The sequence below is a fragment of the Actinocorallia sp. API 0066 genome (assembly GCF_020991275.1).
GTDB lineage: Bacteria > Actinomycetota > Actinomycetes > Streptosporangiales > Streptosporangiaceae > Actinocorallia.
In genome coordinates this window covers 397,100-507,858 of the sequence record NZ_JAJLQY010000002.1, presented here as the reverse complement: position 1 = coordinate 507,858, position 110,759 = coordinate 397,100, and the positions used below count along the sequence as shown (strand labels likewise).

The 110,759-nt window shown below is 71.6% G+C and carries 108 protein-coding genes, 4 tRNA genes and 3 CRISPR repeat arrays (2 of these 115 running past the window's edge); of the genes, 61 read left to right on the top strand and 51 right to left on the bottom strand.

Going from position 1 to position 110,759, the window contains the following annotated elements; genetic code table 11:
* The 5 genes in view from LO762_RS07070 to LO762_RS07050 are tightly spaced (at most 5 nt apart) and all read right to left on the bottom strand, a layout consistent with a single transcriptional unit that may run on beyond the window.
* Positions 1 to 181 carry the beginning of an aliphatic sulfonate ABC transporter substrate-binding protein gene (locus LO762_RS07070; protein WP_230613383.1) on the bottom strand. It extends 806 nt beyond the left edge of the window, so the window shows 181 of its 987 coding nt (coding positions 1-181); the start codon lies at positions 179 to 181; its stop codon lies beyond the left edge, outside the window.
* Positions 182 to 186: 5 nt separating this feature from the next.
* Positions 187 to 960 (bottom strand): ABC transporter ATP-binding protein, encoded by a 774-nt coding sequence (locus LO762_RS07065; protein WP_230613382.1) that lies wholly within the window; start codon positions 958 to 960, stop codon positions 187 to 189.
* Positions 957 to 1,778, bottom strand: coding sequence for an ABC transporter permease (locus LO762_RS07060; RefSeq protein WP_230613381.1), 822 nt, complete (start codon positions 1,776 to 1,778; stop codon positions 957 to 959). The genes LO762_RS07065 and LO762_RS07060 overlap by 4 nt, the downstream gene beginning before the upstream one ends.
* Positions 1,775 to 2,758 (bottom strand): hypothetical protein, encoded by a 984-nt coding sequence (locus tag LO762_RS07055; protein ID WP_230613380.1) that lies wholly within the window; start codon positions 2,756 to 2,758, stop codon positions 1,775 to 1,777. Before LO762_RS07055 ends, LO762_RS07060 begins: the two co-directional genes overlap by 4 nt.
* Positions 2,755 to 3,912, bottom strand: coding sequence for an ROK family transcriptional regulator (locus LO762_RS07050; protein WP_230613379.1), 1,158 nt, complete (start codon positions 3,910 to 3,912; stop codon positions 2,755 to 2,757). The genes LO762_RS07055 and LO762_RS07050 overlap by 4 nt, the downstream gene beginning before the upstream one ends.
* Before the next feature lie 262 nt (positions 3,913 to 4,174).
* Here LO762_RS07050 and LO762_RS07045 point away from each other — a divergent pair, with 262 nt between their 5' ends.
* A complete protein-coding gene (locus LO762_RS07045) occupies positions 4,175 to 4,801 on the top strand; it encodes a hypothetical protein (RefSeq protein WP_230613378.1) in 627 nt (208 codons plus the stop codon).
* A gap of 109 nt (positions 4,802 to 4,910) precedes the next feature.
* Here LO762_RS07045 and LO762_RS07040 read toward each other — a convergent pair whose 3' ends face one another.
* Together LO762_RS07040 and LO762_RS07035 are read right to left on the bottom strand one after the other, a co-directional pair.
* A complete protein-coding gene (locus LO762_RS07040; RefSeq protein WP_230613377.1) occupies positions 4,911 to 7,004 on the bottom strand; it encodes a hypothetical protein in 2,094 nt (697 codons plus the stop codon).
* 440 nt (positions 7,005 to 7,444) lie between these two features.
* Complete coding sequence (locus LO762_RS07035; protein WP_308103474.1) at positions 7,445 to 8,341, bottom strand: LLM class flavin-dependent oxidoreductase; 897 nt, start codon at positions 8,339 to 8,341, stop codon at positions 7,445 to 7,447.
* 91 nt (positions 8,342 to 8,432) lie between these two features.
* Here LO762_RS07035 and LO762_RS07030 point away from each other — a divergent pair, with 91 nt between their 5' ends.
* From LO762_RS07030 to LO762_RS07005, 6 genes are all read left to right on the top strand, one after another.
* On the top strand, positions 8,433 to 9,284 hold the full coding sequence (locus tag LO762_RS07030) for a hypothetical protein (RefSeq protein WP_230613625.1): 852 nt from the start codon (positions 8,433 to 8,435) through the stop codon (positions 9,282 to 9,284).
* Between the two features lie 171 nt (positions 9,285 to 9,455).
* Entirely contained in the window at positions 9,456 to 10,076 is a 621-nt protein-coding gene (locus LO762_RS07025) for a bifunctional 2-polyprenyl-6-hydroxyphenol methylase/3-demethylubiquinol 3-O-methyltransferase UbiG (RefSeq protein WP_230613376.1), read from the top strand.
* A gap of 92 nt (positions 10,077 to 10,168) precedes the next feature.
* Positions 10,169 to 11,203 (top strand): AI-2E family transporter, encoded by a 1,035-nt coding sequence (locus LO762_RS07020; RefSeq protein WP_230613375.1) that lies wholly within the window; start codon positions 10,169 to 10,171, stop codon positions 11,201 to 11,203.
* 156 nt (positions 11,204 to 11,359) lie between these two features.
* A complete protein-coding gene (locus LO762_RS07015) occupies positions 11,360 to 12,595 on the top strand; it encodes a YibE/F family protein (protein WP_230613374.1) in 1,236 nt (411 codons plus the stop codon).
* Between the two features lie 60 nt (positions 12,596 to 12,655).
* A complete protein-coding gene (locus LO762_RS07010) occupies positions 12,656 to 13,558 on the top strand; it encodes an ABC transporter ATP-binding protein (RefSeq protein WP_230613373.1) in 903 nt (300 codons plus the stop codon).
* Positions 13,555 to 14,715, top strand: coding sequence for an ABC transporter permease (locus LO762_RS07005; RefSeq protein WP_230613372.1), 1,161 nt, complete (start codon positions 13,555 to 13,557; stop codon positions 14,713 to 14,715). Before LO762_RS07010 ends, LO762_RS07005 begins: the two co-directional genes overlap by 4 nt.
* Before the next feature lie 7 nt (positions 14,716 to 14,722).
* Here LO762_RS07005 and LO762_RS07000 read toward each other — a convergent pair whose 3' ends face one another.
* Entirely contained in the window at positions 14,723 to 15,592 is an 870-nt protein-coding gene (locus tag LO762_RS07000) for a universal stress protein (RefSeq protein ID WP_230613371.1), read from the bottom strand.
* A gap of 197 nt (positions 15,593 to 15,789) precedes the next feature.
* On the opposite strand from LO762_RS07000, the gene LO762_RS06995 reads away from it, so the two are divergent.
* On the top strand, positions 15,790 to 16,038 hold the full coding sequence (locus LO762_RS06995; protein ID WP_230613370.1) for a type B 50S ribosomal protein L31: 249 nt from the start codon (positions 15,790 to 15,792) through the stop codon (positions 16,036 to 16,038).
* 237 nt (positions 16,039 to 16,275) lie between these two features.
* Complete coding sequence (locus LO762_RS06990) at positions 16,276 to 16,506, top strand: hypothetical protein (protein ID WP_230613369.1); 231 nt, start codon at positions 16,276 to 16,278, stop codon at positions 16,504 to 16,506.
* A 240-nt stretch (positions 16,507 to 16,746) separates the two neighbouring features.
* Here LO762_RS06990 and LO762_RS06985 read toward each other — a convergent pair whose 3' ends face one another.
* Positions 16,747 to 17,472 carry an ABC transporter permease gene (locus LO762_RS06985; RefSeq protein ID WP_230613368.1) on the bottom strand — a complete coding sequence of 242 codons (726 nt, stop codon included), beginning with the start codon at positions 17,470 to 17,472 and terminating at the stop codon, positions 16,747 to 16,749.
* Positions 17,473 to 17,537: 65 nt separating this feature from the next.
* Here LO762_RS06985 and LO762_RS06980 point away from each other — a divergent pair, with 65 nt between their 5' ends.
* The 4 genes from LO762_RS06980 to LO762_RS06965 all read left to right on the top strand — a co-directional run bounded on the left by LO762_RS06980 (position 17,538) and on the right by LO762_RS06965 (position 21,829).
* Complete coding sequence (locus tag LO762_RS06980; protein WP_230613367.1) at positions 17,538 to 17,831, top strand: ubiquitin carboxyl-terminal hydrolase 14; 294 nt, start codon at positions 17,538 to 17,540, stop codon at positions 17,829 to 17,831.
* Positions 17,832 to 17,904: 73 nt separating this feature from the next.
* Positions 17,905 to 18,561 (top strand): TetR/AcrR family transcriptional regulator, encoded by a 657-nt coding sequence (locus LO762_RS06975; protein WP_230613366.1) that lies wholly within the window; start codon positions 17,905 to 17,907, stop codon positions 18,559 to 18,561.
* A 155-nt stretch (positions 18,562 to 18,716) separates the two neighbouring features.
* Complete coding sequence (locus LO762_RS06970; protein WP_230613365.1) at positions 18,717 to 20,384, top strand: FAD-dependent oxidoreductase; 1,668 nt, start codon at positions 18,717 to 18,719, stop codon at positions 20,382 to 20,384.
* A complete protein-coding gene (locus LO762_RS06965) occupies positions 20,381 to 21,829 on the top strand; it encodes an ATP-binding protein (protein WP_230613364.1) in 1,449 nt (482 codons plus the stop codon). Before LO762_RS06970 ends, LO762_RS06965 begins: the two co-directional genes overlap by 4 nt.
* 237 nt (positions 21,830 to 22,066) lie before the next feature.
* Here LO762_RS06965 and LO762_RS06960 read toward each other — a convergent pair whose 3' ends face one another.
* Positions 22,067 to 23,482, bottom strand: a complete 1,416-nt coding sequence (locus LO762_RS06960; protein WP_230613363.1) for a FadR/GntR family transcriptional regulator — start codon at positions 23,480 to 23,482, stop codon at positions 22,067 to 22,069.
* Between the two features lie 204 nt (positions 23,483 to 23,686).
* Between LO762_RS06960 and LO762_RS06955 the strand changes: the two genes are divergently transcribed.
* Complete coding sequence (locus LO762_RS06955; protein ID WP_230613362.1) at positions 23,687 to 25,831, top strand: acyl-CoA dehydrogenase; 2,145 nt, start codon at positions 23,687 to 23,689, stop codon at positions 25,829 to 25,831.
* Positions 25,832 to 25,924: 93 nt separating this feature from the next.
* Complete coding sequence (locus LO762_RS06950) at positions 25,925 to 26,941, top strand: zinc-binding dehydrogenase (RefSeq protein WP_230613361.1); 1,017 nt, start codon at positions 25,925 to 25,927, stop codon at positions 26,939 to 26,941.
* 37 nt (positions 26,942 to 26,978) lie between these two features.
* Here LO762_RS06950 and LO762_RS06945 read toward each other — a convergent pair whose 3' ends face one another.
* Together LO762_RS06945 and LO762_RS33395 are read right to left on the bottom strand one after the other, a co-directional pair.
* Positions 26,979 to 27,773: an SAM-dependent methyltransferase gene (locus LO762_RS06945; RefSeq protein ID WP_230613360.1), complete on the bottom strand. Its 795-nt coding sequence runs from the start codon at positions 27,771 to 27,773 to the stop codon at positions 26,979 to 26,981.
* Between the two features lie 107 nt (positions 27,774 to 27,880).
* Complete coding sequence (locus tag LO762_RS33395; protein ID WP_308103467.1) at positions 27,881 to 29,497, bottom strand: IclR family transcriptional regulator C-terminal domain-containing protein; 1,617 nt, start codon at positions 29,495 to 29,497, stop codon at positions 27,881 to 27,883.
* Positions 29,498 to 29,644: 147 nt separating this feature from the next.
* Between LO762_RS33395 and LO762_RS06930 the strand changes: the two genes are divergently transcribed.
* The 8 genes from LO762_RS06930 (at position 29,645) to LO762_RS06895 (ending at position 37,454) form a co-directional block, all read left to right on the top strand.
* A complete protein-coding gene (locus tag LO762_RS06930) occupies positions 29,645 to 30,400 on the top strand; it encodes a CoA transferase subunit A (protein WP_230613359.1) in 756 nt (251 codons plus the stop codon).
* Positions 30,400 to 31,044: a CoA transferase subunit B gene (locus LO762_RS06925; protein WP_230613358.1), complete on the top strand. Its 645-nt coding sequence runs from the start codon at positions 30,400 to 30,402 to the stop codon at positions 31,042 to 31,044. The genes LO762_RS06930 and LO762_RS06925 overlap by 1 nt, the downstream gene beginning before the upstream one ends.
* Complete coding sequence (locus LO762_RS06920) at positions 31,044 to 32,222, top strand: acetyl-CoA C-acyltransferase (RefSeq protein WP_230613357.1); 1,179 nt, start codon at positions 31,044 to 31,046, stop codon at positions 32,220 to 32,222. The genes LO762_RS06925 and LO762_RS06920 overlap by 1 nt, the downstream gene beginning before the upstream one ends.
* 37 nt (positions 32,223 to 32,259) lie before the next feature.
* Positions 32,260 to 33,003 (top strand): protocatechuate 3,4-dioxygenase subunit beta, encoded by a 744-nt coding sequence (pcaH, locus tag LO762_RS06915; protein ID WP_374201536.1) that lies wholly within the window; start codon positions 32,260 to 32,262, stop codon positions 33,001 to 33,003.
* Positions 33,003 to 33,593, top strand: coding sequence for a protocatechuate 3,4-dioxygenase subunit alpha (pcaG, locus tag LO762_RS06910; RefSeq protein WP_230613356.1), 591 nt, complete (start codon positions 33,003 to 33,005; stop codon positions 33,591 to 33,593). The genes pcaH and pcaG overlap by 1 nt, the downstream gene beginning before the upstream one ends.
* An 82-nt stretch (positions 33,594 to 33,675) precedes the next feature.
* Entirely contained in the window at positions 33,676 to 35,079 is a 1,404-nt protein-coding gene (pcaB, locus tag LO762_RS06905; RefSeq protein ID WP_230613355.1) for a 3-carboxy-cis,cis-muconate cycloisomerase, read from the top strand.
* Positions 35,080 to 35,121: 42 nt separating this feature from the next.
* On the top strand, positions 35,122 to 36,252 hold the full coding sequence (gene pcaC / locus LO762_RS06900) for a 4-carboxymuconolactone decarboxylase (RefSeq protein ID WP_230613354.1): 1,131 nt from the start codon (positions 35,122 to 35,124) through the stop codon (positions 36,250 to 36,252).
* Complete coding sequence (locus tag LO762_RS06895; RefSeq protein ID WP_230613353.1) at positions 36,249 to 37,454, top strand: 4-hydroxybenzoate 3-monooxygenase; 1,206 nt, start codon at positions 36,249 to 36,251, stop codon at positions 37,452 to 37,454. Before pcaC ends, LO762_RS06895 begins: the two co-directional genes overlap by 4 nt.
* 59 nt (positions 37,455 to 37,513) lie before the next feature.
* Here LO762_RS06895 and LO762_RS06890 read toward each other — a convergent pair whose 3' ends face one another.
* From LO762_RS06890 to LO762_RS06845, 10 genes are all read right to left on the bottom strand, one after another.
* On the bottom strand, positions 37,514 to 39,325 hold the full coding sequence (locus tag LO762_RS06890; RefSeq protein WP_230613352.1) for an alkyl/aryl-sulfatase: 1,812 nt from the start codon (positions 39,323 to 39,325) through the stop codon (positions 37,514 to 37,516).
* 63 nt (positions 39,326 to 39,388) lie between these two features.
* Positions 39,389 to 42,079: an ABC transporter permease gene (locus tag LO762_RS06885; protein ID WP_230613351.1), complete on the bottom strand. Its 2,691-nt coding sequence runs from the start codon at positions 42,077 to 42,079 to the stop codon at positions 39,389 to 39,391.
* Positions 42,076 to 42,951: an ABC transporter ATP-binding protein gene (locus tag LO762_RS06880; protein WP_304523617.1), complete on the bottom strand. Its 876-nt coding sequence runs from the start codon at positions 42,949 to 42,951 to the stop codon at positions 42,076 to 42,078. Before LO762_RS06880 ends, LO762_RS06885 begins: the two co-directional genes overlap by 4 nt.
* A gap of 119 nt (positions 42,952 to 43,070) precedes the next feature.
* A complete protein-coding gene (locus LO762_RS06875) occupies positions 43,071 to 44,168 on the bottom strand; it encodes a glycerophosphodiester phosphodiesterase (RefSeq protein WP_230613349.1) in 1,098 nt (365 codons plus the stop codon).
* 121 nt (positions 44,169 to 44,289) lie between these two features.
* Entirely contained in the window at positions 44,290 to 45,090 is an 801-nt protein-coding gene (locus tag LO762_RS06870) for a hypothetical protein (protein ID WP_230613348.1), read from the bottom strand.
* Between the two features lie 4 nt (positions 45,091 to 45,094).
* Complete coding sequence (locus LO762_RS06865) at positions 45,095 to 45,460, bottom strand: roadblock/LC7 domain-containing protein (protein WP_230613347.1); 366 nt, start codon at positions 45,458 to 45,460, stop codon at positions 45,095 to 45,097.
* 28 nt (positions 45,461 to 45,488) lie between these two features.
* Positions 45,489 to 45,860, bottom strand: coding sequence for a hypothetical protein (locus LO762_RS06860; protein ID WP_230613346.1), 372 nt, complete (start codon positions 45,858 to 45,860; stop codon positions 45,489 to 45,491).
* Between the two features lie 209 nt (positions 45,861 to 46,069).
* On the bottom strand, positions 46,070 to 47,746 hold the full coding sequence (locus tag LO762_RS06855; RefSeq protein ID WP_230613345.1) for an NAD(P)/FAD-dependent oxidoreductase: 1,677 nt from the start codon (positions 47,744 to 47,746) through the stop codon (positions 46,070 to 46,072).
* 80 nt (positions 47,747 to 47,826) lie between these two features.
* Entirely contained in the window at positions 47,827 to 48,438 is a 612-nt protein-coding gene (locus tag LO762_RS06850; protein WP_230613344.1) for a hypothetical protein, read from the bottom strand.
* A gap of 155 nt (positions 48,439 to 48,593) precedes the next feature.
* Entirely contained in the window at positions 48,594 to 49,859 is a 1,266-nt protein-coding gene (locus LO762_RS06845) for a hypothetical protein (RefSeq protein ID WP_230613343.1), read from the bottom strand.
* A gap of 170 nt (positions 49,860 to 50,029) precedes the next feature.
* On the opposite strand from LO762_RS06845, the gene LO762_RS06840 reads away from it, so the two are divergent.
* Entirely contained in the window at positions 50,030 to 50,416 is a 387-nt protein-coding gene (locus tag LO762_RS06840; protein WP_230613342.1) for an SHOCT domain-containing protein, read from the top strand.
* Positions 50,417 to 50,426: 10 nt separating this feature from the next.
* On the opposite strand, the gene LO762_RS06835 is transcribed toward LO762_RS06840, so the two are convergent.
* Positions 50,427 to 51,389 carry a serine hydrolase gene (locus LO762_RS06835; protein ID WP_230613341.1) on the bottom strand — a complete coding sequence of 321 codons (963 nt, stop codon included), beginning with the start codon at positions 51,387 to 51,389 and terminating at the stop codon, positions 50,427 to 50,429.
* 70 nt (positions 51,390 to 51,459) lie between these two features.
* Positions 51,460 to 52,089, bottom strand: a complete 630-nt coding sequence (locus tag LO762_RS06830) for a TetR/AcrR family transcriptional regulator (RefSeq protein WP_230613340.1) — start codon at positions 52,087 to 52,089, stop codon at positions 51,460 to 51,462.
* A gap of 105 nt (positions 52,090 to 52,194) precedes the next feature.
* Here LO762_RS06830 and LO762_RS06825 point away from each other — a divergent pair, with 105 nt between their 5' ends.
* Together LO762_RS06825 and LO762_RS06820 are read left to right on the top strand one after the other, a co-directional pair.
* Positions 52,195 to 54,273: an MMPL family transporter gene (locus LO762_RS06825; protein ID WP_230613339.1), complete on the top strand. Its 2,079-nt coding sequence runs from the start codon at positions 52,195 to 52,197 to the stop codon at positions 54,271 to 54,273.
* Positions 54,274 to 54,304: 31 nt separating this feature from the next.
* A complete protein-coding gene (locus LO762_RS06820; protein WP_230613338.1) occupies positions 54,305 to 54,607 on the top strand; it encodes a cupin domain-containing protein in 303 nt (100 codons plus the stop codon).
* On the opposite strand, the gene LO762_RS06815 is transcribed toward LO762_RS06820, so the two are convergent.
* Positions 54,597 to 55,508, bottom strand: a complete 912-nt coding sequence (locus LO762_RS06815) for a zinc-binding dehydrogenase (RefSeq protein WP_230613337.1) — start codon at positions 55,506 to 55,508, stop codon at positions 54,597 to 54,599. The two genes, LO762_RS06820 and LO762_RS06815, sit on opposite strands and share 11 nt — an antisense overlap.
* A gap of 211 nt (positions 55,509 to 55,719) precedes the next feature.
* Between LO762_RS06815 and LO762_RS06810 the strand changes: the two genes are divergently transcribed.
* From LO762_RS06810 to LO762_RS06780, 7 genes are all read left to right on the top strand, one after another.
* Positions 55,720 to 56,277, top strand: coding sequence for a TetR/AcrR family transcriptional regulator (locus LO762_RS06810; RefSeq protein WP_230613336.1), 558 nt, complete (start codon positions 55,720 to 55,722; stop codon positions 56,275 to 56,277).
* A gap of 176 nt (positions 56,278 to 56,453) precedes the next feature.
* On the top strand, positions 56,454 to 56,846 hold the full coding sequence (locus LO762_RS06805) for an SCO5389 family protein (protein ID WP_230613335.1): 393 nt from the start codon (positions 56,454 to 56,456) through the stop codon (positions 56,844 to 56,846).
* A gap of 215 nt (positions 56,847 to 57,061) precedes the next feature.
* A complete protein-coding gene (locus tag LO762_RS06800; RefSeq protein WP_230613334.1) occupies positions 57,062 to 57,283 on the top strand; it encodes a ferredoxin in 222 nt (73 codons plus the stop codon).
* The gene (locus LO762_RS06795) at positions 57,273 to 58,646 is read left to right on the top strand and encodes an NAD(P)/FAD-dependent oxidoreductase (RefSeq protein WP_230613333.1); all 1,374 of its coding nucleotides are present in this window, start codon (positions 57,273 to 57,275) and stop codon (positions 58,644 to 58,646) included. Before LO762_RS06800 ends, LO762_RS06795 begins: the two co-directional genes overlap by 11 nt.
* Before the next feature lie 19 nt (positions 58,647 to 58,665).
* The gene (locus LO762_RS06790) at positions 58,666 to 59,874 is read left to right on the top strand and encodes a cytochrome P450 (protein ID WP_230613332.1); all 1,209 of its coding nucleotides are present in this window, start codon (positions 58,666 to 58,668) and stop codon (positions 59,872 to 59,874) included.
* Between the two features lie 72 nt (positions 59,875 to 59,946).
* Positions 59,947 to 60,630 carry a phosphotransferase gene (locus tag LO762_RS06785; RefSeq protein ID WP_230613331.1) on the top strand — a complete coding sequence of 228 codons (684 nt, stop codon included), beginning with the start codon at positions 59,947 to 59,949 and terminating at the stop codon, positions 60,628 to 60,630.
* A gap of 84 nt (positions 60,631 to 60,714) precedes the next feature.
* A complete protein-coding gene (locus LO762_RS06780) occupies positions 60,715 to 61,458 on the top strand; it encodes an SDR family NAD(P)-dependent oxidoreductase (protein ID WP_230613330.1) in 744 nt (247 codons plus the stop codon).
* Between the two features lie 13 nt (positions 61,459 to 61,471).
* Here LO762_RS06780 and LO762_RS06775 read toward each other — a convergent pair whose 3' ends face one another.
* The gene (locus LO762_RS06775; protein WP_230613329.1) at positions 61,472 to 62,362 is read right to left on the bottom strand and encodes a metal-dependent hydrolase; all 891 of its coding nucleotides are present in this window, start codon (positions 62,360 to 62,362) and stop codon (positions 61,472 to 61,474) included.
* A gap of 136 nt (positions 62,363 to 62,498) precedes the next feature.
* Positions 62,499 to 63,098, bottom strand: coding sequence for a TetR/AcrR family transcriptional regulator (locus LO762_RS06770; protein ID WP_230613328.1), 600 nt, complete (start codon positions 63,096 to 63,098; stop codon positions 62,499 to 62,501).
* 104 nt (positions 63,099 to 63,202) lie between these two features.
* Between LO762_RS06770 and LO762_RS06765 the strand changes: the two genes are divergently transcribed.
* Together LO762_RS06765 and gndA are read left to right on the top strand one after the other, a co-directional pair.
* The gene (locus tag LO762_RS06765; RefSeq protein WP_230613327.1) at positions 63,203 to 64,192 is read left to right on the top strand and encodes an ABC transporter permease; all 990 of its coding nucleotides are present in this window, start codon (positions 63,203 to 63,205) and stop codon (positions 64,190 to 64,192) included.
* A 113-nt stretch (positions 64,193 to 64,305) separates the two neighbouring features.
* Positions 64,306 to 65,745, top strand: a complete 1,440-nt coding sequence (gndA, locus tag LO762_RS06760) for an NADP-dependent phosphogluconate dehydrogenase (protein WP_230613326.1) — start codon at positions 64,306 to 64,308, stop codon at positions 65,743 to 65,745.
* A gap of 52 nt (positions 65,746 to 65,797) precedes the next feature.
* On the opposite strand, the gene LO762_RS06755 is transcribed toward gndA, so the two are convergent.
* Both LO762_RS06755 and LO762_RS06750 read right to left on the bottom strand, forming a co-directional pair.
* On the bottom strand, positions 65,798 to 67,165 hold the full coding sequence (locus tag LO762_RS06755) for a 4Fe-4S binding protein (RefSeq protein WP_230613325.1): 1,368 nt from the start codon (positions 67,163 to 67,165) through the stop codon (positions 65,798 to 65,800).
* A 49-nt stretch (positions 67,166 to 67,214) separates the two neighbouring features.
* Positions 67,215 to 68,183 carry a diiron oxygenase gene (locus tag LO762_RS06750; RefSeq protein ID WP_230613324.1) on the bottom strand — a complete coding sequence of 323 codons (969 nt, stop codon included), beginning with the start codon at positions 68,181 to 68,183 and terminating at the stop codon, positions 67,215 to 67,217.
* Between the two features lie 97 nt (positions 68,184 to 68,280).
* On the opposite strand from LO762_RS06750, the gene LO762_RS06745 reads away from it, so the two are divergent.
* The 4 genes from LO762_RS06745 to LO762_RS06730 all read left to right on the top strand — a co-directional run bounded on the left by LO762_RS06745 (position 68,281) and on the right by LO762_RS06730 (position 71,942).
* On the top strand, positions 68,281 to 68,889 hold the full coding sequence (locus LO762_RS06745) for a TetR/AcrR family transcriptional regulator (protein ID WP_230613323.1): 609 nt from the start codon (positions 68,281 to 68,283) through the stop codon (positions 68,887 to 68,889).
* Between the two features lie 118 nt (positions 68,890 to 69,007).
* Positions 69,008 to 70,264, top strand: coding sequence for a phosphoribosyltransferase family protein (locus LO762_RS06740; RefSeq protein ID WP_230613322.1), 1,257 nt, complete (start codon positions 69,008 to 69,010; stop codon positions 70,262 to 70,264).
* 83 nt (positions 70,265 to 70,347) lie between these two features.
* Entirely contained in the window at positions 70,348 to 71,319 is a 972-nt protein-coding gene (locus tag LO762_RS06735) for a TIGR03557 family F420-dependent LLM class oxidoreductase (RefSeq protein ID WP_230613321.1), read from the top strand.
* Positions 71,316 to 71,942 (top strand): TetR/AcrR family transcriptional regulator, encoded by a 627-nt coding sequence (locus tag LO762_RS06730; RefSeq protein WP_230613320.1) that lies wholly within the window; start codon positions 71,316 to 71,318, stop codon positions 71,940 to 71,942. The genes LO762_RS06735 and LO762_RS06730 overlap by 4 nt, the downstream gene beginning before the upstream one ends.
* A 5-nt stretch (positions 71,943 to 71,947) precedes the next feature.
* On the opposite strand, the gene LO762_RS06725 is transcribed toward LO762_RS06730, so the two are convergent.
* On the bottom strand, positions 71,948 to 73,204 hold the full coding sequence (locus tag LO762_RS06725) for an MFS transporter (RefSeq protein ID WP_230613319.1): 1,257 nt from the start codon (positions 73,202 to 73,204) through the stop codon (positions 71,948 to 71,950).
* Positions 73,205 to 73,276: 72 nt separating this feature from the next.
* On the opposite strand from LO762_RS06725, the gene LO762_RS06720 reads away from it, so the two are divergent.
* Positions 73,277 to 74,239 carry a GlxA family transcriptional regulator gene (locus tag LO762_RS06720; RefSeq protein WP_230613318.1) on the top strand — a complete coding sequence of 321 codons (963 nt, stop codon included), beginning with the start codon at positions 73,277 to 73,279 and terminating at the stop codon, positions 74,237 to 74,239.
* On the opposite strand, the gene LO762_RS06715 is transcribed toward LO762_RS06720, so the two are convergent.
* From LO762_RS06715 to LO762_RS06705, 3 genes are all read right to left on the bottom strand, one after another.
* On the bottom strand, positions 74,215 to 74,610 hold the full coding sequence (locus LO762_RS06715; protein WP_230613317.1) for a VOC family protein: 396 nt from the start codon (positions 74,608 to 74,610) through the stop codon (positions 74,215 to 74,217). The genes LO762_RS06720 and LO762_RS06715 overlap by 25 nt on opposite strands.
* Before the next feature lie 43 nt (positions 74,611 to 74,653).
* Positions 74,654 to 75,232 carry a TetR family transcriptional regulator gene (locus LO762_RS06710; RefSeq protein WP_230613316.1) on the bottom strand — a complete coding sequence of 193 codons (579 nt, stop codon included), beginning with the start codon at positions 75,230 to 75,232 and terminating at the stop codon, positions 74,654 to 74,656.
* Positions 75,233 to 75,309: 77 nt separating this feature from the next.
* Positions 75,310 to 76,098 (bottom strand): universal stress protein, encoded by a 789-nt coding sequence (locus LO762_RS06705; protein WP_230613315.1) that lies wholly within the window; start codon positions 76,096 to 76,098, stop codon positions 75,310 to 75,312.
* A 275-nt stretch (positions 76,099 to 76,373) separates the two neighbouring features.
* Between LO762_RS06705 and LO762_RS06700 the strand changes: the two genes are divergently transcribed.
* On the top strand, positions 76,374 to 76,790 hold the full coding sequence (locus tag LO762_RS06700) for an OsmC family protein (protein ID WP_230613314.1): 417 nt from the start codon (positions 76,374 to 76,376) through the stop codon (positions 76,788 to 76,790).
* Between the two features lie 135 nt (positions 76,791 to 76,925).
* The gene (locus tag LO762_RS06695) at positions 76,926 to 77,786 is read left to right on the top strand and encodes a universal stress protein (protein WP_230613313.1); all 861 of its coding nucleotides are present in this window, start codon (positions 76,926 to 76,928) and stop codon (positions 77,784 to 77,786) included.
* A gap of 52 nt (positions 77,787 to 77,838) precedes the next feature.
* Here the strand turns inward: LO762_RS06695 and LO762_RS06690 are convergent, their stop codons facing one another.
* Positions 77,839 to 79,023 (bottom strand): helix-turn-helix domain-containing protein, encoded by a 1,185-nt coding sequence (locus tag LO762_RS06690; RefSeq protein ID WP_230613312.1) that lies wholly within the window; start codon positions 79,021 to 79,023, stop codon positions 77,839 to 77,841.
* Positions 79,024 to 79,151: 128 nt separating this feature from the next.
* Here LO762_RS06690 and LO762_RS06685 point away from each other — a divergent pair, with 128 nt between their 5' ends.
* Together LO762_RS06685 and LO762_RS06680 are read left to right on the top strand one after the other, a co-directional pair.
* Positions 79,152 to 80,822, top strand: a complete 1,671-nt coding sequence (locus LO762_RS06685; protein ID WP_230613311.1) for an FAD-binding dehydrogenase — start codon at positions 79,152 to 79,154, stop codon at positions 80,820 to 80,822.
* Positions 80,746 to 81,753 carry a bile acid:sodium symporter family protein gene (locus LO762_RS06680; RefSeq protein ID WP_374201535.1) on the top strand — a complete coding sequence of 336 codons (1,008 nt, stop codon included), beginning with the start codon at positions 80,746 to 80,748 and terminating at the stop codon, positions 81,751 to 81,753. The genes LO762_RS06685 and LO762_RS06680 overlap by 77 nt, the downstream gene beginning before the upstream one ends.
* Positions 81,754 to 81,771: 18 nt before the next feature.
* On the opposite strand, the gene LO762_RS06675 is transcribed toward LO762_RS06680, so the two are convergent.
* On the bottom strand, positions 81,772 to 82,731 hold the full coding sequence (locus tag LO762_RS06675) for an NAD(P)H-quinone oxidoreductase (RefSeq protein ID WP_230613309.1): 960 nt from the start codon (positions 82,729 to 82,731) through the stop codon (positions 81,772 to 81,774).
* Between the two features lie 466 nt (positions 82,732 to 83,197).
* Positions 83,198 to 83,809 (bottom strand): TetR/AcrR family transcriptional regulator, encoded by a 612-nt coding sequence (locus tag LO762_RS06670; RefSeq protein ID WP_230613308.1) that lies wholly within the window; start codon positions 83,807 to 83,809, stop codon positions 83,198 to 83,200.
* A gap of 95 nt (positions 83,810 to 83,904) precedes the next feature.
* On the opposite strand from LO762_RS06670, the gene LO762_RS06665 reads away from it, so the two are divergent.
* Together LO762_RS06665 and LO762_RS06660 are read left to right on the top strand one after the other, a co-directional pair.
* Entirely contained in the window at positions 83,905 to 85,137 is a 1,233-nt protein-coding gene (locus LO762_RS06665) for an NADH:flavin oxidoreductase/NADH oxidase family protein (protein ID WP_230613307.1), read from the top strand.
* Between the two features lie 195 nt (positions 85,138 to 85,332).
* Positions 85,333 to 85,572 (top strand): hypothetical protein, encoded by a 240-nt coding sequence (locus LO762_RS06660; RefSeq protein WP_230613306.1) that lies wholly within the window; start codon positions 85,333 to 85,335, stop codon positions 85,570 to 85,572.
* A 21-nt stretch (positions 85,573 to 85,593) separates the two neighbouring features.
* Here LO762_RS06660 and LO762_RS06655 read toward each other — a convergent pair whose 3' ends face one another.
* The 4 genes from LO762_RS06655 to LO762_RS06640 all read right to left on the bottom strand — a co-directional run bounded on the left by LO762_RS06655 (position 85,594) and on the right by LO762_RS06640 (position 91,016).
* Positions 85,594 to 87,192 carry a succinic semialdehyde dehydrogenase gene (locus tag LO762_RS06655; RefSeq protein ID WP_230613305.1) on the bottom strand — a complete coding sequence of 533 codons (1,599 nt, stop codon included), beginning with the start codon at positions 87,190 to 87,192 and terminating at the stop codon, positions 85,594 to 85,596.
* Between the two features lie 17 nt (positions 87,193 to 87,209).
* Positions 87,210 to 88,127: an acetoacetate decarboxylase family protein gene (locus LO762_RS06650; protein ID WP_230613304.1), complete on the bottom strand. Its 918-nt coding sequence runs from the start codon at positions 88,125 to 88,127 to the stop codon at positions 87,210 to 87,212.
* A 699-nt stretch (positions 88,128 to 88,826) separates the two neighbouring features.
* Entirely contained in the window at positions 88,827 to 90,176 is a 1,350-nt protein-coding gene (gene murC / locus LO762_RS06645; RefSeq protein ID WP_230613303.1) for a UDP-N-acetylmuramate--L-alanine ligase, read from the bottom strand.
* Between the two features lie 405 nt (positions 90,177 to 90,581).
* Positions 90,582 to 91,016, bottom strand: coding sequence for an ATP-binding protein (locus tag LO762_RS06640; protein ID WP_230613302.1), 435 nt, complete (start codon positions 91,014 to 91,016; stop codon positions 90,582 to 90,584).
* 127 nt (positions 91,017 to 91,143) lie between these two features.
* Between LO762_RS06640 and LO762_RS06635 the strand changes: the two genes are divergently transcribed.
* The 4 genes from LO762_RS06635 to LO762_RS06620 all read left to right on the top strand — a co-directional run bounded on the left by LO762_RS06635 (position 91,144) and on the right by LO762_RS06620 (position 93,581).
* Positions 91,144 to 91,950 (top strand): helix-turn-helix transcriptional regulator, encoded by an 807-nt coding sequence (locus tag LO762_RS06635; protein ID WP_230613301.1) that lies wholly within the window; start codon positions 91,144 to 91,146, stop codon positions 91,948 to 91,950.
* Positions 91,947 to 92,129, top strand: a complete 183-nt coding sequence (locus LO762_RS06630; RefSeq protein WP_230613300.1) for a DUF397 domain-containing protein — start codon at positions 91,947 to 91,949, stop codon at positions 92,127 to 92,129. Before LO762_RS06635 ends, LO762_RS06630 begins: the two co-directional genes overlap by 4 nt.
* 42 nt (positions 92,130 to 92,171) lie before the next feature.
* The gene (locus LO762_RS06625) at positions 92,172 to 92,354 is read left to right on the top strand and encodes a DUF397 domain-containing protein (protein WP_230613299.1); all 183 of its coding nucleotides are present in this window, start codon (positions 92,172 to 92,174) and stop codon (positions 92,352 to 92,354) included.
* 96 nt (positions 92,355 to 92,450) lie between these two features.
* Positions 92,451 to 92,743: direct repeats of the CRISPR family, unit length 30 nt; unit sequence GTTGCGATCCCTGATAGGGGCGATGAGGAC.
* A gap of 271 nt (positions 92,744 to 93,014) precedes the next feature.
* Positions 93,015 to 93,581, top strand: coding sequence for a hypothetical protein (locus LO762_RS06620; protein ID WP_230613623.1), 567 nt, complete (start codon positions 93,015 to 93,017; stop codon positions 93,579 to 93,581).
* Positions 93,582 to 93,693: 112 nt separating this feature from the next.
* Positions 93,694 to 94,057: direct repeats of the CRISPR family, unit length 32 nt; unit sequence TTGTTGCGATCCCTGATAGGGGCGATGAGGAC.
* A gap of 221 nt (positions 94,058 to 94,278) precedes the next feature.
* Here the strand turns inward: LO762_RS06620 and LO762_RS06615 are convergent.
* Positions 94,279 to 94,539: a hypothetical protein gene (locus LO762_RS06615; protein ID WP_230613298.1), complete on the bottom strand. Its 261-nt coding sequence runs from the start codon at positions 94,537 to 94,539 to the stop codon at positions 94,279 to 94,281.
* A 129-nt stretch (positions 94,540 to 94,668) separates the two neighbouring features.
* Here LO762_RS06615 and LO762_RS06610 point away from each other — a divergent pair, with 129 nt between their 5' ends.
* The 5 genes from LO762_RS06610 (at position 94,669) to LO762_RS06590 (ending at position 98,265) form a co-directional block, all read left to right on the top strand.
* Positions 94,669 to 94,815 (top strand): hypothetical protein, encoded by a 147-nt coding sequence (locus tag LO762_RS06610; protein ID WP_230613297.1) that lies wholly within the window; start codon positions 94,669 to 94,671, stop codon positions 94,813 to 94,815.
* Positions 94,816 to 95,253: 438 nt separating this feature from the next.
* Positions 95,254 to 95,691, top strand: a complete 438-nt coding sequence (locus tag LO762_RS06605) for a hypothetical protein (protein ID WP_230613296.1) — start codon at positions 95,254 to 95,256, stop codon at positions 95,689 to 95,691.
* Positions 95,688 to 96,344 carry a hypothetical protein gene (locus tag LO762_RS06600; protein WP_230613295.1) on the top strand — a complete coding sequence of 219 codons (657 nt, stop codon included), beginning with the start codon at positions 95,688 to 95,690 and terminating at the stop codon, positions 96,342 to 96,344. The genes LO762_RS06605 and LO762_RS06600 overlap by 4 nt, the downstream gene beginning before the upstream one ends.
* Before the next feature lie 34 nt (positions 96,345 to 96,378).
* On the top strand, positions 96,379 to 96,933 hold the full coding sequence (locus LO762_RS06595) for a hypothetical protein (protein WP_230613294.1): 555 nt from the start codon (positions 96,379 to 96,381) through the stop codon (positions 96,931 to 96,933).
* A 13-nt stretch (positions 96,934 to 96,946) separates the two neighbouring features.
* Positions 96,947 to 97,240: a CRISPR direct-repeat array (repeat unit 30 nt; unit sequence GTTGCGATCCCTGGTAGGGGCGATGAGGAC).
* Between the two features lie 461 nt (positions 97,241 to 97,701).
* On the top strand, positions 97,702 to 98,265 hold the full coding sequence (locus LO762_RS06590; RefSeq protein ID WP_230613293.1) for a CRISPR-associated endoribonuclease Cas6: 564 nt from the start codon (positions 97,702 to 97,704) through the stop codon (positions 98,263 to 98,265).
* Positions 98,266 to 98,280: 15 nt separating this feature from the next.
* Here the strand turns inward: LO762_RS06590 and LO762_RS06585 are convergent, their stop codons facing one another.
* The 6 genes from LO762_RS06585 to LO762_RS06560 form a co-directional block, all read right to left on the bottom strand.
* On the bottom strand, positions 98,281 to 98,793 hold the full coding sequence (locus LO762_RS06585; RefSeq protein WP_230613292.1) for a TetR/AcrR family transcriptional regulator: 513 nt from the start codon (positions 98,791 to 98,793) through the stop codon (positions 98,281 to 98,283).
* Positions 98,786 to 99,118: a hypothetical protein gene (locus LO762_RS06580; RefSeq protein WP_230613291.1), complete on the bottom strand. Its 333-nt coding sequence runs from the start codon at positions 99,116 to 99,118 to the stop codon at positions 98,786 to 98,788. The genes LO762_RS06585 and LO762_RS06580 overlap by 8 nt, the downstream gene beginning before the upstream one ends.
* Positions 99,119 to 99,313: 195 nt before the next feature.
* Entirely contained in the window at positions 99,314 to 100,123 is an 810-nt protein-coding gene (locus LO762_RS06575; RefSeq protein WP_230613290.1) for a protein kinase, read from the bottom strand.
* Positions 100,124 to 100,229: 106 nt separating this feature from the next.
* The gene (gene murF, locus LO762_RS06570) at positions 100,230 to 101,654 is read right to left on the bottom strand and encodes a UDP-N-acetylmuramoyl-tripeptide--D-alanyl-D-alanine ligase (protein WP_230613289.1); all 1,425 of its coding nucleotides are present in this window, start codon (positions 101,652 to 101,654) and stop codon (positions 100,230 to 100,232) included.
* Between the two features lie 178 nt (positions 101,655 to 101,832).
* Positions 101,833 to 101,904, bottom strand: a tRNA-Val gene (locus LO762_RS06565).
* A 91-nt stretch (positions 101,905 to 101,995) separates the two neighbouring features.
* Positions 101,996 to 102,421 carry a PGPGW domain-containing protein gene (locus LO762_RS06560; protein ID WP_230613288.1) on the bottom strand — a complete coding sequence of 142 codons (426 nt, stop codon included), beginning with the start codon at positions 102,419 to 102,421 and terminating at the stop codon, positions 101,996 to 101,998.
* 284 nt (positions 102,422 to 102,705) lie between these two features.
* Between LO762_RS06560 and LO762_RS06555 the strand changes: the two genes are divergently transcribed.
* The gene (locus LO762_RS06555) at positions 102,706 to 103,125 is read left to right on the top strand and encodes an SsgA family sporulation/cell division regulator (RefSeq protein ID WP_230613287.1); all 420 of its coding nucleotides are present in this window, start codon (positions 102,706 to 102,708) and stop codon (positions 103,123 to 103,125) included.
* Positions 103,126 to 103,222: 97 nt separating this feature from the next.
* Here the strand turns inward: LO762_RS06555 and sthA are convergent, their stop codons facing one another.
* The 3 genes from sthA to LO762_RS06540 all read right to left on the bottom strand — a co-directional run bounded on the left by sthA (position 103,223) and on the right by LO762_RS06540 (position 106,549).
* Complete coding sequence (gene sthA, locus LO762_RS06550) at positions 103,223 to 104,626, bottom strand: Si-specific NAD(P)(+) transhydrogenase (protein WP_230613286.1); 1,404 nt, start codon at positions 104,624 to 104,626, stop codon at positions 103,223 to 103,225.
* Between the two features lie 86 nt (positions 104,627 to 104,712).
* Complete coding sequence (locus LO762_RS06545; protein ID WP_230613285.1) at positions 104,713 to 105,591, bottom strand: aminotransferase class IV; 879 nt, start codon at positions 105,589 to 105,591, stop codon at positions 104,713 to 104,715.
* The gene (locus LO762_RS06540) at positions 105,575 to 106,549 is read right to left on the bottom strand and encodes a chorismate-binding protein (RefSeq protein ID WP_255684995.1); all 975 of its coding nucleotides are present in this window, start codon (positions 106,547 to 106,549) and stop codon (positions 105,575 to 105,577) included. Before LO762_RS06540 ends, LO762_RS06545 begins: the two co-directional genes overlap by 17 nt.
* Before the next feature lie 124 nt (positions 106,550 to 106,673).
* Here LO762_RS06540 and LO762_RS06535 point away from each other — a divergent pair.
* From LO762_RS06535 to LO762_RS06515, 5 genes are all read left to right on the top strand, one after another.
* Positions 106,674 to 106,745: transfer RNA gene (locus tag LO762_RS06535), tRNA-Gly, on the top strand.
* Between the two features lie 25 nt (positions 106,746 to 106,770).
* Positions 106,771 to 106,841 (top strand) — tRNA-Cys (locus LO762_RS06530).
* 10 nt (positions 106,842 to 106,851) lie between these two features.
* Positions 106,852 to 106,923 (top strand) — tRNA-Val (locus LO762_RS06525).
* 363 nt (positions 106,924 to 107,286) lie between these two features.
* A complete protein-coding gene (locus tag LO762_RS06520; RefSeq protein ID WP_230613283.1) occupies positions 107,287 to 107,883 on the top strand; it encodes a TetR/AcrR family transcriptional regulator in 597 nt (198 codons plus the stop codon).
* Positions 107,884 to 107,964: 81 nt separating this feature from the next.
* Positions 107,965 to 110,454, top strand: coding sequence for an AMP-binding protein (locus LO762_RS06515; RefSeq protein ID WP_230613282.1), 2,490 nt, complete (start codon positions 107,965 to 107,967; stop codon positions 110,452 to 110,454).
* Between the two features lie 205 nt (positions 110,455 to 110,659).
* Here LO762_RS06515 and LO762_RS06510 read toward each other — a convergent pair whose 3' ends face one another.
* Positions 110,660 to 110,759, bottom strand: partial view of a roadblock/LC7 domain-containing protein gene (locus LO762_RS06510; protein ID WP_230613281.1) — the end only. The gene runs 287 nt beyond the window's last position; 100 of the gene's 387 nt are visible here — the last part of the coding sequence; its start codon lies off the right edge, out of view; its stop codon occupies positions 110,660 to 110,662.

Here is a 110,759-nt window from a genome sequence, read left to right as displayed (position 1 = left end):
TCCGCTCCCAGAGCTTCTCCTGGTCGGCGATGGCGAGGAGGGCGGAGCCGTTGTAGTCGGCGATGTAACCGAAGTCGAGCTTCTGTGCTCCGGCGTCGCCCTTGTCGTCGCCGCCGCAGGCGGTGGCGGAGACGCCGAGGACGGCGGCTGTGAGCGCGGCCAGCAGGATGCGAGCCTTCATGATGGTCATCCTTCTTTCGCGGGGGGCTGGTGGTAGACGGCGCGCCATACGCGGTTACGCAGGGCGGCGAACTCAGGGGAAAGGCGTGTCTGTTCGGTGCGCGGGTAGGGGAGGTCCACGTCGATGACCTCCTGGACGCGTCCGGGGCCCGCCGCCATCACGACGACCCGGTTGCCCAGATAGACGGCCTCGTCCACGTCGTGCGTGATGAACAGGACGGTGCGGCGCTCCCTGCTCCACGTGTCGAGCAACTGGTCCTGCATACGGACGCGGGTGAGCGCGTCCAGGGCGCCGAAGGGCTCGTCCATCAGGAGGACGCGGGGGTCGGCGGCGTACGCGCGGGCTATCGCGCAGCGTTGGCGCATCCCGCCCGAGAGGGTCTTGGGGAGGGCGTCAGCGAAGTCGGTGAGGCCGACGAGACCGATGTACCTCTCTGCGCGCGCGCGACGCTCGGCCCTGCCCATCCCGGCGACCTTCAGCCCGAACTCGACGTTCCCGCGCACGGTCAGCCACGGGAACAGCGCGTACTGCTGGAAGATGACGCCGCGGTCCGGGCCGGGCCCGGTGACGGGGCCGCCGTCCACCGTGACGCTGCCGCTGCTCGGCTCCACCAGGCCCGCCGCGATCCCGAGCAGCGTACTCTTGCCGCAGCCGGACGGGCCGACGACCGTCACGAACTCGCCGTCCGCCAGGCCCAGGTCGACGGCGCTGAGCGCGGTCACGGTGTCGGCGCCGAGCGGGTAGACCTTGCCGACACCGCGGAACTCGATCTTGTTCATCTGCGGTCCTGCCATCCGGTGAGGCGGCGCTCGGCGGCCAGTAGCAGCCGGTCCATGAGCAGGCCGAGGACGCCGATCGTGATGAGGCCAACGAAGATCGTCGGCAGGTCGTAGTAGATCTGCGCGTGCTGCATCCGGAAGCCGAGGCCCTCCTGTGCCGCGATCAGCTCGGCCGCCACGAGCGTCGCCCACGCCGAGCCGAGGCCGACGCGCATCCCGACGATGATGAACGGGGACGAGGCGGGCACCACGACCCGCGCGAAGATCACCCTGTCGTTGGCGCCGAGCACGCGTGCCGCGTTGATGAGGGTGCTGTCCACCCCTATAACGCCCTGAAAAGTCGAGATCACACACGAGAGGAACGCGCCGAGGCCGATGACGACGAGCTTGGGCGTCTCCCCGATGCCGAGCAGCACGATCGCCAGGGGGATGATCGCCAGCGGCGGGATCGTCCTGAAGAACTGGACCCACGGTTCGAGCAGGCCGCGCGCGGTGCCGTACCAGCCCATGAGGAAGCCCACGGGGACGGCGAGCGCGGTGCCGAGCGCGAACCCCACGAAGACCCGCCGGAGGCTCGCCAGGGCGTCCTGGACGAGCGTGCCGTCCGCGCCGAGCTCCCAGCCGCGCTGCGCGACCTCGACCGGCCCGGGGAGCCCCTGCACCCCCGCGCCCGCGAGCGCGGCCCACACGCCGACCCCGGCGGCCAGGGAGACGGCGTTGAGCGCCGCCGCCGGGACGCGGCTCCGCGGCCCCTCGGGCGCTCTCCGCCGCCTGGCGGTGCCAGTCCCGGCGGCTCCGGGTTCGGCGGGGGCGCTCATCGGGTCGGCCTCGGCAGGGTGAGGGTGCGCAGCTCGTGGGCGCCGTCGGCGCGGCTCACCTCGTAGTAGAGGCGGAGCGTCGCGGGGCCGTCGGGGACGGCGTCGACATAGCGGACCGAGCCGCTCCCGTGCGGCGTGGTGACGGCGGGGGCGTCGGCCGACAGGCGGCTCCAGTGGACGAGGTCGGACGAGAACGCCAGGCCGGTCTTCTCCTCGTAGTTGCGGGAGTGGTGGGATTCGCCGTCGTAGTAGGCGAAGAACCCTGAGTCCGTCTCCACGAGGGTGTTGAGGCGGGCCGCCCAGCGGTCCCAGCCTTCACCGGGCTCGAACACGACGCCCTTCCACTGCCACGTGGTGCCGTCGTCCTCGCTCTCCGCCAGCGCGCTGACGGAGAGTGAGAGGCCGGTGTTGTAGATGTCGGCGGTGGCGTGGGCCTCACCTGCGCCGCCTTCGGCGAAGGTGCCCTGCGCGGCGCTGACGAGCATCACCAGGCGGCCGTCGGAGGTGCGCACCACACGCGGGTCCTTGACGCCCTCGGTGCCGGTGCCCTCCGCGGTGAAGACCGGGCGGCGCTCCGTCACGTCGAACGCCTCGGGCGCGTCGGCCTCCACGACGTCGATCCGCCAGCGGTTGTCGGAGGGGTCCACATAGCTGAGATAGAGCTGGTAGCGGCCGTCCGTGCGCCGGTGAAGGCTGAAACGTTCCATTGACGGCGTGCCCAACGCTGTCTTGTCGAGCGTCCAGACGTCGTCGAAGGAGACGCCGTCGTGGCTGGCCGCGATAGCGCAGCGCCAGCCCCTTTCGGTGCCCGCCTCACCGCGCGGACGGCGGCGTCGGTACGTCATGAGGTAGCGGCCTTCGTCTTGCAGCACGCTGGCGCAGCCGACCCAGTAGCCCGGTTCGTCGCGCTCGGGGGCCAGCACGGTGACCCCGGCCTCGGGGTCGAACACGGGAATGTCGGAGACGGGGGTGACCGTCATGCTTCGTCCTCTCTGCGGTGGGCGCCGCGCGGGTAGCCGATGAGGAGCGGCGAGTCGTGGGTGACGAGCGCGATGGCGCCGAGCGCGCCCACCTCGTCGCCGAGCGCGGCCGGATGGATCGGGAGTCGCTGCGCGGGCGGCAGGTGCGTGGCCAGGGCCGCCTCGGCGGCGGCGAGCACACGCGGCACGGCGACCTCGCCGCCGATGACGATCCGGGCCGGGCTCACCGTGTTGCAGACGGCGGCGAGCGCGAAGCCGAGCGCCCGTCCCGCCCTGTCGAAGGCGGCCGCCGCGTCGGCGTCGCCCGCTTCCAGCGCGGCGAGGGCAGACGGTAGGTCGGGCTTGCCGGACGCGGCCACCACGGCGGGGACGGAGGCGAACGTCTCCAGGCACCCCCTGCCGCCACAAGGGCAGGACCGCCCGGACGGGTTGACGGGCACGTGCCCTATCTCGCCCGCGCTGCCGCCCGCCCCGCGCAGCAGCCTTCCGCCGACGACGATGCCGCCGCCTACGCCGTCGGAAAGGCGCGCGTAGACGACGTCGGTGTGGCCGCGTCCCGCGCCCCTGACCATCTCGGCGAGCGCCGCCAGCCGTGTGTTGTTGTCGGTGACGACGGGCACGCCGAACCGGGCGCTCAGGCCGTCGATGAGGACCTCGGTGCGCCTGGGGGTCTCCCCGGGCCGTCCGACGGGCCCCGCGACGCCCACACCGACGCCCTGGAGCGGGCCGAGGCCGGTGCGGAGGGTGTCCACGAGGCCGCAGGCGATCTCCAGCCTGCGCTGCCACGACGTGGACCTGGCGTAGCCCAGCGCCGCCGTCCCGATGACCTCCTGGGCGGCGTTGGCGATCGCCACGTGGACGCGCCGGTGGCCGAAGTCGAGACCGAGGGTCTGGCCGGTGTCGGGGTTGAGCGCGAGCAGCTCGGCGGGCCTTCCGGGCGGGCGCTTGCGGCCCGCGCTCTCGGGCGTCGTGACGACGACGGCGGCCCGCGCGATGAGGGCGGCGACGATGTCGGACAGGGTGGACCGTGACAGCCCGGACAGCGTGCCGAGTTCGGCCCTACTGAGCGCGCCGTGCTCACGGAGTAGGCCGAGCACGCGCTCCTCGTGTCCGCGACGCACCCGCGCGAGGACGCCCGGCTCGGTCTCGGCCATGGTTCCCGTCTCCCAAATCACTCATATCCGGCCTTGGTTGGATTAGACCGGACTTCGGATGAAATCATCGCTGGTGAGGAGGGAGGCTAGCACCGGCACAACCGACAATCCATACTGATTTGGCCTTGAATCCGGGTGGCGTGCGTCACAGAACGGGCGGCGCGGCCGGGGCCGGTCGCACGACGGGTTTCCCCGGAGATGACGGGGTTTACGGGTTCTCGATACGGTGGGGGTGACAGGTCATGCGCACGACGGAGGCGTGGTGTTCATACAGCTCATCGAGGCCCCCGCGGCCGACGCGGACACCCTGCGCGAGGCGTCCTACCGGTGGGCCGACAAGCTGGGCTCCACCTCGGTCGGATGGCTCGGCTGCACCTCGGGCGTCACCGAGGACGGCGTCTGGATCAGCGCCGAGCGGTTCGAATCCGAACAGAAGGCGTGGGTCGAAAGCGGCCGTCCCGGACGCCGCCGTTGGTGGGCCGAGACCCTACGCGGGCTCGCGGGCGAGGCGCGGTTCATCAACTGCCGCGAGGTCGAGGTCTTCGCACCTGACCCGTCGGCCATCGACACGGCGCGTTACATCGAGATCGTCCAGGGACGCGTCAAGGACGCCGCGCTCATGCGCACGCTGCTCCGCAGCATGGAGAAGCAGATGTACGCCCACCGGACGGACCTCCTGGGCTCCACCCTCGCGTTCCACCCGGACGACGGCTACACGCACATCCTCTACCACACCGACGAGGACGCGGTCTTCGACGCCCAACTCCGCGAGACCCCACCACAGGTCAAAGCGATGATGGACGCCATCTACGAACTCAACACGGTCGCCCCCCGCCACCTCCTGCTGACCGACCCCTGGGTCCACTCCCGCCGCCAGACAACCCGCTGACACAGCCCGGGGGTCGGGCGCTCCCGGGGTCGCCCCGTAGGCCCCCAGGGCCGAAGGGGCGGCGCCGGGCTTGTAAAGCGCCCGGGCCCCCGGGCCAATAAACACGTGCTTACTGGGTGTTGAGTGCTGTCCAGGCGGCTGTGAGGAAGGGGTCGCAGCGTAGGACGGCCTTCGGGTCGTCGTCCTCGGCGCGTAGGGCGGCCAGGAGGCGGAGTGCCTCCACCAGGTCGGCGTGGGAGGCGTATCCGGCGTCGGCGAGGGCGGTGCGCCCGAGGGCCGGGTGGTCGGACTCGCCCGCGACCTCCAGCCAGACGACGAGGTCGGGGGCCGGGCCGCGCTCGTCCTGCTGGGCGAGGACCGTCCACGCGGCGGTGATCACCGGGTCGTCGAGCAGGCCAGCGGCGCCGACGAACTCCAGCGGCTCCTCACGGACGTACCGCGCGCACACGGTCTCCAGTTCGTCCGTGCCCTCGGTGACGGCCCTGGCGAGCGCGTCGAGCAGCGGCGGCCACCCGCCGGTGAGCCAGACGGCGGCGTCGGCGCCGGGCCGTTCGACCAGCACCGGGTACTCGGCGCGCACGTCGGCGGCGTCCCTGGGGCGCAGCGCGAGCCGCCGCACGCCCTCCGGCAGGCCGTGCCACAGCGCCGCGTGGCGGGGCGGCACGAGCACGACGACGCCGCTCCCGTCCTGTCCTGCCGCGACGGCCCGCGCCAGGCCCGCACGTGCCTTCTCGACCGTCCTGACGTCCCCGAGGTCCACCACGACGATCCCGCCGTCGCCGACGAGCCCGACCGCCTCCCCGACGCCGCGATGCCCGACCCTGCGCACCACGATCCCCGACCGCGCCCCTTCCTCCTCCAACTCCCCGGCCACGGCCTCCACCCCGAGCGCCCGCGACCCCCGCACCACAACCACCCCCGCCATCTCCCCAACCCCACCCAACGCCCCAGCCCCAACGCCACCCTCAACCCCATCCACCTCAACAACCTCACCAGCCGCGCGAGCAACCCCCTCCGCTTCCCCGCCCTCCGGCTCGCCTGGCTCCGACGAAAGCACGTCCTCACCCGCGTCGGCGACGGCATCGGCGACGCCCTGCGCCACGTCCCCCTCGACCGGCGCCACGGACGCGGCCTCCTCATCCGCGCCTTCCGGCTGCCCATCTTCACCACTCGGCTGACCAAGGTCCTCAGCCGCAGCCTGCGGCTCAGCCTCAGCAGCCGCGTCGCCTTCCGCGAGCACAGCGGCGCTTTCGGGCTCACCCGGAGCCGCTTCCCCACCCGCCGCGTCACGCGACTCGGACTCGGCCGTCTCGTCAGCTTCGGGCTCCGCCGGGGCGGACTCCGCCACAGCGAGCACCTCGGGCTCAGCAGGAGCCTGCTCGTCGGCCGTGGGCTCTGCCGTGGCGGGCTCCGCCGGGGCAAGTTCCTCGGGCTCAGCGGGAGCCGTCTCCTCAGCTGCGGGCTCGGCCGGGGCGGGCTCCGCTGGGGCGAGCGGCTCGGGCTCGGCGGGAGCCGTCTCATCGGCTGCGGGCTCGGCCGGGGAGGGCTCCGCAGTGGCGGGTTCCTCGGGCTCGGCGGGAGCCGTCTCGGCGGCTGTGGGCTCTGCGGTGGTGGGCTCTGTGGGGGTCGGCTCGGCCGGAGTTGGCGTGACTGAGGGCTGTGGGGGGTTTTGGGGGGTGATGGTCTGGCGGGAGATGGGCCAGAGGAGGCGGTGCCAGGAGGTGGGCCAGGTGGTTTCGGTCTGGGCGACGAGGGTGTCCTCGTCGGGGTGCGGGGTGGCGGCGGCGTCCAGGAGGTCGCACAGGAGGAGGAGGGCTTCGGTGGGGCCTTCGGCGGCGGAGGTGGCGATCTCCGCGAGCAGGTCGGCGTAGCGGGACGGCCCGGTGAGGGTCGTCAGGACCGCCACCCGGCGGCGCTCGGCCGCGGCCTTGGCGGCCGCTTCGAGGTCGGCGAGCGTGGGCGACGTCCCGGGCAGCGCGCGCACGGCGGCGTCGAAGGCCGCGACCACGTCGGAGAGCGACGCGAGGTCCGGATCGTCAGGCCGGGCTCCGCCTTGCAGCGCGGCGAGGACACGCCGCGCCCCTTCGACCGACCCGGGCAGCACCCCGCGCAGGATGTCCAGCACCCCGTCGGCGGTGCTCTCCGCGCCCTCGACCCGCACGTCTTCGGCCGGGCCGAGCCCGACCCTCTCGTCACCTAGCAAAAGACCGCACCCTTCGCCGAATCCCTGAAGCTGCACAATCCCCCGAAACCCACTCGCGCCCGAGCGTAAACCCCCTTCCCGCCCCCCACCCACCGGTTCACCAAACCGCTACATAACCCCGCATCGCACCCCCTCACCCCACCAGAAAGCCACCGAACATTCCCCTGAAATCCCACCAAAGCCCCTTGCGCCACGGAGCCGCGACGCACGCCGAGTTCGGCTCCACACGACGACAAGGGGAGATTAGTGGAGAGTGTAGCTATTTGGGGGTTTTATTGCCGACTTGGGGAATTGGGGTTAATGAGGCCGCCGCAGGGAGCGATATTATGGACATACCACCGCGAAGAGGGGGCCACCGAAGACCCTCAAGCGCGCATCGTGGAGGCCACGCCCGGTAGGTGTGGACGCTGAGACGTCACAACCGCCGGGCGCGAAACTGTCTAAGGGCGCTCCTGGGCGACGAGGGCGCGGGTCGCCGGGGCCACCTCCTCGGCGAAGGTCGTCAGGGTGGCGGGGCTGTCGGACATGAGGATGTAAGCCGAGACGCCGTAGTCGAGCGTGATGGCGGCGAGCTGCTCGGCCCAGTGGGCGGGCGGCCCGGACAGCAGGCCGGACGGGGTCGCCGCGAACTCCCCGGTGACGTTCAGCAGCCGCCGAACGGCTCGGGGATCACGCCCCGCGACAGTGGCCGCCTCGTCGATGACGCCGTTGCCCGCCTCCAGGTCGTCAAGGCCGTTCGTCAGGTAGGGCAGCGACGGAAGCCAACCGTCGGCCTTCTCCCCGATGAGGCGAAGCATCCGAGGCTTGTAGGCGCCCAGCCAGATCCCGATGTCGTGCGCTGGCGCCGGACCACGACGGACGCCGTCCACCCTGTAGTGCTCGCCTTCGACGCGCAGCCGCTCCTTCGTGGAGGCGTCCCACACGCCACGGATGATGTCGATCGCCTCCGACAGCGCGGTGACGGCCTCCCTGGGCGCGCGGACGGGTCCGCCCATCGCCTCGATCGCCGCCCAGAACCCTCCGGCGCCCAGGCCGAGTTCAAAGCGGCCGTCCGACAGCAGGTCGAGCGAGGCGGCGGCACGGGCCAGCACCGCAGGCGGACGTAGCGGAAGGTTCACCACGTTCCCCGACAGATGGACGCGTTCCGTCCGGGCCGCGACATACGACAGCAGCGTCCACGTGTCGAGAAAGCCCGGCTGGTACGGATGATCCTGGAACGTCACAAGGTCAAGCCCCACCCGCTCCGCATGCACCGCGAGCTCGACAACACCGCGCGGATCCTCGTTCCCCGGCGTCAGAAACGCCCCGAACAGCAGGTCGTGCCCATAGTCGCCCATGAATCCCCCCGAGAGAGATCACTCCACCTTTCGGCATACTTCTTCCCTCAACATCACTTCCCACCCCGTTCATCCCACTCCAAGGACCCCCTTGCGCCAGGCCGCCCCCCGCTCCCACCCGACCGCCGCCGTCCTCCTCTCCGCCGCCGCCGTCCTCACCCTCACCCTCCTCTGGTGGCCGAGCCTGCCCGCCGAACCCGTCGTCGTCTGGGACGCCTCGGGCTCCCCCCTCCACACCGTCCCCCGCCCCCTCTTCCTGGCCCTCCCCCTGGCCGCCTGCCTCACCCCGGCCCTCTACGCCCACTCCCCCCTCGCCACCTGGTCCCTGGCCCTCCTCGTCCCGACCGCCCAACTGCTCACCCTCCACGCCAACCACCACGGCCCCGAAGCCGCCAACCCCCACGGCCTGGCCTCCCTGGCCTGCGCCCTCCTCCTGGCCACCGCCGTCACCGCCTCCGGAACCCGGCGCGGCGCGGGTGCTGTCGGCGACCGGTGGGCCGGTGGGGTGGGGAGGCATCAGCGGGCGGAGACGGAGTGGGCTTCCGGGCGGGAGGAGCGCGGGGTTCTTGTGGTGGGGCTGGCGCTGGTGGTGTTGGAGGTGGGGGCGCGGCTCGGGGTGGAGTCCGGCTGGGAGGAAAGGTGGGGGTTTCTGGTGCTCGGTGTGGTGGGGCTCGCGGTGGGGTCGGCGCGGGTGCGGGCCTCGCGGGACGGTGTGGTGTTCGCGTACGGGGTGTGGGGGGTGCCGTGGCGGCGGTACCGGCTGGAGGCGATCGCGGCGGCGCACGTTGAAGGGCCGTCGCGGCGGGGGCGTCAGCGCCTTGTGCTCACGTTGCGGGACGGGCGCCGGAGGGCGATCCGGGTCGCCGACGCGGCGGCGGGCGCCGAGGCCGTGACCGCGCTCCGCACCGCGACTCGGCGACGCCGTGCGGTCGAGCGCGGTTGAGGGAACCGCAGAACCCACAAGGGCTACCTGGGCGAACGCTCCCGCACCTGGCTGCCCCGGCCGATCCGGGGTTTGCCGGGATGGCAAAGGGGTTTGGCGGATTGGCGGTGGGTGGGGATCCTTGGGGGGTCCGAGAGACGGAGAAGAGAGGGAGGGGTTGTTGTGGTGGTTATGGGATCTAGTGAGTGGCATTGGGATGAGAGGTATCGGGAGCGGGAGAAGGTCTGGAGTGGCGAGCCGAATCGGGTTCTGGTCGAGGAGGTCGCGGGGGTCGAGGCCGGGACGGCGTTGGAGCTCGGGTGTGGCGAGGGGGCTGACGCCGTCTGGTTGGCCCGGCAGGGCTGGCGGGTGACGGCGACGGACATCTCGTCGGTGGCCCTGGAAAGGGCCGGTCAGCACGCGCGGGAGGCCGGGGTCGAGGTGGACTTCCAGCGGCACGACCTCGCCGAGTCGTTCCCCGAGGGACGGTACGACCTGGTGACGGCGATGTTCTTCCACTCGTTCGTGGACATCCCACGGGAGGAGATCCTGCGGAAGGCGGCCGGGGCCGTCGCGCCGGGCGGAAGGCTGCTCATCGTGGGCCACGCGGGGTACCCGAGCTGGCACGAGGGCGAGCGGCACGAGCACGAAGTGGACTTCCCCACCCCCGCCCAGGTGGTGGAGGAGCTCCACCTGTCCGACGGGTGGGAGGTCCTCGTCGCGGAGGAACACATGAAGGAGGTGTTCCGCCCGGACGGCGGGAAAGGCACCCGCCACGACTCGACGGTTCTCGTCCGCCGATCCCCGAGCTGACCCCGCGCCCCCGCCCCCACGTCCGCGCGGGTCCGGTTTGGGTGGGGGTGGGGGGTGGGGAGGTTCGGGGGGTGGGGGATCTTGATCCGCGGTTGCGGGATCGTACGGTGCGGGTGGCGTACCGGGTGCTTGTGGTGGTGCTGGCCGGGGCGGCGGTCTGGGCGGTGTGGCAGGTCAAGACGGTGGCGATCCCCGTCGTCATCGCCGTGCTCATCGCCTCCGTGACGATCCCGCCGACGAACCGGCTGATCCAGCGGGGGATGAGTCCGGCGCTGGCCACGGCCGTCGTCTGGCTGGCGCTCATCCTCGCCGCGACGACCCTGGTGCTGCTGCTCGTGCCGCCGACGGTCAGCGGGTTCGCGCAGCTCGCCGACAGCTTCGAGGCGTTCGTCACCACCCTGCAGGATCTCGCCGGCCGCCTCGGCCTGGACGCGCAGCGCATCGCCGATCTCAACCGGCAGGCCCGCGAGTGGGTGGCCGGGCATTCGGGCAACATCGCGGGCGGCGCCCTCACCGGGGTGATCGCGACGGGCGAGGTGATCGTCGGCGCGGTCCTGGCGTTTGTGCTGGCGATCTACTTCACGCACGGCGGGACACGCCTCGTCGGCTGGTTCGCCGAGCTCGCGCCGCCTTCGGTGCGGGCCCGCATCCATGACGGCGCGGAGGTCGTCTTCGACGTCATGGGGAGGTATGTCCGTGGCGTCGCGATCGTCGGCTTCGTCGACGGCTTCTTCATCGGCCTCTCCCTGTGGATCCTCGGTGTCCCGATCGCGGTGCCCCTGGCGGTTCTGACCTGGATAGGCGCGTTCCTCCCCCTCATCGGCGCGTTCCTGGCGGGGTTCCTCGCCGCGATCGTCGCCTTTGTCGCAAAGGGCTGGGTGGTCGCGCTGATCGTCGTCGCGGTGACGATCGCCGTCCAGCAGCTGGAGGGCCATGTCCTCGCCCCGCAGATCTACGGCAGGGCGCTGGAGCTGCCCGGCGCCGTCATCCTCCTGGTGATCGCGCTCGGCGGCACCCTCGCGGGCATCGCCGGGGCGTTCCTGGCCGCGCCGATCGCCTCGGTGGCCGTCGCGCTGATCCGCCGCCACCGCCGCGAGGCCGACGCCCCGCCGCCGAAGCCGACATGACGCGCCCCGAGGCGCGGTAGCCTGCCGTGACGCGATCGGGCAGGCGTGGTGAGGAGCACGGATGGGCGCAGGGCACCGGCACGGGGCCGACATGACGCGCCCCGAGGCGCGGTAGCCTGCCGTGACGCGATCGGGCAGGCGTGGTGAGGAGCACGGATGGGCGCAGGGCACCGGCACGGGACGGCCGTTCCGGAGGCGCCGGGCACGGTCCGGTGGGCGCTGGCGCTGATCGTCCCGCTCGCCCTGATGACGCTCGCGGCGCTGGTGTGGCTGTGGCCGTCCGGCGCGGCGGACGACGGCCCCGAGACGGGTTCGCTGACCCGCGTCCAGGCGAGCGTGATCGCGGTCAAGCTGGGCCCGTGCCAGAACGCCGCGCCCGAGGCCCCACTGGACCTCGGCGACTCCCCCGCCGCCCAGCCCCCGGATCCGCGCCGCTGCGGCACCGCGACGCTCAAGTTCACCTCCGGCCCGCGCGAGGGCCAGTACGCCACGGTGGCGCTGCCGAGCGGCCCCGGTTCGCACGTCTACGAGCGCGGCGACGACGTCATGGTGATCGAGACGCCGGGCGCGGAGGGCATCGAGCGGTTCCAACTGTCCGACCACGACCGCACCGACCCGCTCTGGATCATCGCCGCCGCGTTCGTGCTGGCGGTCGTCGCGTTCGGCCGCTGGCGTGGCCTGGCGGCGCTGGCCGGGCTGGCGATCACGTTCACGCTGCTGGTGCTGTTCCTGATCCCGGCGATCCTCGACGGCCGTCCGCCGATGCTCGCGGCGATCGTGTGCGCGGCGGCGATCATCCTCACCGTCCTGTACCTGACGCACGGGTTCACCCCGACGGTGACGATCGCCGTCATCGGCACCCTGGCGAGCCTCGCTCTCACCGGCCTGCTTGCGATGGCCGCGATCACGCTGGCGCACCTCAATGGGATCACCGACGAGAGCTCGTTCTACCTGGACCACGATTACGCGATCAACACGCAGGGCCTGCTGCTGGCGAGCATCGTCATCGGTTCGCTGGGCGTGCTGGACGACGTCACGGTCACCCAGTCGGCGACGGTCAAGGAACTGGCGGTGGCGAACCCGGCGTACGGGTTCGGCGAGCTGTACCGGGCGGGCGCGCGGGTCGGCAGGGCGCACATCGCGTCGGTGATCAACACGATCGTGCTGGCGTACGCGGGCGCGTCGCTGCCGCTGCTGCTGCTGTTCCGGATCGGCGACCAGTCGGTGGGCGACGTGCTCACGAACCCGGTCGTCGCGCAGGAGATCGTCCGCAGCGTCGCCGGGACGCTCGGCCTCATCGCGGCGGTGCCCCTCACGACGGCGCTGGCCGCCTGGTCCGCCGCCCGCCAGGACCGGACGCCGACCGTGCCCGCCCCGCGACAGCCTGTCTGAAAATCAGATTTTGGACCATCCGCTTTACAGATGTCGCTTTTACCGGCAAGTTATCCGGATATGGGCGATCTTGAACTCGACAGCGTCACCAAGAGCTACGGTGACCGCCGCGCGCTCGACGGCCTGAGCTTCCGGGTGCGGTCCGGCGAGCTGTTCGGCTTTGTCGGGAGCAACGGCGCAGGCAAGACCACCGCGATGCGGATCATCCTGGGCGTGCTCGCGGCGGACTCCGGGGAGGTCCGCTACGACGGCGCGCCTTTGGACGACTCCGTGCGCAGGACCATCGGGTACATGCCTGAGGAGCGCGGCCTCTACCCGAAGATGAAGGTCCGTGAGCAGTTGGTCTACCTCGCACGGCTCCGGGGGCTGTCGGCCAACGACGCGCGTAAGTCCACCGACGTGTGGCTGGAGCGGCTGGGTGTCGCGGCGCGGGCGGGCGAGGAGGTCCAGAAGCTCAGCCTGGGCAACCAGCAGCGCGTCCAGCTAGCGGCCGCGCTGGTGCACGGCCCGCGCCTGCTGGTGCTGGACGAGCCGTTCTCCGGCCTGGACCCGGTCGCCGTCGACGTGATGAGCGACGTGCTCAGGGAGCGCGCCGCCGAGGGTGCGCCCGTGGTGTTCTCCAGCCACCAGCTCGACCTGGTGGAACGGCTGTGCGACAGGGTCGGGATCGTCCGCGACGGCAGGCTCGTCGCCGACGGCTCCGTCGACGAGCTGCGCTCCGGCGGCGAGGCGAAGCTCGTGTGCCGGGTCGAGGGCGCGGCGCCCGGCTGGGCCGACGCCGTCCCCGGCGTCGTCGCGGAGGGCGACGTGTTCGCGTTGGAGCCCGGCGCGGACGAGCAGGCGCTGCTGCGGGCGGCGCTGGAGGCGGGCCGCGTCACCGAGTTCGCGTGGCGCCGCCCGAGCCTGACCGACCTGTTCCGCGACGTCGTCGCGGGCGAGACCCCGAAGGAGGCGGCGGCGTGAACCCGCTGGCCGAGGTGTGGCTTGTCGCGCGGCGCGAGCTGGCGCGGATCAGGTCCCGGATGTTCGTCGTCGTCACCGCGCTGATGATGGTCCTGGTCGCGGGCCTGCTGGTGCTGGCGAAGCTGCTGGGCGGCTCGTCCGCGCAGGACGTCGGGTTCGTCAGCGCGGAGACGGCGCGGCTGGTGACGTCGGTGTCGCCCGAGGGGTCGATCGAGGCTGTCACCGTGCCTTCGCGGGCCGAAGGCGAGCGGCGGGTGCGGGACGGCGACCTTGACGCGCTTGTCCTGGACGCCCCTCTGCGTCTTGTGGTGAAGTCCTCCGCTGACGACACGCTGCGCGTCACGCTCGTGGCGCTGGCCCGTCAGGCGGCGCTGGACGCGGAGCTGGCCCGCGCCGACGTCGATCCGGGCCCGCTGCACGCGGCGGTGGCAGCGGCCGACGTGCCTGTGGTGTCGCTGGAGGGCGCGGAGGACGGGCTGGAGAAGCGGCTCGCCCTGTCCATCGGTATGGCGGTGATCCTGTTCATCGTGCTCCAGACGTCCGGCCTCCTCGTCGCCCAGGGGGTGGTGGAGGAGAAGGCGAGCCGTGTGGTGGAGCTGCTGCTGAGCGCGGTGCGGCCGTGGCGGCTGATGGCGGGCAAGGTGGTCGGGCTCGGGATCGTCGGGCTCCTCCAGATGGGCCTGGTGATCGCGGCGGGCGTGGTCGCGCAGGTCGCGACCGGCGCGTTCGACCTGTCCACCGGCGACGTGCTGGGCACCGCCGCCTGGTCGATCGTCTGGTTCCTGGTCGGTTACGCGATCTACTCGCTGCTGTACGCGGCGGCGGCGACGACGGTGTCGCGGCAGGAGGAGATCGGCGGGGTGACCGCGCCGATCCAGATCCTCCTGATCCTTGCCTACATGATGGCCTTTGTCCTGCTGCCCGCCGATCCGCACGGCACCGCCGCCCGCGCCGCCTCCTACCTGCCGTTCTTCTCGCCGATCCTCATGCCGGTCCGCGACGTGCTGGGCGCCGCCTGGTGGGAGCAGCTCGCCGCGCTCGTGCCCGCGCTGCTGACGATCGCGCTGCTGGTGTGGGTGTCGGGCCGGGTCTACCGACACTCGGTCCTGCACACCGGCGGCCGGATCGCGTTCAAGGACGCGTTCCGGGGCCGCTAGGCGCCGCTCAGGGGTTCGGCACGACGGCCACGGGGCAGCGCGCCCGGTGCAGCAGCGCGTGGCTGACCGAGCCGAGCAGCAGCCCGGCGAACCCGCCCCGGCCACGGGTGCCGACGACGAGCAGGCCCGCGCCCTCCGACATGCCCGCGAGGGCGTGGGCAGCCTTGCCGTGCACGACGCTGCGCGTGACCTCGACGTCCGGGTACTTCTCCTGCCATCCGGCGAGCGCCTCGGCGAGCACCCGCTCCTCGTCCTCTCCTACGATCTCGCTGTCGTAGACGACGGGCAGTATGTCGCCCGGGTATGTCGCCACCGGGTGCAGCCAGGCATGGACGGCGTGGACGCGGACTCCCCTACGCGCGGCCTCCTCGAACGCGAACGCGAGCGCCGCCTGTGCGGTCTCCCCGGTGTCGACGCCTACGACGATCTCCTCGCCGTTCGCCTTGTGCACCGCCGAGATCACCGGGCAACGCGCGTGTGAGGCGACCTGGAGCGACACCGAGCCGAGCGCGACGGCGGCGGCCCGGCCCAGGCCACGGCCGCCGAGCACAAGGAGGTCGGCGTGCTCGCTCTCCCCGGTCAGGACCTTGGCCGCCGCCCCGCCCAGCAGGGCCCGTTCGATGACGACGTCGGGGGCGATCTCCCGCGCCCGCGCCGCCGCCTTGTCGAGGGTCTGGTCACAGCCCTCGAACATCCAGGCCCGTACCTCGGCCAACGCCGCGTCGTCTTCGAGCACCCAGGGGGCGACGACCGAGACGATCCGTAGGTCACGTCCGTACCGTGCCGCCTGCCGAGCGGCGAGTTCCACCGCGTCGAAGGCGGGCTCGAGCCCGTCGACGCCGACCACGACCCTGTTCCGACCCTTGATCTCCGTCATGTCTCGAAGGTAGATCGTCGAGGGGCCGTCCGTCTGCGGCCCTAGGTCCCGGACGGCGTGGCGTTGGCCCCGGAGCCGGGAATGGCGGGCCGTCCCGTCGTGTTGTCGGGGGCGTGGGCGGGGTCCGGGACGATAATCGTCCCCGTCGGGGCCCCGACCGCGCGGGCACACCCGGCTACGGAGAGGAGCGGTGACCCATGAGGAAGGACATCCATCCGGCTTACGGTCCGGTGGTCTTCCGCGACAAGAGCGTCGATTTCGCTTTCCTGACGCGTTCGACGGCGACCAGCGACAAGACGATCGAGTGGACGGACGGGAAGACCTACCCCGTCATCGACGTGGACGTCTCGTCGGCGAGCCACCCGTTCTACACGGGACGTGGCCGCACGATCGACACGGCGGGCCGGATCGAGCAGTTCCAGCGCCGGTACGGCAAGCGGAAGTAAACGCGGGGAAACGCGCGCGGAAGGGGCGGGCCCGGAACGGGGTTCCGCCCCTTCGCCGTGTCCTGACCTTTTTCCAGGGTTTTCCGGGGTTTTCGGGGGTATTCGGGACCACGGATGGTGACGGGCGCCACGGGCAGTCCCAAGCGTCGGCAATGAATCGCCAATCCCCCCTCTTTCACCCCAAATAGCGACATAAGTTGGGGGTGTCGGAAAAAAGAAGTGAGAGGAAACCCCACCATGAAGGTCATGCCGCTGGTCGCCGCCGCGACCCTCGCCCTCAGCGGACTCGCCGCCCCCGCCGCCGTCGCCTCCACCGCCGCCCAGGCCGACTGCCGCACCTACTCCAGCGTCTCGGTCTGCGGCACCCTCAACCTCACCCAGCAGCAGGAACAGTGCGTCACCACCTCCGTCGCGCAGGGCATGACCGAGCGCCGCGCCGAGGTCGAGTGCACCGCCTTCGGCTCCTGATGCGGCGCCGGGAGCACGCCGCAAGCCCCCGCCGAAGACCCACCGCACGACCGCCGACGAGCGCGCCCAGCACACCGCTGGGCGCGCTCTTCGTTTTCCCCGAGCTTTAACGCGGCGCGCCTCCCCATTGACTGCGGGACGTCCGGCCCTAGTGTGCCGTGACCCAGGTCCCGGAATTCACGGTTACTTTCGGCAGTGACTTTTCCCGGCCATCAAGCACACGATGACGGCGCTTTCCGATCACTTTCCGGCGGCGCGGACGACGAACTCGGTCGTCAGGGCCACAGCCACCGTCTGGACGGCCAGCAGCGCCACGAGCACGACCATCTGCACGATCGCCGCCTGGGTCGGGCTGGCCCCGCCCAGCAGCATCCCGACGAACGCGCCCGGCAGCGTCACCAGGCCGACCGTGCGGGTCTGGTCGAGCGCGGGGATCAGGGAGGTCGAGGCGGCCGGACGGCACACCTCAAGGGCCGCCTGGCGGTCGGAGAAGCCCAGCGCGAGCGCGGCCTCCACCTCGCCGCGCCGCGTCTCCAGCTCGTCCGTGCAGCGCCGTCCGGCGAGCGCGGTGACGGTCATCGCGCCGCCCACCAGGATCCCGGCGACCGGGATCAGCGCGAGCCCGTGCGGCGGCACGAGGCCCGTCCCGACCAGCAGCAGGAGGACCGGCACCGTCCCGCCGACGACCGGCAGGACCGCCCACCGGGCCCGGCGCAGCCGCGACGCGGCCGTCCAGCCCGCCACCGCGTACATCGCGGCGATGAACAGGAGCGTCGCCCACAGGCGCGTCGCCACCTGGGTGATCACCAGGGCGACCGCGCCGAGCTGGAGGCCCGCCCGCACCCCGGCGGTGACGACCGCCCAGCCGTGCCCGAGCCTGGCGAGCCCGGCGACGGCGGCGCCCGCGAGGACCAGGCCGACGACGACCGCGTAGAGCGTCGGCCCGGGGGTGAAGAGCGTGGTCACTGATCGTCACCTACCCTCAAGGACCGCCGGTGACCGCCCGCACACACCGTGCGTATGATCGTTTTATGGGAGAGACCTGCACACACCTGGCGGAGATCAAGGGTGACGCCCGGCCTTCGGCCGACGGCTGTGAGGACTGCCTGCGGATCGGGGGAACCTGGGTGCATCTGCGGATGTGCCGGACCTGCGGGCACGTCGGCTGCTGTGACTCCTCGCCTGCCAAGCACGCCACCGCGCACTTCCACGGCACCGGGCACCCCATCGTCAGCTCGTTCGAGCCGGGCGAGAACTGGCTGTGGTGCTATCAGGACGAAGCGGGCTTCCGCCTGGACGGGCTCGAGGACTTCTCGCACACCTGAGAGCCTCTCAGGCCGGGGCCGGCCGCGCGCCGAGGCCCGGCGCGCGGGGCACCGGGGTGGGTACCCTCGGTTTGTGGCTTCTCGTGACGAAATCGCGGATGCGGCCCCGGCGCGTCCGGGAGGCCGTGGCGGGCCCGGACGTCCCCGCAGGTACGGTGAGGCCGAGGAGCTCGAACTCATCTTCAAGGCGGCGTTCCGCGCCGTCGAGCGCAAGGGCTACCCCGAGGTCACCGTCGCGGACGTGCTGAGTGAGGCGGGGGTCGCGCGGCGGTCGTTCTACCGGCACTTCGACTCCAAGGACGAGCTGATCACCGCGATGATCCGGCGCGAGGCCGAGCTGTTCTCGGCGGCGGTGACGGCGGCGGTGCGGGCCGCGCCGGAGCCGGGGGCGGCGCTTCTGGTGTGGGTGGACGAGATCCTCGCGCTGGCGTTCAGCCCGCCCAGGGCCCGGCGCGCGCGGGTGTTCGCCGCTTCGTCGGTCCCGCACCCGCCGGAGGAGGCGCAGCGGACGTACGGGCCGCTCGTGGCGCTGCTCGCCGAGACGCTGCGGGCGGGCGTCGCGGGCGGTGTGTTCGTCTCGCCCCGGCCGGATGCCGACGCCCGGCTCATCAGCGCCGCCACCTGGGAGACGCTGGGGCTCGTCCGCCGCGAGTTCGACGAGGAGGTCCGGCAACGGATGCGCACCGACCTGCTTTCGTTCGTCCGCCGCGCGCTCGCCTTCGCGCCCTGACGCCCGCCGTTTACCCGCCCTTGGAAAACGCGGAAGACCGGGCGGACGGACGGCACGTATGATCGTTTTAGGGGACAGATCACGCACGCCTGGCCCCGGACTTCGAGGCCGAGGCGGGCCCTCCGCCTCGACGGACTGGAGGGCGTCTCCCACTCATGAGCGACGAAGCGCGTCCCGTTTTGCTGTCGGTCGACGATGATCCGTCCGTCTCCCGGGCGGTGGCCCGCGACCTGCGCCGCAAGTACGGCAGGGAGTACCGGGTGATGCGGGCGGAGACCCCGGCGGCGGGGCTTGAGGCGCTCAAGGAGCTGAAGCTGCGGGGCGCGCGGGTCGCGGTGATCCTCGCCGACTACCGGATGCCGGACATGTCGGGCATCGAGTTCCTGGAGGCGGCGATGGACATCTATCCGCGCGCCCGCCGCGCCCTGCTCACCGCCTACGCCGACACCGACGCCGCCATCGCCGCGATCAACGTGGTGGACGTCGACCACTACCTGCTCAAGCCGTGGGACCCGCCGGAGGAGAAGCTCTACCCGGTGGTGGACGCCATGGTCGACTCCTACCTGGGCGAACCGGACGTCGCCATCGGCGAGACCAAGGTGATCGGGCACCGCTGGTCGCCGCCGTCGTTCGAGGTGCGGGACTTCCTCGCGCGCAACGCCGTCCCCTACCACTGGTTCCAGATCGACGAGCCCGAGGCGGCACGGCTCCTCCAGGCCGCTGATCTGGACGCCGCGGCCGACCTGCCGGTGGTCGTCACCCCGGACGGGTCGGCGCTCGTCGCGCCGTCCACGAGCGCGCTGGCGGCCGCGGTGGGCCTCGCCACGGCGCCCGAGACGGACCTCTACGACCTCGTCGTCGTGGGCGGCGGTCCGGCCGGGCTCGGCGCCGCCGTGTACGGGGCGTCGGAGGGGCTGCGGACGCTGCTGGTCGAGCGGCACGCCACCGGCGGACAGGCCGGGCAGTCCTCGCGGATCGAGAACTACCTGGGCTTTCCGGACGGGGTGTCCGGCGGGCAGCTCACCGACCGGGCGCGCCGCCAGGCCGTCAAGTTCGGCACCGAGATCCTCACCACCTGCGACGTCACCGGGCTGCGCGCCAACGGGCCCGCGCGCGTGCTCACCTTCGGCGACGGCCGCGAGGTCACCGCGCACACCGTGATCATCGCGACCGGTGTGCAGTACCGGGAGCTGGACGCGCCCGGCGTCGCGCGGCTCACCGGGCGCGGCGTCTACTACGGCTCCGCCATGACCGAGGCGGCGGCCTGCGAGGGCGACGACGTGTACATCGTCGGCGGGGCGAACTCCGCGGGGCAGGCCGCCGTGTTCTTCGCGCGGGTCGCCAAGTCCGTCACCCTCGTGGTGCGGGGGCGGGCGCTGGAGGACAGCATGTCCCACTACCTCATCGAGCAGCTCGCCGCGCTCGGCAACGTGCGCGTCCGGCTGGAGACGCGGGTCGCCGAGGCGCACGGCGAGGAGGGCCTGGAAGGGCTCACCCTCTGCTCGGCCGACGGGAACACCGAGCGGGTACCGGCGAGCCACCTGTTCGTCTTCATCGGCGCGCTCCCGCACACCGAATGGCTCGCCGACGTCCTGGAGCGGGACGAGCACGGCTTCGTTAGGACCGGCCCCGGACTCGTCGTGGACGGCAGGACGCCGCGCGGCTGGCCCCTGGACCGCGACCCCTGGCTGCTGGAATCGAGCCTGCCCGGTGTCTTCGTGGCGGGCGACGTGCGGTCGGATTCCATCAAGCGGGTCGCCTCCGCCGTCGGGGACGGCGCGATGGCCGTCTCGCTGGCGCACCGGTACCTGGGGTCGGCATGAGCATCGACGAGCGCGACGGCACCCTCGGCCCCGACGAGCTGCGCGGGCTGTTCCTCTTCGAGGCGCTCACCGACGAGCAGCTCACCTGGCTCGCCGAACGCGGCTGGACGGCCTCCGTGCCCGCCGAGACCGTCGCGTTGGCCGAGGGCGAGCCCGGCGAGTACCTCGTCATCCTCCTGGAGGGCACGCTCGCGCTCAGCCGCCGCATCGGCGTGGACGAGGTCGAGACGGGCCGGACGAACCAGGTAGGCGTCTACGCGGGCGCCGTCCGCTCCTACGTGGACACAGGCACGGACACCGACACGATGGCGCCCTATCCGGCCACCGTGAAGGCGTGCTCCGCGTGCCGCTTCTTCGTGCTGCCCAGCGGCGACTTCGCCTGGCTGATGCGCACCTGGTTCCCGATGGCGACGCACCTGCTGGAGGGCCTGTTCCTCGGGCTCACCAGCTCCCAGCAGATCGTCAACCAGCGGCAGCAGCTCCTGGCGCTCGGCCAGCTCAGCGCGGGCCTCACCCACGAGCTCAACAACCCAGCGGCGGCCGCCGTACGGGCGACGGCGCGGCTGCGGGAGCGGGTGGAGGGCATCCGGCACAAGCTGGCGATGCTGGCCCACCACCAGATCGACCCGCGTGCCCTGACGCTGCTCGTGGACGTGCAGGAGGAGGCCGTCCAGAGCATCGCCAAGGCGCCGAAGCTGAGCGCGGTCGAGGAGTCCGAGCGGGAGGACGAGGTCACCGACTGGCTCGAAGAACGCGAGTGCGGCGACGGGTGGGAGATCGCGCCCGTGTTCGTCGCGTCAGGGCTGGACACCGAGTTCCTCGACAAGGTCGCCGCCGACGCCCCGCCGGAACTCCTGAACGGGGTGCTTCGGTGGCTCGCCTACACGCTGGAGTCCGAGCTGCTCATCGGGGAGATCACCGACTCCGTCACCCGGATGTCCACGCTCGTGCAGGCGGCCAAGCAGTACTCGCACATGGACAGGTCGCCGTTCGAGCGGACCGACCTCCACGCGGGCCTGGAGAGCACGCTGGTGATGCTGGCGCCCAAGCTGCGCGGGCTCGATGTCGTCAAGGACTTCGACACCTCGATGCCCCGGGTGCCCGCCTACGCGGCCGAGCTGAACCAGGTGTACACGAACCTCATCGACAACGCGGTGCACGCCATGGACGGCTCGGGCACGCTCACCCTGCACACGTCGCACGACGCCCGTGACGCGCACATCGAGATCCGCGACACCGGGCCGGGCATCCCTGAGGCCATCCGCTCCCGGATCTTCGAGCCGTTCTTCACCACCAAGCCCGTAGGCCAGGGCACCGGCCTCGGCCTGGACATCTCCTACCGCATCGTCGTCGGCCGCCACGGCGGCGACCTCACCGTCACCTCCACCCCCGGCGACACCCGCTTCCACCTGCGCCTCCCGCTCACCGAACGCCCACCCGCCTGACGGCCCCGGCCGTCACCGCCGTACCGGACCACCCCCGCGAAGCCCGGCCAACGCCCGACCGGCGGGAAACAAGCCCAGGGAAGCGCGGCCGCGCGCGACACCACCACCCGCGAAGCCCGGCCGACACCTGACCCGGCGGGAAACAAGGTCGGGGAAGCGCGGCGGCGTGTGAGACCGCCGCCTGCGGAGCCGCGGCCCGTGCCTCCTGGGCCGTTCGTGTGCCGGGGGAGCGCGGGGTCAGGGGAGGCGGGCGAAGCCCTTGGTGAGGGAGCGGCGGAGGCGGAGGCGGGCCAGGGAGGGGTCGTCGGCGAGGACGGCGGCGGCGACGCGGGCGTTGGCCAGGCGGGTCCAGTGGGCGAGGGCGGCGGGGTCGAGGGGCACCCCGGCCTCGCGGAGGTGCCGGGCGGACAGTTCGGTGACGATGTGGAGGAACAGGGTCAGAACCGGGTTGCCCGCCAGGACGGCGAACTCGGCGAACGCGTCACGGCCGGGCGGCGGCGCGCCGGTTCTGTCAGAGGCGGCGGCTAGGGTCCTGAGCCGTGCGGAGACCTCGGGCTCGTGGCGGCGGGCGAGGATGAGGTCGAGGCAGCCGAGTTCGATGGCTTCGCGGACGGTGTGGAGGTCGGTACGCGTGGATTCACGGTAGTCGAGGTAGAGGGCGGTCATCTCGATGGCGGCCGAGGGTTCGGGCTCGGTGACGACGAGCCCGCCGGAGGGTCCCCGGCGCATCACGGCGACGGCGTGGTGCTCCAGGATGCGCACGGCCTCCCGGAACACGGCGCGGCTCACCCCGTGCCGGGCGAGCAGTTCGGTCTCGGTGCCGAGCAGCTCCCCGACGGGCCAGCCCCGACGCACCACCTCGTTGTGGACGCGGACGGCCAGCGCCTCGCCGAGCTTGGCGCCCTCCGGCTCCGGCATCGGCGTGCCGTGCCGCAGCACGCCCGTCGGGTGCGCGGCGGTGTAACGGGCGAGCCCGTCCAGGTACCGGGTGGCGGCCGCGCGCGCCGCGTGCGCGTCGCCCGCCGCGACGGTCTCCGCGATCGCGCGGCGGCCGTGCTCGACGGACTCGCCGAGCGGCGTCTCATGGCCGGGCAGCCCGCTCAGATACCGGGCGTACCGGTCGGTCAGCTCGATCAGGACGGAGAGGAGGAGGCGCAGCACGGGATTGCCTGAGAGTTCACCGAGCGTCGCGTGGAAGACGTCCATCGCGGGGATGTCGGCGGGCCGTCCCGGCACGTGGCCGGGCGGCAGCACCAGCGCGCGCAGCCGGGGCACGTCCGCCTCGGTGACGCGCAGCGCGGCGTCGGCGGCGGCCAGCGGCTCCAGCAGCAGCCGGGCCGTGACGAGGTCGGCGACACGGGTGCCGCCGTGCTCCAGGTACAGGATGATCGCGCGGGTCGCGGGTCCGTGGTCGGGCGCGGTGACGAACAGGCCGCCGCCGTTCCCGCGCCGCATCCGCGCCGCTCTGTGGTGTTCGACCAGCACCAGCGCCTCGCGCAGCACCGAGCGGCTCACCTCGAACCGGCGGCGCAGGTCCTCCTCTGAGCCGAGCGACGCGCCGACCGGCCATCCGTCCCTGGCGATCTCCCGCTCGATCCGGCGCGCGGTGCGCAGCGCGAGCTTCGCCTCCTCGGCGCGCTGCGGATACGGCACGGCTGGCGGCTCCCCCGGTGGACGACGCCGCATGCTACCGCGCCGCCCCGCGCCCGGCGGGCCGCGCGGCCACGTCGTGCGCCTTCATCCGGCCTCCTCGCTCCGACGCTAAGAGTATAAGGAAACCCGTGGGCCATGCCCGAGAAAGGCAGTTCCGTGGCCGATCTCTAGGAGATCTGGGTCATAGGGGTTAAGGTTCGGGCTATGGCGATCGGGATTTCGGAAGAGCACAGGGCGCTGGCGGAGACGGCCGCCGACTTTCTGCGGCGGCGGGACGCGCTGGGCGCCGCGCGCGGGCTGCTGGACGCGCCGGACGAGCGGCCGCCCGCGTTCTGGCCGGAGCTGAGCGGGCTGGGCTGGCCGGGGCTGCACCTGCCGGAGGCGTACGGCGGCGCCGGGTTCGGGCTGGGCGAACTCGTCGTCGTCATCGAGGAGCTGGGCCGGGCGGTGGCGCCGGGGCCATTCGTGCCTACGGCCGTCGTGAGCGCGTTCCTGGCTGAGGCGGCCCCGGAGGAGCTGAAGGCCGAACTGCTGCCTGGGTTCGCCGAAGGCACGCTGTTCGGGGCGGCCGCGCTCGACGGCGCCGTCACGATCGTCGAAGGCAGGGCGGAGGGCGACGCGGGCGCGGCGATCGGCGGCGGGCTCGCGCACGTGCTGCTGGTCGCGGCGGGTGAGGACGTCGCCGTCGTCAGGGCGGACGCGCCGGGCGTCACCGTCGAGGCGCCGCCGAACCTCGACCCGACGCGCCGCACCGCGCGGATCACCCTGCGCGGCGCGCGGGTGGTCGTCCTCCCCGGCGGCCGTGCCGCGCTGCTCGACCTCGCCCGCGTCCTGTTCGCGGCCGAGGCGACCGGCCTGGCGCGGGCCTGCACGGAGGCCGCCGCCGCTTACGCGAAGATCAGGGTCCAGTTCGGCAGGCCGATCGCGACGTTCCAGGCGGTCAAGCACCACTGCGCGAACATGCTCGTCGCCGCCGAGATGGCGACGGCGGCGGTGTGGGACGCGGCGCGCGCCACGGAGCCCGCCGAGCGCTCCTACACCGCGGCGATGGCCGCCGCGCTCGCGCTGCCCGCAGCTCAGCGCAACGGACAGCTGAACATGCAGGTCCACGGCGGCATCGGCTTCACCTGGGAGCACGACGCCCACCTGTACATCCGCCGTGCCGAGACGTTGGCGGCCGTCCTGTCTCCCGACGCCGCCGCGGCCGACGTCACCGCGCACTCCCGCGCGGGCGTCACACGGACGAGGACGGTCGAGCTGCCCGCCGCGGCCGAGGTGTTCCGGGCGGAGATACGCGCCTTCGCCGACAAGGTGAAGGACCTCGACGAGGAGGCCCGTAGGGCGGCGATGGTGGACGAGGGCTACGCGGTGCCGCACTGGCGGCTGCCGTGGGGCCGGAACGCCAAGGCGGTCGAACAGCTCGTCATCGAGGAGGAGTTCAAGGCGGCGGGCCTGCGCAAGCCCGCTTACGGCATTACCGGCTGGGTCCTGCTGACGCTCGCGCAGCACGCCACAGAAGAGCAGATCGCGCGCTGGATCAGGCCGGGCCTGCTCCAGGAGGTCCTCTGGTGCCAGCTGTTCAGCGAGCCGGACGCGGGCTCGGACGCGGCGGGCGTCAGGACCCGCGCGGTCCGTACCGACGGCGGCTGGATCCTCAACGGCCAGAAGGTGTGGACGAGCGGCGCCCACCAGGCCGCCTACGGCCTCGCGACGGTCCGCACCGACCCGGCCGCGCCCAAGCACCAGGGCATCACCACCGTCGTCATCGACATGAACGCGCCGGGCGTGCGGGTCCGGCCGCTACGGCAGGCGACGGGCGGCGCGGACTTCAACGAGGTCTTCTTCACCGACGTCTTTGTGCCGGACGCCGACGTGGTCGGCCCGGTGCACGCGGGCTGGACCGTCGCGCGGGCCACGCTCGGCAACGAGAGCGTCAGCATCGGCGGCCAGAGCGGCATGTCGGTGCCGCACCGGGTGCTGCTCGCCGCGTTCGACGCGCACCCCGGGCGGCTCGACGGCGGGGCCGCGAGGCTCGGCCGCCACCTCGCGGCCGACGAGGCGATCCGCGCGATGAACCTGCGGACGGCCCACCGCGCCGTCACGGGGGGCGGTCCGGGGCCCGAGGGGAACGTCGCCAAGCTCGTCATGACCGAGAACGGGCACGAGGCGTCGGCGATCCTCGCGGCGCTCGGCGGCCCCGACACGGCCTTCGCGGGCGGCGACGCGCTGACCTCCGGGCTCGTCCTGTGGCACCGCGCCATGGCCATCGCCGGGGGCACCTCGGAGATCAAGCGCAACCAGATCGCCGAGCGCATCCTCGGCCTGCCCCGCGACCCGCTCATCAGGTAGCGCGCGGGTGGCGAGGGCCGCTCCGGATTCTGTCAGAGGGTGATCTTACGATGACGGGGTGGGGCGAGCGGCGCCCCGGAGACGGGGGCGGCCATGGCCGGAAAGATGCTCGCGGGGCGGCTGAACGTGGCGACGCGGGAGTTCGAGGTGGTCGAGGTGCCGGTGCCCGAGCCGGGCCCCGGCGAGGTGCTGGTGAAGGTGGCGGCGGCCGGGGTGTGCCTGTCGGACGTACACCTGATCGACGGCATCTTGAAGCCGCTCTACCTGAAGGGCGACACGGTGACGCTCGGGCACGAGGTCGCCGGCACGGTGCACGCGCTCGGTCCGGGCGTGACGGGGGCGGCGCCCGGCGATCGCGTCATCCTCCAGGCGGGCGAGCGGACGCCGGAGGGGGTCGTGCTCACACGCGGCGCCGATTACGACGGCGGCTGGGCCGAGTACTGCCTTGCCACCGTCGGGAGCCTCGTCCCGCTCCCCGACGAGCTGTCCTTCGAGCAGGCGTGCTTCATTCCGGACGCCGTCTCCACACCCTGGGCCGCGATCACCGCGACCGCGCGGACGCTGCCCGCCGAGGCGGTCGGCGTGTGGGGCGTCGGCGGGCTCGGCGCGCACGGCGTCCAGCTACTCCGCACGATCGGCGCCTACCCGATCGTCGCCGCCGATCCGCTGCCCGCCGCCCGCGACCGCGCCCTCGCGTTCGGCGCCGACCTCGCGCTCGACCCGGGCGATCCGGAGTTCCGGGACAAGGTGCGGGCGGCCACCGGCGGGCGCGGCCTCGACGTCGCGTTCGACTTCGCCGGGGCCGCCGCGGTCCGGGAGCAGGCGGCCAAGGTGCTCGCGCCGGAGGGCAGGCTCGTGCTCGTCGGCCTCACCGACAAGCCGCTCACCCTCACCCACGGCACCCTGTTCAGCTACCTGCGCCAGCAGATCCGCGGCCACTACGGCGCCGAGCCCGAGCACGTCACGCAGCTCGTCGCCCTGGTGGAGGGCGGACGGCTGGATTTCAGCCGCTCGGTCAGCGGCACCTTCCCGCTGCGCGACGCCGTCAAGGCGGTGGACGCCCTGGAACGCAAGGAGGGCAACCCGATCCGGCTCATCCTGCTGCCGTGAAGAGCCGCGCGGCGGAGCGGAATCCCGGGGGCGGGGGTCAGGGCTTGCGGGCGACGCCGCAGAACTCGTCGATCTCCTCGGGGGCGCCGAGGTCGGAGTCCTCGGGCTTCCACAGCGGGCAGGAGACGACGCCGGGGGGCAGCAGCTCCAGGCCCTCGAAGAACGACTCAAGCTGGGCCGGGCTGCGCAGCACGTAAGGCGGCTCGGCGGAGCGGTTCCAGATCTCGATCGCCTCCGCCGACGCGGGGTCGATGACATTGGTCGCGTCGTAGAGCGCCAGGTAGCTGCCGCTCGGCAGGTCGGCGAGGAGGCGGGTGACGATCGACCTGGCCTCCGCGTCCTCGGTGATGTGGCCGAGGATGCCCATGAGGAGCAGCGCGATGGGCTTGTCGAAGTCGAGGGTCTCGCGGGCCTGCTCGATGATCTTCTCGGGTTCGCGCAGGTCGGCGTTCAGGTAGGCCGTCCTGCCCTCGGGGGTGCCGGTGAGCAGGGCGCGCGCGTGGGTGAGCACGAGCGGGTCGTTGTCCACGTAGACGACGCGCGCGGTGGGCACCGCCCGCTGCGCCACCTGGTGCGTGTTGTCGGCGGTCGGCAGCCCGGTGCCGACGTCGAGGAACTGGGTGACCCCGAGGTCGGCGGCCAGGTGGTGGACGGCCCGCTGCAGGAACTGGCGGGTGGCGCGGGCGAACAGCGCCATGTTCGGGAGCACCTTGAGGATGTCCTCGCCGACCTGCCGGTCCACGGCGAAGTTGTCCTTGCCGCCGAGCCAGTAGTTCCAGATGCGCGCGGTCTGCGGGATGTCGGGGTTCAGCTCTGGTGTCTCGTTCGTCACGGGTGACAGCCTCGCTCGTCGATCGTCGGGATTCTCGGAATCATCCAACTACCGATGATCGCCTACGGAGCGCGCTTTGTGGAATCCGTCAGGATTTCTGCCGAACTTCAGGGTGATACGGGCATGACACCGGACACGGCGAGGTCGGCTTCCAGCGCGGAGGCCGTCTCCCGCAGGGCCGGAAGCAGCCGTGCGGCCGTCTCCGCGGCGTCGCCGGGCCCCGCGTGGGCGGCGACGTTGAGGGCGGCCACCACGCGCCCCGAGCGGCCCCTGACGGGCACCGCGACCGACCGCAGCCCCTCCTCCAGCTCCTGGTCGACGAGGGCGTGTCCGTCGCGTCCCGCGGCCTCCACGAGGGCGCGCAGTTCGGCCGGGTCCACCCGGGTGTGCGGGGTGAGCGGCGCGGGCGCGGCGGCGGCGAGCGCGGCGGCGCGCTCGGCGGGCGGCAGCGCGGCGAGCAGGACCCTGCCCATGGACGTGGCGTAGGCGGGGAACCGGGTCCCGACGCTGATGGCCACCCGCATGATCTTGCTCGCCGGGACACGGGCGACATACCGGATGTCGGGGCCGTCCAGGACGGCGAGGGACGCCGAGTCGTGCACCCGGTCGACCAGCGCGCGCAGGTGGGGCCGCACGACGTCGTCAAAAGAGAGCGTGCTGAGGGTGGCGTACCCCAGGTCGAGCACCTTGGGTCGCAGGACGTAGCGCCGCCCTTCGGCCGCCGCGTAGCCGAGCGCCTCCAGCGCCAGCAGCGCGCGCCGGGTCGTCGCGCGCGGCTGCCCGGTGGCCTCGGCCGCCTCCGTGATCGTCGCGCCGCCGGGCCTTCCGAGCGCGACGAGGACGGCGAGGCCCCGGTCCAGCGACTGGAGGAAGCCGGGGCCGAGTTCGCGCTTGGCCGCGCGGCTGCGGTCCTCGCCCGCCGTCCGCCCGCCGGGCGGCAGGGGCTGCCGGAGCGCCTCCTCCATCCGGGTGACGGCCCCGCCGATGGCGTCGCGGGCGTGCGCCCACAGCGAGGCGACGTTGTGCCTGCTGGTGTGGCTGACGACGCTGAGCGCGCAGACCACCTCCCCCGACGGGCCGCGCACCGGCACCGCGACGGCGACGAGGCCGGGTTCGATGAGCTGGTCGTCGGCCGCCCACCCCCGCGCGGCGGCCTCCGCGACGCGTTCACGGAACGCGGAGGGGTCGGCCGGACGGGCGGGCACGGAGTAGCGGGCGCTTTGCTTCTCGCCCTGTTCCGTGCCCACTAGCCGACGGCTGAAGGCGGCCCACCTGGGCGCGTCCCAGGAGTCGGCGAACAGGGGGCCGGGCGCGCACAGTTCGGCGGGCAGCAGGTCGCCGACCCGGAACGCCACCGACATGGCGCGCCGCCGGGGCGACTGGACGACGAACCGCGCCCCGTCCCCGTCCGGGACGGCGAGCGAGACGGACTCGTCGAGCTCGTCGGCGAGCGCGGTGGCCAGCGGCGCGAGGGGCGCGGCCAGGCCGGAGCAGGCGAGGTAGGCGTCGCCGAGTTCCATGAGGCGCGGCGCGGCCACCACCTCGCGTCCGGCCCAGCGCAGGTAGCCGCGCTCCACGAGGGTGCCGACGACCCTGTCGACCGTCGAGCGGACCAGCCCGGTGGCCTTCACGAGGTCGGCGGGCCGCTGCGGCTCGCCGTCCGCGCCGAGCGCGCCGAGCACCTCAAGTCCGCGCTCCAGCGGCCCCGTCACCGCCGCGTCCATCGTTCCTCCTCGTATCGCCGCACACAGTACCGACCGGTCCTGGCCTTGACAGGGCGGGACGGGTCGGCGCACACTGACCGCCGCCAATTATGAACTAAAGTTCACCAGGCGAACAACCGGGCAGGCAACCGGAAGTCGGAGGCGCGGATGGACAAGGTGGTGGCGAGCGCGGCGGAGGCCGTGCGCGACGTCGGGGACGGCGCGTCCCTCGCCGTCGGCGGCTTCGGCCTGAGCGGCGTGCCCAACACGCTCATCGAGGCGCTGCGCAAGGCGGGCCCCGGAGGGCTCAGGGTGGTCTCGAACAACTGCGGCGTGGACGGAGGCGGCCTGGGCGTCCTGCTGGAGGCCGGGCGGATCGTCAGGGTCACCGGCTCCTACATCGGCGACAACAGGACGTTCGCGCGCAAGTACCTGGGCGGCGAGGTGGAGGTCGAGCTGATCCCCCAGGGCACCCTCGCCGAGCGGCTGCGCGCCGGGGGCTGCGGCATCCCCGCCTTCTACACCCCGGCCGGGGTCGGCACCGCCGTCGCCGAAGGCGGCCTCCCGTGGCGGTACGCGCCCGACGGCACGGTCGCCGTGATGTCCCCGGTGAAGGAGACCCGCACGTTCGACGGCAAGACCTACGTGCTGGAGCACGGCATAACCACCGACTTCGCTCTCGTCCGCGCGGCGCGCGGCGACAGGCACGGCAACCTCGTCTTCGCCAAGGCGAGCCGCAATTTCAACCCGCTCGCCGCGATGGCGGGGCGGATCACCGTCGCCGAGGTCGAGGAGCTGGTCGAGCCCGGCGAGATCGACCCGGGCCACGTGCACCTGCCCGGCGTGTTCGTCCAGCGGGTCGTCGCGCTCACCCCCGGGCAGGCGGCGGCCAAGGGCATCGAGAAGAGGACGGTGCGGGGCTGATGGCCTGGACCAAGCAGGAGATGGCGGCCCGCGCCGCCCGCGAGCTCACCGACGGCTCGTACGTGAACCTCGGGATCGGCCTGCCGACCCTGGTGCCCGGCTTTGTCCCCGAGGGCGTCAGCGTCGTGCTGCACGCCGAGAACGGCGTCCTGGGCGTCGGGCCCTACCCGACCGAGGACGAGGTGGACCCCGACCTCGTCAACGCGGGCAAGGAGACGGTGACGGTGCTACCGGGCGCGTCCTACTTCGACTCCTCGCTGTCGTTCGGGATGATCCGCGGCGGCCACATCGACACGGCGATCCTCGGCGCGATGCAGGTGTCCGCGCGCGGCGACCTCGCGAACTGGGCGATCCCCGGACAGATGGTCAAGGGGATGGGCGGCGCGATGGACCTCGTGCACGGGGCGGGCCGTGTCCTCGTCATGACCACGCACAACGCCAAGAACGGGGCGCCCAAGCTGGTCGAAGAGTGCGACCTGCCTCTGACCGGCGCCGGATGCGTGCACAAGGTGATCACCGACCTAGGCGTCCTCGACGTCACGCCGGACGGGTTCGCCCTGGTGGAGACGGCTCCGGGCGTCACCGTCGCGGACATCGTCGAGCGGACCGGCGCGAAGGTCCACGTCCCGGAAGGAGTGCGGTGATGGGCGACGTCTACATCGTCGACGCGGTACGGACACCCATCGGCAAGTACGGCGGCGCGCTCTCCGGCGTCCGCCCCGACGACCTGGCCGCCGGGGTCCTGCGCGCGCTTGTCGAGCGCACCCCCGACCTCGATCCCGCGCGCATCGACGACGTCATCTACGGCAACGCGAACGGCGCCGGTGAGGAGAACCGTGACGTCGCGAGGATGGCCGTCCTGCTAGCGGGGCTCCCGGTGAGCGTGCCAGGAGCGACGGTGAACCGACTGTGCGGGTCCGGCATGGAGGCCGTCATCCAGGCGTACCGGGCGATCGCCGTGGGGGACGCCTCGATCGTCGTCGCCGGGGGCGTCGAGTCGATGAGCCGGGCGCCCTGGGTGCTGCCCAAGCCCGAGCGCGCGTTCCCGGCCGGGAACGAGCAGCTCGTCTCCACGACGCTCGGGTGGCGGCTGGTCAACCCGAGGATGCCGTCGGAGTGGACGGTCGCGTTGGGTGAGGGCGCGGAACTCGTCGCCGACAAGTACGGGATCACCCGGGCCGCCCAGGACGCGTTCGCGCTGGACAGCCACGCCAAGGCCGACGCCGCATGGCGGGCGGGCCTGTACGACGGCGAAGTCGTGCCCGTCGAAGGCGTCGACCTGGCCCGCGACGAGACCATCAGGCCCGGCGGCACCCTGGAAGCCCTCGCCCGGCTCAAGCCCGTGTTCCGCCAGGACGGCACCGTCACCGCGGCCAACGCCTCACCGCTCAACGACGGCGCGGCCGCGCTGCTGCTCGCCGACGAGGCGGGCGTCGCCGCGCTTGGGCGCGCGCCGCTGGCCAGGATCGCCGCCAGCGCCGTCACCGCGCTGGAGCCGCAGTACTTCGGGCTCGGGCCCGTCGAGGCCGTCACGAAGGCGCTCAGCCGCGCGGGGATCGGGTTCGCCGACCTCGCCGTCGCCGAGCTGAACGAGGCGTTCGCCGCGCAGGCGCTCGGCTGCCTCGCCGCGCTGCCCGACCTCGACCCCTCGATCGTCAACCCGCGCGGCGGCGCGATCGCGCTCGGGCACCCGCTCGGCGCGTCCGGCGCCCGCGTCACCGGGGCGGTGGCGCACCAGCTCGCCGCCCTGGGCGGCGGCCGCGGCGTCGCCTCCCTGTGCGTCGGCGTCGGCCAGGGGCTGGCGCTGGTGCTCGAACGCTGACCCCCGCTTCCCCGCGCCTCCCCGAAAGGAGACGGACGTGACCCCGTCCACCCAGGCCGACGTCAGCGCCGAGATCGCCGCGCTGCGCGGCACACGTCCCGGCCTCGCCCACCCCGACCGCGCCTACGCGCCCTACCGGAGCAGCGCCCTCCGCCACCCGCGTAAGCCGCTCGTCGTGGTGCGGGACCCGGAAGCCGTCGAGCTGTCCGGGCCCGTGTTCGGCACCACCGACGTCACCGAACTCGACACCGACCTGACCCGCCAGCACACCGGCGAGCCGCTCGGCGAGCGGATGACGGTGACCGGCCGCGTCCTGGACCGGGACGGACGGCCGGTGCGCGGCCAGCTCGTGGAGATCTGGCAGGCCAACGCCGCGGGCCGGTACGCCCACCAGCGCGACGGCCACCCCGCGCCCCTCGACCCGAACTTCACCGGCGTGGGCCGCTGCCGGACGGACGACGACGGGCGCTACGCCTTCACGACGATCAAGCCGGGCCCGTACCCGTGGCGCAACCACACCAACGCGTGGCGTCCCGCGCACATCCACTTCTCGCTGTTCGGGCGCGCCTTCACCCAGCGGCTGGTCACCCAGATGTACTTCCCCGGAGATCCGCTGTTCCCGTACGACCCGATCCTCCAGGCCGTCACCGACGACGCGGCGCGCGACCGGCTCGTCGCCGCTTACGACCACGACCTCTCGGTCCCCGAATGGTCGCTCGGCTACCGCTGGGACATCGTGCTGGACGGACCGGCCGCCACCTGGATCGAGGAGGGACGCTGATGGGCACGCTGCCGCCTACGCCGTCGCAGACCGTCGGCCCGTTCTACGGGTACGCGCTGCCCTTCCCCGGCGGGGAGGAACTCGCCCCCGCCGGGCATCCCGGAACCATCACGGTGCGCGGCACCGTCTACGACGGCGCCGGGGCGCCCGTCCCTGACGCGCTCGTCGAGGTGTGGCAGGCGGGCCCCGACGGATCGCTCGCAGGGGCGCCGGGCTCACTACGCCGCGACCCGGTGACGGGCGCCGTCGCCGGACGCCACGGGATCGACTTCACCGGCTTCGCCCGGAGCGCCACCGACGCGGCGGGCCACTGGTTCGTCCGGACCCTGCCGCCCGCGCCCCACCGCTCCGGCGCGGTGCCCCACCTCGCCGTCTGCGTCTTCGCCCGCGGCCTCCTCCACCACCTCTACACCCGGATCCACCTCCCCGAACACGCCACCGCCCTGTCCACCGACCCCCTCTTCGCCGCCCTCCCCCCGAACCGCCGCGCCACCCTGGTCGCCGCCGAGGAACGCCCCGGCACCTACCGCTTCGACATCCACCTCCAGGCGGGTGCCTCCGAAGAGACGGTCTTCCTTGCCTTCCCCTGAGCCCCATCCGAACCCTCCGGCACCCCACGACCCGACTCCGTCGGAAGCACCCGTCCCCGGGCCGTGTTCGATTGGGCCGGGGGTGTTCGGGTTGTTGACGCCCGGCGTGGTGGGGACGGCGGTGGAGGCGGCCACGGAGGACGCTGCCGTGCTGCGGGCGATGCTGGCGGTGGAGGCGGCGTTGACGCGGGCGCAGGCGGGGCTCGGGCTGGTGCCGCGTGCGGCGGCCGACGCGCTCGACGCCCTTGACGTGTCCGGGTTCGATCTACGGGAACTCGCTCTGCGCGCGCGGGCGGGCGGCAACCCTGTGATCCCGTTCGTCGCGGATCTCAAGGCGGCCGTCGGGCCTGAGGTCGCGCCCTACGTGCATCGGGGCGCGACCAGCCAGGACATCCTGGACACGGCGCTGATGCTGGTCGCGCGGGACGCCGTCGCGCTGATCCTCGCCGATCTCGACCAGGCCGCCGCCCGGCTGAAGGCGCTGGCAGCGGCACACCGGGCCACACCGATGGCGGGTCGTACGCTGACGCAGCACGCCGTCCCCACGACGTTCGGCCTGAAGGCGGCGGGCTGGCGGCACCTCGTGCTGGACGCCCGCGACCGCCTCGCCGCCGTGCGCCGGACCCTGCCCGCCCAGCTCGGCGGCGCCGCGGGCACCCTCGCCGCGTTCACCGCCTTCACCCCCGAGCCTGCCGACTCCGACCGCCTTTCCGGCATGCCGGAGAAAACCGCCGATGGCGCGGCGCCCGCTGCCGGGGCCGACGGTTCCCGGGCGGGCCTGGACGGGCTCGTAGCGGCGTTTGCGCGGGAGACGGGGCTCGCCCGGCCCCTGGTGCCGTGGCACGTGTTGCGGACGCCCGTGGCGGATCTGGGGGGCGCGCTGGGGTTCGTCGGCGGGGCGCTGGGCAAGGTCGCGGCGGACGTGCTGGTGCTGGGCCGGACCGAGGTCGGGGAGGTCGCCGAGGGGGACGGCGGCGGGTCGTCGGCGATGCCGCACAAGAGCAACCCGGTGCGGGCGACGCTCGTCGCCGCGGCGGCGCGCCGCCTGCCGGGCCTGGCGGCCGTGCTGCTCGGCGCGCTGGTCGCGGAGGACGAGCGCCCGGCCGGGGCCTGGCACGCCGAGTGGGAGGCGCTGCGCGAGGCGCTGCGGCTCGCGGGCGGCGCGGCGCACGCCGCCGAGCGGCTCGTCGCCGGTCTCGCCGTCCACCCGGACCGGATGCGGGCCAACCTGGCGCTCACCCACGGGCTCGTCGTGGCCGAGCGGGCCGCCGCCGCGCTCGCCGCCTCCCTGGGCCGTGAGCGGGCGCGCACCCTGCTGCAGGAAGCCTCCGCGCACGCCGTGCAGGGGGGCGCCCCCCTCGCGGAGGCCGTCGCCGCGCTCCTGCCACCCGGCACTCCCCTGCCCTTCGACCCCGACCCCACCACCTACCTCGGCGCGGCACCGGCCCTCACCGACGCCGCCCTCACCCGCGAGGCCGCCCCATGACCCGCCGTCCACACCACACGACAAGACCCTAGGAGGGGGATCATGACGCTGCACTACCGGCTCGACGGGCCCGCGCACGGGGTTCCGCTGGTTCTCGGGCCTTCGCTCGGCACCTCGACGCACGTCTGGGACGCCGTCCTAGACCAGCTCACCCGCGAGCACCGGGTACTGCGCTTCGACCTTCCGGGCCACGGGGAGACCCCTGCCTTCCCCGTCGCGTCCGTGGGCGCGCTGGCCGAACACGTCCTGGCCGCCGCGACCGACGCGGGCTTCACCCGCTTCCACTACGCGGGCATCTCCCTGGGCGGCGCCATCGGCGTCCACCTGGCACTCCTCGCCCCCGAGCGGCTGTCCTCCCTGGCGCTGATCTGCTCGTCCGCCCGCTTCGGTGAGCCCGCCGCGTGGCGGGAGCGGGCTGCCGACGTCCGCGCCCACGGCACCGGCGTGATGCCGCCCGTCGCGGCGACCCGCTGGTTCGCCGGGGAGCCGGGCCCGCTGGGCGAGCGCCTGCTCACCGACCTCGCGGAGGTCGACGCCGAAGGCTACGCCGCCTGCTGCGACGCCCTCGCCGCCTACGACGTCCGCGCTCACCTCGACCGCGTCGCGGCGCCCACCCTGGTGCTCGCCGGGCGCGCCGACCCGGCCACCCCGCCCGCGCACGCCCGCGAACTCGCCGACGGCGTCCCCGCCGCCCTGGTCGAGCTGCCGGGCGCCGCCCACCTCGCCCCGGTGGACCGGCCCGACGCCGTCGCCGCGGCCCTCCTCGCCCATCTCAGCGCCGCCCAGCCGACCGACGGGCACGCGGCCGGGACGCGGGTGCGGCGGGCCGTGCTCGGCGACGCCCACGTGGACCGCGCGAAGGCCCGCACCACCGACTTCACCGCCGACTTCCAGGACTTCATCACCCGCTACGCGTGGGGCGGGATCTGGACGAGGCCGGGCCTGGACCGCCGCGCCCGCAGTTGCGTCACCCTCACCGCGCTGGTCGCGCACGGCCACCACGAGGAGCTGGCTCTGCACGTGCGGGCCGCCCTCACCAACGGGCTGACCCGCGAGGAGATCAAGGAGGTCCTCCTCCAGTCGGCCGTCTACTGCGGCGTACCGGCCGCGAACTCCGCCTTCGCCGTCGCCCAGCGTGTCCTTGACGAGATCTCCGCAGAGGAAGCCCCATGAGCCACCCCGCCCCCGCCCGCACCCGCGTCGCCATCATCGGCGCGGGACCCGCCGGACTCCTGCTCGGCCACCTCCTGCACCGCAAGGGCGTCGACACGGTCATCCTGGAGAACCGCGACCGGCCCTACGTGGAGCGGCGGCAGCGCGCGGGCATCCTGGAGCAGGGGACCGTCGACGTGCTGCGCGCCACCGGCGCGGCCGCCGGGATGGATGCCCGTGGCCTGCCCCACGACGGCATAGAGCTGCGCTTCGCGGGCGAGTCCCACAGGATCGACTTCCCGGCACTGTGCGGGAGGTCGGTCATGGTCTACGCGCAGACCGAGGTCGTCAAGGACCTCATCGCGCTGCGCCTGGAGGCGGGCGCGCCGCTGCTGTTCGAGGCGGAGGCGCTCAACGTCACGGGGATCGAAGGCGACGCGCCCCAGGTCCGGTACAGGTACGAGGGCGAAGAGCACACCCTGACAGCCGAGTACGTCGTCGCCTGCGACGGGTTCCACGGCGTGGGCCGCCGCGCGGTGCCGGACGCCGCCAGGCGCACGTTCGAGCGGGTCTACCCGTTCTCGTGGCTGGGCGTGCTCGCCGACGTGCCTCCGTCCTGCGACGAGCTGATCTACGCGCACAGCCCTGCGGGGTTCGCCCTGCACAGCATGCGCTCGCCCGAGGTGAGCCGCCTGTACGTGCAGGTGCCTCCGGACGCCGACCTAGCCGACTGGCCCGACGAGAGGATCTGGGAGGCCCTGTCCGACCGGTTCGCCCTCGACGGCTGGAAGCTCGGCACCGGGCCGATCACGGAGAAGAGCGTCACCCCGATGCGCAGCTTCGTCACCGAGCCGATGCGGCACGGGCGGCTGTTCCTGGCCGGGGACGCCGCCCACATCGTCCCCCCGACCGGCGCGAAGGGCCTCAACCTCGCGGCGGCCGACGTCACCCTCCTCGCGTCCGCGCTCCTGCACCGCTTCGCCACGGGCGACGAAAGCCGTCTCGACTCCTATTCCGAGGACGCCCTCGCCCGTGTCTGGCGGGCCGAGCACTTCTCGTACACGATGACGTCCCTCCTGCACACGTCCCCCGAGGACGACCCCTTCGGGCACCGCCTCCAACTCGCGCACCTGCGCTACCTCGTCTCCTCGGAGGCGGCGGCGACGTCCCTCGCCGAGAACTACACGGGCCTCCCTCTCCCCGGCCTGGACGCCCTCGTCTAACGAGGCCCGTGCCACGGCTCCCCCGCGTCTCCGGGCGAGGAGACGCGGGGGCGACCCCCTCAGGGCGTGACGATCGCGAAGTTCGGGTCGGGCTCGTCCAGGTAGGTCGCAAGCCGGTGCAGCGCCCCTACGTCCCCCTCGGGTTCAACGCCCTCCATGCCCGCACCCGCCAGCAGCTTGAACAGGTCGGCTCTGGTCAGCGCGAGCGTCAGGTCGGCGGGCGTGACGGCACGGCCGCGCCGCCGGTGCGTGAGGACGCCGTGCGACAGCGTCATCCGGTACGTCTCGTCGGTGTCGGTGAAGTCCCAGTCGATCGTCACCGACTCGTCCCACGCCTTGGGCCCGTTGACGCGGATCGCCAGCGCGTCGAAGACCTGCTCGACGGTCAGGCCCTCGGTCATGCCGCCCGCGATGTTGATCGGCTGCGGCCGGACGCCCTCGCGCAGCTCCTTCGCGCCCGTCAGGTAGAAGTTCCGCCACGTGCCGCACTCGGCGCCGTACCCGAGCCGCCGGTAGACGTCCGCGAGCGCGTTCCTCGCGTCGCCGTTGGCGGGGTCGGCGAACACCGCGTGGTTCAGCAGCGTGGCGGCGAAGCGTAGGTCGCCCTTCGCCGAGTAGTCGCGAGCCAGCGCGAGCACCCTTGACGTGCCGCCCATGCACTCGACGTAACGCCGTGCCTCCTCGACGGGCGGAAGCTCCCACAGGTGCGCCGGGTTGCCATCGAACCATCCGAGGTAACGGTGGTAGATCGCCTTCACGTTGTGCGAGACCGAGCCGTAGTAGCCGCGCGCGTGCCATGCGTTCTCCAGCGCCGGGGGCAGCTCGATCATCTCCGCGATCTCGACGCCGGTGTAGCCCTGGTTGGTGAGCCTGAGGGTCTGGTCGTGCAGGTAGGCGTACAGGTCGCGCTGCTGCGCCAGGAACGTCATGATCTCGTCGCTGCCCCACGTCGGCCAGTGGTGCGAGCCGAACGCGACGTCGGAGTCGGCGGCGAACAGCTCCATCGCCTCGTCGAGGTAGCGCGACCACAGCCGGGCGTCGCGGACGGGCGCGCCGCGCAGCGTCTGCACGTTGTGCAGGTTGTGGCTGGCGTTCTCGGCCAGGCAGAGCGCGCGGCGGTCCGGGAAGTGGAAGTTCATCTCGGCGGGCGCCTCGGTGCCCGGCGTCAGCTGGAAGACGATCCGGACGCCGTCGATCGTCTCGGTCTGGCCGGTCCGCGTCACGTCCCGGTTGGGCGGGATGAGGCTGACGCGGCCGGAGGAGGCCGTCGGGCCGAGCCCGGTGCCGACCATGCCCTCGGCGCCGATGGGCAGCTGCATGCCCGCGTGGTAGGCGCCGCGCCGGGCCATCGCGACGCCCGCGTAGACGTTCTCGGAGACGGCGTGCGCCAGGAAGCCCTCGGGCGCCAGGATCGGCACCCGGTCGGGGTTGTCGGCCGGGATGACGCCCTCGGCGCCGCCGAAGTGGTCGACGTGCGAGTGGGTGTAGATCATCCCGGTGACGGGCCGGTCGCCCCGGTGCTCGCGGTACAGGGCGAGCGCGGCCGCCGCCGTCTCCACCGACACGAGCGGGTCGATGACGACAACACCGCGCTCGCCCTCGACCAGCGTCATGTTGGACAGATCAAGGCCGCGCACCTGGTAGATGCCCTCGGTGACCTCGTAGAGGCCCTGCTTGGCACACAGCTGGGACTGCCGCCACAGCGACGGGTTGACGGTGTCGGGCGGCGGCCCGTCCAGGAACCCGAACGCGTCGCCGTCCCACACCGTCCTGCCTGCGGCGTCGCGGACGGTTCCCGGGGTACGCCGGGCGACGAACCCCCGGTCGGCGTTGGTGAAGTCGGTGCGGTCGGCGAAGGGCAGTGCGGTCATGTCCCGGAGATCTCCCGGGACACGACCGGGTAAAGCCCTGTTCGGGAAGATCTCCCGTAAGGATCAGTGGGCGCAGAACAGGGTGCGGGCGTCCGCCCTGGAGCAGAAGAGCTCAAGGGACAGGTCGCCGCACGGCACCGTCCGGTTGTCCTCGGTGCGCAGCGCGACGGACAGGTTGTGCAGGGACGAGCGCGGCGCGCCGACCGTGAAGGTGAAGCGCGCGGAGCCGCCGGGCGGCACGACGCGCGGCGCCGCGACCGTCTCGGTGTAGCCCGCCCCGTCCGCGCGCAGCAGCACCTGGCAGGGCGCGGCGGGCGGCAGGGGGGCGCCGACCGGCGGCGCGCCGAACACGATGACGCCACGGTAGGGGTGGGTGTGCCGGGTGCGGGAGCCGTCCGGCTCGGTCTGCGTGTACTCCAGCGTGCCCGCGACGTGGATCGTTCCCTCTCGCGCCTCGGGGCCGAGCTGGCAGACGGCCGCGTGCAGCGGCTTCAGGTCGGCGGGATGGCCGTCGGCGTCCAGCGCGCAGGTGCGCTCGCCGCCGAGCACGGCGCCCTCGGGCGTCTCCAGGTGGAAGCGCAGCACGCCCTCTTCCATCGGGCCCCACCCGAGGTTGTCGAGCGTGAGGTCGGCGCCGTAGGACGCGCCGTGGATCAGCGGCACGGGCCTCGGGTCGGTGCGCGACGACGCGACGGCGAACAGCGCCTCCCGCACCCGCACCTCGGCGGCCGAGCCGTTGACGACCTCGACCTCGATGACGGGCCAGCGGAAGGCGCCCTCCCACGGTGTGTACCAGTACTCGCGGGCCTCCAGCGCGCCGTCCGCGCGCAGCTCCGCGAGGTAGGGGTCGCAGGGGGTGACGCGCAGGAGCCCGCCGTCGTCTCTGCTGCCCCGGTAACAGAGCCCTGGACCGGTTTCGCCACCACCCTCCGACAAGATCGCCACCAGTCCGGAGACCGTTCCGGTGGTGTCTACCCGCTTGCCTGATTTGTCCCGCACCCAGCCGAGCCAGTGCGCCCCGCGTACCGCCATGCCCCCATCATCCTCTCCGAGCGAGGATCGGCAAGTACTTTCTGACAATCCCCGCAATACCGAGAATTTCCCCGTGAAATCCTGCGGAAATACGGGACTGCCGGGACAGGGTAACGCGCCAGTGACGTCACGGCGCCGGAACAGGGCGAGGGCCGCCCCCGCCAGGGCGACCGCCACGAGCGTCAGCACCGCCGCCGCGACGGGCGCGTAGGGCTCGGCGGGCGCCGCGGGCAGGTGGTGGAACGGGGACAGGCCGAGCACGAAGGACGGGAGGTTCAGGGCGGGCCCCGTCATCGCCAGGACATAGGCGACGATCGCCAGGACGGCCGGGACGACCGTCGTCAGCCGTGGCGCGACGGCGAAGACGAGCGCGGCCAGGGCGCCGAACAGGAGGACGGCCGGGAACGGCGCGTACAGGGAGGCGAGCACGTCCGGGAAGGCGACCGAGCCGCCGCTGAGCCGCGCGCCGCCCCACACCGCGAGCACCCCGGCGAAGGTGACGGCGACCGCCTCCAGGACGGCGAGAAGCAGGTGGTCGCCGAGCCAGCGCGCGCGGGTGACCGGCTGGACCAGCACCAGGTCGAGCAGCCCGGCCGACTCCTCGGCGCGCGCCGCCGCCACCCGCCAGCAGGCGTACAGGGCGGCGATGAGGCCGATGATCGAGCCCATCTCGCTGACGAACACGCGGGTGGCGTCCGTGAGGTCCCAGCCGAGCGTCGCCAGCAGCTCGCGGTAGGTCGGATCCTCGCTGAGGAGATCCGCCACCGTCTCCACCAGCAGGCCCAGGATGAGGCCGTAGAACGCGACGCCCGCGCTCCATCCCGCGAGCATGCCCCTACTGCCCCGCCACGCGAACGCAAGGGTGCCGCCCAGGAGCCGGGTGCGGGCCGTACTCTTCTCCGGCACCTCAAGGAGGGCGCCCCCGGTGTCGCGCAGGCCGCGCAGCCACACCGCGACGGCGCCGAGCACGAGCGGCGTGACGAGCAGCGCCGCGAGGGCGAGCCAGTCGGGGTCGCGGTAGGGGTGCAGCCGCTCCATCCAGCCGAACGGCGTGAGCCAGTGCAGCCAGGCGCGGGAGTCGGCGCTGTTGCCCGCCATCCGCAGCACGTAGGCGAGGCCGAAGAGGGCGAGGGTGACCGTCGTCGTCCGGCGCCTGCCGCGCAGCGCCTGGGCGGCCACCGCCGCGAGCCCGCCGAAGCAGCCGCCGAAGGCCGCGACGCCGAGGCCGAACAGGAGCGAGCCGCCCACGCCCGCGCCCGCCGTGGCCAGTACCACGGCGATCGCGGCGCCCGCGAGGCCCAGCCCCGCCGCCACCGCGAGCAGCCCGACGGCCGTGGTGCGCCGCGCGCCGACCGGCCCCGCCAGCACGTACTCGACGCGGCCCTCGTCCTCCTCGGCGCGCAGCAGCCGGCCCGTCACCAGCAGCGCCCAGACCGCGACGATCGACTGGAGCACCCAGCCCGCGTCCCACACCGCGTAGCCGCCGACGGTGTCCACCGCGTGCGGGGCGCCCTGGAGCATCCGGACGGCCGGGCTGTCGCCGAACTGGGCGATGGCCCGCCGGGACGCCTCGTCGGGGTAGGCGGCGAGATAGGCGAACGCCTCGACCGCCATGAAGACGCCGACGCCCAGCGCGAGGAACAGCGCGCCGCGCCGGATCAGCCGGACGGCCATGCGCGCGACCGTGCCGACCGGATTGGGCAGCGCGTGGGAGGCCGTCACCGTGCCGCCTCCTCCCCAGCCGCGTCCTCCCGGTAGTAGGTGAGGAACACCTCCTCCAGGCTGGGCTCGTGGGTGCGCAGCCGCGTCGGACCTGCGGAGGCGAGCCGTTCCAGGGTCGGGCCCGGCGGCCCCGTGACCGTCACCCGCAGCACCCCGTCGTTCACCTCGATGGACGTGACGCCCGGCAGGTTCGTCAGCTCCGGTGGCGGGCCCTCGTAGGTCGCCTCGAAGACGCTCGTGCTCATCGCGCGCAGCGACGCCAGCTCGGCGACCTCCACCAGGCGGCCCGCGCGCAGGATCGCGACGCGCTCGCACAGGTCCTCCACCTCGTCCAGCAGGTGCGAGGACAGGAACACCGTCTGCCCGCGCGCGACGGCCTCCCGGACGAGCGTCTGGAACTCGGCCTCCATCAGCGGGTCGAGGCCGGAGGTCGGCTCGTCCAGGAGCAGCACGTCCGGCCGGGTCATGAGGGCGGCGACCAGCGCCACCTTCTGCCGGTTGCCCTTGGAGTAGGCGCGGGCCCTGACGCTCGGATCGAGCCTGAGCCGTTCGATGAGCTCGTCCCGGTAGGCGGTGTCCACCTGGCCGTGCAGCCGCCCCAGGTAGGTGAGCACCTCCATCCCGGTGAGCTGCGGCCACACCGACACCTCACCCGGCACGTACCCGATGTGCCGGTGCACCTTCGCGACGTCGGAGACGGGCGTCCCAAGGATCCACGCCCGCCCCGCGGTAGGCCGCATCAGCCCGAGCAGCAATCTGATCGCGGTAGTTTTCCCAGCCCCGTTCGGCCCCAGGAACCCGAAGATCTCGCCGCGGCGGACCTCAAGGTCGAGCCCGTCCAGCGCGGTGACCGCGCCGAAGCGCTTGGTCAACCCCTCGGTTCTTATCGCTTCCCGCGCCACGGGCATCCCTCCAGCGTCCGGCGGCCTCACCCCAACCTAGATCGAGATGACCCCGCCGTCGACGGCCCTTGGTCCCACCTGTGGATAACTCAGTCGACGATCGCCGTGGCCAACGCCGGGTCGTCCGCGAAGATGCCGTCGATGCCCTGGGCGAGCAGCAGCCGCAGCCAGCCCGCGGCGTCGCCCTGGGCGCGCGCGAACACCGGCGAGTCCGGGTTCCCGGCGCGGAAGTCGGCGGGCAGGAAGCTGTTCTCGGGGCGGAACGTCCACGGCACGACGGTGAGCCCGGCGCGGTGCGCGTCCTTGACGAGCGTGGTCGCCGGACGGGTCCGGCCCTGCGCGTCGAGCGGGATGATCCAGCTCGTCGCGGGGCCGATGCCGTCGGCGAACCGCGCCGTCCAGCGCAGGCCGTCGCGGGTCGCGAGGTCGGCGTAGGTGCGCTTGTCGCCGGAGACGGTGAAGTCGTACGGCTGCCCTGAACCGTTGAGCAGCAGCACGAGGCGGACGTCGGTCTGCCGGTCGAGCCGCTGGAGGATGCCCGGCTCGAACGACTGGATGAACACCTTGGAGTTGCGCTTCGTAAGCCCGTGGTCCTTCAGCGTCTTCAGTAGCGGCTTCTCGAAGGGCAGCCCGATCGACGCGAAGTAGGTGGGGTGCTTGGTCTCGGGGTACACGCCCACGCCGTGCTTCTTGGCCAGCCGGACGACCTCGTCGAACGTCGGGATGCGCTCCTGGCCGTCGAACGCCTGGTTCGCGGGACGGGTCGCCGGGATGCGCTCCTTGGCCCGCAGCGTCCGGAGCTGGGCGAACGTGAAGTCCTCGGTGAACCAGTCGGTCGTGGTGAAGCCGTCGATCGTCTTGGTCTTCCTCAGCGCGGCGAACTCGGGCCGGTCGGCGACGTCGGTGGTGCCGCCCAGCGCGTTCTCGTGCCGCGCGACGAGCACGCCGTCCTTGGTCGGCACGAGGTCCGGCTCGATGTAGTCAGCGCCCTGTCTGATGGCGAGCTCGTAGGCGGCGAGCGTGTGCTCGGGGCGGTAGGCGCTGGCGCCCCGGTGCGCGACGACGATCGGCTCCGCCCTGACCTTCCCCGGCGCGGCGGCGGCCGTCTGCCCCGCCGCCACCAGCGCCACCGACGCGGCGACGACGCCCGCGCCCACTCCGGCGACGAGAGTCCGCGTTCCCAACATGGACAACCTCCCAGATCGGTTGTCCCGGAAACTAGGCGCCCGCCGCCACCACCGCCCCAACACGGCGTGCACCACCCACGAACACCCGGTGTCCCCCAAGATCGCGGCGACCGGGCGGCGGCTAGCGGTCGGGGCGGAAGGGGAGGACTCGGACGATGTCGCTTGCGCCGCGTAGGCGTTTGGGCAGGCCGTCCGGGGTTTCCAGGACGACGTGTGCGGAGGGTTCGGAGGCGGACTCGGCGGTGGTGACGGCGCCCGCCTCCATGAGGTCGGTGAGCGACCACATCGTGGCGAACAGGCCGCGGCCCAGGGCGAAGGCGAGGTCACGCGCGGTGCGGCGGCCGTTGACGGCGGCGAGCAGCGGGTCGGAGGGCAGCCCGTTCGAGGTGCGCACGAGGAAGACGGACGCGGTAAGCCCGAGTTCCTGCCAACGCGCCGCGGCGCCGAGCCTCCGTGTCGTCTCCTTGATGAGCCGTTCGCCGTCGAGCCCCGGGTCGGCCGGGAGCGGCGGCCCTGGGGCGTCCGGCTTCGCGGGCATCACGGTGCAGGTGTGCACGCCGCGTAGGGCGAGCGCGAAGACGGCGTCGGCGAGGGCGGTCAGCGCGAGGACCTCGACGTCCACCGCCCCCAGGACGCCCCTGCGCACGAGCGCCTCGGCGAGCCTGCCGTGCGGCGCGCCCTCCGCGAACGCGGCGGACCACGCCTCGTCGCTGACGCGGCCCGAGCGCAGCAGCAGCGGCTCGACCCCCGGCGCGCCGGGCGTCGCGGCGGCCACCACCCTGCCGCCCGCGAGCACGACCTCCCCGGACAGGGGGCCTTCGGCGCGCAGTGTGCCTGTGAAGCCGTCCTTGGCGCGCCGTTCGATGCTGGCGAGCAGCACCCCGGACGGGCGGCCCTGGCCGGGTTCTGGGGTGTCGGTCATGGCGTCACTGGTCCAGGAGGTCCACCAGGTGCGCCACCGTGGTGCGGGAGCGCACGTGCAGGCGGCCCACGTCCAGGCCCTCGTCTCCGAGCACCACAAGCAGGGCCTTCTTCCCCACCGCGTAGACGACGATGTGTCCTCCGGCGCACCTGGTGACGACTTCGCGCAGCTCGCCCATGCCGACCTCGTGTCCGGTGCTCTTGCCGAGCCCGAGGGTGGTCGCGGCGAGGGCGGCCAGCACGTCGGGCCGCGCCTGGTCGGTGTCGGAGGCGATGAGCATGCCGTCCACCGAGGCGGTGGCGCTCTCGGTGACGCCCGGAACCTCCTTGCGCAGGTCGGTGAGCTCGGCGAGCACTGCTTCCTTGTTCATCTGCGGCCCCGGTCCGTTCGCGGCCCGGTCAGACGGCCAGCTCGCGCTCGATCTTGCGCAGGGTGATGCGGGCGAGGCCGAGGTTGGCGCGTTCGCGGTCCAGCGCTACGTAGAGGAAGAGCCGGTCGGCCTCCCTGTCCACCACCCGGATGATGTGGTACTGGTTCGTCAGGGAGATGAGGATGTCCTCGATGGCGTCCTCGACCTCCAGCGCCCGGAACGCCTTGACCTGGGCGCGGACGATGTCGGTGGTGACGGCGGCGGCGACGTCCAGGTCGAACTCGGGGTCGGAGGAGACGATGCCCAGCGGCATGCCGCTCTCGTAGTCGACGAGCGAGGCGCCGAGGAAGCCCTCGATGGCCTGGACCTCCTTGAGCGCGGTGTCGATGGTCAGGCTCATTGGGTTCCCCCTCGTGGACGAAGACGCGCGAAAAGAGGCCGACCGGGTGCTTCGACCGACGGAAAGATTCGCTGGATGCCCGGATCGTAACGCAAGCGACTCTTTGGTCAAAACTGAACACTTATCTAGGAATAAATTCGCCCACGGCAACATAAATGCACATAGTGAAAGTTCCGCGCGCGGCGCGGCGCGGTGTGACCGGCGGGCCGTCAGAGCGCCGCGTGGCTGCGCTCTCGGGCCTCCCGGGACGGCGCCGGGGGCACCGGCGCCCGCGGCGGCCGGGACGGCGTGAGCATCCGGCTCAGGCGCGGCAGCACGTGCCGCAGCACGGGGTGGCTCGCGCGCAGCGCGGCGCGGGCGGCGTTCGCCCCGCACGCGCCGTGCACGCCGCCGCCCGGGTGCGCGGAGGCGGAGGCCAGGTAGAGCGACGCGATGGGCGTCTCGGGACGGCCGAGGCCGGGCGTGGGACGGAAGACGAGCTGCTGGTGCAGTGCCGCGGTGCCGCCGTTGAGCGCGCCCTGGGACAGGTTCGCGTCATGCCGCTCCAGGGCACGCGGCGAAAGGATCCGGCGCGCGACGACGCGGGAGCGGAAACCCGGCGCGTACCGCTCGATCCGCTCCTCAAGGCGGGCCGCCATGGCGAGGTCGTCGCGCTCGTCCCACGCGCCGGTGATGCCCGCAGGGCCCGCGTCCCCTACGACGTACCGAGGCACGTGCGTGTAAGCCCACAGGGATTCCGTGCCCGCCGGGCTCCGCGAGGGGTCGGTCGTCGTCATCTGGCCGACCAGCGTGAACGGGTTGTCCGGGACGTGGCCGGTCGCGAGCTGGGCGGCGAAGCGGGTCAGGTCGGCCATGTCGTCGCCGAGGTGGACGGTGCCCGCGCGGGCCGTCTCGGGCGCGGCCCAGGGCACCGGGCCGGAGAGCGCCCAGTCGACCTTGAAGGTCGCGTAGTCCCACTGGAAGCGGCGCAGGTCGTCGCGCAGCCCTGCGGACAGGTGCTCCCACCCGACGAGCCCGTTGTACAGGGCGGGCGCCGAGACATCCGCGAGGACGGCCCTGGCGGCGCGCACGGCGTCTCCGTCGGAGGTGAGCACCCCGACGGCCCTGCCCTCGCGGATGACGATCCTGGTGGCCGCGGTGCCGCAGCGCAGGGTGCCGCCCTGGGCGGTGAACCGCCGCACCAGCGCGTCGGTGAGCGCCCCGGCCCCGCCGAGCGGCGCGGGCCAGCCGTACCGCTGCCCGAGCATCGCCATCACCCAGCCGAACGCGCCGGACCCGGCGGCCTCGGGCGCGAGGTCGGCGTGCAGCGCCGTCCCGGCGAGCAGCATCGGGCCGCCGGGCCCGGTGAAGTCCTCCTCGCCGACCCTGCGCACCGGGAGGGTGAGGAACCGGGCGGCGCGCAGGCCGCCCGCCGCGCGCAGCCTCCTGGCCATGCCGAGCCCCGCCCGGACGGGTGGGAAGGGCGTGGCGAGCGCCTTCATGACGTCGTCTCCGAGGTCGCTCCACAGGCCGTACAGGCGCATCCAGGAGTCGCCGTCCCCTGCGCCGAACCTCTCCAGGCCCGCGGCGGTGCGCTCGGGGTCGTGTTCGAGGACGGCGCAGCGGCCATCGGCCAGCGGATGCGCCATGACGGCCCGCGCGTGCCGCCACTCCAGGCCGTGCTTCTCCAGCTCCAGGGCGCGCATCGCGGGTGACGCCACGGCGAGCGGATAGAAGGAGCTGCACAGGTCGCTGACGTAGTCGGGGTGGACGCCCCGGTCGCTGGCGACCGCTCCCCCCGGCGTCGCGGCCGCCTCCAGCACCAGGACGTCCCATCCCGCCGAGGCGAGCACGTTCGCCGCGACAAGCCCGTTCGGCCCGCTTCCGATCACCACGGCGTCCGCCATCGTGCGCTCCCTCCCCCGAAGGCTCCTCTTCGGCGCCTACCCCGAGTGGGGGCCGCCACGCGGAGGGCGGACGACGGACGTCACTCGCCGCGCGCCGCTCCCGGCCGGACGAGCAGCAGCACCCCGGCGGTGACGTAGGTGGCCAGCATCCAGGCGGTGAAGATGAAGGTGCCGGTCTGGCCGTCGGTGACGCCCTCCCCCACGCCGGTGACGATGACCCACAGCGAGCCGCCCAGAGGCAGGAAGCGCAGGGGTCCCCTCCACTTGCCGACCCGGATGATCGCGATCGCGGAGATGATCATGAAGAGCTGGGAGAGCGGCCAGGACGGGTCGGTGGCCACCACCCAGCTAGGCGCGTCCGCGTAGCTGTCGTGCGGCGCCTGGCCGAGGCTGGAGGCGATCGCTATCGGGGCGAGCGCCATGACGACGATAGGCAGCGCCTTGCCTTTCCGGTCGCCGGCGGCGTGCGAGGAGAGGATGAGCGAGGCGAAGACGAACAGGCCGAGCATGAAGAAGCAGCCGCCGATGAGCTCGGAGGCGTAGACGACGTCCTCCTCGCGCTCGAAGTTCGCGATCTGGCTTACCGCCCAGATGAGGCAGCCGCCCGCCAGGAGCAGCCCGGCGAGGCGGGCGTGCTCGTCGGACGGCCCCGTGGCGGTCGCGCGGGCCGTGCCCGCTCCGTTGATGGACATCGTGCGTTCCCTCCGTCCGGGGACGCCGTGCCCCCGTACGTCCAAGGTCGCGAGGGGGCGTCCCAAGCCGCCAGGGAGCGCGGCACCCGGCGCTGTCCCGTTCCGGGGCGGGGACATCCGGGGACGGGCGTCCCCGTCCATGCGGGGACGCCGGTTCAGGAGTCGTCGCCGGGGTCGTCCGGAGGCCGTCCGAACGCCTCCACGAGAGCGAGGGCGAGCAGCACCACGAGGGTGATGAGCAGGACGACAAGGCCGGTCGGGTAGTTCCAGAAGAAGAACACGAGGATCGCGAGGAGCACCGCGCCGGTGCGCAGCAACCTGCGGTGCTCCCACACCCACGGGCTGCCGTGGCCGGTGCCGCGCAGCCGCGCGAAGCCGCGGCCGAAGGCGGCGCGCGTCCTGACGGCGGCCGAGGACGGCCCGGTGAGGAACGCGCCGAGCGCCACCACGAGCGCGAGGACGGCGACCGTCCGCAGGGTCGAGCGCAGGAACAGGATCAGCGTGTCGTAGAGGGCACCGGCCGCCGCCGTGTTGAGGCCGCGCGCCGCCACGGTGTTCAGGAAGTACGCCCGGCCCGCCAGGAGGCCGAGCGCCAGAAGCAGCATGGCCACGACGACGCCCAAGGCGGCGACGGCAAGCGCGCGCCGGTGGAAGCGCGCGGTGTACACCCCGGCTGTGATGAGGATGAGGGACAGGGCGGGCAGGATCCATCGGAGCGCGTTGAGCACCTGGTACCAGCGCTGCGCCTTGGCCAGCGCCGGGCCGGAGTAGATCTCGAGCGTGGGGCGCACCTCCGGAAGGGAGTCCACCACGTCGAACCCGGACTGGTCGAGCCGCTGTTTCACCTTGTCGAACACGGGCCCGAGGTCGAGGGTGATGGTCCCGTCCCGCGCTTTGACGACCTCGCTCCCGCGTCCGGAGAGCACCGCCGTCGCCTGGGTGTGCGCGGCGCGGTGCGCCTCCTCCCACAGGGACGCGAACGTGTCGCTCTCGACCACCTCCATCGACCGGTCGCGCACGTACGACGTCACGGCGCTCTCCACGGCGCCCGAGAGGCCGCTGAGGCGGTCGCCGAGCGCCTTGGGCAGGCCCCGGCCCTCCAGGGCGTCCATGGCGCCCGTGACGAGCGCGGGGACGTCCAGCGCGTCGACGATCTCGGCGGTGACGCGGTTGGCGACGGCGTTCTGGATCTCGGGCCGCTCCGCGAGGGGCGCCACGGTGGCGACGTACCGGTCGGTGTCGGACAGTTGGCTTCCCGTCCACGCCGCCACGACGGCGAAGGGCGCGAGCAGGCAGCCGAGCGTCAGAAGCACGGCGGCGACAACGGCGCGGACCCGGCCGCCGGGCGCGCGCAGCGCCGCGAGTTCGGCCCGCAGCCGCGCCAGTTCGGCGCGTTCCCCCGCGTCGAGCGGCTCGCCCATGCCCCACCCCCGTCCGTCGGCCCCCACCAGGGGTGTTCCTGCGGACGGCACGGACAGAACTGGACGACCACTGATAAGTCCGGAAGCTTGTGTTCTCCCCGATTTTCCTTGGGGCGATATTTACCGATAGCCCATTTCTTCCGAGAATCGCGCCACGATAGAGCAGGAATATGGACGATTACCCGCTGCTCAATCTGTTCTGGACGATGCTCGTCTTCTTCTGCTGGGTCATCTGGCTGTTCCTGCTGTTCCGGGTCTTCGCCGACCTGTTCAGCGACCACGAGCTGAGCGGCTGGGCGAAGGCGGCGTGGACCGTCGGCCTGATCCTGCTCCCGTTCGTGGGCGTGCTCGCCTATCTCATCGTGCGGGGCCGCGGCATGACGCGGCGCGACGCGGTGCGGGCGGAACGGCAGCAGGAGGAGTTCCGCTCCTACGTCCGCAAGGAGGCGCAGGCGCCCAGCGCCGCGGAGGAACTCGGCAAGCTCGCCGCGCTCAGGGAGAGCAACGCCATCTCCGACGAGGAGTACGCGCGCGCGAAAGCGAAGATCCTGTCCTGAGGCGCCGTGCTCACCGCTTCTCCAAGGCCGCGAGCAGCCTTCCGGCGTCGCCGTCCACCGCGCGCTGGGTGTCGGCGAGGACGACGACGCCGGCGCCCCTGCCGGGGGTGAATCCGGCGAACGCGGTGAACCCGGCGGTCGCGCCGTTGTGCCACAGTCGGCCGCCCTGCCGCTCGAACCAGCCCAGGTGGATCCAGGCGTCGAGCCCCGCCCTGCGCCGGGTGCGCAGCGCGAGTTCGACGGCGGGGCCGAGCGGCGTGGATCCGGGGTCGAGGTGGGCGCGCACGAACGTCAGGAAGTCGGCGGCGGTGCCGCGCACGCCGCCCGCCCCGGCGAGTTCGGCGAGGTTCCAGGGCGGCACGGGCCTGCCGCCCCGGTTGTAGCCCTGGCGCAGCCCTGCGACGTCGACGCCGGTGGCCGCCATGCCGAGCGGCGCGCAGATCTCGGCGCGCAGCAGCGTCCGGTAGTCGGTGCCCGCGCGGGTGGCGAGCGCGAGGCCGAGCAGGCCCGCGCCGAGGTTGGAGTACGCCAGGCGGCTTCCGGGGCGCGCCTTCAGCCGGGTCTCGGCGAGCCCGGCGAGCAGCGTCTCCCGGTCGAGGTGCGCGTAGGGGTCGGGCTCCTTCGGGTGCAGCAGGAGGTGCCGCAGCATGCCCTTGGGCAGCCGGGGCAGCCCCGAGGTGTGCGTCGCCAGGTGACGCAGCAGAATCGCCTCTCCGGCCTTCCCCGGCACGGAGACGCCCAGGAGGTCGGCGACGGGCTCGTCGAGGCCGCAGCGGCCGTCCACGGCCATCCGGGCCAGGATCAGCGCGGTCAGGACCTTGCTGAGCGAGCCGAGTTCGAAGACCGCGCCGGGCCCGTCGGCCTCGACCGTCGCGGTCTCCGTCCCCGCGACGACGGCGACGGCGACCCCCTTCCGGCGGCGGGCCAGGCGGGCGGCGGCCTGCCGGGTCAGTGCGTCGAGCGTGTCCGTCATGTCACCAGGATTCCGTGTGTGTCGGCCGTCCGCCTCCTCCGTCGCGACGAGGACGGGTCCTCCTTGACGGTCACGGCGTGTCGTCCCCAGGGAGGCGGGTCAGCGGGTCGAGGTAGCGGCCGAGGACGTGCTTGAGCTCGACCGTCAGTGGGCCGCGCTCGGGCTCGGGGGCGGCGGTGATGAGCGGGATCATCGCCTGGAACACCTGGATGAGCACCCGCGCGGTGCGGACGCGCTCCTCGGGCGGCAGGGCGGGCGCGCGGTCGGCGACGATCCCCATCACCCTGCCGAACAGCGACTCCTGGATGGGCCGGGCCGCCGCGGCGAGCCCCTCGGGCATGTCGGGCCGGGCGAACAGCGCCTTGAAGCCGGGGTTGGCGAGGTTGAACGCGACGATCGGGTCGATGACGCGGTCGAGCAGCTCGGGCAGCGGCAGCGCGGCGGCGTCCACGCCCGCGAACGCCTCCTCGTGGGCGGTGCGCATGGCGGTGACGAACCTGTCGGCGAGGGCGTGCGCGATCGCCTCCTTGTTCGCGAAGAACTGGTAGAGCGATCCAGGCGAGACGCCCGCTTCCGCCGCGATGGCGTTGGTCGTGGCCGTCTCGTAGCCCGACCTCGCGAACACGCGCGCGGCGGCGTCCAGGATCTCGACCATGCGCTGCTGCCCGCGCGCCTGCCTGCGCCTCGGCCGCTCGGTCACCCCGGGTTCCTCCTCTTCGCAGGGAAATACGAGCGATCGCTCGTGTTTTCGCGTAGGCTCCCGAAAAACACGAGCAATCTCTCGTAAACCTATCAGGGAGCCCCCATGCTCAGCCGTCTCATCGTGCGGCGCGCGCGGTGGATCGTCGCCGCGGGCCTCGCCGCGCTGGTGCTCGCCGGAGTGGTCGGCGCCGGGACCATCAACGCGCTCTCGCTCAACCGGTTCGAAGCCCCGGGCTCGGAGTCGCTGGCCGCCCGCGCGGCCATGGCCGAGCGCTTCGGCACCGGAAGCCCGAACCTCGCCCTCCTCGTCACCGCCAAGGGCGGGAACGTGGACGACCCCGCCGTCGCCGCCACGGGCGCCGAACTCACCGGCCTGCTCGCCGCCGAACCCGGCGTAGGCGACGCCTGGTCCTACTGGAGCCGCGACCGGCCGTCCACCCTGCGCTCCGAGGACGGGACGAAGGCGCTCGTCCTCGCCTGGGCGCCGGGAGACGCCGACCAGGTGCGGCGCGACCTGCTGCCCGGCCTCCTGCCCCGGCTGGAGCGCGACGACGCCGTCGTCAAGGTCGAGGTCGGCGGCGGGGACGAGGTGTTCCGGCAGGTCATGGAGCAGGCGCGGCAGGACTTCGTCCGCGCCGAACTGATCGTGGTGCCCTTGGTCCTGCTGCTTCTGTTCGCCGTCTACCGCCGCTGGTCCGCCGCGCTGGTGACGCTCGGAGCCGGGCTGTTCGCCGTCCTCGGCTCCCTGGCGTTGATGCGGGCGCTGCTGCCCTTCGTCGAACTGTCCACGTTCGCCTCCAACATCGCGCTCGTCATGGGCATCGGGCTCGGCGTGGACTACGGGCTCTTCGTCGTCTTCCGCTTCCGTGAGGAACTGCGCGCAGGGCACGACGTGCAGGAGGCCGTCGCCCGGACAGTGCGCGGGGCGGGCCGTACCGTCCTGTTCAGCGGGGCGACCGTGGCGGCGTCGCTCTCGGTGCTGCTGGTGTTCCCGTTCCCCTTCCTGGCCTCCTTCGCCTACGCGAGCGTCGCCGTGGTGCTCGCCGCCCTGCTGGCCGCCGGGGTGATCCTGCCTGCCGCGCTCGTCCTGCTCGGCCGCCGGGTGGACCGCCTTACCCCGCCCCCGGAGCAGGGCTTCTGGTACCGGACCGCGCAGCGCGTGGTACGTCGGCCGCTCCTGCTCGGCGGCGCCGCGCTCGCCCTCGTGCTGGCGCTCGGCGCGCCGTTCCTCGGCGTCAACTTCGGGCTGCCCGATGACAGGGTGCTGCCCTCCTCCGCCCCGGCGCGGCAGATGTACGACCAGATCCGGGCCGACTTCACAGCGGAGGAAGCCGACGCGGTCGCTGTCGTGGCCGCCCCCGGAACGCCCTCCTCCGAGATCCAGCCTTACGCCGCGCGTCTGGCCGCGTTGGACGGAGTACTCCGGGTGGACACCCAGGAGGACGGCACCCTTCTACGCGTCGTCTTCGCCAGTGAACGGCTCGCGGCGGACGCCACCGGGGCCGTCGCGGAGGTCCGCGCCGTGCCCGCGCCGTTCCCCCGCGACGTCGGCGGCTACCCGGCCGAGCTCACCGACTACCGCGACGGGGTGACCGAACGGCTGCCCCTGGTCGGCGGGCTCATCGTGCTCATCAGCTTTGTCATCCTGTTCGCCATGACGCGCGGGGTGATCGCCGCGCTCAAGGCGTCCGTGCTCAACCTGCTCAGCCTGAGCGTCATGTTCGGCGCGCTCGTGTTCGTCTTCCAGGACGGCAACCTCTCCGGCCTCCTGGGGTTCACGCCCACGGGGTCGATCGAGCCGAGCGTCCCGATCCTCATGTTCTGCATCGCCTACGGGCTGTCCATGGACTACGAGGTGCTCATGCTGTCCCGGGTGAAGGAGGAGTACGACCGCACAGGCGACGCCGTCGGGGCGATCCCGTTGGGCATCGCCCGAAGCGCACCGCTCGTCACGGCGGCCGCGCTCATCCTCGCCGCCTCCTTCGCCGTGTACACGACCGGAGGCGTCGTGTTCCTGAAGCAGCTCGGGCTGGGCATGGCCCTCGCCGTCGCCGTGGACGCGACGCTTATCCGGGGCGTCCTGGCACCCGCCCTACTGCGGCTCGCGGGGCCCGCCAACTGGTGGTCTCCCCGCATTGTCGGCGGGCGACCCCGGCTCGTCCGGCCCCGCGCCCCGCAATAGGGTCGACCCGGAACCGACATAAGGGGAGACCATGTCTTTTGTCGTGCACGTCAGCGACGCCGTGCTCACGCCCGCCGAGGACGGCACCGCCAGCACCACCCTGCACAGCGCGGGGAACGTCGACCGCGGCATCTGGGAGATCGGCCCCGGCACCGTCACCGACGTCGAGGCCGACGAGCTGTTCGTCGTGATCGAGGGCCGCGCCACCATCAAGATCGAGGACGGCCCCACCCTGGAGGTCGGCCCCGGCGACGTCTGCGTCTTCGACAAGGGCGCGCGCACCACGTGGCACGTCCACGAGAGGCTACGCAAGGTCTACCAGATCACCGGCTGACGGCCCCGGCCGCCGGAAGGTCGAGCACCGCCTTGCCGGTGATCCGGCGGGCCAGCAGCGCCGCCGCGACGTCCGCGGCCTCGGTCCAGTCGGCACGGTACGTGACGCCTGGATCGAGGTCGCCGCGCGCGGCCAACTCCGCCAGGTAGGCGAGGTCCGCTCCCGGCGCGCTGGTGTCGCCGAAGGACGCGAGGGTGCGGGCGTCGCCGTGGGCGAAGAACCCGTTCACGGGGAAGGTGGCGGGCTCGCCTGAGGCCCATCCGACGCTGCGCAGGGATCCGCCCGGTAGGAGCAGCCCCCAAGCCTGGACAAGGAGGGGCCCTCCGACGGACTCGATGACGGCGTGCACCGGCGCGACCCCGTCCAGGCCCACCACGACCTCGTGCGCGCCCAGCTCCGCCAAGCCCCGCCCGGCCGCCTCCGTCCTGACCGCCGCGACGACGTGCGCCCCGGCCCGGCGCGCGAGCTGCACCGCGACCCTGCCGAGCCCGCCCGACGCCCCGGTGACGAGCACCCGCCTGCCGAGCAGCGCCCCGAACCCGCGCAGCACCCGCAGGGCCGTCAGCCCGACCATCGGCAGCGCCGCCGCGTCCGCCAACGTCAACCCCTCCGGCACCACGGCCACCGCGTCCGCCGCGAACACCGCCCGCTCCGCCCAGGCCCCCGCCCCGAACGCGACGACCCGCGCCCCCTCCGGCGGCCCACCCGGCCCACTCTTCAGAACCACCCCCGCCGCGTCGAAGCCCACCACCACCCCCTCCCCAAAGGCCGCAGCGAACCGCGCCTCCCCGTAGTTCACGGACACATGCCGCACCTCCACCAACACCTCCCCCTCCCGAGGCGCCGCCTCGCCCACATCCCCCACCGCGATCCGCCCGTCCACCACAACCAACCCCTTCATGGCCTTCCCCTTCTCCGTTGAAACGGACCACCAGTCCGATTACCGGGGCTACAATAACCGGACCCACAGTCCGTTTTCCACCCCGACCCCGAACCCGTCGCGGGGCGGCGGCGAGGAGACCGCCCGGCTCCGCTCTGCGCCTCGGAGACGTCATGGGCGAAGTGCGTCGGGTGGAGGATGGAGGGAGTCGGTGTGGAAGGGGTGTGGGGTGATGGCGCGGGCTGACGCCGTGCGGAACCGGCGGGCGATCCTGGACGCGACGGAGCGGCTGCTGCTCGGCGCCGATCCGGCGAGCGTGTCGCTCGACCGGGTGGCGGCCGAGGCGGGCGTAGGCAAGGGCACCGTCTTCCGCAGGTTCGGCAGCCGAACGGGCCTGTTCACCGAACTGCTCGCCGAACGCGCCGCCGCGCTCGCCGAGGCGATCGACCACGGCCCGCCCCCACTGGGCCCCGGCGCCCCACCCGCCGACCGCGTCCTGGCCTTCCTCGACGCCCTGGTCGACCTGGCCGTAGGCAACCTCTCTCTCCTGTCCGCCCACGAACGAGCCTGCGCCGCCGACAAGTACACCGACCCCACCTACCTCCGCTGGCACACCCACCTCACCACCCTCATCCACAAGGCCGCCCCCACCCTTGACGCCCCCTTCCACGCCCACGCCCTCCTCGCCTGCTTCGACGCCCCCCTGGTCCACCTCCTCCTCACCCAGGGCGGCCCACCCCGCCTCCGCGCCAACCTCCAAGCCCTCACCACACCCCTCCTCACCGCCTGACCCCCGTACGCCGCGCTGGCGCATCGCGCCGTTGCTGTACGCGCGCTTTGTCCGGGAAGCCGACCGTCGGCGCGTGGGGTGGGTGCTTGTGTGGCGGCGGGGGTCGGGCGATAATGAAAATGGTTTTCAATTCCGGAGGGGTTCCGGGCAATGGGTTTTGAGAGAAGGTGGTGCGCATGTCGCTCACGGTTTCGCCCGAGTTGGTCGAGCGGGCTCGGGACGGGGAGGTGGACGACGCGGCGTTCCTGGCGTGTGTCAGGGAGTCGCTGCCGTACGCGTGGGGGCTGGTGAGCGAGGTCGTCGAGCGGCTGCGCGGGGCGGACGCCTCGGTGCAGTTCGCCGACAACCAGGTGCCGCCGCCGGACGAGGCGGCGCGCGGGCAACTGCTGCGGGCCCTGGCCAGCGACGCGATGCGGGGCGCGATGGAACGGCACTTCGGGGTGCGGCTGGCGTTCCAGAACTGCCACCGGGTCGCGGCGTTCCGGCTGGACGCGCACGAGGCGCTCGCCCGCTTCACCTCGCCCCGCGCGCAGCTCCTCAACCAGAGCCCCGAACTCGTCGACTGCTAGCGCGCGACACCACGTCGTCCGCCCCGTAGCCGGGGCCTGACGGCCCGAGGCCCGGCCGCCCACCAGGACGGCCGGGCCTCGCCGTCCGCGCGGCGCGGGTCAGGGGTGGGGATGGGGGCGGGCAAGGTTTGGTGGGGGGTTGGGCGGCGGGGCGGGCGACGGGTATCGAGACCGGGCGGCCATCGGGTCGCGGACTCGTCGTGAGGGGGCGGTCGATGAGGCTGGTGGTGGATCTGAACCGGTGTCAGGGGTACGCGCAGTGCGCCTTCCTGGGGCCGGACGTGTTCAGGCTGCACGGGGAGGAGTCCCTGCTCTACGACCCCGTGGTGGGTGCGGAGAAGAGGGACCAGGTGTTGGCGGCGGCGGCCGCGTGCCCCGTAGGGGCGATCCTCGTGGACGGGCCCGGAGTACGGGAGGTCGACGCCGTTGTCGGCTGAACGGATCGACCGCGTCGTCATCGTGGGCGCGTCGCTCGCGGGCCTGCGCGCCGCCGAGGCGCTGCGCGACGAGGGCTTCACCGGGCGGCTCACGCTGATCGGCGACGAGCCGGAGCCCGCCTACGACCGTCCGCCGCTGTCCAAGCAGGTGCTGCTGGGCCAGGTCGCCGCCGACGCGACGGCGCTGCCGCTGGCCCGCGACGTCGACGCCCAGTGGCGGCTCGGCACCGCCGCGACCGGCCTCGACCTGGACGGCAGGACGGTCCTCCTGGCCGACGGCTCGAAGGTGCCGTTCGACAGGCTCCTCATCGCCACCGGCACCCGCGCCCGCCCGTGGGCCAACGAGGCGGAGGCGGCGCTCGAAGGGGTCCTCACCCTGCGCACCTCCGCTGACGCCGGACGCCTCGCCGCGCTCCTGGACGCGAAGCCGCGCCGGGTCCTCGTGGTCGGCGCGGGTTTCACCGGGTCGGAGATCGCCTCGGCCTGCCGGGAGCGCGGTATCGACGTCACCGTCGCGGAGCGCGGCCCGGCCCCGCTCGTCGGCGCGCTCGGCGGCGTCATCGGGGAGGCGGCGGCCCGGCTCCAGCGCGCGCACGGCGTGGACCTCCGCTGCGGCGTCACCGTGACGTCCCTGGAGGGCGACGAGGCGGGACGGCTGTGCCGCGCCCACCTGTCCGACGGCACGGTCCTGGAAGCCGATGTCGCCGTCGTGGCTCTGGGGGCGATCCGCAATACCGGGTGGCTCGAAGGCTCGGGCCTGGCTGCCGGGCCGCGCGGGATCGCCGCGGACGCCGCGTGCCGCGCGTTCGACCACAACGGCATCGCGACGGACGACATCTTCGTGGCGGGCGACGTCGCCCGGATGCCGCACGCGTTGTTCGGCTACCAGTTCCTCTCGCTCGAACACTGGGGCAACGCCGTGGAGCAGGCCCGCCTGGCCGCGCACAACATGCTGTGCGCGAGCCGCGACCGCCGTCCGCACCTGTGGATCCCCGCGTTCTGGTCGTCGCAGTTCGGCGTGAACATCAAGTCGATCGGGGTGCCGACGATGGGCGACGAGGTCGTCGTCACCCAGGGGGCTCTGGAGGACGACAGGTTCGTCGCCGTCTACGGGCACCGGGGCCGGGTGATCGCGGCGGTGAGCTTCGACCACGGCCGCTGGCTCGACTTCTACCGGTGCCTCATCGAGTCGGCGGCGCCGTTCCCGCCGGAGTTCGCCGGGGTGGACCGGCCGCCGCCCGGCACCGTCCCGGTGCCCGCGTGCTTCCCCGACCCGTCGGTGCCGAGCCACGGCCCGACCGTCACGGTCAGCGGCTACGCGCCGAGCGAGCGCCGCATCACCTTCACGCCCGCCCCCGCCTGACGCACGCCCGGAGGACCCCATGACCGCGCCAGAGACGATGATGCGGCGGATCGCCGACCCGGCCGCCCGGCCCGACCCGTACCCGCTGTACGAGGAGCTGAGGCGCACGCCGGTGGCCCGCCAGGACGACGGCGTGTACACCGTGAGCACATATTGGGAGATCCGGTCACTGCTGAACGATCCGCGCGTCAGCTCGCAGACCAGGCCGCCGCTCGTCCCGACGCCGAGCGGGGCGCGGAGCATGCTGCGGCTCGACCCGGCCGAGCACGACAGGGTGCGCCGGATCGTCACCCGCCCGTTCGGCCCGCCGCACACGCCGCGCCGCGTGTTCGAGATGCGGCGGGGCATGGCCGACACCGTGCGCGGGCTGCTGGACGCCTTCGCCGACAAGGATCAGGCCGACATCGTCGACGACTTCGCCTACCCGTTCCCGATCTCGGTGATCTGCCGCCTGTTCGGCGTCCCCGTCGAGGACGAGCCGCGCTTCCACCTGTGGACGGAGTCCCTGCTGGGCGCCGCCGACTTCGGCGCCGAGCACAAGCCGGACCCGCATCTGCTCGACCCGGACGCCGCCAAGATCGAGATGGGCGGCTACCTGGCGGAGCTGTTCGACAAACACCGCAAGGACCCGGGCGACGACATGTTCTCCGCCCTGGCCGTCGACGACGGCCCGGACGGCCGCCTCACCCCGCCGGAGCAGGTCGCCACGGGCTTCCTGCTTCTCATCGCGGGCCACGAGACGACGGTCAACCTCATCACCAACGGGGTGCTCACCCTGCTACGGCACCCGCAGGAGCTGAAGCGCCTCAAGGACGACCCGGATCTGGCCGTCCCGATGATCGAGGAGCTGCTCCGCTACGAGCCTCCGGTGCAGTACCTGCCCAACCGCCGCACCATGGACGCGGTGGAGGTCGCCGGTACGGTCATCCCGAAGGACACCGACGTGAACCTCATGCTGGCGGCGGGCAACCGGGACCCGCGCAGGTTCCCGGACGCGGACCGGTTCGTCCCCGACCGCGGCGACGTCGAGCACCTGGGGTTCGGCAACGGCGTCCACTACTGTTTCGGCGCTCCGCTGGCCCGTCTGGAGACCCGGATCGCGCTGACGGAGTTCGCCCGCCGGGTGAAGGGCCCTGAGCTCGTCGCGGATCCGCCGCCCTATCGGGTGAATCCCGTGCTGCGCGGGCCGCGCCACCTACCGGTCGCCTACAGGGGCGTAAGGTCCTGACCCCGGCTTTCCTTGATCACTCTTCCGTCACGGTGGTTGCGGGGCCCGCCGCGCGGGTGTTGGGTGACGGGGATGGACGAGCAGAGTTTGACCGGCGGGAACACCCTCGGCCTCGTGCGGGTCGGGGACACGGTCCGCCGCCCGGCGCACGAGAGCAGCCCTTATGTCCGGGACGTGCTTATCCATCTGGAAAAGGCGGATTTCCCCGGTTCGCCGCGCCTGCTCGGCGAGGACGAACACGGCCGGGAGATTCTCACGTTCATCCCCGGCGACGTCGTGCAGAACGACGCCCCGGTGTCGGACGCAAGGCTCGTCTCAGCGGCCCGGCTCATCCGCGCGTTCCACGACGCGACGGAGGGCGCGCCCGTCGCCGACGGAGGCGAAGTCGTCTGCCACGGCGACCTCGGCCCGCACAACACCGTGTTCGACGGCGAGGAGGCGATCGGCCTCATCGACTGGGACGACGACCTCGCGCCCGGCTCCCGCCTCACCGACCTCGGGCACGCCGTCTGGTGCTTCGCGGGCGTCGCCGACCCCGGCAGCGCCCCCGCCGAGCAGGCCCGCCGCGTCGCCCTGTTCTGCGCCGCCTACGGCTGGCCTGATCCGGCCGCCGTCATCGACGAGATCGCCGCCCGCTTCGCCCGCGCCCGCGCCGCCCACCACGCCGCAGGACGCGCCGCCGCCGAAGCCGTCTTCGCCGACCTCGCCTCCTGGATGGCCGCCCACTCCCCCGAGCTCAAGGCCGCCCTCCCCTGAAGGCGCGCAAGGCGGCCCGACCGTGGCTCGCCGATCTCCCTACCGGCGCTCGCCTTCCGTGCCGCAGGGTGATGGGATCGTCGTATGGGCGTACTCGAGGGCAAGGGCGCGATCGTGACGGGCGGCTCGCGCGGCATCGGCCGGGCGGTAGTGGAACGGCTCGCGGCGCAGGGCGCCGTCGTCGTCTTCGCCTACGCGCACGACGACGAGGCGGCGGGCGACGTGGTCCGGGCGGTCGCTGACAAGGGCGGCCAGGCGCACCCGATACGGGCCGATCTCAGCGATCCGGAGGCCGTCACCCGCATCGTCGCGTTCGCCGGCGACTGGCTGGACGGCCTGGACATCCTGGTGAACAACGCGGCCGTCGGGTCCCGGCTGGCGCCGCTCGCCGAGACCGAGGACACCGACGTCGAGACGGCGCTCGCGGTCAACCTGTGGGCGCCGTTCCGGCTGCTGCGGCACGCCGCGCGCACGATGCGCGACGGCGGCCGGATCGTCAACGTCTCGACGCTGAACACGGTGCGCCCGACGCGGGGCAACGCGCCCTACGCGATGTCCAAGGGCGCGTTGGAGCAGCTCACCCTGGTGGCGGCGCAGGAGCTCGGGCCGCGCGGCATCACCGTCAACACGGTGTCGCCGGGCGCGACGGACACCGACCTGCTGCGCGCCGCCAACCCGCCGGAGGCGCTGGAGGCCGTCACGGGCCTGACGCCGCTCGGCAGGCTCGGCGACCCCGCCGACGTCGCGGACGTCATCGCGTTCCTCGTCTCGCCCGAGGGCCGCTGGGTGACCGGCCAGAACGTCAGGGCGACGGGCGGGCTCGGCTGACCCGTGCGGGCCCTCAGGTGCCGTTCACGGCCTCCTGGGCGGTCTCGGCGCGGTCGATGACGTACGGGCCGACGTGCACACCGGTGGAGACGGCCAGGACGAGCAGGAGCGCGGGGAAGACGACGCGGGTCTCGGTGCGGTCGCCGGTGCGGAACCACTTGGGCCCGAACATCGTCTGCGACCAGGGCCAGCCGAGCGGGCAGCCGCCGCGCGTCACCATGTCGCCGAGGATGTGGATGACGACGCCGACGACGATCGCGTAGGGCAGCACCGAGAGGTCGACCCCGAACCACAGCAGCGCGACGGTGATGGGGATGGGCGACAGGTCGTCCCAGATGCCCTTGATGTTGAGCGGCCGGATCGCGGCGGCCAGCACGAGGATGAGCACCGCCCCGACGAGCACCACGCCCGCGTCCTCGCCCCACCGGTAGCCGGTGTAGCCGACGCCCGCCGCGCCGAGCGCGCAGGCCATGATGGCGAGGAACCCGTGCCACGGCTTGCGGTAGGCGGCCCGGCCCCTGCCCTTGGAAGGCAGCAGGCCGAAGAAGAGCCCGAACAGCAGCATCGCGCCGGTGATGGCGAGACCCGTCAGGAGGGTCTCCTCGTCCTGCGTGTAGACGGCGCAGGAGAAGAAGACGACCGCGGCGAGCAGCCCTACGCCGAGCGCCGAGTGCGTCCCGTTGCGGTGTCCTCCCGCGACCTTGCCTACGACCCACGCGAAACCGCGCGTGAGCGGTCCGAAAGTACGGGCGACGTGCGAGCCGTGGTGGTCGATGTCAGGCAGGACCGCCGCTCCCGCGCACGCGACCGCGCCGATGACGATCTGGTCGGGCGGCAGGTGCAGGGGGATCGCCCCCGCGGTGAACAGCGCGGCCCCGGACAGGGCGTGGGTGCGGCCCATCATCGGACGGAGGACTCCTTCGCGCGGGGGGATACCAGGAGGACAGCCGGTGAACGGCCTCCGCATTGTGGCACCTCCGGGCGCTTTCCCCCGGGCACGGCACGCGGGTGCCGCCGGATTCGGGTGTCCGGCGCGCGGGTCAGTCCGGCGCGGGCGCGCGCAGCCCGACGAGCCCGCTGACGAGGACGTCGGCGGGGAAGTCGTCGAGGATGGTGTTCTGCACGATGAAGCCCGGCAGGAGGCAGAACAGGGTCCTTCCGACGTGTTCGGGGTCGGCCTCCTTGGCGAGCTGCCCTTCGGCCTGCAACCTGCGCGCGATGTCTATCCAGCTCTGCCGGATGGCCGTGAGCATGACGCTGACGGGCCCGTGGATCTCCGGGTCGTGGCTGGCGGCGGCCCACGCCTGCGGGACGAGCGCGAGCTGGCCGTCGGCGGCGAACGTCTTCTGGATGAGGTCGGCGAATCCGCGGACGATCTCGGCGAGCGGCGGCAGTTCGGGCGCTTCGGCGAGGTCGGTCAGGTATCCGGCGATGACCTCGCGTTTGGTCACCGAGATGGCCTTCACGATCTCGGCCTTGCCGGGGAAGTACCGGTAGACGGCGCCCGCCGACAGGCCCGCCTCCTGGAAGATGTCCTGCATCGACGTCCCGTGGAAGCCCTGGCGGGCGAAGCAGCGGGCGGCCGCGTCGAGGATCTGGGCGCGGCGGGCTTCGAGGTGTTCTTCACTGACCTTGGGCATGCGTCCAAAATAAAACGGACATTCGATTTTGACAAACCGGCGGCGGGCGTGCTCCACTGGACCCAGCAAAGAAAACGGACGTTCGCTTTTACGGAGTGGCAACCATGCAGCAGTCACGTACCGCGGCCGCGCTCGGCGGCGCGCTCGCCCTGCTCCAGGCGGTGCTGATCATCGCCTTCGCCTGGGCCCCGATCAGGACCGAGCCGCGCGACCTGCCGCTGGGCGTCGCCGGCCCGCCCCCGGCCGTCACCCAGGTCACCGAACAGCTGGAGGGCGCGCGTCCGGGCGCCTTCGCCGTCACCGCCTACCCGGACGAGGCGGCGGCCCGCGCCGCGATCGAGGACCGCGAGGTGTACGGGGCGCTCGTGGTCGGCCCACAGGGGGCGCCGCACCTGCTCGTCGCCTCGGCGGCAGGGCCCGCTGTCGCCCAGTTGCTCACCGAGGTCGCACTCGGCCTGTCCGGGGAGGCGGCGCCGGACGTCGCGGTCACCGACGTCGTCGCGGGCAGCCCCGACGACCCGCGCGGCGCGGGCTTCGCCGCGATGATCCTGCCTCTGGTGATGTCGGGGCTGGCCGCCTCCGCGCTGCTCGCCTTCCAGCTCTCCTCGGCGCGGGACAGGCTCATCGCCCTGTCCGTCTTCGCTCTCGGCGCGGGCCTGGTGAGCACGCTGGTGTCCGTCTCGTGGCTGGGGATCCTGCCTTCGTCGTCGTTCTGGACCGTCGCGGGGGTCGACGCGCTCGTCTCCTTCGCGGTGCCCGCGGCGATCGTAGGGCTGGCCTCGGTCTTGGGGCCTGCCGGGTTCGGCCTGGGCTCGGCCACCATGTTCCTGCTGGGCAACCCCTTCTCCGGGGCGGCGGGCGCGCCCGAACTCCTGCCGGAACCGTGGGGCGCCCTCGGCCAGTACCTTCCGCCCGGCGCGGCCGCCTCGCTGATGCGTTCGGCCGTCTACTTCGACGGGGCCGCCGCCACGGGTCCCCTCCTTGTCCTCGTCTCCTTCGCCGTCGCCGGGGTGACCCTCCTCCTGTTCGGCGGCGGGAGGAAGCGGACGACGCCGCGTCACGCGGCCGCCGACGAGCCCGTCCTCACCGTCTGACCGCGGAAAGTTCGGGTGCGGGTTCGCAAAACCGCCGCCGCGCCGGGATGCCCGGCGCGGCGGCGGGGCACAGGATCCCGCGGGGGACGCGTCATTCTTCGGGGGGCAGGCAGATGGGCGGATCGGCGCAGATCGGCGTGACGGGGCTGGCGGTCATGGGCCGCAACCTCGCGCGGAACTTCGCGCGGCGGGGCTACACCGTCGCGGTGCACAACAGGACCGAAAGCAGGACCCGCGACCTCCTCGACGAGTTCGGCGACGAAGGCACGTTCATCGGAGCGCGGACCCCTGAGGAGATGGTGGCGGCACTGGAACGTCCCCGCCGCGTCATGATCATGGTGAAGGCCGGGGCGCCCACCGACGCCGTCATCGAGGAGTTCGCGCCGCTCCTGGAACCCGGCGACATGATCATCGACGGCGGGAACGCGCACTTCCTGGACACCCGCCGCCGGGAACGGGCGCTACGTGACCGGGGCGTCCACTTCGTCGGCACCGGGATCTCCGGCGGCGAGGAGGGCGCGCTGCACGGGCCGTCGATCATGCCGGGCGGCTCCGCCGAGTCCTACGCGGCGCTCGGGCCGATGCTGGAGAAGATCGCCGCCAAGGCCGACGACGGCGCGCCCTGCGTCACCCACGTCGGGACGGACGGCGCCGGGCACTTTGTCAAGATGGTGCATAACGGCATCGAATACGCCGACATGCAGCTCATCGGTGAGGCGTATCAGCTACTCCGGGACGTCGGCGGCCGCTCCCCCGCCGAGATCGCCGAGGTGTTCCGCTCCTGGAACACCGGGCGGCTCGACTCCTACCTGATCGAGATCACGGCCGAGGTGCTCGCGCACGTGGACGCCGCGACGGGCCGTCCGTTTGTGGACGTCGTGCTGGACCAGGCCGAGCAGAAGGGCACCGGCCGCTGGACCGTGCAGACCGCGCTGGACCTGGGCGTCCCGGTGTCCGGCATCGCCGAGGCGGTGTTCGCCCGCTCGCTCAGCGGCCACGCCGACCTGCGCGCCGCCTCGCGCGACCTGGCCGGGCCCACACCCCGGCCGCTGCGCGGGGCCGAGGCCGACGCGTTCGCCGACAAGGTCGAGCAGGCGCTGTACGCGTCGAAGATCGTCTCCTACACGCAGGGGTTCCAGGAGATGGCGGCGGGCGGCGCCGAGTACGACTGGAAGCTCGACCTTGGCGCGATCGCGTCGATCTGGCGGGCGGGCTGCATCATCCGCGCCGCGTTCCTCGATCGCATCCGCGCCGCTTACGACGCCCGCCCTGACCTGCCCAGCCTCCTGTCGGACTCCGGCTTCGCCCGCGAGACCGCCGCCGCCCAGTCCGACTGGCGCGACGTGGTGGCGACCGCCGTCCGCCAGGGCGTCCCCACACCGGGTTTCGCCGCCGCCCTCGCCTACTACGACGCCCTACGCGCGCCCCGCCTCCCGGCCGCCCTCACCCAGGCCCAGCGCGACTTCTTCGGCGCCCACACCTACCACCGCACCGACCGCGAAGGCGCCTACCACACCCTCTGGTCCGAGGACTCCCGGGAAGTCCCCGCCTGAACAGACCCCGCGCCCCGCGGTGGGCAGGCGGGGCGCGGGGGGTTTGGGGGGGTTAGGCGGGGGTCGGGACTCGGGTGTTGAAGTCGGCGACGAGGGTGCGGACGGTTTCGCGGGCGCAGGTCTTGTTCGAGCCGATGAAGCCGTTGGGGCCGCGTTTGATCCAGCCGGTGACGTACGTCCGGTCCGTCCCCCGGACCCTGCCGTTCTCGTGCGGAACCGTGCAGGTCGCCTCGTCGAACGGAAGGTCGGGCACCGGGCGTCCCCGGTAGCCGATGGACGAGAGCACGAGGCCCGCCTCCAGCAGTTCGTCGCCGATCCGGACGCCCTCGGGGGTGATCTCCGTGGGCGTCGTGTGGTAGCGGAGCACCACACGACGGCCAGGGCCGGGCTCGTCCAGGTCGGTCAGAAGGCTGAGCTTCCGGGCGGCGGTGTGGCCGAGCCCGCCCGGATCGGTCAGGTCGCCTTCGACGACGACGTTCACCACGCTCTTCAGCCCGAGCAACTCGCTCGATGTGAAGGCCGAGTCCGCAGGGCCGCGCCGCGCAAGCACGACGACCTCCTCGATCCGGCTGTCCCGCAGCGCCGCGAGCGCGTCCCGAGAGATGCCGGTCCGCTCCAGCGCGGCGGGGTCGAGCGTGAGGATCCGGGCGACGTCCAGCGCGACGTTGCCGTTGCCGATGATGACGGCGCGCGGCCGCGTCAGGTCGAACGTGTGCCCCGTGTGGTCGGGGTGGCCGTTGTACCAGCCGACGAACTCCGTGGCCGTCCCGGTGCCCGCGCCGCCGGGCAGGTCGAGACGGCGGTCGGCCGAGGCCCCGACGGCGTAGATGACGGCGTCGTGGTCGGCGAGGAGGTCGGCGTGCGTCAGGTCGCGCCCGATCTCGACGCCCAGGTGGAGCCGGAACCCGTCCTGCGCGGCGATCAGATCGAACGTCTCGGCCACCGCGCGGGTGTCCGGGTGGTCGGGTGCCACCCCGAACCGCGCGAGCCCGTACGGCACCGGGAGGCGCTCGTAGACGTCGACGGTCGCGCCGGGGATCGTCAGCACCTCGTCGGCCGCGTACATGGCGGCCGGGCCGGAGCCGACGATCGCGACGCGCGGCGGCGCGCCCTCGCGGACCTCCAGCGGCGCGGGCGGGATCGCCAGGACGGTGCCGCGGTCCCTGCCGTCGGTGTAGAAGTCTGCGTTGATCTCCAGGAACGGGAGCTGGTCGGCGCCGAGCGCGGTGTGCGGCCGGATCGCGCCGACGGGGCAGGCGGTCATGCACGCGCCGCAGTCAACGCACGCCTTCGGGTCGATGTAGAGCATCTCCGCGGTGGCGAAGTCGGGCTCGTCGGGCGTCGGGTGGATGCAGTTGACCGGGCACGCGTAGACGCAGTTGGCGTCGTTGCAGCAGGACCGGGTGACGACATGGGGCATCGGGGTGGGAGTCCTCTTGCTCGGGCTCGGACGGCTTGCGCGGGCCCGCTCAGGCGGCGTGCCGGGCGGGGCGGTGCGGTTCGCCGCGGAAGCGGGAGGACGGGCCGTCGATGCCGAGCAGGCGCCACAGCCTGCGCGACACCGGGTTCATGAGGCCGAGCTGGTCGGCGAGCATCCGGACGTCGTTGAAGCACTCGCGCAGCACGGCCTGCGACTCGGGGCGCTTCCAGAACGCCTCGCGCATCACCTTGCGCGGGATGCCGAACCTCTTGCGGAACTCCGGCGGCGGGACGACGATGGCGCCGCCGAGCCAGCGCATCACGAGCGCGTAGGTGAGCGACGTCATGAACCGCTCGAACCTGTTCTGCTTGCCGATGTGCTCGCGCAGGAACCGGTGCGCGAAGGAGATGTGCCGGGCCTCCTCGGCGATGTGGATCTCCATGGTGCGCAGCAACGCGGGCGGGACGTCCTTGCCCTCGCGGATGAGGGTCTTCTGGATGTGGTCGATGGGCTCCTCACCGGCCAGGATGCCGATGAAGAAGATCGCGGGCCAGCGGGCGAACAGGCTCCACGTCGCCATGGTGCTCCGGTAGAGCCGCCGCATTCCGGGGACGTCCTCGCCGGAGCGGTTGACGAACTCCTGGAACATCTGGATGTGGTTGCACTCCTCGGTCATCTCGTGGAGGCAGTAGCGGAACTCGGGCGACTGGTTCGGAAGCCGCATGACGTACTGCATCATGCCCCGGATGAGGACGCTCTCGAAGCTCAGGCCGACGCGCTGCACGTTGGTCATGCGCCAGCGGCCGATCTCGATCTGCCGGTCCTCGGGCAGCGCCTGGTACCAGGGGTGCATGCCGAGCGGGTCGGACTTGGCCGACAGCTTCCAGCGCGGGTCCTTCGGGTCAAGCGCCATCTCGGGGGCGTCCCACGCGATGTCGAGGTAGGGGTCGAACCTGCGGTGGACCGAACCCTCCGACAACGTCTGGAGCATGTCCGGGTAGTCCTGCTCGATCGTCACGGCCCCTCCGCCTGTCCATTTACACTTACTGCGTTAAATGTAAATGTCGTGGGGGCGCGGGTCAAGGGGCGGCCTCGATTGGCCCTAGAGTGAGTGCGTGACAGAGCGCCTCGCGCGCCGCACTCCCGAGGAGTTCCGCGCGCTCATTCTGGACGCCGCGGCCGAGTGCCTGGTCGAGGGCGGGTTCGCCTCCGGCCGCCTGCTGTCGGCGATCGCCCGCAAGGCGGGCATCTCCCGTCCGACGCTGTACAAGTACGGCGGCACGGTGGACGACATCAAGGAGGCGCTCGTCGAGCGTGAGCTCTCCACGTTCATCGCCAGGGTCGCGCCCGTCCTCGACGAGATCGCCTGGACCCCCGAGTACCTGACGGACCTCCTCGTCTTCCTCATCGACTACGCGCGCCACCATCCGCTCCTCAGGGCCGCCCTACGCGACGTCCCCGAACTGATCCTCCCGGTGTTCACCCTCCAGGCCCGCGCCCAGGTCGACCTGATCGGGGAGTTCGTCACGCCCCTCGTGCGGGAGCACATCACGGCGGGCCGCATCCCCGACATCGACGTCACGCTGCTGGTGGACGCCCTGTACCGGGTCGTCATAGCGGCCGTCATCATCGAGACACGTCAGGATCTCGACGACCCTGCCTCGCTGCGCGCCTACTGCCGCGCCGTCGTCTCCTCGCTGAGCACACTACCCGTCCCGCACTGACGGTCAGGGCAGGGTCCGCAGTGGGGAACGGGTTGGTATGGGGTGGTTGGCGGGCGGACGCGGCGGGCGGACACTGGAGGGGAGAGCGCTCGGACGCCGCCGGAAGCGAGGTCGGACCATGGTCTACCGGGACCGCCTTGAGGCGGGCGACCGGCTCGGCGCGGACCTCACGGGGCTGGCCGGGCGGCGTCCGGTGGTGCTCGGCCTGCCGCGCGGCGGTGTGCCCGTCGCGGCGCGCGTCGCGGCGGCCCTGGACGCGCCCCTCGACGTGATCGTGGTACGCAAGCTCGGCGTGCCGGGCCAGCCGGAACTGGCGCTCGGCGCGATCGGCGAGGGCGGCGCGCGGGTGCTCAACGACGGGCTCGTCCGGCAGACCGGGGCGACGCCCGACGACATCGCGCGGGTCGAGGAGCACGAGCGCGCCGTGCTGGAGGACCGTGCCGTGCGGTACCGCGCGATCCGGCCCCGGGTGCCGCTGGACCGGCGCTTCGCGATCATCGTCGACGACGGCCTCGCCACGGGCGCGACCGCGCGGGCGGCCTGCGCGGTGGCGCGGGAGCTGGGCGCCGCCAGTGTCGTGGTGGCGGCGCCCGTCGGGTCGCGGGAGGCGGTGCGGACGGTCGGTGCGGTCGCCGACGAGGTGGTCTGCCCGCTCTCGCCGCACGAGTTCAGCGCTGTCGGCGCCTGGTACCACGACTTCGCTCCCGTGCCCGACAGCGAGGTCGATCTCCTACTGGCCCGAGCAGCCGCCAAGGAGGCTCCCGCGGCTGACGACGATGTCCTGGTCGGTTGGGAGGAGCTGCCCGGCCACCTGACGATCCCGCCGGGCGCCCGCTCCGCGATCGTGTTCGCGCACGGCAGCGGGAGCGGCGCGCGCAGCCCGCGCAACCGCGACGTGGCCCGGACGCTCAACGAGGCGGGCCTGGGCACCCTCCTGTTCGACCTGCTCACCGACGAGGAGGCCGACCGCACCTTCGACATCCCGTTCCTGGCGTCCCGCCTGGAGGGCGCGACCCGCTGGCTGCACGCCAAGGCGCCGCAGCTCGCCATCGGCTACTTCGGGTCGTCCACAGGCGCGGCGGCGGCCCTGCGCGCCGCCTCCTCCCCCGTCTCCCCCGCGACCGCCGTAGTCTCCCGAGGCGGCCGCCCCGACCTGGCGGGCGAATGCCTGGGCGCCGTCCGCGCCCCCACTCTCCTCATCGTCGGCGGCGCCGACCCCGACGTCCTCGACCTCAACCGCGCCGCCGCCACCCGCCTCACCTGCCCCCACCACATCGAGATAGTCCCCAACGCCACCCACCTCTTCGCCGAAACCGGCACCCTCCAAAAAGTCGCCTCCCTAGCCACCAGCTGGTTCCTCCGCTACCTCCCCTGACCCCTAACCCACCCGGCCGTGGGGGTAGGGGCGGGGTCTGGGTGGGTAGCGGGAGTGGTAGGGGACGGAATGGGGGGATTCCGATGGAGATCGGCTACAAGTTGATGGCTGAGGCGTTCGACCCGGTGGATCTGGTGGAGCAGGCGGTTCGGGCCGAGGGGGCCGGGTTTGACTTTGTGGAGATCAGTGATCATTTTCATCCCTGGCTGGAGACGCAGGGGCACTCGCCGTTCGCCTGGTCGGTGCTGGGGGCGGTAGCGGCGCGGACGGAGCGGGTCCGGCTGCTGACGGGCGTCACTTGCCCGACGGTCCGTTATCATCCGGCGATCATTGCGCAGGCCGCGGCAACGCTCGGGGTGTTGTCGCGTGGCAGGTTCACGCTGGGCGTCGGGTCGGGTGAGCGGCTGAACGAGCACATCGTGGGCGAGGGCTTCCCGGAGTCGCCGCGTAAGCGGCAGGAGATGCTGCGCGAGGCCGTCGAGATCATCAGGCTGCTGTGGGAGGGCGGCTACCGCTCGCACAAGGGTGAGTACTTCGAGGTGGCGCGGGCGCGGATCTTCGACCTGCCGACGGAGCCGGTGCCGATCGCGGTGGCGGCGGGCGGCCCGAAGGCGGCGCGGCTCGCCGCCGAGATCGGGGACGCCATGTTCCTCACGGAGCCCGATCAGGACCTCATCCGGGCCTACACCCAGGCGGGCGGCTCCGGGCCCCGCTACGGCGAGATGATGATCTCCTACGCCCGCGACGAGCAGACGGCGGCCAAGGCCGCGCGGGAGACGACGCGCTGGTCGGTGCTCGGCTGGAAGGTCATGTCGGAGCTGCCGACGCCCGAGGCGTTCGCGGCGGCCAGCGAGACGGTGCGGACCGAGGACATCATGAAGGCGTTCCCGTGCGGCCCGGACCCCGACAAGATCGCCGCGGCGGCCCGCGCGTATGTCGAGGCGGGCACCGACCACCTCGTCGTCGTCAACTGCGGGCCCGACCCCGACGCGTTCTTCGACTTCTACACCGACCAGCTCGACGGGCGGCTCCGCGCCCTGCCGTCGCTGCCGTGACCGGCCACGACCCCGTCGCCGCCGCCGCGCTGCGCCTGTTCGGCGGGGTCGGCTACGACGGCACCACCGAGCGGATGATCGCCGAGACGGCGGGCGTGGACGTCGCCGAGGTCAGGGCGCGTGGCGGCAGGACCGGCCTGTACGAGGCCGTCATCGCCGACTTCTACGCGGCGCAGAACGCGCTGCTGGACGAGATGGAAGACAAGTGCGCGCCCGACGCGGACGGCGTGCGCGACTTCCTCTCGCGCGTCCTGGACTTCTACCTCGCCAATCCCGAGGAGATGGAGCTGTGGCAGCACCGCCGCCTCGCCGACGCGGCCGACCTCGCCGACATCGACGCCCGCTACCGTGATCCGTTCCTGCGGCGGGTGGAGGAGCTGCTGGCACGGCACCTGAGCGAGCGGGGCGTGACGAACCTGTCGGACTACGCCATGCTGTCCAACGTCGTCACCTGGAGCCTGTACGGGTTCCTCAACGGCGGCATCAAGGGTTCCGGCGGAGCGACGCTGCGGCCGGACGACCCCGAGGCCGTCCGGCTGTTCCGGGCGCAGATGCACCGGCTCCAGGATCTTGTCATCTCCGCCGGATGGCCTTCCGACGCGTCCGGGGACGACCGGAGGTGAGCGCCCTACCTCGCGTCGCCCTTCAACGGCGCGGAGGGACGGGCCCGTAGGTTCCGCACGGGACGGGTGAGCAGGAGCGCGGCGCAGACGGCCGCCGTGGTGGCCGTCGAGACGAGCAGGAGGTCGCGTGGGGCCACCACCTTGGTGAGCGGGCCCACGAGGGCCTGTCCTGCCGCCATCCCTGAGATCGACCCGGCCATCTCGTAGGCCGTCACCCGGTTCAGCACGTCGTAGGGCACCTGGGTCTGCACGCTCGTGGACCACATCACCGACCAGAACGCCCACGCGCAGCCGCCTACCAGGTGGCCCGCCATCAGCAGCGGAAGCGACGGCTGCAAAGCCAGCGTCAGCGGCACGCACACGAACCCGACGAGGGCGAGGCCGCCCGCCGCGAGCGGCCTGGCCGGGCGCAGCACCATGGCGATCACCCCGCCTATGACGGTGCCAAGGCCGAGCGAGGCCATCACCCAGCCGTAGGCGGCGCCGCCGAGCCGCTCCTCGATGAGCCGTGAGCCCAGGGGGATCGAAGGCCCGAACACCAGGAGGCCGAAGAACACCCAGATGATGATCACGGACCACATCCAGGACCGCGCCCGGAACTCCCGCCAGCCCTCCCTGATCTCCCGCGCCAGGGCGGTGCCCACCCGCGCGGCGGCTGGCAGGCCGCGGATCAGCGCCAGGCACAGGCCGCTCACCAGGAACGTCGCCGCGTCCACCGTGTAGACGACGCCCGCGCTGGCCACCGCCGTCAGCGTCCCGGCCAGGACGGGGCCGCCCACCTGCGCGCCCGCGTCGGCGATCTTGAGCACCCCGTTGGCGCGCTGCGGGTCGGCCGCGACGAGCGGCACCATCCCGTTGACGCCCGGCTGGAACAGCGCGGTGGCCATCCCGGACACCAGGGACATCGTCATGAGCAGCCACAGGGGCGGCGTCCCGGTGAAGAACGCGGCGGCCAGCGCACCCTGCGCGGCCAGCCTTATGACGTCCGAGAGGATCATCATCGTGCGCGCCCCGAACCTGTCGGAGAGCGCGCCGCCCACCACGAGGAAGACCACGATCGAGGCGGTCCACACCGCCATGACGTACCCGACGCCGGAGATGCCGTAGATCCGGCCGACGACCAGCGCGGCCGCCACCGGCATCATCGCGTCGCCGACGAGGGACACCACGCGGGCGCCGAAGTACAGGGCGAAGTTCCTCGTCCACAGCCGGGCCGGGGCCGGGGCGCCGCGCTCCAGGGTCGCGGTCGTGCTCGTTTCCATGGGAGTTCATTCTGGACACGGCGCCGCCTCCCCACAGGTGTCCGGATTGACGTGATCCGATACTTTCCTGCCATGCGGCATCGTGTGGTGGCCCTGGTCGGCCCGTACCAGGAGCTCTATCCCGTGACGTGCGCCTCCGCCGTCTTCGGGTACCACGGAACCGACATCCCGCAGCTCTACGAGTTCCGGGTGTGCGCGGAGCGGCCCGGACTCCAGTCGACGACGCTCGGCGCGGACATCGTCGTCAGGGACGGCCTGGAGGCGCTCGCGGAGGCCGACACGATCCTTCTGGCGTCCTGGTGGCGGTGGCCCCCCGAGGACGTGCTGACGGCCGTGCGGGCGGCGCACGCGCGCGGGGCCCGGATCATCACCGTCTGGGCCGGGGTGTTCGTGCCCGCCGCGCTCGGCCTCCTGGACGGGCTGCGCACGGCCGTCCACTGGGATCTGGCGGGCGAGCTCAGCCGCCGCTTCCCCCGCGTCCGGCCCGACGCCTCGGTCCTCTACATCGACCACGGGGACGTCGTGACGGCGGGGGCGTCCGCGACCGTCATCGACGTGTGCCTGCACCTGGTGCGGCGCGACCACGGGGCGGCGCTCGCGCTGCGGATCGGCCGCCAGATCGCCGCCGCGCCGCACCGGGAAGGCCGCCAACGCCAGTACCCGGACCTGCCTACGCAGGGGCCCGCGCCGGACGGCCTCGCCCCGCTGCTGGAGTGGATCACCGAGAACCTGGAACGGCCCCTCACCGTCGAGGACATGGCCGAGCGGGCGGGCACCTCGGCCCGGACGCTGAGCCGCAGGTTCGCCGACCGCCTCGGCGTCTCCCCCGGCCGGTGGCTCCTGGAGCGGCGGATAGCGCACGCGCGGGCCCTGCTGGAGGAGACGGACCTGCCCGTGGAGACGATAGCCCGACGCACAGGGCTGGCCACGTCAGCCAACTTCCGGAGACGGTTCCGCGCGGCCGTGGGCACGACGCCGTCGGCCTACCGGCACGGGCACCGGGGGCTCGGTCAGTCGTCGTCCGCGCCGGGGTAGACGCTGAGCTCGATGAGGTTGCCGTCGGGGTCGCGGACGTAGAGGCTGACGAGGGTGCTGAGCGCCCCGTCCCGCTCCACCGGGCCCACCTCGACGGGCACGCCGTGCCGGGCCAGCGCGGCGCTGGCGTCGTCCAGGGAGCCGTCCAGGAGCAGGCACAGGTCCGCGCTGCCCGGTGTGGGCCTGGCGGCCTCAGGGCCGCGCTCACGGCCCGCCACGCGCAGGTTGATGCGGTGTTCGCCGAACGCGAGCGCCCTGCGGCCGGAGCCGAACGTGACGTCGCGCATGCCGAGGACGCGCGTGTAGAACTCCGTCGTCCGGTCCGGGTCGGCGACGGTGAGCACGAGGTGGTCGAGCCTCTTGATCCGCATGTTCCGGTCCTGCCCTGCGGGGCGCGGCGGGGAACCAGGGCGGCTAGCGCAGCGCCGCGAACGCCTCGTCCAGGAGCGCGAGGAGGTCGCGGCGGCCCTCGGCGGACGTCCACGCCTCCAGGGCCGCGGCGAGGCAGTCGAGGGCGGCGGCGGACCGCACGGTGTGCCGCAGGCCGGGCACGGTGCCCTCGCGTTCGGCAAGCGCGTCGGCCAGCAGCGGACGCCAGGAGTGGTGCTTCTCCAGTTGCCGGGCGTAGAGCGACGGCGTGTCCCTGACCATCCGGGCCAGCGTGAGGGCGCGCGCCGGATCGCTGAGGTAGGGCGCGAGCAGGGTGCCGAGCGCGCGGCGCAGGGCCGTCCAGTCGTCCTCGCGGGCGGGCCTGCCGCGCAGCTCCCCGGCGACGGCCGCGCCCTGCGCGTCGAGGACGCCAAGGATCGCGTCCTCCTTGGTGCCGAAGTAGCGCAGGAACGTGCTGCGCGAGACGCCAGCGGCTGCGGCGACCTCCGTGATGGTGACGCTGTCGAAGCCGTCGCGGGCGAACATCTCGAACGCCACCCGCGCGAGTTCGGCGCGGACCGCCGCCTTCGCGATGTCCCTGGTGCTGCGCAAGGTCCCGTTCATCACGGCGATCCTACCGGCGGGCCACCTACCGTCCCGCCCGTGAGCAGCGGAGGGATGTCATCCAAGGGGCCGGTGGGTCAGATGGGTTTGGTGGGTTTGGCGACCGCGACGGGGCAGCGGGACTCGCGGACGAGCCGCTGGCTCACCGAGCCCAGGGCGGCGCCCCGCACCGGGCCGAGGCCGCGCGCCCCGACAACGACGAGCGCCGCCGACGCGGAAGCGGCGAGGAGCGCTTCGGCCGGGTCGCCTCGGTCGGCGTCCACGATGACCGCGACGTCGGGACGGGCGTCCGGGCGGGCCGCCAGGGAGGCGCGCACCTTCGTGGCCGCGTCCTGCGGTTCGGTGTCGTCCTCGGTCCTGTGCACGACGGTGAGGGGGACGCCTCGGTGGGCCGCCTCCACGAGGGCCAGGGCCACGGCCGCCTCCGCACCGCCGGAGCCGTCCGTCCCCACAACGACCCCTCGCCCGTTGCTGGCGCCCCGCGCGACCACGATCGAGGAGGTCGCGCTGGAAAGCACCTTGGCGGTGACGGACCCCGCGCCCAGCGACGCAGGGTTGGCCGCCCGCGTGGGTCCCAGGACAAGGAGATCCGCACCCACCGCAGCACGCAGCAGCGACGTCGAAGGAAGGCCACGTTCCATTCGGGGAACTGCCGTGTCGCCCGCCTTGGCGAGGGCCCGGGCGAGGACGTCCCGAGCGGCCCGCTCCGCGTCGTCCTCGGTGATCCCGACCATCCCCTCGGGCGGGTACTGCCAGGCTACGCAGACCGTCAGCGAGACCCCCCTGACCGCCGCCTCCTCCACCGCCCAGTCAAGCGCGGCTTCCCCTTCGGGGCCGCCGTCGCAACCGACCACCACACCGGACATCAGCCCACCCTCCCCGACTTCAGGACCGCCCCGGCGCACGGGTCCCGTGTGCCCGGTCCTCACCCCAATCCAGTCCGGACAACCGCCAGATTTCGCCATACGGCCATCAAAGCCGGACAACGCCGGGCCCGTCCGGCCCGAAGGCCCCGGCGCGTCAGGGACCTTAGGCACCGGCCCGGAGGGCGGCCGTGACCTACGTCCCTTCGGCGGGTGCCCTTCGGGCGGTGCCGGGGCGGGCGCCGCGCGCGCACGATGGGGAAAAGAGGGGAACCGCCATGAACGAGATCACCGTCGTCCACCAGGACCAGGACTCCTTCGCCATCCTCATCCGCGACCACGTCTTCCACGTCGACCAGCCCTGCGCCGGCGGCTACGACGCGGGACCCACCGCGCCCGAGCTGTTCGTGGCCTCGGTCGCCGCCTGCGCGGCCCACAACGGGCGCCGCCACCTCAAGGAGCACGGGCTGCCGTACTCGGGCCTCGAAGTCGGCGTGGACTTCACCATGGCGCCGGGCGCGCCTCCGCGCGTCGCCGAGATCACCCTGACCGCGCGGGTGCCGTGGCCGCTCACGGCCGACGAGCTCGCGGGCCTCCGCGTCGCCCTGACGGGTGGCTCGGTGCACGCCGCCCTACGGCTCCCCCCGGTCGTCACCGCCGCCACGGAAGCCGCACCGGAGCCCACGCCCGTGTGACGGCGTCCGCGTTGGGCAACGGCGGGCCCCAAGCGGGGTCAAGAGTGCGGAAAGGACGGCGGTGCGGGGGTGCGCGGGAGGTAGCCGGGTCTATCGGCTGACGACACTGGAGAGCAGGGGCACAAGGAGGGTGAGATGAGCGGACCGCTGGGAGTGCTCGTCGGGTACGACGGGTCCAAGGGCAGTGAGACGGCCCTGGAGTGGGCGGCACGGGAAGCCGAGGTACGTCAGTTGCCTCTGACGATCCTGCATATCTGGCAGGTCGTCTATCCGGGCTTTGTGGTGCTCCCCCTGACGGCGCTGGAAGACGCGGCGGACAAGGCGAGCGCCGCCGCCGCCGAAAGGGTGCGGACCGCCCACCCCGGCCTCCAAGTCGACCGGATCGTCGAGTGCGGTTCGCCGCCCTACCTACTGGTGGCGCACGGCCGCCGCGCCGAGCTGCTCGTGCTGGGCCGCAACGCCGACCACCCGTTCGGGGCGGGCATCCTCGGTTCGGTGAGCGCCCAGGTCGTCGGGCACGCCACCGGCCCAACCGTCCTCGTCCGGGAGGGCCAGGCGCCGCCCGAGGCGGGCCCCGGCGACATCGTCGTCGGCGTGGACGGCTCGCCCAGCTCGCGTGACGCCCTACGCGCCGCCTTCCTGGAAGCCCACCTGCACGAGATGCCTCTGACCGCCTACTGCGCCTGGCCGCCTGACGCGCAGGTGAGCGGCACGCCCTTCCTCACCGACGCCGATCTCCACGACGTGTGCAGGGAGCGGTTCGAACGCGAGGTCGAATCGGTCTATACGGCCTATCCCGAGGTGAAGGCCGCGAAGGTCTTCGAGTCGGGCAACGCCGCCGAGGGGCTGCTCGCCGCCGCGTCCGGTGCGAAACTCCTCGTTGTGGGCACCCGTGGGCGCGGCCCGGTCCGGTCGCTGCTCCTCGGCTCGGTGAGCCGCGCCGTGGTGCGCGGCGCCCGCTGCCCCGTCCTCGTGGTGCCGCCGCCCGGCCGGTGACGGCACAGGACGTCTCAGGGCCCCTCAGCCCCACCCACCGCTCCGTTGCGGGTCAGGGGTGGGGGGTGGTGAGGAGGGCGGTCTGGTAGGTGAAGCGGTTCCAGGGGGTGCGGGGGTCGCGGGAGGTGGCGGCGGCCAGGCGGCGCATGCGGTAGCGGACGGTTTGGGGGTGGATGTGGAGGCGGGCGGCGGCCTGGGTGGCGCCGTCGCGGTAGATGACGGTCTCCAGGGTGCGCAGGACGTCTTCGTCGTCGGCCAGGGGGCCCAGGACGGCGGCGCGTAGGCGGGTGGGGTCGGCGTCGGGGTGTCCGGCGGTCAGGGCGAGCACTTCGAGGTCGCCCCGGTCCAGGGGCAGCCGTTCGGCCCACACCAGGGGCGGGGCGTGCCGGATCCCGTGGACGGCGAGCCGGTAGTAGCGCGGCGCGGTCCCGGCCGTCACGCCGGTCAGGAGCGCCCCTGTGAGGCCGTGCTCGTGCAGCACCCGGATGAGTGTTGGCACGTCGACGGCCTTGACGAGCGCGACGCCGACGCCGTCCATGACCCGGTGAAGGGTGGTGATCTCCGTGTCGTCGGCGTCGCCCGCCACCCGCGCGTCCAGGGCGGCCGTCACCAGCGCGGCGGCCTGCGCGGCGTCCCCGGTCCCCGTGGGCGGGTTCACCACCACAAGATCGAACGACGACGGCAGCCGCGCGTCCAGCTCACGCAGACGTGCCTGCAACGTGCCCGCGTGGCTCTGCCTACCGAGCAGCAGATCAACAAAGACGCCTTGGAGCGAGCGTCGCCGGTCCGCCCCGAGGATCCGCCCTGTGGACGCGTACCCGTCGGTGATCGCCTCGGAGAGTTGGTCCAGCGCCGAAAGCCACACCCGCGTCAACGCCGTCACGTCCCGGACGGTGACGTCGTCGGCGAACCGTTCGGCGACCCGCTCCAGGAACTCGGGGGCGACGACGCGGTAGGCCCGCAGCACCGCCGCCAGCGGACGCCCGTCCCGCGCCCGGACCGAGCCGACGCCCCGGAACAGCCGGAGGTCGTCGGCCCCGAACGATCCGTCGGCGACCCACAGGTCGAGCACCCGCCGCAGCGTCCAGACCATGATCGACCGGACTTCCTCAAGCTGCCGCGCGTCCAGCGTCGCGTAGGCGGGGATCTCGCGGGTGATCGTCGCCATGAACGACGCGATCACCGCGGGCTCGTCCGCGAGGACGCGCGTCACCGCCGCCCGCCGGTCACCGCCCATCTCACCTCCACTGACAAAATCCCTAGTCAGGTGATGACAAGACTACTGGTGCGGAACATGGCCGATGGGTGACGGTCGAAACCTGTGAGTCATCGCGCGAGCGCGGTGGTGCGTCGAGGGAGTTCCGCATGTCGTTCGAGCCTGATGTTGTTGTTGTCGGTGCCGGTCTGGCCGGGCTGGTGGCCACCCACGAGCTGGCGAAGGCCGGTAAGCGGGTCCTCGTCCTCGACCAGGAGAACCGCGACAATCTCGGCGGGCAGGCGTTCTGGTCGCTCGGCGGGCTGTTCTTTGTGGACAGCCCCGAGCAGCGCCACGTCCGGATCAAGGACTCGCTCGACCTCGCCCGGCAGGACTGGTTCGGCTCCGCCGCCTTCGACCGCCTCGACGACGAGGACCTCTGGGGCCGTCAATGGGCCGAGGCTTACCTAACGTGGGCCGCCGGAGGCAAGCGCCAGTACCTGCGCGATCTCGGCCACCGGGTGGTGCCGATGGTCGGCTGGGCCGAGCGCGGCGACGGCAGCGCGACCGGCCACGGCAACTCGGTGCCCCGCTTCCACATCACCTGGGGCACCGGCCCGCGCCTGGTCGAGACGTTCGCCGTCCCGGTGCTGCGGGCCGAGCGGCGCGGCCTGGTCCGGTTCGCGTTCCGGCACCGCGTGGACGAGCTGCTGACCGACGCCGGCGCGGTCGTCGGCGTGCGCGGCTCGGTCCTGGCGCCGGATGCCTCCGCGCGCGGCGTGAAGTCCTCCCGCGAGGTCGTCGGGACGTTCGAGCACCGGGCCGCCGCCGTCGTCGTGACGTCCGGCGGCATCGGCCACAACCACGCGCTGATGCGCCGGAACTGGCCGGTGGACCGGATCGGCCCCGCCCCGACGCACCTGATCTCGGGCGTCCCGGCGCACGTGGACGGCCGGATGCTGGAGATCGCCGAGAACGCGGGCGGCCGCATCGTCAACCGCGACCGGATGTGGGCCTACACCGAGGGCATCCACAACTGGGACCCGATCTGGCCCGACCACGCCATCCGGATCCTGCCGGGCCCGTCGTCCGTGTGGTTCGACGCGCAGGGCCGCCGCCTGACGGGCATGTCCGGCGTTCCGGGCGCGGACTCGATCGGCGCGATGAAACAGATCCTGGCCACCGGCCACGACTACTCGTGGTTCGTGCTCACCCAGTCGATCATCGAGAAGGAGTTCGCGCTGTCGGGGTCGGAGCAGAACCCCGACCTCACCGGACGCGACATAAGGTTCCTGCTCAAGAGCCGCCTCGCCAAGGGCGCCCCCGGCCCCGTCGAGAAGTTCAAGCAGCACGGCGAGGACTTCGTCGTCGCACCCACCCTCGCCGAGCTGGTCGAGGGCATGAACCGGATCGCCCGCGGCCCCGCGCTCGACGCCGCCGACATCGAACGGCAGATCGCCGCCCGCGACCGCGAGATAGGCAACGCGTTCAGCAAGGACGTGCAGGTGATGGCCATCCACAACGCCCGCAAGTCCCTGACAGACAAGCTCACCCGCGTCGCGAGCCCGCACCGGATCCTGGACCCCGCGCACGGCCCGCTCATCGCCGTCCGCCTGAACATCCTGTCCCGCAAGACGCTCGGCGGCCTCCAGACCGACCTGGACTCCCGGGTGCTCGGCGCGGACGGCGCACCCGTCCCCGGCCTGTACGCGGCGGGCGAGGTCGCCGGGTTCGGCGGGGGCGGCGTGCACGGTTACAACGCTCTTGAGGGCACCTTCTTGGGCGGCTGCATATTCTCGGGTCGGGCCGCTGGCCTCGCGCTGGCGCGACCCCTACCTTGAGCCCTGTCGGTCTACCCCCCATTCCAGACAGGCAAGGAGAACCATGGAAACTCCCCCCCTCATCACCATCGGGCTTCCGGTCGCGCTCGGCATCGTCATGTTCGGGCTCGGCCTCTCCCTGACCGTCCAGGACTTCCGCCGGGTGGCGCGCACCCCCCGCGCCGTCATCGTGGCGCTCGGGCTGCAGACCCTCGTCCTCCCGGCTGTCGCGTTCGGGCTCGTCACGGCGTTCGACCTCGACCCGCTGCTCGCGGTCGGCGTCATGCTGCTCGCCGCCTCGCCCGGCGGCACAACAGCGAGCCTGTTCAGCCACCTGTTCCGGGGCGACGTCGCGCTGAACATCACGCTCACCGCGGTGAACTCGGTGCTGGCGGCGGCCACCATCCCGATCATCACGAACTTCGCGATCAGCTACTTCGGGGCCGAGGGCGAGCTGGGCCTCCAGTTCGGCAAGGTCGTCCAGGTGATCGCGATCGTGGTGCTGCCGGTCGTCCTCGGCATGGCGGTGCGGAACCGCTGGGTCGGGTTCGCCGAGCGGGCCGACAAGCCGGTGCGGATCTTCTCAATCGTCGTCCTGGCGTCGGTGGCGGTCGGCGCGCTGGCGGGCGAGCGCGAGAACCTGGGCGAGTACGTGCGCGACGTCGGCGCCGTCACCGGGCTGTTCTGCCTGCTGAGCCTCAGCATCGGCTACTTCGGCGCCCGCCTGCTGCGGCTGGACAAGGCGCAGTCCGTCGCCAGCTCGATGGAGGTCGGCGTGCACAACACGACGATCGCGCTGACGATCGCGTTGAGCATCCTGAACAACGCCCAGGTGGCCGTCCCCGCCGCCGTCTACTCGATCCTCATGTACCTGCTGGCCACGCTGTTCGGCCTTCTCATCACCCGGGTCGGCGCCAAGGACAAGGACGAGGCCCCGGCCGTGCCCGCCTGACCCGCCGCGCCCCGGCGCTCAGTCGTTGACGAGGAGGATCTTGCCGACGTGCTGGCCCGCGTCCATGAGGCGGTGGGCCGCCGCGGCCTTCGCCATCGGCAGGGTGAGGTCGATGACGGGGCGGATGTCCCCGTCATCGATCAGCGGCCACACCTCGTCCTGCAGTTGGGCGACGATGGCGGCCTTCTGCGCGAGCGGCCGGGAGCGCAGCGTGGTGCCGTACACGGACGCGCGCTTGAACAGGAGGTCGGCGAGGTTGAGTTCGCCTTCCAGGCCGCCCTGCATGCCGATGATGACGAGGCGCCCGTCGGTGGCCAGGGAGCGGACGTTGCGGGCGAGGTAGTCGCCGCCGATGACGTCGAGGATCACGTCGTAGGGGCCGAACTCGGCGAAGTCCTGGGTGAGGTAGTCGATCGTGACGTCGGCGCCGAGTTCGATGGCGCGGGCCGCCTTGTCGGGGCCGCCGACGGTGGTGACGACCCGGGCGCCCAGCGCCTTGGCGATCTGGAGCGCCAAGGTGCCGACGCCGCCGGTGCCACCGTGCATGAGGAAGGTCTCGCCCTCCTTCAGCCCCGCCGTCATGACGATGTTCGACCACACGGTCGCGGCCGCCTCGGGCAGCGCGGCCGCCTCGACGAGGCTGACGCCCTTGGGCACCGTCAGGAGCTGCCCGGCCGGGACGGCGACCTTCTGCGCGTACCCGCCCCCGGCGAGCAGCGCACACACCTCGTCGCCCACCTGCCAGCCGGTGACGCCCTCGCCCAGGGCGCTGACCCGCCCGGAGACCTCAAGCCCCGGATACGGCGAAACCCCCGGCGGCACCGGGTAGAACCCCAACCGCTGCGCGACATCCGCCCCGTTCAGCGCGCTCGCCGCGACATCCACGACAACCTCACCGCGCGCGGGCCTGGGGTCCTCAACCTCAGTCCACTCCAGGACATCGGGGCCTCCAGGCTCCCTGATCGTGATCGCCTTCATGACGTACCTCCCCATGGGTGACGTGCCCCCACCTACAAATGTTTACACCGCTAACACTAGCCACAGAAGTAAGCAGTGTCAACATCAGGACACGTGGCCACCGTCACCCAGGCCCGCCCGGAGGCGCGGTCACCTCCCGCAGCACCGGCGAAGCGGCAAGCAGCACACCGCCACCAACACCCACCCGCCAGGCGACACGACCACCTCCCACAGCACCGGAAAGGCGACCGACCGCACGACCACCGCCAATGCCTACCCGCCGGGAGGCGCGATCACCTCCCACAACACCGGCGAAGCGGCAAGCAGCACACCACCACCGACACCCACCCGCTGGGTGGCACGGCCACCTCCCGCAACACCGGCGAAGCGGCAAGCAGCACACCGCCACCAACACCCACCCGCCAGGCGGCACAACCACCTCCCACAGCACCGGGGAAGCGGCCGACAGCACGACCACCGCCAATGCCTACCCGGCGGGAGGCGCGGTCACCTCCCGCAGCACCGGGGAGACCGCGAAGAGCGCGTTGACGGCGGTGTGCACCTGCGCGGCGACGACTTCGGGCGTGGACGCGTCGAGTTTGCCGTCCAGGTGCAGGAACGCCAGGCCGTGCACGAGGGCCCACACCGTCGTCGAGAGGGCCTCCGGGTCGGCGTCGGGGAACACGTCGCGGACGATGCCGCGGACGTACTCCCAGATCGCCGCTGTCGCGGCCACCCGTTCCTCGCTCGTCGGGTCGCACTGCTCGGCGAACATCACCCGGAACAGGGCCGGACGGTCCAGGGCGAACCGGACGTAGGCGACGGCGATGTCGGCGAGGTCGCCGGGCGTCGCGGGCGCGGGGTGCGCCGCGGCGAGGTAGACGGCCAGCTCGCGGTACCCCTGCGCGGCGACGGCCGAGACGAGCGCGTCACGGTCGGCGTAGTGCCGGTAGGGGGCGGTCGGCGACACCCCGGCCCGGCGCGCCACCGCGCGCAGCGACAGCGCGGCACTGCCGTCCTCCTCCAGCAGCTCCCGGGCCGCGCGCAGACAGGCGGCACGCAGATCGCCGTGGTGGTACGAGGCACCCGCTTGCGACATAGGTCACACTCCCTGATGTATGCACCACTCACATTGGGTCCTAATGTAAGCGATGTACACATCGTAGGCGATATCAGAGTGAAGGGGGAACCCGGATGACCAGCGAGCTGTTCTCGCCGTTGTCCCTGCGTTCCGGACAGGTGCTGGGCAACCGGATCGCGAAGGCCGCCATGGAGGAGAACCTGGCGGGCCCCGGCCAGTTGCCCGACCGGCGGCTTTTCGCCCTGTACCGGCACTGGGCCACCGGCGGCACCGGACTCCTGATCACCGGCAACGTCATGGTGCACGCCGAGGCGCTGACCGGCCCCGGCGGCGTCGTGCTCGACGAGGCGGCGCCCCTGGAGCCGTTCACCGAGTGGGCCAGGGCCGCCAAGGCGGGCGGCGGCGCGGTCTGGATGCAGATCAACCACCCCGGCCGCCAGATCGACGCCGACATGCCCGGCGTCGTCTGGGGCCCGTCCGCCGTCGGCGTCGACCTCGGGCGGCACAGCGGCCGGTTCGGCAAACCCGTCGCCATGACCGCCGAGCAGATCGCGGCGACGATCACACGGTTCGCCGTGACGGCACGCCGCGCCGAACAGGCCGGGTTCGACGGGGTCGAGATCCACGCCGCACACGGCTACCTCCTGTCGCAGTTCCTCTCCCCACTCGTCAACCGGCGCACCGACGCCTGGGGCGGGTCGCTGGAGAACCGGGCGCGGATGCTGCTCGACGTCGTCCGGGCCGTGCGCGCGGCGGTGTCGCCGGGCTTCGCGGTCGCGGTGAAGCTCAACTCGGCCGACTTCCAGCGCGGCGGGTTCGACGCGAACGACGCGCGCCAGGTGATCACGTGGCTCGAACCGCTCGGCGTGGACCTGGTCGAGTTGTCCGGCGGCAGCTACGAGAGCCCCGCCATGACCGGGCGGCCCGCCGACGCGCGCACCCAGGCCCGCGAGGCGTACTTCCTCGACCTGGCCAAGGACCTCGTCGGGACGAGCCCGCTGCCGCTCATGCTCACGGGCGGCATCACCCGGCGCGCGACCGCCGAGCAGGTGCTCGCCAGCGGCGTCGCGCTCATCGGCATGGGCACCGCCCTCTCCGTCACGCCCGACCTGCCCGACCGCTGGCGGCACGGCCGCGAGGCGACCCGCCAGATGCGCCCCGTCACCTGGTCCGACAAGGCACTCGCCTCCGCCGCCGGGATGGCGCAGGTCCGCTACCAACTCCGCCGCATCGCCCAGGGCGCCGACCCCCGCCCGTCCACCCATCCCGCCCGAGCCCTCCTCATTGAACAGATCCACCGCCGCAAGTCCCTCCGCCGCTACCGAAACTGGCTTTCCACCGCCTGACCCACCCACCGCCGCCGCCGGAGCTCGCCCCTGTGCCGAGCCCGGCGGCTTTGACGTTTCCCCACCCGAACTTTCGCGCTCCCCATACCCGGCCCGCCCGGTTCCACACCTGCCAAAATCGGCGACACACGATTCTCTCGGCGCAGGTCAGCGCGGCACCGCCGCCCGGCCCACCTCCGGCACGACCGGCGACGCATGGGAAAGCCCGCGCCGCTCCCGCACGGCGACACCGCCCTCGCGACCGGCGACGTCACGGGAAACCCGCGCCGCTCCCGGCTGCTCCCACACGGCGACGCCACCCTCGCGACCGGCGGCGTCGTGGGTCGGCAAGGGGAAAGCCCGCGCCGCTCCCGGCTGCTCCCACACGGCTGCACCGCCCTCGTGACCGGCTACATCGTGGGTCGGCAAGGCGAAAGCCCGCGTCCTCCGAGGTAGGGCGCGGGCTGGGCAGGCGGGTCAGCGGGTGCCGAGGGCCTTGAGGAGCTTCAGCGAGGCAGTGAGGATCCGGGCCCAGGCGCGGTGCGGGATGTAGGGAGGCGGAGTGAAGCCCTGGACCCGCTGGTGCGCGACGGTCTGGGCCTCGGTGTACTTGAGGATGCCTTCGGCGCCGTGACGGCGGCCCAGTCCCGAGTCGCCCATCCCGCCCATCGGCGCGTCAACGCTCCCCCACGCGGCCGCGAACGCCTCGTTGACGTTGACGGTCCCCGCGTGCAGGCGGGCGGCGACGGCACGGCCACGGGCCCCGTCGCGGCTCCAGACGCTCGCGTTGAGCCCGTAAGGCGACGCGTTGGCCAAGGCGACCGCCTCCTCGACGTCCCGGAACGGGTAGATCGAGACGACCGGCCCGAACGTCTCGTGCGCGTACAGCGTCATCTCGGGCGTGACGTCGGTGAGGATCGTCGGCTCGTAGAACAGCGGCCCGAGGTCGGGGCGCGCCCTCCCCCCGGCGAGCACGGTCGCGCCCTTGGCGACGGCGTCCTCGACGTGCGCCGTCACCGTCTCCAGCTGCGACCGGTTCGTCAGGCACCCGACGTCGTACCCGAAGTCGTATCCGGCGCCGACCTTGAGCTTCCTGGCCCGCGCCACGAACGCCGCGACGAACCGTTCACGGATGGGCTCGGCGACGTACAGCCGCTCGATCGAGACGCACAGCTGGCCCGTCGAAGGGAAGCACGCCGCTATGGCCCCGTCAGCGGCCCGCTCGATGTCCGCGTCCTCCAGGACGACCATCGCGTTCTTGCCGCCGAGTTCCAGCGACGCCCCGATGAGGCGTTCCCCGGCGTCGCGCGCTATCTGCCGTCCGGTGGCGGTGGATCCGGTGAACATCATGTAGTCGGCGTTGTCCATCAGCGTCGCGCCGATCGAGCTGCCACGACCGATCACCATCTGCCACACGCCCGGCGGCAATCCCGCCTCGTGCATCAGGTCGAGCGCCCACAGCGCCGTCAGGGCCGTCTGCGTGTCGGGCTTCTGCACGACGGCGTTGCCCGCCATCAGCGCCGGGATCGCGTCCCCGGCGGCCATGCTCAGCGGGTAGTTCCACGGCGAGACGACGGCGACGACGCCCTTGGGGTGCCGCAGCTCGGTCGTGTGCGTGAGCAGCGGGATCGCGCCGCGCCTGCGCTTGGGCGCCAGGAGCTTGGCGGCGCCGCGCGCGTAGTACCGCGAGGTGATGGCGATGTCCGTCACTTCGAGGAACGCGTCACGACGGGTCTTGCCGCTCTCCGCCTGCATGAGGTCCAGTGCCTCGTTCTGACGGGCGAGAACAAGGTCGTGGAAGCGCAGCAGGATCCTCTTGCGCTCGTCGAACGACTTGGCGGCCCAGGCGGGCTGGGCGGCGCGGGCGCGCACGAACGCGCTGGTGACGTCGGCGGGCGTCGAGACCGGCAGCCCGGCCAGCGGCCCGCCGGTGTACGGCGCGGTGGTGGTGACCCGCGCCGCGTCCGGCTCGGCGGCGACCCGCGCGGTCAGCCGCGCGACGAGGTCGGAGGTCAGTGCGGCGGGCAGGCCCGGACCGCTCGCGACGGTGACGGGGTGGGCTTGGTCGGCGACCATGGCAGGACTCCTTGCTCCTAGTGTCGGCTCTTGACCGATGTGGGAACCGGCATGTGCAGGGCCAGTTGGCCCTCGGTCATCACGTCGAACTGGATGGGACGGATCGGGTCCAGCCCACGCAGGTCGTCGGTGAGGCGGCCTTCGCCCGTCCGGAGGGCGACGCCGCGCGTGCGGCGTGTGGTTCCGGCCGAAAGCACGTTGGTCTGGCTCAGCGTCGAGTGCCACGCGCCGTTGATCGTCGTGTACGAGGTGAGGGACGAGACGCGCTCGCCGCTCGGGTACGCCTTCTGCGCCGGGGTGGGCGCCAGGAGGGACAGGTCGGCGCCGCCCTTGTCGTTGGCGACGCGCGCGCTCGTCCGCTCACCGTCGATCTTGACGTCGAGTTCGGTGACCCACTTGGGGAACCCGTACCCGTCGTGCCCGCGAACCTGCGCGATCTCGCTGTTCACCGGCAGCGAGAGCACGTACGACGCCAGGTCCTCGTTCTTCAGGGCGCTGACAAGATCGACGAACCCGAGCCCACCGTGCCTGGCCGGGCGTACCCCGATGCCGACAGCGGCCTCGGTGTAGAAGTCGATGTCGCACACGTCGTACCTGAAGAACATGACCGAGACCAGGCCGAGGCCGGGCGCGACCTCCAGCGGGTCGAGGTCGCCGGGCAGCCGACTCCGGATAGCCCGGGTACGGGCCAGCATCGTGAGCCGCGCCGTCGAGATGCTGTAGTAGAAGTTCGGCGTGAGGGTGGTCCCGATCGCCGATTCCACCTTGGCCTTGGGCAACTTCCGAAAGAAGTCGACCCCGCTGACGCGCGGATCCCGCGCGACGACATCAAGGTCGGTGTCCATCCGGAACCTGTCGTACAGCCCGCCCTTGGGCACCGAGACGACCCGGCTCCCCAGCTCGACCTCAACCGTCCCATGCTTGCCAGCCACCATCGGCCTACTCCTCACCCGTCGGGAATGTTTGCGCTGCTCACATCAAGCTACCCACCCATGTAAGCACTGTCAACACTCCCCCCACCCCCACCAGCCCCAACCAGACACGACCCACCCAACAAGGCATAAAAACAACCAAAGGACCCCAAACCGATCCAGCCTGTTCAACACCCACCAGAGAGTCCAAGACAGAGATCAAACCCACCCACACCCGAACAACGCACTACGCACAACAAGAGCAAGTAAGAACACAACCGCGACATCCACCCGCACTAACACGCCACCCTGCTGCGATCCCTTGCTGGGGCGATGAGGACTCGGGCACCTGGCGCTACATCGTCACCTGCACCTCCCCGTTTCGATCCCTTGTAGGGGCGATGAGGACCCGTCACCTCCTACTACTTCCGGGAAGGGGGATACGTGTTTCGATCCCTTGTAGGGGCTATGAGGACAGCCTAATGAGGTCTACGCTCCGAACTACAAAAACGGGTTTCGATCCCTTGTAGGGGCTATGAGGACCCCAGGGTAAAGGTGCAGGGCGGGGTCGGGGTTTGCGGGGGTGTTGGGCGGTGTTTTTCAGCGGGCCTCCGGTCGTGCGTGCGGGGCCGGTGTGGCGCTGAAGTCTTGGGTTGGGGACGGGGCGAGGAACAGGGTCGCACGGTGGCGGTCGGGGCGGGTCGGGTTTGGTGGTTTTTGCGGCTAGGTGGTGGCGGAGGCTCGTTTGGCGAGGAGGAGTCGGGGGGTGAGCCCGGCGACGTCGCCGGTGCCCATGGTGACGATCGTGTCGCCGGGCCGGGCGAGTTCGGCGAGCCGGGCGGTCGCTTCGGCGGCGTCGGCGACGACGGTCAGGCGCGGGTGGTGGCGGCGCAGGTACGCGACAAGGTGGTCGGTCGGGGTGTCCCGGTGGCTGTGCGGCGGCAGGAGGACGAGTTCGTCGGCGGCGCGGGTGGCGTCGGCGATCCGCTCGGCCAGCCGGACGATCCGCTCGTGCCCGCTCGGCTGGAACGCGAGGACGACCCGTCCGGATGCGGCGGCGACAGCAAGGTCGGCTGCTATCGCGGTCGGGTGGTGCGCGTAGGAGTCCAACACGGCTACGTCGCCCGCGAGCGGCGTCACGGTCAGCCGCCGCTCCACTCCGGCGAACGTCTCCAGCGCTTCGGCGGCGGCCGACGTGTCGATCCCGTACAGGCTCGCGGCGGCGATCGCCCCGACGGAGTTGAGCGCCTGTTCCGGGCCCGGCACCGGCAGCAGGAACCGCACACCGTCCCCGAGCGTGACGGCGGTGGCGTCCCGCAGGGAGCGGGTCTCCTTGATCGTCACGTCGGTATCACCTCCGGTGCCATAGGTGAGGACACGCGACCGTCCTAGTCGGAGCGCCGTAGCCAACGCGCTCCCTCCGACGTCGTCGGCGCACACCACGACGCTGTTGGCCCGTCGCGCCCACGCCTCGACCGTGTCGAGCAGCCCGGAGCCGCCGCCGTAGTTCTCCGTGTGGTCGTCGTCGAGGTTGGTGACGAGCGCGAAGAACGGCCGCGTAAGCAGCATGGACCGGTCGCTCTCGTCTACTTCCGCGACGCCCGCGAGCCCGCCGCCGCAGTGCGCCGCCGCCATCCCCGACGGCCTCCCGCCGACGATCCAGGACGGGTCAGCGCCCGTCTCCCGAAGAATGTGCGCGAGCATCGCGGTTGTGCTGGTTTTGCCGTGCGTTCCGGACACGCCCGTCCAGTTCAGGGCGTCCAGGGCGAGGTCGAGCGCCTGGGCCCGGTGGACGGCGGGGACTCCGCGCCGTCGGGCCGCGGCCAGCAGGGGGTTCATGGCGTCCACGGCGGTGGAGTAGACGACGCAGGAGGCCCCTTCGACGTTCTCCGTGTCATGTCCGGACCAGGCGAGGTCCGAGCCGCTCACGGTGTGTCCGGCGGCCCGCAGGAACACGCCGAGCGGCCACATGCCCGTTCCCGCCGCCCCGATCAGGTGTGGCCGCGCCATGTCGACGTTCTGGGCGACGGGCGGGCTCCCGCCCGGCCAGCCCGTTCTCCGGGCATCACTCATGTTCTCTCCTTGAATAGGGTGCGATAACCGCCCGGGCGCCTGTTTCCGGACGCCCGGGGTCATCTCGATCAGCCATCGGGAATGGTCCCGGGCCATGAAATAGCGGTGGACGCCCCGCCCCTGTTCGAGCATGGAGACCACCACAAGCCAATAGAGGGGAACCGGCTCGTCGACGCCGCTGAGAAGTGATCTCATCCATGCGACGGCGTCGTGCGGCTTGAGCCTTTTCTCGTCCCGGACGACGCTCTTCACCTCGCCGAGTTCATAGGCCCTGCACGTCACCAAGCCGATCGCCTTACTCACCGGCCGAGGCGTACTTGTCGGTCTTCAGGAACGTCACAGGCCCGTCCGACTGAAGGGACCCTTCCTGATTGAGCGCCTCACAGGGCACGATGACTCCCCCCGTCAGGGTCTTCGCATCTTGAACCACGCCGTCTTTCCTCCTTTCTCCTTGTTGCGGATGAACCCGCAGCTCACGGCGGTCCGCCGGATGATCGTCCACCCCCGCCCGCACACCGCGTCGTCGGCCGCGAACGGCAGCTCCCCGATCTCCGGACACCGCTCGTCCCCGTCCACAACGGCGACGTACAAGGCGAACCGCAGCCGAAGAAAGATCACGTCCATGCTCCGCACATCCGCATTCGTGTGCAGATGCACGTTCGTCGTCAACTCGGACAGCATGACGGCCGCGTCCCCGTAAAGATCAAGAAGGTTCCATTGCGCCAGGGCGTCACGAAGAAGGCCGCGAGCGAGCCGGGGCGCGATGTCATTGCGCGGAACCGTGAACCGGTGCGCAGTTCCACCGACGCGCACGGCATTTGTCCCGATTGCCCCAATCATCCTCGTGCCACCTCCGAGCCGAGAGGGTCCAATTTCTTCCGTTCCACCAAAACTATGAGGCAAAGCGCCTAAGCTTGTCCGCGTTCGACAGAGACTTGGAACCTCAAAAAACTGGAGGTCGAAGCCCATGCCCACCAACCCCTCGCCCGACCCGATGGACTCGATGTGGGCGTTCATCGCGGTCCTGGTGCGCGTCTTCCGTCACCGAGCGGGCATGACCGGTGACCAGCTGGCAAAGGTGCTCAACAGCTCCAAGCCGTCAGTTTCACGACTGGAGAACAACCTCGCCCGGCTGGAAGAACGGCAGGCCGAGGCCCTCGACAAGCATTTCGGCACCACACCGCTGTTCGTGTGCCTGGTCCGCTACGCCACCCGAGGCCACGACCCCGAGTGGTTCAAGCAGCACACCCAGCTCGAGCAGATCTCCGAGATCATCAGGTCTTACGAAGCGCTCGTGATACCGGGTCTCCTCCAGACCAAGGAGTACGCCGAGGAGATGGTCGGCGCGTTCGGTGCGCCGGGCACCGAAGACCGCCTTCAGGAGCGCATAGACAGGCAGAAGCTGCTCGACCGGGAATATCCGCCGGCGCTGATGTACATCGTCAGCCAGAACGCGCTCGACTGGGTGATCGGAAGCCCCGAGATCCACAAGGCACAGCTCCAGCACCTCCTCGACCTGGCCGAATCAGGCAAGGTGGCCATCCGCGTGCTGCCGCGCACCGCTGGCGCGCACGTCGGGATGGACGGCAGCTTCAAGCTCATGAGCGGCGGGTACGGTGACGTCGCGTACACCGAAAGCTCCGGTATCGGGCGGTTGGTCGGCACGGCCTCGGAGGTGCGAAGCTATGCCGTAAAGTACGAGCGCATCTCGTTCAAGGCTTTGGACGAATCAGCATCGCGCACGCTGATACGTCGGATCATGGAGGAACTGTGAGTGGTCGCCCCACCTGGCGGAAGTCGAGCTACAGCGGCCCGCAGGGCGGAGATTGCGTCGAAGTCGCCCCCCTCCCCGGTGCCATCGGCGTCCGAGACTCCAAGAACCCCCACCACAGCCACCACACCCTCACCCCCAAAACCTTCCGCACCATGATCCAAACCCTCAAGGCCGTCTAGCCCCAAACACTGATCGCCGACCCGACAGATCATGGAGGACCTGTGAGTGATCGCCCCGCCTGGCGGAAGTCCACCCACAGCGGCGCCCAAGGCGGCAACTGCGTCGAAGTTGCCCCCCTCCCCAGCGCCATCGGCGTCCGAGACTCCAAAAACCCCCACCACAACCACCAAACCCTCACCCCCAAAACCTTCCACACCCTCATCCACGCCCTGAAGCACCCCTAACCCCACCCCAACAAAAAGGCTCCCAGCCCAAGGCCGGGAGCCTTTTCCATCCCCACCAGCACCTATCACCCCCGGCCGCAAGCACAAGCTGGCCATATCGCGATCCCCGCTAGGGGCGATGAGGACCGACTCGCTCCGCTCCCGCGTCAAAGCCATCCGGGAGTTGCGATCCCTGATAGGGGCGATGAGGACTACACGCGATAGACGAGGGAGCGGGGGGATTTGTAAGGTTGCGATCCCTGATAGGGGCGATGAGGACCCACAGCCGCAGCCGGTTTACGTGCGCGACACCCGGTTGCGATCCCTGATAGGGGCGATGAGGACTACGACGTGGAGAAAGGCCGTAAGCAGCCCGGCATGTTGCGATCCCTGATAGGGGCGATGAGGACCCCAGGGTAAAGCCGCAGGTCGGGGCCCGTGTTTGCGGGGGCGTTGGGCCGTGTTTTTCAGCGAACCTCCGGTAGCGCACGCGAGACCGGTGTGGCGCTGAAGATCTTGGCGATGTGAAGATATCAAGGAACAGGGCCGGACCACGACGACCGGTCCGGGCGCTAGGCACCTCACCAGCCTAAGCTCTGACGATGACAGAACGCACATCGACAACACCAACACACCCCACCCGAACCACGCAATCCACACCAAACACCCACAAATGACCAGATGAGCCCCACATACCAGGATTTCCTAAAGCACCAGGCCGAGATCACCAACCACCTGCTGTTCTACCTCCAGGCCCCCTTCGCCAAGTCCTCCTACATCCGCGGCGTCCTACCGTCCCCCGCCCCCCTCCAGGCCCTACGCGTCGTCATCGGCCCCCCCATCGGAAAAACCTCCAAAAAAGTCATCGGCCACGAGATCCCCCTCCTCCACCCCACCCACAACAACTTCCTAACCCCCCAGGACGTCATCAACGTCCTCCGCACCCTGCATTCCACCCCCCAGTTCGTCTCCAACGACCAGGTCCACACCATCATGGGCATCCGCTTCATCCAAACCGACCTCTCCACCCTGACCCCCACCCCCCCAACCCAAACCGACAAGACCCTAACCACCCTCCACTCCCTAACCACCCAAACCCCCCACCCCACTTTCCGCCTCCAAGGCTTCCTAGCCCTAACCAAAAACCGCCTCCGCCTCTACTTCTCCACCCCCAACTCCCCAACCATAACCACCACCGAAATCCACCCCTCCTCCACCCCCCAACCCCCCTCCCTCCCAAAAACATAAGAACCAACCCCTAGACCCAACAGAAACAACAGCAAAACCCACACAACCACACCCCCCACAATGCCAATAAACACGTCACAAAACCTCACAAGCAAGGCCCGACTACGGTAGGAGCCACGATCCCTTACAAGGACGATGAGCACACATGGGCGTCCAGCCTGCGAAGGTCGCGTCCTTTCTGCTGCGATCCCTGATAGGGGCGATGAGGACCGGCAGCGTCGAGGCCGTCGCAGATCTCGGCGAGTTGTTGCGATCCCTGATAGGGGCGATGAGGACGGTCTGAACGCTCGGATCAAGAGCGAGGCTCATTGTTGCGATCCCTGATAGGGGCGATGAGGACTGTATATCTACGTGCAGGAGTTAAATGAACAAAAGCGTGTTGCTATCCCTGATAGGGGCGATGAGGACGTCAAGAACCACCACACAACTTTTCAGCTCGCCCTCTTGTTGCGATCCCTGATAGGGGCGATGAGGACCCCAGAGTAAAGCCGCAGGTTGGGGCCCGTGTTTGCGGGCGCGTTGGGCCATGTTTTTCAGCGAACCTCCGGTAGCGCACGCGAGACCGGTGTGCCGCTGAAGATCTTGGCGATGTGAAGATGTCAAGGAACAGGGCCGGACCACGACGACCGGTCCGGGCTCGGCGCCCACCAGCCTAGGCGCTGACGCCGGAAGACGCGACAACACCGACGTCATCGACCTAACCCCACCCGCACGGGGCAGTGCGCACCCCCACGACGATCGACCCGATGGCCGCCCGGCCGGAAACTCCGATGGGACATGCCACCGGCAGATCACCGGACGCCCGGCCCACCCGCGAACGCGTGCCAACATCATCAAGGCGATCGGCCTCGGCATCCCCCTGCGCGTCGGTATCGTCAAGGTCCTCGACGGGCAGCGGGTCGAGCAGGCGCGCGCCGAGCTGGAGGCGCTGGGGGTGACCAGGATCGACGTCGATCACGTCCGTCCCTCCGGGCGTGGCGCAGACAGCGGGGCCCGCAACCCCTCCAACCTCTGCGGAGAGCGCGGGACAGGCAGACCGGCGGTCTCGCCGGACGGCACCGCCACACCGTGCGCCTTCGCGAACTGGATGAACGCCGGAAACGTCCGTGACGGGCTCGGCACAGCCGTGCCCGGCGAGCGCACGTCGGCCGCCAACGCCCTCACCCGCGACTCGATCCGGGCCGCCGCACTCCAGGCCAGGCCCGACGAGGACAGGGCGTCATCAGCCACCTAGAAGCCGTGGCCGTGTTGCGATCCCTGGTAGGGGCGATGAGGACACCACAAGAAGGACGTCGCTCTCGTCTACGCGAACAGTTGCGATCCCTGGTAGGGGCGATGAGGACCCCAGGGTAAAGGCGCAGGTCGGGGTCCGTTTTTGCGGGGGCGTTGGGCCGTGGTTTTCAGCGAACCTCCGGTAGCACACGCGAGACCGGTGTGGCGCTGAAAATCTTGGCGATGTGAAGATATCAAAGAACAGGGCCGGACCATAGCGACCGGTCCGGGTTCGGTCTCCCACCAGCCTAAGCTCTGACAATGACAGGACACACGCAACTCCGTCGACGACATCACCCCGTGTCGGAGGCCGACGAGGTCCGTGGCCTACGGTGGCCTGATCATGCCGAATATTGGCCAAGTTCTTAAAGTGGTCAGGTCAATGTGTCATGGTCGTGTCGTGTTCAGGAAATTCATGCTCGGGGTGACGACCGTCGCGACGGCGGTCTTCCTAGCCCCCACCGCGCCCGCCCTCGCAGCCCCCTACTTCAACAAGACCGTCAGGTGCAAGGCGACGGACCCCGAAGGCAGGGTCATCCCCACCCGCATCGGCAACTCCATCCTGGGGTGGAACCACTTCTCCGGCCGACACAACCTTCGGAACTGTAAGGTCGTCAACGCGGCGATCCGCGGCAGGGTTGACCGGAAGGAGAACGGACGTCTGGAGTACTGGGGTGTCGCCCGCAGGGGACACCAGTTCGTAGATTTCGTCGTCGTCGTCCAGTACACGCGCAAGACCAAAGACCAAGTGTACGATGCCGGCAAAGGCCAGAAGATCGGTGTCATCACGGCCTACTGTAAACGCATGAGCAAGTGTCCTGACTGGATGAACAGATGAGCTTCACATATGAGGATTTCCTGGAGCAACAGGCCGAGATCACGAGCCACCTGCTGTTCTACCTCCAGGCACCGTTCACCGAATCCTCCTACATCCGCGGCGTGCTACCGGCGCCCTTCCCCCTCCAGGCCCTTCGCGTCGTTGTCGGCCCACCGATCGGACAGGACTCCGAAAGCGTCATCGGCCACGAGATCCCCCTACGCGACCACGCCCACGACGACTTCCTGACCGTCCAGGACGTCATCGACATTCTCCGTGCCCTGCAGTCGACAACCCAGTTCGTCTCCAACGACCAGGTCAGCACCATCATGGGCATCCGGTTCTTCCACGCTGACCTGGCCACCCTCAAGCCCACCGATCCGACCCCGGCCGACAGGACCCTCACCGTCCTGCGCTCACTGAGTTTCCCTTACACCGAGGAAGAAGCGCTCAACCCGCGCCTCCACGGATTCCTTTCCCTCAACAGCGACCGCCTCCGCCTCTACGTCACCACCCCCGATTTCCCAGAAGTGGTCGCCGCCGACATACGCCCGTCCGGCGCCACCATCGCCGCCCTCGCCGCCCTACCCTCCCTCCTCACCGAAGAACACCTCAAGACCACCGACCCCACCGACCCCCACGCCTCTCAAATCACCGACCTCACCGACTGGTAACCAGCCCACCCAAACACCGTCCAGCCGAAGGTCCTTGAGCCTGAGCGCGAACGCCTTACGCGCCGCCGCGGAAGCATCCTGGCCAACCCCCGGCGTCGAAGTCGCCACGGCCTATTACTCCGACGATCCCGACGAACATCGGCAGATCACCGGACGCCCGGCCCACCCGCGAACGCGTGCCAACATCATCAAGGCGATCGGCCTCGGCATCCCCCTGCGCGTCGGTATCGTCAAGGTCCTCGACGGGCAGCGGGTCGAGCAGGCGCGCGCCGAGCTGGAGGCGCTGGGGGTGACCAGGATCGACGTCGATCACGTCCGTCCCTCCGGGCGTGGCGCAGACAGCGGGGCCCGCAACCCCTCCAACCTCTGCGGAGAGCGCGGGACAGGCAGACCGGCGGTCTCGCCGGACGGCACCGCCACACCGTGCGCCTTCGCGAACTGGATGAACGCCGGAAACGTCCGTGACGGGCTCGGCACAGCCGTGCCCGGCGAGCGCACGTCGGCCGCCAACGCCCTCACCCGCGACTCGATCCGGGCCGCCGCACTCCAGGCCAGGCCCGACGAGGACAGGGCGTCATCAGCCACCTAGAAGCCGTGGCCGTGTTGCGATCCCTGGTAGGGGCGATGAGGACTCGGCCGCGCGCTCGCCCGCATGGCCACCCAGACGTTGCGATCCCTGGTAGAGGCGATGAGGACCTGGCGCGGTGTCGTTCAGCGTCGCGGCGACTCGCGAGTTGCGATCCCTGGTAGGGGCGATGAGGACCACCGCACATTGACAAATCCACAGAGGGAAACATGGAGTTGTGATCCCTGGTAGGGGCGATGAGGACGTCACCCACTACTGGGCCGACCGACGCGCACCGCTCGTTGCGATCCCTGGTAGGGGCGATGAGGACCCCAGGGTAAAGGCGCAGGTCGGGGTCCGTGTTTGCGGGGGCGTTGGGCCGTGTTTTTCAGCGAACCTCCGGTAGCGCACGCGAGACCGGTGTGGTGCTGAAGATCTTGGTGTTGTGGAGGTGTCAAGGAGCGGGGCTGGCGGCGATGGTCGTCGGGGCTGGTTTTTCTGTTCGCAGGATACGTCTGTGTTGTGCCGCCTAACGTAGTCGCTCGAAGGGGTCTGTGTGGGGCACTGGCATTTGTCGGTGGGGTTGAGGGTTTGGCTAGGGAAGGAGTGGCGGTGCGGGTTCGGGTGGGAGTGCGTACGGAGGCTCGGCGGTTGGCTTGGGAATCCGTGCAGCGGCCGGGGCGGGGGGTGGTGTACTCGTTGTTGGAGCGTCAGGCGCCGGAGCTTGCCACTCGGCTGCATTCGCGGGGGTGGGGACGGCACGGAATGGTGCCGTTCGGGTATTCGTGGCCGGTGTTCGAGCGGGCGCCTCGGCGGCGGGGGGTGTACTCGCTCGGCGGGCCGGGGGTGATCGAGTTCGGGAGTCCGGTGCCGGAGGTGGGCGAGGCACTGGGGAAAGCGCTTGCGGTGACGCCGGTGCTGGCATGGGGGGCCACCGCGTTCCTGGTCGACGGGGTGGAGATCGTGGAACCCCCGTCCTTTGGTGACGGGCGGGCGACCTTCCGGACGAGCACTCCGGTCGTCGTCAAGGCGATGGGCCGGGAGGAGAGCGGCGTCCGCACCGCGCAGCAGACCTGGCTGCTTCCGGGCGAGCGGGGGTGGGACGTTGCTTTCGAGCACGGTCTAAGGCGCAAGGCCGAGACGCTCGGGCTGGATCCGGACGTCGCGTTGGAGCGCGTCTCCTGGATCGGGCCGAAGCGGTCGTTCTCCGTCGGGGGCAGCCGTGGGTCCGGCGGTCACAAGCCGGGGGCCTGTGTGGAGGTCGGGCTCACCGGGGCGTCCGAAACACTGCGAGCCCTGTGGAGCTGGGGCCTCGGGCAGGCGAACAGTTCGGGATTCGGCTGGGTGACCGCGTGAGCCACGGCGGGCGTCTCAGTCCTCCTTGACGGTCATGTTCTGGAAGGCCGTGCAGCCCGCGATCCAGGCGGGTTCCAGGTCGGCCCCGGTCGGGAACCGGCCGTCGAGTTCCAGCATCACCATGCCGTGCGCGAACGCCCACAGCGCGCGGGCCAGGTCCGCGCGGCCGTCCGTGGCGCGCAGGGCGGGACCGGCGGCCCGCGCCTCAAGCCCTTCGGGCAGCATCCTCGGCAGCGGATCGGTCGTCGTCAGCCGGTAGAGGTGCGGCCGCGTCAACGCGAAGCTCCGGTGGGCCCGCGCGCAGGACAAAAGCCCCGGCTCAGCGGCCTCCAGCGCCTCGGCCATCTCGGTCAGCCCGATCACGGTCAGCTCCAGCTCAACGGCCGCCTTGTCGGGAAAATGCTTGTAAAGCGACGGCGCCCGGATGCCGACACGCTCAGCGATCCCCCGCATCGACATCGCCTCCCGCCCGTCCGCCTCCAACAGCTCCAACGCGGCCGCGACGATCTGCTCACGCCGCTCAGCCACCCCGCACCACCCGTCCCACCACAAGCCGCGTCGCCCACCCAAGCCCGGCCGTGAACAACGGCGGCCAAACAATCGGCGAAACAGAATAGCCGACCAGAATCACCACCGGAATCCACCCGGAGTTCGCGACCGCGACAACCCTCCGCCGCCCACCCGCGACCCTCCCAACAAGATCCGGCAACAAGAAGAACCCCACCGCCGCCCCCGTGGTCAACAACCCATACTTCACCGACTCGAACACCGCGAACGCCCCAAGAAACCCAGCCAACACCCCCCACCCCACCCGAGCCCCCCGCCCCTCACTCCGCACACCCTCAACACTCATGACGCCCCCTCCACGATGGCTAACGGCGTTAGCCGATACCCCCAAACATAAGCTAACACCGTTAGCCTGTCCAGACCCACACCCACATCACCACGTGCGCCAACCACACAAACCAGACAGCCACCCACGCTTGACCTGGGCGAACAGCCCCCCACAGCCCCGGCGCATCGAGCGCCGGGGCTTTCTTCTTTCTTCCTACTTTTCTGTCTGGCGGATGCCTCGGTGTTCGGCCCAGGTTTGCGCGTCGGTGAGGATCACCTTGAGCCAGTCTTCCTCGGGGGCTCGCTTGCTGGATCTGGTGTAGAGGCGGATGGTGGCGGTGATGAAGGCGTCGATGGCTTTGGGGTCGGCGTGCTGCCAGGCGGTGCAGCCGCTTGCGATGTCTTCTGCTTCGGCTGGGGTGAAGTGGTAGCCGAGGAGTTGGATGATGAGCATGCAGGGGTCGATGACCGCGGCGCCGATGGTGGGCCAGGACCAGTCGATAGCCCAGGTGCGGCCTTGCGCGTAGAGCAGGTTTGAGGCGTGGATGTCGGTGTAGAGGAGGGTTTCGCCCTGGAGGAGAGTTGTGTCCTCATTGTCGGTGATGTAGCGGTTCCAGCGGGTTTCCTGCCAGTCCTGGGCGATGTCGGGTAGCGGCAGGGCGCTGATGCGGTTGAGGGTGTCCACGATCAGGGGGAGGTCGTGTGAGCCGGGCTTGAAGTCCAGGCTGCGGAAGCCCTCCAGGACTTCGAAGCCGAGGACGAGCCAGTCCTCGTGCTCGGTCTGCCACAGGACCGGGGGTGAGAACTCCAGCACGTAAGGGTTGATCGCGGCCTCTCGGAGCAGGCGTGCGCGGCGCCTTTCGTCGCCGCGCACGCCCTTGACGAAGAACCGTCCCGCCCGGCCTTCGACGATCTTCGTGATGTCGGAGGAGCGGCCGCGCTCTGTCGGCTCCGTGACCGATTCCACGGTGCCGGTGTGTGGGGTGATCGCGGCGACGAGGCCCGCCGGGAGTTCCGGGTTCATGGTGTTCCCAGGTGGTCAGCGTTGGGCGGGTGGTCGCTCAGGGGCCGGGCGTGGCTGTGCCGTCCGGGGAGATCGCCGCCCGGCCGGGCCTGCGGGTGAGTGCCACCTACCGTTGGTGACATGCTCTTCCGGCGGCCCCGTGCCGTTCAGCCTGAAGAGCCGCGGCGGTCCGGTCGGCCAGTTTGTCCAGGTGGGCGGTGTGGCTGGCCTTGAACAGGACGACGTCGCCCTTGCTGAGGTTGGCCTTGGTGAGCAGGGTTGCGGCGTCTTGGGGGGTTGGGGCGTGGTCCACGCGGGTGTGGCCCTTGGCTTTGTGGGCCAGGGCGGCGGCCATGTGGCCGCCGACCACGATCAGGTGGTCCAGGCCGGTGTTGGCGGCGATCTTGCCGACTTGGCGGTGTTCCTCTTCGGCGAGGTCTCCCAGTTCGGCCATCTCGCCCAGGACGGCGATGTGTCGGCGGGCCGTCATCGCGGCGAGGGTGGTGAGTGCGGCGTGCATGGAGTCGGTGTTGGCGTTGAAGGCGTCGTTGATGATGGTGACGCCGTCTGGGCGGGTGGTGGTTTGCATCCGTCCTGCCGACAGGCGTTCGGCGGCCTGAAGCCGTTCGGCGATGTCCGTGAGCCCGATGCCCAGGGAGTGCGCCACGGCAGCCGCCGCTGCGGCGTTCGCCGCTGAGTGGGCCCCGTGCAGCCGCAGCCTCAGTCGTTCCTCCTGCCCGTCGATCGCCAGGACGAACGAGGGCCGGCCCTCTCGATCGAGCTGGATGTCGAAGGCCCGTGCCTGGGCGTCTGTGCTGTTGGTGCTCCACCAGAGGATGTCGGCGTCGGTGCGGTGGGCCATCGGCGCGACGTGCGGGTCGTCGGCGTTCAGCACCGCGACCCCGTCCCGGCTGAGGGACTCCACTAGTTCGCCCTTGGCTTGTGCGATCTGCCGCTGCCCGTCCGGATACTCGCCGGCGTGCGCCGTGCCCACGTTGATGACGGCTCCAACGTGGGGTCGGGCGATGCCGCACAGGTATTCCAGGTGCCCGATCCCACGGGCGCCCATCTCCAGGACGAGGTGTTGTGTGTCGGTGTCGGCGCGCAGCACCGTGAGGGGAAAGCCGATCTCGTTGTTGAACGACCGCGCCGTCGCCACGACCGGCCCCGCGGGCTCCAGAAGCTGGAAGAGGAGGTCCTTGGTGCTCGTCTTCCCCGACGACCCGGTGATCCCCACGACCTTCGCGCCGAGCCGCCCCGCGACCTCCCGAGCAAGGCTCCCCAGCGCCATCTGAACGTCCTTGACCAGGACGACGGCCCCGTCATCGACCTCCACAGGCCGGGAGACCAGCGCGAGCGAAGCGCCCCTGTCGAAAGCGGCCCGCACGAAGTCGTGCCCGTCCGCCTGGTCCCCGACGAACGCGGCGAACGCCGACCCCGCCACGACCTCACGCGAGTCGATCACCACCGGCTTCCGGACCACGACGTCCACACCGCAGAGCACCGTTCCGCCGACCGCCGAAGCGATCTCGCCTACCGTCATCGGGACCATGACCAGCAGCGTAGCCCCGGAACCTGAGCGTCGAGGATGAACCGACTCGCCCTCGTGAGCTTCTCGACATCGAGGTGGCCTGACGATGGCTCCCCGATTGGCTCCTGACAGGCGTCAGACAGCACAAGAGGCTCCCGGGACTTCTCCCGAAAGCCTCTCTGACCTGCTGTTCTCTAGGTGGGCGATACTGGGTTCGAACCAGTGACCTCTTCGGTGTGAACGAAGCGCTCTCCCACTGAGCTAATCGCCCCGGTTTGTTGTCGGGCGGGGCCCGGCGACGGGGTTAAGAGTAGCGTGTTTGGGGGGTGGTTCGCACATTGGTTGTGGCGGGCCGCGCAGGGTCAGGTGGTGTTGATGCGGCTCCAGTCGGCGCGCCAGGGGAGTTCGGGGCCTACGACGTAGAGGTAGGCGACGAGGGCGGCGGCGACTAGGAGGCCGGCGAGGATGGCCAGGGCCAGGTTGCGGCGGCGGGTGCGGGGGTCCAGGGCCTTCTCTTTGGCGCGTTCCGCTGCGGCCTTGGCCTTGCCCAGGGCGCGTTGGGCCCAGACGAACTCGGTGGCGAGGATCGCGAAGCCGACGACGATGGCGAGGATGCCCGGACCCGGCAGGACCATCATGAGCACGCCCGCGACCAGCACGGTGGCGCCGACGGTGAAAACACCGATGCGCCATGTCGTGTAGAGCAGGGGGTTCGAGCGCATCACTGCCCGGATTCGGTCGAGGCGGCCCCCGCTGCCCTGGAGATCTTTTTCCTGGTCAATCGCCACGGTTTCACCCTACGTGAAAGGTCTCTCCGACGACGGCCGAAACGCCCGTCCCCAACAGCCGGAACCTTACCGGACAGCCAGGCTTCCGGGCCCACCGGTAAGGGGTTTTCCGCAGCTCAGCGCCGGGTCCGTGACCTTGGGTAAAGGGTCTCTCGTGGCCGGAGGCTGGGAATGTTCTGACGTGTTCTCGCAGTTACGCGTCATAGATCAGGGGGACACCCGTCTGAGGAGGCGCAGTCCTCACCGAAGCTCGACGAAGCCGGGCCCGACGCGAAGGAATGGCGATGAACAGCAGCACCACCGTCTCCGCGGAGCTGGGTCTTCGACTCGTCGTGCCAGACCGGTCGACCGTGCCCCTGCTGGCCACGCTGGAGTACGCGGCGGACGATCCGTACGCGATCCGGATGTCGTTCCACGTCGGCAACGACGATCCCGTCGAGTGGATCTTCGCGCGGGAGCTGCTGACCGTAGGGATCGAGCGGCGCGCCGGAGACGGCGACGTGCAGGTCTGGCCCGCGGGTCCGGAGAACGACAGGACGCTGCATCTGGCGCTGTCCTCTCCGTTTGGAAACGCCCTTTTCGACGTGCCTTTGACGCCGATGGCGGACTTCCTCCACAAGACGTACGACATCGTGGCCGCAGGCCGGGAATCGGAGTTCGTGGACATGGACGCCGAGCTGGAACATCTGCTCTGGTCGTCCTGAGCACCCCGGAGAACCCCTCACACAGACCGTGGAGCCCCGCGCCGGCCGTCACCACACCCGGCTCGCGCGGGGCTCCGCGCACGTCTCAGCGGCCCTCTCAGACCTCCGCGGTGAGCCGGGCGATGGCGCGCATCTTGTTCATCGCGTCGAGCGCGGCGACCTTGTAGGACTCGGCGAGCGTCGGGTAGTTGAAAACGGTGTTCACGAGGTAGTCGACGGTTCCGCCGCAGCCCATCACCGTCTGGCCGATGTGCACCAGCTCGGTGGCTCCCGTGCCGAAGACGTGGACGCCGAGGAGTTTGCGCGTCTCGGGCGAGACGAGCAGTTTGAGCATGCCGTAGGAGTCGCCGATGATCTGGCCGCGCGCCAGCTCCCGGTAGCGCGAGATGCCCACCTCGAACGGGACGCGCTCGCGGGTGAGGTCGTCCTCGGTGCGTCCCACGAAGCTGATCTCCGGGACGGTGTAGATGCCGATCGGCTGGAGCTCGTGCATGTCCGCGACGGGCTCGCCGCAGGCGTGCTGGGCGGCTAGGCGGCCCTGCTCCATGGACGTCGCAGCCAGGGCCGGGAAGCCGATGACGTCGCCTACGGCGTAGATGTGCGGGACCTCGGTCCGGTAGTGCTCGTCCACCTCGATCCTGCCGCGCCCGTCGGCGGACAGTCCCGCGGCGTCGAGGCAGAGTTCGGCGGTCTTGCCCTGGCGGCCCGCGGAGTACATGACGCAGTCGGCGGGGAGCTTCTTGCCGCTCTCCAACACGGTGATCGCGCCGCGCGGACGGCGTTCGACGGCCGCGACACTCTCCCCGAACCGGAACGTGACCGCCAGATCGCGCAGATGGTACTTGAGCGCCTCAACGATCTCCAGATCGCAGAATTCGAGCATCCGCTCACGCCGCTCGACCACGGTGACCTTGGTGCCGAGCGCGGCGAACATGGAGGCGTACTCGATGCCTATGACGCCCGCTCCGACGACGACGAGGGTCTCGGGAACCCTGTCGAGGTGGAGGATCGCGTCGGAGTCGATCACCGTGCGGTCGTCGAACTCGACGCTGTCGGGACGCGCGGGCGACGTCCCGGTGGCGATGACGATCCTCTCGGCTGTGATCTTCTTCTCTTCGGCGCCGGAGACGCCGACGGTGTGCGAGTCGAGGAAGCGGCCTGTGCCCTCGAACATCTGTACGCGGTTGCGGCTGAGTTGGCTACGGATCACCTGGATCTCACGGCCTATCACGTGCTGGGTGCGCATGCCCAGGTCGGCGACGGTGATCTCGTCCTTGACGCGGTAGCTCTGCCCGTAGAGCTCGCGCTGGTTCAGGCCGGTGAGGTAGAGGACGGCTTCACGGAGGGTTTTGGAGGGAATCGTGCCGGTGTTGATGCAGACGCCGCCGAGCATGTGACGTTTCTCGACGACGGCGGCTCTCTTGCCGAGCTTCGCGGCGGCGATGGCGGCCTTCTGGCCGCCCGGTCCTGATCCGAGCACGAGGAGGTCGAAGTCGTACACGGCCTCCAGTCTGAACCGCGGGAGCCCCCCGAATAAGTCCTTTCATGTAACAAGGCTCACACCGCGGAAGAATTTCCCTTTACGGCTCAGGGGTCGACGTTTTCGGCCGACCGGATCGTGAACTCCGCCGCGATCGCCCGGGTGACGTCGCCGACGGGCAGCTCACGGCCGTCTATCCAGGTGATCGGCTGGATGTCCCTCGTGGTGGACGTGAGGAACGCCTCCTGCACCGTGCCGAGGAGCTCGTAAGGCACGTCGGCTTCTACGGCGTCCGTCCACTCCAGTGCGAGCGCGCGTGTGACGCCCGCGAGGCAGCCGCTCTCCAGGGTGGGCGTCAAAGCACGGCCGTCCACTACGACGAAGATGTTCGAGCCGGTGCCCTCGCACAGGTTCCCCGCGAGATTCCCGAAGACGGCCTCGTCAGCGCCCGCCTCCGCCGCCTTGGCGAGCGCGATGACGTTGTCGGCGTAGGACGTCGTCTTCAGGCCCGCCAGGGGGCCGCGCTCGTTACGGGGCCACGGAACCGTCGCTATCCGCGACGTGGGCGCGAACGGCTTCTGCTCGCCCGCTATGACGATCGTGGTGGGCCCTTCCTCACCGCGCACGGAACCGAGCGGCCCCGGGCCACCCGTGTAGGTGATGCGTAGACGACCCAGCTCCCACGGGTCGTGTTCGATTCGGCCCGAGGGCGGCCGCTTCGCAACCCCGACTTCGTCGGGAGCGGCCACCCCCGGGTCGGCCTGCGCGAGGATCTCTTCGATGCCCTTGCGGAGGAAGCCCTCGTCGGGCTCAGGGAGGCCCAACCCACGGGCCGAGAAGGCGAGCCGCCTCAGGTGGCGGGTGAGCGCGAACGGGACGCCCCGGACGAGCTTGATCGTCTCGAAGACGCCGTCGCCCACGGTGATCCCGTGGTCGACCACGCTCACGGTGTCCCGCCCGAGGACGCCGTCAGTCCAGACCAGCACCCGCCACCTCCAGTAGCCGTTCGGCCTTCAGTTCCGTCTCCTGCCATTCTCTCGCGGGATCCGAGCCCCAGGTGATGCCCGCCCCCGTGCCGAACCTGACCTGGCCCTCCTCGATCCAGAACGTCCTGATCCCGACGGCCAGCTCGGCGACGCCCCGGTCGGCGTCCACCCAGCCGACCGCGCCGCAGTACGGGCCGCGCGCGACGGGCTCCAGCCGCTCGATCAGCTCCAGGGCCGACGACTTGGGCGCGCCCGTCACGGAGCCCGGAGGGAACGTCGCCGCGAGGATCTCAGGCCATCCGGCGGACGTGCGCGCGCGGACCGTCGACACAAGGTGGACCAGCCCGGGGTGGTGCTCCACCGCGCACAGGGAGGGCACCTCGACGCTGCCGGTCTCGGCGACCCGGCCCAGGTCGTTGCGGACAAGATCGACGATCATGACGTTCTCGGCGTGGTCCTTCGGGAGGAGGTCGGCCTCGGTACGGCCGGTGCCTTTGATCGGCCCCGACGTGATCACGTCGCCGGCACGGGCGAGGTACAGCTCTGGGCTGGCGCAAGCGATCTCGGCACCTGGGATCTTCAACGTCATCCCGTAGGGGGCCGGATGCGCTTCCGTCAGGCGCCTTCCGAGGCCCGTGATGCCGTCGTGGGCGGGCGCCGAAAGGACACGGCACAGATTCGCCTGGTAGACGATGCCGTCCGCGATCGCCGCCCTGATCTCCGACACCCCGCGCTCGTAAGCGGACCGATCCAAGGAAGACGTCCAAGGGCCGGGCGCACGCCACGGGCCGTCCGGATGAGGCGCGGGACGGACATCGTCAAAGCGGGCACACGTCACTTTGCCCTCATAGGTGACGGCAACGGCCCACCAGCCGCGCCCGTCCAGCACGGCAGGATCGGAGGAGACCTCGGCAAGGCCCGTGGCCAGCCTGCCCCCCACATGGGCGAACGCATCCATACCCCTAGTTTCCCGCCCGCAACCGGCAGCTCGCATCCCCGTCCCGCCGCTCCGGTTTGGCACTCGGCCGGAGAGTTGGCTATGGTTTTCCACGTCGCCACGGTCCGCAAGGCCGGGCGGACACGCGGAAGTGGCTCAGTGGTAGAGCATCACCTTGCCAAGGTGAGGGTCGCGGGTTCGAATCCCGTCTTCCGCTCGGAGAGGCCCACACGGCCGATCACGGTGGAGTGGCCGAGAGGCGAGGCAACGGCCTGCAAAGCCGTGTACACGGGTTCAAATCCCGTCTCCACCTCGCAGATCCCGGACGATTAGCTCAGCGGGAGAGCGCTTCCCTGACACGGAAGAGGTCACTGGTTCAATCCCAGTATCGTCCACGAGCCGGCCTTCGTTGGTCGCCTTTCGCTTCGCTCAAGGCTCCCCGAAGGCCGCTATCGTCTATCGGGGGGACGACCCCCCGAGCCCCCCGATGTGGGGGCTTCGCCCCCACGCCCCCGGTTTCCGGTCTGGGGGCTTTTCTGCATTTCACGGATGAGTTGGGCCGCTCCTGTGGGGTTCCTTGGGCCGTTGCGCTGACGCGGCCTCTCCGGTGAGGGGATCCGGTCGGAAGCAGAAGGGTTCGCTGACCCGTCCGGTTTTACTCCGTTCTGGTTCTGGTTTTGGGTTCGGTTTGGCTGTTGGGTTGGGGGTGGGGAGGGGCGGTTATGATGCTGAGAGGTCCTCAGGTTAGGGGGAGCTGGGTGGGTGAGGGTGCGGAGCCGTATATCGCGCAGCGGCCCAAGCGGGCTGACGGGCGGCGGAACTACGACGCGATCCTGGCCGCGGCGCGCAAGGCGTTCGAGAGCGACGGGGCCGACGCGTCGTTGGAGGACGTGGCCGGGCAGGCCCAAGTAGCCATCGGGACGCTCTACCGGCACTTCCCCACGCGGGCGACGCTGGTGGAGGCGGCGACGCGGGACGGGCTGGCGGCGCTCGTCGAGGCGGCCGAGCGGCTGGGCACCGAACGGGAGCCGCTGGAGGCGCTGACGGGCTGGATGGAGCTCGCCGTCGGGCATTTCAGTACGTTCCGTGGCCTTGTCGGCATCCTGACGCAGAGCATGTACGACGAGGGCACGCCGTCACACGCGATGTGCGCGGCCATGCACGGGGCCGGTGAGCGGCTCCTGACGCGCGCCCAGGACGCCGGACGCGTCACCCCGGACCTCACCGCCGAGGAACTCTTCGACCTCCTCAGCGGCGCCGCCTGGGCCCGCGAGAACGCCACACCGGGCCACGACGGCAGTGTCCGCTTCCTCCACCACATCCTGCACGGCATCGCCCTGCCCCACGCACCCTGACGCGCGCGACCCAGGCCGGGCGAACCCAATGATCCGCCCAGCCGTATTCTGGTGAAGGTTAGCCTTACCTATGCTGGTGGCGTGTCTCCCCCCGCCTCAAGCACAAAGCAGCCGCGTTTCCCCGACGCGCTGGCGAATCACGCGGACCGGACGGCCGTCGTCCACCGGGACGGCGTCCTGAACTACCGGGAGCTCGCCGAACGCGTCGCGGACGCCGCGGCGCGGCTGGGCGCCGAACGCCGGCTCGTCCTGCTCCCCTGCGCCCACACCGTGGACGCGCTCGTCGTCTACCTCGCCGCGCTGTCGGCCGGGCACCCCCTGCTGCTCGTCCCCGAACGCGCCTCCGCCCAACGTTCGCTCATCGCCGCCTACGACCCCGACGTCGTCGCCGAGCCCGACGGCTCGCTGACGGAGCGGCGCGCCCTGTCCGCGCACACGCTGCACCCGGAGCTGGCGCTGCTGCTCAGCACGTCCGGCTCCACCGGGTCGCCCAAGCTCGTCCGGCTCTCCCGCGACAACCTCCAGGCCAACGCCGAGTCCATCGCCGCCTACCTCGACATCCGCCCCGATGACCGTGCCGCGACGACCCTGCCTATGTCGTACTGCTACGGCCTGTCCGTCATCAACAGCCACCTCCTGTGCGGGGCCGGGCTCATCCTGACCGACCTGTCCGTCGGCGACCCGCTCTTCTGGGACGTCTTCCGTGACGCGCAGGGCACCTCCCTGTCCGGCGTGCCTTACACGTTCGACCTTCTGGACCGCGTGGGCTTCGCCGACCTACGCCTGCCGCACCTGCGCTACCTCACCCAGGCGGGCGGAAGGATGCCCGCCGAGCAGGTCGTCAGGTACGCCGAACTGGGACGCCGCGAAGGCTGGGATCTCTTCGTCATGTACGGGCAGACGGAGGCGACCGCGCGAATGGCCTACCTGCCACCGGACCTCGCTACGACGCATCCGGAAGCGGTCGGCCTACCCGTGCCCGGCGGCGCCTTCCGGCTGGATCCTGTGCCCGACGTGCCTACGCCCGACGTCGGAGAGCTCGTCTACACCGGGCCCAACGTGATGCTCGGATACGCCGAGGGCCCCGCCGACCTCGCGCTCGGCCGCACCGTGACCGAGCTGCGCACCGGCGACCTCGCCCGGCGCGCCCCCGACGGGCTGTACGAGGTGGTGGGGCGGCGCGGCGGGTTCCTCAAGCTCTACGGGCTGCGGATCGACCCGCGGCGCGTCGAGGACCTCCTGGCCCGGCACGGCCGCACCGCGTGCTGCACGGGCGACGAGGACGACAACACGCTCGTCGTCGCGGTGGCCGGGACTCCGGCGCCGGAGGCCGACCCGCTCCGGCGGCTCGTCGCCGCGGAGTACGGGTTGCCCGTCCGGGCGGTCCATGTGCACGTCCTCGCTGAGCTGCCCCGCCTTGCGTCGGGCAAGCCCGACCTGTCAGCCGTGCGCGCGCTTCCGCGTCCGGCCTACGCGGAGGACGAGACGCCGGACAGGCTCGTCGCCCTGTACCGGCGCGTCCTCGGGCGGGACGACGTCACGGAAGACAGCAGCTTCGTCTCCCTGGGCGGCGACTCCCTCTCCTACGTCGAGATGTCTCTCGCGCTGGAGAACGAACTCGGCCATCTGCCGCGCGAATGGCATCTCCTACCGCTGCGCGACCTGCGCGCGTCGGTACCGCGCACCGGCTGGCGGGCGCGCTGGCACAGCCTGGAGACGGGCGTCCTGCTCCGCGCCGTCGCGATCGTCCTCATCGTCGGATCACACATCCCGCTCTTCACGGTGCGGGGCGGCGCGCACGTGCTGCTCGCCGTCGCGGGCTTCAACCTCGCCCGCTTCCACCTGACGTCGGCGACGCTGCGCGAACGCCGCCGTCACCTGTGGGGCAGCGCGCTGCGGATCGCCGTGCCGAGCGCCCTGTGGATCGCGCTCGCGGCGCTGCTCACCGACGGGTACCACCTGTTCCAGGCGCTGCTGCTGCACAGCCTCCTGGGCCGCGACAGCAACTACTGGTTCGTCGAGGTCATCGTCTACATCCTGCTGGCGCTCACCGTGCTCGCCCGCGTCCCCGCGCTCGACCGCGCCGAACGACGGTTCCCCTTCGCCGCTCCCCTGGTGCTGCTCGGGGCCGGGCTGGTGCTCCGCTACGACGTCCTGGAGGTGCGGACTCTCCTGCACCTGCCCAACGCGATCGTCGCCTTCTGGATGTTCCCCCTGGGCTGGGCCGCCGCCCGCGCCGACACAACGACCAAGAGGCTCCTGCTCACCTTCGCCGCCCTCCTAACCGTGCCCGGATACTTCGGCCCCGACGAGCTGGTACGCGAGACCGTCATCATCACCGGCCTTACCCTCCTCATCTGGGCCCGCAGCCTCCTGGTCCCCCGCCCCCTGGACCGCCTGGCGGGCCTCCTGGCCGCCTCCACCCTGTACATCTACCTGACCCACTGGCAGGTCTATCCCCTGCTCGCCGACTACTCCCCGCTCCTGGCCCTGGCCGCTTCCCTCATCACAGGAGTCGCTCTCGCCACGACCATCACGCGCCTCACCCGCCGTCCCCCGAACCACCCCTGACCGCACCCGTCGCTCACCCGGACGGGCTGTGGAAAACCGTTCGCCCTCCGGCGTTCGGGCGGGCTAGCGTGTGGGTGGGATCCCCGCTCTGTCGGGCCTGTCATGGCGGGAGCGGGGATCTCCAGCGCGTGGTGCGGATCGGGGTCACCGGGCAAAGCCCGCGTGCGGACGGGCCGTTGTGTAGGTCTTAGGCGGATGGGTGGGGTCAGGTGCCGGTTCGGGCGGCGGCGGTGAGGTGGCGGCTGACCCGTTTGATGAGCAGCGCCATCTCGTAGGCGACCTGGGCGGCCTGGGCGCCGGCGTCG

What these genes read in the sequence shown, in the direction of transcription:
- LO762_RS06780 (WP_230613330.1), top strand. Translation starts at nt 60,715, where the DNA reads ATGGGCGTACTCGAGGGCAAGGGCGCGATCGTGACGGGCGGCTCGCGC.
- LO762_RS06600 (WP_230613295.1), top strand. Translation starts at nt 95,688, where the DNA reads ATGAGCTTCACATATGAGGATTTCCTGGAGCAACAGGCCGAGATCACG.
- LO762_RS06845 (WP_230613343.1), bottom strand. Translation starts at nt 49,859, where the DNA reads ATGGGCGAGCCGCTCGACGCGGGGGAACGCGCCGAACTGGCGCGGCTG.
- LO762_RS06965 (WP_230613364.1), top strand. Translation starts at nt 20,381, where the DNA reads ATGAGCATCGACGAGCGCGACGGCACCCTCGGCCCCGACGAGCTGCGC.
- LO762_RS06580 (WP_230613291.1), bottom strand. Translation starts at nt 99,118, where the DNA reads ATGAGTGTTGAGGGTGTGCGGAGTGAGGGGCGGGGGGCTCGGGTGGGG.
- LO762_RS06890 (WP_230613352.1), bottom strand. Translation starts at nt 39,325, where the DNA reads ATGACCGCACTGCCCTTCGCCGACCGCACCGACTTCACCAACGCCGAC.
- LO762_RS06650 (WP_230613304.1), bottom strand. Translation starts at nt 88,127, where the DNA reads ATGGTGGCTGGCAAGCATGGGACGGTTGAGGTCGAGCTGGGGAGCCGG.
- LO762_RS06850 (WP_230613344.1), bottom strand. Translation starts at nt 48,438, where the DNA reads ATGTCCATCAACGGAGCGGGCACGGCCCGCGCGACCGCCACGGGGCCG.
- LO762_RS06670 (WP_230613308.1), bottom strand. Translation starts at nt 83,809, where the DNA reads ATGTCGCAAGCGGGTGCCTCGTACCACCACGGCGATCTGCGTGCCGCC.
- LO762_RS06925 (WP_230613358.1), top strand. Translation starts at nt 30,400, where the DNA reads ATGGCCTGGACCAAGCAGGAGATGGCGGCCCGCGCCGCCCGCGAGCTC.
- LO762_RS06950 (WP_230613361.1), top strand. Translation starts at nt 25,925, where the DNA reads ATGGCCGGAAAGATGCTCGCGGGGCGGCTGAACGTGGCGACGCGGGAG.
- pcaG (WP_230613356.1), top strand. Translation starts at nt 33,003, where the DNA reads ATGGGCACGCTGCCGCCTACGCCGTCGCAGACCGTCGGCCCGTTCTAC.
- LO762_RS06775 (WP_230613329.1), bottom strand. Translation starts at nt 62,362, where the DNA reads ATGATGGGCCGCACCCACGCCCTGTCCGGGGCCGCGCTGTTCACCGCG.
- LO762_RS06635 (WP_230613301.1), top strand. Translation starts at nt 91,144, where the DNA reads ATGCCCACCAACCCCTCGCCCGACCCGATGGACTCGATGTGGGCGTTC.
- LO762_RS06990 (WP_230613369.1), top strand. Translation starts at nt 16,276, where the DNA reads ATGAAGGTCATGCCGCTGGTCGCCGCCGCGACCCTCGCCCTCAGCGGA.
- LO762_RS06930 (WP_230613359.1), top strand. Translation starts at nt 29,645, where the DNA reads ATGGACAAGGTGGTGGCGAGCGCGGCGGAGGCCGTGCGCGACGTCGGG.
- LO762_RS06770 (WP_230613328.1), bottom strand. Translation starts at nt 63,098, where the DNA reads ATGCCCAAGGTCAGTGAAGAACACCTCGAAGCCCGCCGCGCCCAGATC.
- LO762_RS06980 (WP_230613367.1), top strand. Translation starts at nt 17,538, where the DNA reads ATGGGAGAGACCTGCACACACCTGGCGGAGATCAAGGGTGACGCCCGG.
- LO762_RS06840 (WP_230613342.1), top strand. Translation starts at nt 50,030, where the DNA reads ATGGACGATTACCCGCTGCTCAATCTGTTCTGGACGATGCTCGTCTTC.
- LO762_RS07015 (WP_230613374.1), top strand. Translation starts at nt 11,360, where the DNA reads ATGGGCGCAGGGCACCGGCACGGGACGGCCGTTCCGGAGGCGCCGGGC.
- LO762_RS06690 (WP_230613312.1), bottom strand. Translation starts at nt 79,023, where the DNA reads ATGGGCGGTGACCGGCGGGCGGCGGTGACGCGCGTCCTCGCGGACGAG.
- LO762_RS06555 (WP_230613287.1), top strand. Translation starts at nt 102,706, where the DNA reads ATGAACAGCAGCACCACCGTCTCCGCGGAGCTGGGTCTTCGACTCGTC.
- LO762_RS07000 (WP_230613371.1), bottom strand. Translation starts at nt 15,592, where the DNA reads ATGACGGAGATCAAGGGTCGGAACAGGGTCGTGGTCGGCGTCGACGGG.
- LO762_RS06735 (WP_230613321.1), top strand. Translation starts at nt 70,348, where the DNA reads ATGGAGATCGGCTACAAGTTGATGGCTGAGGCGTTCGACCCGGTGGAT.
- LO762_RS06720 (WP_230613318.1), top strand. Translation starts at nt 73,277, where the DNA reads ATGCGGCATCGTGTGGTGGCCCTGGTCGGCCCGTACCAGGAGCTCTAT.
- LO762_RS06660 (WP_230613306.1), top strand. Translation starts at nt 85,333, where the DNA reads ATGGGAAAGCCCGCGCCGCTCCCGCACGGCGACACCGCCCTCGCGACC.
- LO762_RS06825 (WP_230613339.1), top strand. Translation starts at nt 52,195, where the DNA reads ATGCTCAGCCGTCTCATCGTGCGGCGCGCGCGGTGGATCGTCGCCGCG.
- LO762_RS06920 (WP_230613357.1), top strand. Translation starts at nt 31,044, where the DNA reads ATGGGCGACGTCTACATCGTCGACGCGGTACGGACACCCATCGGCAAG.
- LO762_RS07050 (WP_230613379.1), bottom strand. Translation starts at nt 3,912, where the DNA reads ATGGCCGAGACCGAGCCGGGCGTCCTCGCGCGGGTGCGTCGCGGACAC.
- LO762_RS06855 (WP_230613345.1), bottom strand. Translation starts at nt 47,746, where the DNA reads ATGGCGGACGCCGTGGTGATCGGAAGCGGGCCGAACGGGCTTGTCGCG.
- LO762_RS06800 (WP_230613334.1), top strand. Translation starts at nt 57,062, where the DNA reads ATGAGGCTGGTGGTGGATCTGAACCGGTGTCAGGGGTACGCGCAGTGC.
- LO762_RS06955 (WP_230613362.1), top strand. Translation starts at nt 23,687, where the DNA reads ATGGCGATCGGGATTTCGGAAGAGCACAGGGCGCTGGCGGAGACGGCC.
- LO762_RS06970 (WP_230613365.1), top strand. Translation starts at nt 18,717, where the DNA reads ATGAGCGACGAAGCGCGTCCCGTTTTGCTGTCGGTCGACGATGATCCG.
- LO762_RS07060 (WP_230613381.1), bottom strand. Translation starts at nt 1,778, where the DNA reads ATGAGCGCCCCCGCCGAACCCGGAGCCGCCGGGACTGGCACCGCCAGG.
- LO762_RS06685 (WP_230613311.1), top strand. Translation starts at nt 79,152, where the DNA reads ATGTCGTTCGAGCCTGATGTTGTTGTTGTCGGTGCCGGTCTGGCCGGG.
- LO762_RS07035 (WP_308103474.1), bottom strand. Translation starts at nt 8,341, where the DNA reads ATGGGCGACTATGGGCACGACCTGCTGTTCGGGGCGTTTCTGACGCCG.
- LO762_RS06665 (WP_230613307.1), top strand. Translation starts at nt 83,905, where the DNA reads ATGACCAGCGAGCTGTTCTCGCCGTTGTCCCTGCGTTCCGGACAGGTG.
- LO762_RS07055 (WP_230613380.1), bottom strand. Translation starts at nt 2,758, where the DNA reads ATGACGGTCACCCCCGTCTCCGACATTCCCGTGTTCGACCCCGAGGCC.
- LO762_RS06790 (WP_230613332.1), top strand. Translation starts at nt 58,666, where the DNA reads ATGACCGCGCCAGAGACGATGATGCGGCGGATCGCCGACCCGGCCGCC.
- LO762_RS33395 (WP_308103467.1), bottom strand. Translation starts at nt 29,497, where the DNA reads ATGGACGCGGCGGTGACGGGGCCGCTGGAGCGCGGACTTGAGGTGCTC.
- LO762_RS06540 (WP_255684995.1), bottom strand. Translation starts at nt 106,549, where the DNA reads ATGGATGCGTTCGCCCATGTGGGGGGCAGGCTGGCCACGGGCCTTGCC.
- LO762_RS06835 (WP_230613341.1), bottom strand. Translation starts at nt 51,389, where the DNA reads ATGACGGACACGCTCGACGCACTGACCCGGCAGGCCGCCGCCCGCCTG.
- LO762_RS06715 (WP_230613317.1), bottom strand. Translation starts at nt 74,610, where the DNA reads ATGCGGATCAAGAGGCTCGACCACCTCGTGCTCACCGTCGCCGACCCG.
- LO762_RS06655 (WP_230613305.1), bottom strand. Translation starts at nt 87,192, where the DNA reads ATGGTCGCCGACCAAGCCCACCCCGTCACCGTCGCGAGCGGTCCGGGC.
- LO762_RS06805 (WP_230613335.1), top strand. Translation starts at nt 56,454, where the DNA reads ATGTCGCTCACGGTTTCGCCCGAGTTGGTCGAGCGGGCTCGGGACGGG.
- LO762_RS07010 (WP_230613373.1), top strand. Translation starts at nt 12,656, where the DNA reads ATGGGCGATCTTGAACTCGACAGCGTCACCAAGAGCTACGGTGACCGC.
- LO762_RS06865 (WP_230613347.1), bottom strand. Translation starts at nt 45,460, where the DNA reads ATGAACAAGGAAGCAGTGCTCGCCGAGCTCACCGACCTGCGCAAGGAG.
- LO762_RS06695 (WP_230613313.1), top strand. Translation starts at nt 76,926, where the DNA reads ATGAGCGGACCGCTGGGAGTGCTCGTCGGGTACGACGGGTCCAAGGGC.
- LO762_RS06810 (WP_230613336.1), top strand. Translation starts at nt 55,720, where the DNA reads ATGGCGCGGGCTGACGCCGTGCGGAACCGGCGGGCGATCCTGGACGCG.
- LO762_RS06675 (WP_230613309.1), bottom strand. Translation starts at nt 82,731, where the DNA reads ATGAAGGCGATCACGATCAGGGAGCCTGGAGGCCCCGATGTCCTGGAG.
- LO762_RS06765 (WP_230613327.1), top strand. Translation starts at nt 63,203, where the DNA reads ATGCAGCAGTCACGTACCGCGGCCGCGCTCGGCGGCGCGCTCGCCCTG.
- LO762_RS07025 (WP_230613376.1), top strand. Translation starts at nt 9,456, where the DNA reads ATGGGATCTAGTGAGTGGCATTGGGATGAGAGGTATCGGGAGCGGGAG.
- pcaC (WP_230613354.1), top strand. Translation starts at nt 35,122, where the DNA reads ATGACGCTGCACTACCGGCTCGACGGGCCCGCGCACGGGGTTCCGCTG.
- LO762_RS06705 (WP_230613315.1), bottom strand. Translation starts at nt 76,098, where the DNA reads ATGTCCGGTGTGGTGGTCGGTTGCGACGGCGGCCCCGAAGGGGAAGCC.
- LO762_RS06725 (WP_230613319.1), bottom strand. Translation starts at nt 73,204, where the DNA reads ATGGAAACGAGCACGACCGCGACCCTGGAGCGCGGCGCCCCGGCCCCG.
- LO762_RS06785 (WP_230613331.1), top strand. Translation starts at nt 59,947, where the DNA reads ATGGACGAGCAGAGTTTGACCGGCGGGAACACCCTCGGCCTCGTGCGG.
- LO762_RS06700 (WP_230613314.1), top strand. Translation starts at nt 76,374, where the DNA reads ATGAACGAGATCACCGTCGTCCACCAGGACCAGGACTCCTTCGCCATC.
- LO762_RS06710 (WP_230613316.1), bottom strand. Translation starts at nt 75,232, where the DNA reads ATGAACGGGACCTTGCGCAGCACCAGGGACATCGCGAAGGCGGCGGTC.
- LO762_RS06620 (WP_230613623.1), top strand. Translation starts at nt 93,015, where the DNA reads ATGAGCCCCACATACCAGGATTTCCTAAAGCACCAGGCCGAGATCACC.
- LO762_RS06820 (WP_230613338.1), top strand. Translation starts at nt 54,305, where the DNA reads ATGTCTTTTGTCGTGCACGTCAGCGACGCCGTGCTCACGCCCGCCGAG.
- LO762_RS06640 (WP_230613302.1), bottom strand. Translation starts at nt 91,016, where the DNA reads ATGATTGGGGCAATCGGGACAAATGCCGTGCGCGTCGGTGGAACTGCG.
- LO762_RS06875 (WP_230613349.1), bottom strand. Translation starts at nt 44,168, where the DNA reads ATGTTGGGAACGCGGACTCTCGTCGCCGGAGTGGGCGCGGGCGTCGTC.
- LO762_RS07065 (WP_230613382.1), bottom strand. Translation starts at nt 960, where the DNA reads ATGAACAAGATCGAGTTCCGCGGTGTCGGCAAGGTCTACCCGCTCGGC.
- gndA (WP_230613326.1), top strand. Translation starts at nt 64,306, where the DNA reads ATGGGCGGATCGGCGCAGATCGGCGTGACGGGGCTGGCGGTCATGGGC.
- LO762_RS06815 (WP_230613337.1), bottom strand. Translation starts at nt 55,508, where the DNA reads ATGAAGGGGTTGGTTGTGGTGGACGGGCGGATCGCGGTGGGGGATGTG.
- LO762_RS06755 (WP_230613325.1), bottom strand. Translation starts at nt 67,165, where the DNA reads ATGCCCCATGTCGTCACCCGGTCCTGCTGCAACGACGCCAACTGCGTC.
- LO762_RS06895 (WP_230613353.1), top strand. Translation starts at nt 36,249, where the DNA reads ATGAGCCACCCCGCCCCCGCCCGCACCCGCGTCGCCATCATCGGCGCG.
- murC (WP_230613303.1), bottom strand. Translation starts at nt 90,176, where the DNA reads ATGAGTGATGCCCGGAGAACGGGCTGGCCGGGCGGGAGCCCGCCCGTC.
- LO762_RS06610 (WP_230613297.1), top strand. Translation starts at nt 94,669, where the DNA reads ATGAACGCCGGAAACGTCCGTGACGGGCTCGGCACAGCCGTGCCCGGC.
- LO762_RS06870 (WP_230613348.1), bottom strand. Translation starts at nt 45,090, where the DNA reads ATGACCGACACCCCAGAACCCGGCCAGGGCCGCCCGTCCGGGGTGCTG.
- LO762_RS06995 (WP_230613370.1), top strand. Translation starts at nt 15,790, where the DNA reads ATGAGGAAGGACATCCATCCGGCTTACGGTCCGGTGGTCTTCCGCGAC.
- LO762_RS06740 (WP_230613322.1), top strand. Translation starts at nt 69,008, where the DNA reads ATGGTCTACCGGGACCGCCTTGAGGCGGGCGACCGGCTCGGCGCGGAC.
- LO762_RS06575 (WP_230613290.1), bottom strand. Translation starts at nt 100,123, where the DNA reads ATGAACCCGGAACTCCCGGCGGGCCTCGTCGCCGCGATCACCCCACAC.
- LO762_RS06860 (WP_230613346.1), bottom strand. Translation starts at nt 45,860, where the DNA reads ATGAGCCTGACCATCGACACCGCGCTCAAGGAGGTCCAGGCCATCGAG.
- murF (WP_230613289.1), bottom strand. Translation starts at nt 101,654, where the DNA reads ATGGTCCCGATGACGGTAGGCGAGATCGCTTCGGCGGTCGGCGGAACG.